The sequence below is a fragment of the Tolumonas auensis DSM 9187 genome, from assembly GCF_000023065.1.
Lineage (GTDB): Bacteria > Pseudomonadota > Gammaproteobacteria > Enterobacterales > Aeromonadaceae > Tolumonas > Tolumonas auensis.
The window spans coordinates 2,181,276-2,296,618 of sequence record NC_012691.1 but is presented as its reverse complement, the minus strand read 5'-3'; the positions used below and the strand labels follow the sequence as shown (position 1 = coordinate 2,296,618).

Annotated in this window: 105 protein-coding genes, 2 tRNA genes and 1 riboswitch (2 of these 108 cut by a window edge); of the genes, 75 read left to right on the top strand and 32 right to left on the bottom strand. The window is 48.0% G+C overall.

The window, feature by feature from the left end; genetic code table 11:
* The 5 genes in view from lpxA to accA are tightly spaced (at most 17 nt apart) and all read left to right on the top strand, a layout consistent with a single transcriptional unit that may run on beyond the window.
* A protein-coding gene (gene lpxA / locus TOLA_RS10675) for an acyl-ACP--UDP-N-acetylglucosamine O-acyltransferase (protein WP_015879166.1) crosses the window boundary here: on the top strand, window positions 1-592 show its 3' portion. Its footprint begins 200 nt before the window's first position; 592 of the gene's 792 nt are visible here — the last part of the coding sequence; its start codon lies off the left edge, out of view; the stop codon is at window positions 590-592.
* Window positions 567-1,748, top strand: a complete 1,182-nt coding sequence (gene lpxB / locus TOLA_RS10670; protein ID WP_015879165.1) for a lipid-A-disaccharide synthase — start codon at window positions 567-569, stop codon at window positions 1,746-1,748. Before lpxA ends, lpxB begins: the two co-directional genes overlap by 26 nt.
* The gene (rnhB, locus tag TOLA_RS10665; RefSeq protein WP_015879164.1) at window positions 1,745-2,338 is read left to right on the top strand and encodes a ribonuclease HII; all 594 of its coding nucleotides are present in this window, start codon (window positions 1,745-1,747) and stop codon (window positions 2,336-2,338) included. The genes lpxB and rnhB overlap by 4 nt, the downstream gene beginning before the upstream one ends.
* A 12-nt stretch (window positions 2,339-2,350) precedes the next feature.
* Window positions 2,351-5,833, top strand: a complete 3,483-nt coding sequence (gene dnaE / locus TOLA_RS10660; RefSeq protein WP_015879163.1) for a DNA polymerase III subunit alpha — start codon at window positions 2,351-2,353, stop codon at window positions 5,831-5,833.
* A 17-nt stretch (window positions 5,834-5,850) separates the two neighbouring features.
* Window positions 5,851-6,807: an acetyl-CoA carboxylase carboxyl transferase subunit alpha gene (gene accA / locus TOLA_RS10655; RefSeq protein ID WP_015879162.1), complete on the top strand. Its 957-nt coding sequence runs from the start codon at window positions 5,851-5,853 to the stop codon at window positions 6,805-6,807.
* A 47-nt stretch (window positions 6,808-6,854) separates the two neighbouring features.
* Here accA and amrA read toward each other — a convergent pair whose 3' ends face one another.
* Complete coding sequence (gene amrA, locus TOLA_RS10650; protein ID WP_015879161.1) at window positions 6,855-7,445, bottom strand: AmmeMemoRadiSam system protein A; 591 nt, start codon at window positions 7,443-7,445, stop codon at window positions 6,855-6,857.
* Complete coding sequence (amrB, locus tag TOLA_RS10645; protein WP_015879160.1) at window positions 7,423-8,199, bottom strand: AmmeMemoRadiSam system protein B; 777 nt, start codon at window positions 8,197-8,199, stop codon at window positions 7,423-7,425. The genes amrA and amrB overlap by 23 nt, the downstream gene beginning before the upstream one ends.
* A gap of 56 nt (window positions 8,200-8,255) precedes the next feature.
* Between amrB and amrS the strand changes: the two genes are divergently transcribed.
* Window positions 8,256-9,332: an AmmeMemoRadiSam system radical SAM enzyme gene (gene amrS, locus TOLA_RS10640; protein WP_015879159.1), complete on the top strand. Its 1,077-nt coding sequence runs from the start codon at window positions 8,256-8,258 to the stop codon at window positions 9,330-9,332.
* 71 nt (window positions 9,333-9,403) lie between these two features.
* Here amrS and TOLA_RS10635 read toward each other — a convergent pair whose 3' ends face one another.
* Window positions 9,404-11,305: a PTS fructose transporter subunit IIABC gene (locus TOLA_RS10635; RefSeq protein ID WP_015879158.1), complete on the bottom strand. Its 1,902-nt coding sequence runs from the start codon at window positions 11,303-11,305 to the stop codon at window positions 9,404-9,406.
* A 292-nt stretch (window positions 11,306-11,597) separates the two neighbouring features.
* Between TOLA_RS10635 and TOLA_RS10630 the strand changes: the two genes are divergently transcribed.
* Complete coding sequence (locus TOLA_RS10630) at window positions 11,598-12,419, top strand: CHAD domain-containing protein (RefSeq protein ID WP_015879157.1); 822 nt, start codon at window positions 11,598-11,600, stop codon at window positions 12,417-12,419.
* A 36-nt stretch (window positions 12,420-12,455) separates the two neighbouring features.
* Here TOLA_RS10630 and TOLA_RS10625 read toward each other — a convergent pair whose 3' ends face one another.
* The 3 genes from TOLA_RS10625 to TOLA_RS10615 form a co-directional block, all read right to left on the bottom strand.
* Window positions 12,456-13,049: a TMEM165/GDT1 family protein gene (locus tag TOLA_RS10625; RefSeq protein WP_015879156.1), complete on the bottom strand. Its 594-nt coding sequence runs from the start codon at window positions 13,047-13,049 to the stop codon at window positions 12,456-12,458.
* Window positions 13,050-13,229, bottom strand: a riboswitch (yybP-ykoY riboswitch). It lies immediately after the preceding gene.
* A gap of 98 nt (window positions 13,230-13,327) precedes the next feature.
* A tRNA-Phe gene (locus TOLA_RS10620) sits at window positions 13,328-13,403 on the bottom strand.
* Window positions 13,404-13,413: 10 nt separating this feature from the next.
* A tRNA-Thr gene (locus tag TOLA_RS10615) sits at window positions 13,414-13,489 on the bottom strand.
* A 193-nt stretch (window positions 13,490-13,682) separates the two neighbouring features.
* On the opposite strand from TOLA_RS10615, the gene TOLA_RS10610 reads away from it, so the two are divergent.
* A complete protein-coding gene (locus TOLA_RS10610; RefSeq protein ID WP_015879155.1) occupies window positions 13,683-14,999 on the top strand; it encodes a hemolysin family protein in 1,317 nt (438 codons plus the stop codon).
* A 13-nt stretch (window positions 15,000-15,012) separates the two neighbouring features.
* On the opposite strand, the gene TOLA_RS10605 is transcribed toward TOLA_RS10610, so the two are convergent.
* Window positions 15,013-16,131: an HD domain-containing phosphohydrolase gene (locus TOLA_RS10605; protein WP_015879154.1), complete on the bottom strand. Its 1,119-nt coding sequence runs from the start codon at window positions 16,129-16,131 to the stop codon at window positions 15,013-15,015.
* A gap of 330 nt (window positions 16,132-16,461) precedes the next feature.
* On the opposite strand from TOLA_RS10605, the gene cyoA reads away from it, so the two are divergent.
* The 7 genes from cyoA to TOLA_RS10570 all read left to right on the top strand — a co-directional run bounded on the left by cyoA (window position 16,462) and on the right by TOLA_RS10570 (window position 23,536).
* On the top strand, window positions 16,462-17,400 hold the full coding sequence (gene cyoA, locus TOLA_RS10600) for a ubiquinol oxidase subunit II (protein WP_015879153.1): 939 nt from the start codon (window positions 16,462-16,464) through the stop codon (window positions 17,398-17,400).
* A gap of 3 nt (window positions 17,401-17,403) precedes the next feature.
* Entirely contained in the window at window positions 17,404-19,395 is a 1,992-nt protein-coding gene (gene cyoB, locus TOLA_RS10595) for a cytochrome o ubiquinol oxidase subunit I (protein WP_015879152.1), read from the top strand.
* Entirely contained in the window at window positions 19,385-19,999 is a 615-nt protein-coding gene (locus TOLA_RS10590) for a cytochrome o ubiquinol oxidase subunit III (protein ID WP_015879151.1), read from the top strand. Before cyoB ends, TOLA_RS10590 begins: the two co-directional genes overlap by 11 nt.
* Window positions 19,999-20,328 carry a cytochrome o ubiquinol oxidase subunit IV gene (locus tag TOLA_RS10585; RefSeq protein ID WP_015879150.1) on the top strand — a complete coding sequence of 110 codons (330 nt, stop codon included), beginning with the start codon at window positions 19,999-20,001 and terminating at the stop codon, window positions 20,326-20,328. The genes TOLA_RS10590 and TOLA_RS10585 overlap by 1 nt, the downstream gene beginning before the upstream one ends.
* An 8-nt stretch (window positions 20,329-20,336) precedes the next feature.
* Window positions 20,337-21,230, top strand: coding sequence for a heme o synthase (gene cyoE, locus TOLA_RS10580; protein WP_218916151.1), 894 nt, complete (start codon window positions 20,337-20,339; stop codon window positions 21,228-21,230).
* 37 nt (window positions 21,231-21,267) lie between these two features.
* Window positions 21,268-22,638, top strand: coding sequence for an MFS transporter (locus TOLA_RS10575; RefSeq protein WP_015879148.1), 1,371 nt, complete (start codon window positions 21,268-21,270; stop codon window positions 22,636-22,638).
* A 79-nt stretch (window positions 22,639-22,717) separates the two neighbouring features.
* Window positions 22,718-23,536 carry a shikimate 5-dehydrogenase gene (locus TOLA_RS10570; RefSeq protein ID WP_015879147.1) on the top strand — a complete coding sequence of 273 codons (819 nt, stop codon included), beginning with the start codon at window positions 22,718-22,720 and terminating at the stop codon, window positions 23,534-23,536.
* On the opposite strand, the gene TOLA_RS10565 is transcribed toward TOLA_RS10570, so the two are convergent.
* Together TOLA_RS10565 and TOLA_RS10560 are read right to left on the bottom strand one after the other, a co-directional pair.
* Entirely contained in the window at window positions 23,537-25,513 is a 1,977-nt protein-coding gene (locus TOLA_RS10565; RefSeq protein ID WP_015879146.1) for a CHASE domain-containing protein, read from the bottom strand.
* Between the two features lie 115 nt (window positions 25,514-25,628).
* On the bottom strand, window positions 25,629-26,189 hold the full coding sequence (locus TOLA_RS10560) for a helix-turn-helix domain-containing protein (RefSeq protein ID WP_015879145.1): 561 nt from the start codon (window positions 26,187-26,189) through the stop codon (window positions 25,629-25,631).
* Window positions 26,190-26,349: 160 nt separating this feature from the next.
* Here TOLA_RS10560 and TOLA_RS10555 point away from each other — a divergent pair, with 160 nt between their 5' ends.
* Window positions 26,350-27,501, top strand: coding sequence for a benzoate/H(+) symporter BenE family transporter (locus tag TOLA_RS10555; RefSeq protein ID WP_015879144.1), 1,152 nt, complete (start codon window positions 26,350-26,352; stop codon window positions 27,499-27,501).
* 22 nt (window positions 27,502-27,523) lie between these two features.
* On the opposite strand, the gene suhB is transcribed toward TOLA_RS10555, so the two are convergent.
* The 5 genes from suhB to rdgC form a co-directional block, all read right to left on the bottom strand.
* Window positions 27,524-28,327: an inositol-1-monophosphatase gene (gene suhB / locus TOLA_RS10550; RefSeq protein ID WP_015879143.1), complete on the bottom strand. Its 804-nt coding sequence runs from the start codon at window positions 28,325-28,327 to the stop codon at window positions 27,524-27,526.
* Between the two features lie 153 nt (window positions 28,328-28,480).
* Window positions 28,481-28,723: a GrxA family glutaredoxin gene (locus tag TOLA_RS10545; protein WP_015879142.1), complete on the bottom strand. Its 243-nt coding sequence runs from the start codon at window positions 28,721-28,723 to the stop codon at window positions 28,481-28,483.
* Window positions 28,724-28,978, bottom strand: coding sequence for a YfhL family 4Fe-4S dicluster ferredoxin (locus TOLA_RS10540; RefSeq protein ID WP_015879141.1), 255 nt, complete (start codon window positions 28,976-28,978; stop codon window positions 28,724-28,726).
* The gene (gene trhP / locus TOLA_RS10535) at window positions 28,979-30,343 is read right to left on the bottom strand and encodes a prephenate-dependent tRNA uridine(34) hydroxylase TrhP (RefSeq protein WP_015879140.1); all 1,365 of its coding nucleotides are present in this window, start codon (window positions 30,341-30,343) and stop codon (window positions 28,979-28,981) included.
* A 176-nt stretch (window positions 30,344-30,519) separates the two neighbouring features.
* Window positions 30,520-31,428, bottom strand: a complete 909-nt coding sequence (rdgC, locus tag TOLA_RS10530; RefSeq protein ID WP_015879139.1) for a recombination-associated protein RdgC — start codon at window positions 31,426-31,428, stop codon at window positions 30,520-30,522.
* Window positions 31,429-31,591: 163 nt separating this feature from the next.
* Between rdgC and TOLA_RS16375 the strand changes: the two genes are divergently transcribed.
* The 7 genes from TOLA_RS16375 (at window position 31,592) to tadA (ending at window position 40,860) form a co-directional block, all read left to right on the top strand.
* Complete coding sequence (locus tag TOLA_RS16375) at window positions 31,592-32,023, top strand: GNAT family N-acetyltransferase (RefSeq protein WP_015879138.1); 432 nt, start codon at window positions 31,592-31,594, stop codon at window positions 32,021-32,023.
* A gap of 60 nt (window positions 32,024-32,083) precedes the next feature.
* On the top strand, window positions 32,084-33,319 hold the full coding sequence (locus TOLA_RS10520; RefSeq protein WP_015879137.1) for an exonuclease SbcCD subunit D: 1,236 nt from the start codon (window positions 32,084-32,086) through the stop codon (window positions 33,317-33,319).
* Window positions 33,316-37,077: an AAA family ATPase gene (locus TOLA_RS10515; RefSeq protein ID WP_015879136.1), complete on the top strand. Its 3,762-nt coding sequence runs from the start codon at window positions 33,316-33,318 to the stop codon at window positions 37,075-37,077. The genes TOLA_RS10520 and TOLA_RS10515 overlap by 4 nt, the downstream gene beginning before the upstream one ends.
* A gap of 83 nt (window positions 37,078-37,160) precedes the next feature.
* A complete protein-coding gene (gene phoB / locus TOLA_RS10510) occupies window positions 37,161-37,850 on the top strand; it encodes a phosphate regulon transcriptional regulator PhoB (protein WP_015879135.1) in 690 nt (229 codons plus the stop codon).
* An 8-nt stretch (window positions 37,851-37,858) separates the two neighbouring features.
* A complete protein-coding gene (gene phoR, locus TOLA_RS10505) occupies window positions 37,859-39,157 on the top strand; it encodes a phosphate regulon sensor histidine kinase PhoR (protein ID WP_015879134.1) in 1,299 nt (432 codons plus the stop codon).
* Between the two features lie 100 nt (window positions 39,158-39,257).
* The gene (locus TOLA_RS10500) at window positions 39,258-40,232 is read left to right on the top strand and encodes a PstS family phosphate ABC transporter substrate-binding protein (RefSeq protein WP_015879133.1); all 975 of its coding nucleotides are present in this window, start codon (window positions 39,258-39,260) and stop codon (window positions 40,230-40,232) included.
* A 133-nt stretch (window positions 40,233-40,365) separates the two neighbouring features.
* Window positions 40,366-40,860, top strand: a complete 495-nt coding sequence (tadA, locus tag TOLA_RS10495) for a tRNA adenosine(34) deaminase TadA (RefSeq protein WP_015879132.1) — start codon at window positions 40,366-40,368, stop codon at window positions 40,858-40,860.
* Between the two features lie 13 nt (window positions 40,861-40,873).
* Here the strand turns inward: tadA and ppx are convergent, their stop codons facing one another.
* Window positions 40,874-42,364 carry an exopolyphosphatase gene (gene ppx, locus TOLA_RS10490; RefSeq protein ID WP_015879131.1) on the bottom strand — a complete coding sequence of 497 codons (1,491 nt, stop codon included), beginning with the start codon at window positions 42,362-42,364 and terminating at the stop codon, window positions 40,874-40,876.
* Complete coding sequence (gene ppk1 / locus TOLA_RS10485) at window positions 42,354-44,426, bottom strand: polyphosphate kinase 1 (protein WP_015879130.1); 2,073 nt, start codon at window positions 44,424-44,426, stop codon at window positions 42,354-42,356. Before ppk1 ends, ppx begins: the two co-directional genes overlap by 11 nt.
* Window positions 44,427-44,659: 233 nt before the next feature.
* On the opposite strand from ppk1, the gene TOLA_RS10480 reads away from it, so the two are divergent.
* The 29 genes from TOLA_RS10480 (at window position 44,660) to TOLA_RS10340 (ending at window position 76,258) form a co-directional block, all read left to right on the top strand.
* A complete protein-coding gene (locus tag TOLA_RS10480) occupies window positions 44,660-46,897 on the top strand; it encodes an ABC transporter permease subunit (protein WP_015879129.1) in 2,238 nt (745 codons plus the stop codon).
* Window positions 46,898-46,920: 23 nt separating this feature from the next.
* The gene (gene pstA / locus TOLA_RS10475; protein ID WP_015879128.1) at window positions 46,921-48,567 is read left to right on the top strand and encodes a phosphate ABC transporter permease PstA; all 1,647 of its coding nucleotides are present in this window, start codon (window positions 46,921-46,923) and stop codon (window positions 48,565-48,567) included.
* Window positions 48,568-48,610: 43 nt separating this feature from the next.
* A complete protein-coding gene (gene pstB, locus TOLA_RS10470; protein ID WP_015879127.1) occupies window positions 48,611-49,429 on the top strand; it encodes a phosphate ABC transporter ATP-binding protein PstB in 819 nt (272 codons plus the stop codon).
* A gap of 18 nt (window positions 49,430-49,447) precedes the next feature.
* On the top strand, window positions 49,448-50,140 hold the full coding sequence (phoU, locus tag TOLA_RS10465) for a phosphate signaling complex protein PhoU (protein ID WP_015879126.1): 693 nt from the start codon (window positions 49,448-49,450) through the stop codon (window positions 50,138-50,140).
* 169 nt (window positions 50,141-50,309) lie between these two features.
* Entirely contained in the window at window positions 50,310-50,729 is a 420-nt protein-coding gene (locus TOLA_RS10460; protein WP_015879125.1) for a nucleotidyltransferase substrate binding protein, read from the top strand.
* The gene (locus TOLA_RS10455; RefSeq protein WP_015879124.1) at window positions 50,726-51,064 is read left to right on the top strand and encodes a nucleotidyltransferase family protein; all 339 of its coding nucleotides are present in this window, start codon (window positions 50,726-50,728) and stop codon (window positions 51,062-51,064) included. Before TOLA_RS10460 ends, TOLA_RS10455 begins: the two co-directional genes overlap by 4 nt.
* Before the next feature lie 200 nt (window positions 51,065-51,264).
* Complete coding sequence (gene galE, locus TOLA_RS10450) at window positions 51,265-52,278, top strand: UDP-glucose 4-epimerase GalE (protein WP_015879123.1); 1,014 nt, start codon at window positions 51,265-51,267, stop codon at window positions 52,276-52,278.
* A gap of 177 nt (window positions 52,279-52,455) precedes the next feature.
* On the top strand, window positions 52,456-53,574 hold the full coding sequence (locus TOLA_RS10445) for an LPS O-antigen chain length determinant protein WzzB (RefSeq protein ID WP_015879122.1): 1,119 nt from the start codon (window positions 52,456-52,458) through the stop codon (window positions 53,572-53,574).
* 49 nt (window positions 53,575-53,623) lie between these two features.
* Window positions 53,624-54,844: an oligosaccharide flippase family protein gene (locus TOLA_RS10440; protein ID WP_171804912.1), complete on the top strand. Its 1,221-nt coding sequence runs from the start codon at window positions 53,624-53,626 to the stop codon at window positions 54,842-54,844.
* Window position 54,845: 1 nt separating this feature from the next.
* Window positions 54,846-55,961 carry a GDP-mannose 4,6-dehydratase gene (gene gmd, locus TOLA_RS10435; protein WP_015879120.1) on the top strand — a complete coding sequence of 372 codons (1,116 nt, stop codon included), beginning with the start codon at window positions 54,846-54,848 and terminating at the stop codon, window positions 55,959-55,961.
* Between the two features lie 7 nt (window positions 55,962-55,968).
* Window positions 55,969-56,934, top strand: a complete 966-nt coding sequence (fcl, locus tag TOLA_RS10430; RefSeq protein ID WP_015879119.1) for a GDP-L-fucose synthase — start codon at window positions 55,969-55,971, stop codon at window positions 56,932-56,934.
* Window position 56,935: 1 nt separating this feature from the next.
* Window positions 56,936-57,403 carry a GDP-mannose mannosyl hydrolase gene (locus tag TOLA_RS10425; RefSeq protein WP_015879118.1) on the top strand — a complete coding sequence of 156 codons (468 nt, stop codon included), beginning with the start codon at window positions 56,936-56,938 and terminating at the stop codon, window positions 57,401-57,403.
* 7 nt (window positions 57,404-57,410) lie between these two features.
* The gene (locus TOLA_RS10420; RefSeq protein WP_015879117.1) at window positions 57,411-58,808 is read left to right on the top strand and encodes a mannose-1-phosphate guanylyltransferase/mannose-6-phosphate isomerase; all 1,398 of its coding nucleotides are present in this window, start codon (window positions 57,411-57,413) and stop codon (window positions 58,806-58,808) included.
* Window positions 58,809-58,832: 24 nt separating this feature from the next.
* Window positions 58,833-60,203, top strand: coding sequence for a phosphomannomutase CpsG (gene cpsG, locus TOLA_RS10415; RefSeq protein WP_015879116.1), 1,371 nt, complete (start codon window positions 58,833-58,835; stop codon window positions 60,201-60,203).
* A 133-nt stretch (window positions 60,204-60,336) separates the two neighbouring features.
* A complete protein-coding gene (locus TOLA_RS10410) occupies window positions 60,337-61,065 on the top strand; it encodes a glycosyltransferase family 2 protein (protein ID WP_015879115.1) in 729 nt (242 codons plus the stop codon).
* Window positions 61,058-62,359, top strand: a complete 1,302-nt coding sequence (locus tag TOLA_RS10405) for an oligosaccharide repeat unit polymerase (protein WP_015879114.1) — start codon at window positions 61,058-61,060, stop codon at window positions 62,357-62,359. Before TOLA_RS10410 ends, TOLA_RS10405 begins: the two co-directional genes overlap by 8 nt.
* Window positions 62,360-62,379: 20 nt before the next feature.
* Complete coding sequence (locus TOLA_RS10400; protein WP_015879113.1) at window positions 62,380-63,492, top strand: glycosyltransferase WbsX family protein; 1,113 nt, start codon at window positions 62,380-62,382, stop codon at window positions 63,490-63,492.
* A 283-nt stretch (window positions 63,493-63,775) separates the two neighbouring features.
* On the top strand, window positions 63,776-64,726 hold the full coding sequence (locus TOLA_RS10395; protein ID WP_015879112.1) for a glycosyltransferase family 2 protein: 951 nt from the start codon (window positions 63,776-63,778) through the stop codon (window positions 64,724-64,726).
* A gap of 79 nt (window positions 64,727-64,805) precedes the next feature.
* On the top strand, window positions 64,806-66,269 hold the full coding sequence (gene wbaP, locus TOLA_RS10390) for an undecaprenyl-phosphate galactose phosphotransferase WbaP (RefSeq protein ID WP_015879111.1): 1,464 nt from the start codon (window positions 64,806-64,808) through the stop codon (window positions 66,267-66,269).
* A 2-nt stretch (window positions 66,270-66,271) separates the two neighbouring features.
* Window positions 66,272-67,969 carry a PglL family O-oligosaccharyltransferase gene (locus TOLA_RS10385; protein ID WP_015879110.1) on the top strand — a complete coding sequence of 566 codons (1,698 nt, stop codon included), beginning with the start codon at window positions 66,272-66,274 and terminating at the stop codon, window positions 67,967-67,969.
* Between the two features lie 11 nt (window positions 67,970-67,980).
* Window positions 67,981-68,877 (top strand): dTDP-4-dehydrorhamnose reductase, encoded by an 897-nt coding sequence (rfbD, locus tag TOLA_RS10380; RefSeq protein ID WP_425358058.1) that lies wholly within the window; start codon window positions 67,981-67,983, stop codon window positions 68,875-68,877.
* 23 nt (window positions 68,878-68,900) lie between these two features.
* Window positions 68,901-69,782 (top strand): glucose-1-phosphate thymidylyltransferase RfbA, encoded by an 882-nt coding sequence (rfbA, locus tag TOLA_RS10375; RefSeq protein WP_015879108.1) that lies wholly within the window; start codon window positions 68,901-68,903, stop codon window positions 69,780-69,782.
* 9 nt (window positions 69,783-69,791) lie between these two features.
* Window positions 69,792-70,340 (top strand): dTDP-4-dehydrorhamnose 3,5-epimerase, encoded by a 549-nt coding sequence (gene rfbC, locus TOLA_RS10370; RefSeq protein WP_015879107.1) that lies wholly within the window; start codon window positions 69,792-69,794, stop codon window positions 70,338-70,340.
* 15 nt (window positions 70,341-70,355) lie between these two features.
* A complete protein-coding gene (rfbB, locus tag TOLA_RS10365) occupies window positions 70,356-71,420 on the top strand; it encodes a dTDP-glucose 4,6-dehydratase (RefSeq protein ID WP_015879106.1) in 1,065 nt (354 codons plus the stop codon).
* 600 nt (window positions 71,421-72,020) lie between these two features.
* On the top strand, window positions 72,021-73,280 hold the full coding sequence (locus TOLA_RS10360) for a DUF6056 family protein (protein ID WP_015879105.1): 1,260 nt from the start codon (window positions 72,021-72,023) through the stop codon (window positions 73,278-73,280).
* 262 nt (window positions 73,281-73,542) lie between these two features.
* Window positions 73,543-74,034 (top strand): hypothetical protein, encoded by a 492-nt coding sequence (locus TOLA_RS10355; RefSeq protein WP_015879104.1) that lies wholly within the window; start codon window positions 73,543-73,545, stop codon window positions 74,032-74,034.
* Window positions 74,034-74,333, top strand: coding sequence for a nucleotidyltransferase domain-containing protein (locus TOLA_RS16820; RefSeq protein ID WP_015879103.1), 300 nt, complete (start codon window positions 74,034-74,036; stop codon window positions 74,331-74,333). The genes TOLA_RS10355 and TOLA_RS16820 overlap by 1 nt, the downstream gene beginning before the upstream one ends.
* 70 nt (window positions 74,334-74,403) lie before the next feature.
* A complete protein-coding gene (locus TOLA_RS10345; RefSeq protein WP_015879102.1) occupies window positions 74,404-74,964 on the top strand; it encodes a hypothetical protein in 561 nt (186 codons plus the stop codon).
* Window positions 74,965-75,229: 265 nt separating this feature from the next.
* The gene (locus tag TOLA_RS10340) at window positions 75,230-76,258 is read left to right on the top strand and encodes a glycosyltransferase family 4 protein (RefSeq protein ID WP_015879101.1); all 1,029 of its coding nucleotides are present in this window, start codon (window positions 75,230-75,232) and stop codon (window positions 76,256-76,258) included.
* A 50-nt stretch (window positions 76,259-76,308) separates the two neighbouring features.
* Here the strand turns inward: TOLA_RS10340 and rpiA are convergent, their stop codons facing one another.
* Both rpiA and TOLA_RS10330 read right to left on the bottom strand, forming a co-directional pair.
* A complete protein-coding gene (gene rpiA / locus TOLA_RS10335; protein WP_015879100.1) occupies window positions 76,309-76,968 on the bottom strand; it encodes a ribose-5-phosphate isomerase RpiA in 660 nt (219 codons plus the stop codon).
* 36 nt (window positions 76,969-77,004) lie between these two features.
* Window positions 77,005-77,865, bottom strand: coding sequence for a S1 family peptidase (locus TOLA_RS10330; RefSeq protein WP_015879099.1), 861 nt, complete (start codon window positions 77,863-77,865; stop codon window positions 77,005-77,007).
* Between the two features lie 136 nt (window positions 77,866-78,001).
* Between TOLA_RS10330 and queA the strand changes: the two genes are divergently transcribed.
* The 7 genes from queA to nlpI all read left to right on the top strand — a co-directional run bounded on the left by queA (window position 78,002) and on the right by nlpI (window position 85,068).
* Window positions 78,002-79,048, top strand: a complete 1,047-nt coding sequence (gene queA / locus TOLA_RS10325) for a tRNA preQ1(34) S-adenosylmethionine ribosyltransferase-isomerase QueA (RefSeq protein ID WP_015879098.1) — start codon at window positions 78,002-78,004, stop codon at window positions 79,046-79,048.
* A gap of 238 nt (window positions 79,049-79,286) precedes the next feature.
* Window positions 79,287-80,408: a tRNA guanosine(34) transglycosylase Tgt gene (gene tgt / locus TOLA_RS10320; RefSeq protein ID WP_015879097.1), complete on the top strand. Its 1,122-nt coding sequence runs from the start codon at window positions 79,287-79,289 to the stop codon at window positions 80,406-80,408.
* A 32-nt stretch (window positions 80,409-80,440) separates the two neighbouring features.
* Window positions 80,441-80,779, top strand: coding sequence for a preprotein translocase subunit YajC (gene yajC, locus TOLA_RS10315; protein WP_015879096.1), 339 nt, complete (start codon window positions 80,441-80,443; stop codon window positions 80,777-80,779).
* A 29-nt stretch (window positions 80,780-80,808) separates the two neighbouring features.
* Complete coding sequence (gene secD / locus TOLA_RS10310) at window positions 80,809-82,662, top strand: protein translocase subunit SecD (protein WP_015879095.1); 1,854 nt, start codon at window positions 80,809-80,811, stop codon at window positions 82,660-82,662.
* A gap of 10 nt (window positions 82,663-82,672) precedes the next feature.
* On the top strand, window positions 82,673-83,617 hold the full coding sequence (gene secF / locus TOLA_RS10305; protein WP_015879094.1) for a protein translocase subunit SecF: 945 nt from the start codon (window positions 82,673-82,675) through the stop codon (window positions 83,615-83,617).
* 54 nt (window positions 83,618-83,671) lie between these two features.
* A complete protein-coding gene (locus TOLA_RS10300) occupies window positions 83,672-84,046 on the top strand; it encodes a rhodanese-like domain-containing protein (RefSeq protein WP_015879093.1) in 375 nt (124 codons plus the stop codon).
* A gap of 89 nt (window positions 84,047-84,135) precedes the next feature.
* Entirely contained in the window at window positions 84,136-85,068 is a 933-nt protein-coding gene (gene nlpI / locus TOLA_RS10295; protein WP_015879092.1) for a lipoprotein NlpI, read from the top strand.
* A gap of 81 nt (window positions 85,069-85,149) precedes the next feature.
* Here nlpI and TOLA_RS10290 read toward each other — a convergent pair whose 3' ends face one another.
* Both TOLA_RS10290 and ubiU read right to left on the bottom strand, forming a co-directional pair.
* A complete protein-coding gene (locus TOLA_RS10290; RefSeq protein WP_015879091.1) occupies window positions 85,150-86,019 on the bottom strand; it encodes a U32 family peptidase in 870 nt (289 codons plus the stop codon).
* Between the two features lie 9 nt (window positions 86,020-86,028).
* Window positions 86,029-87,024 carry a ubiquinone anaerobic biosynthesis protein UbiU gene (gene ubiU, locus TOLA_RS10285; protein WP_015879090.1) on the bottom strand — a complete coding sequence of 332 codons (996 nt, stop codon included), beginning with the start codon at window positions 87,022-87,024 and terminating at the stop codon, window positions 86,029-86,031.
* Between the two features lie 177 nt (window positions 87,025-87,201).
* Here ubiU and ubiT point away from each other — a divergent pair, with 177 nt between their 5' ends.
* The 12 genes from ubiT to TOLA_RS10225 all read left to right on the top strand — a co-directional run bounded on the left by ubiT (window position 87,202) and on the right by TOLA_RS10225 (window position 96,906).
* Complete coding sequence (gene ubiT / locus TOLA_RS10280) at window positions 87,202-87,726, top strand: ubiquinone anaerobic biosynthesis accessory factor UbiT (protein ID WP_015879089.1); 525 nt, start codon at window positions 87,202-87,204, stop codon at window positions 87,724-87,726.
* 43 nt (window positions 87,727-87,769) lie between these two features.
* Window positions 87,770-88,498: a tRNA (cytosine(32)/uridine(32)-2'-O)-methyltransferase TrmJ gene (gene trmJ / locus TOLA_RS10275; protein WP_041609519.1), complete on the top strand. Its 729-nt coding sequence runs from the start codon at window positions 87,770-87,772 to the stop codon at window positions 88,496-88,498.
* An 82-nt stretch (window positions 88,499-88,580) separates the two neighbouring features.
* Window positions 88,581-89,087 (top strand): Fe-S cluster assembly transcriptional regulator IscR, encoded by a 507-nt coding sequence (iscR, locus tag TOLA_RS10270; protein WP_049759182.1) that lies wholly within the window; start codon window positions 88,581-88,583, stop codon window positions 89,085-89,087.
* A 3-nt stretch (window positions 89,088-89,090) separates the two neighbouring features.
* Window positions 89,091-90,305, top strand: a complete 1,215-nt coding sequence (locus tag TOLA_RS10265; RefSeq protein ID WP_015879086.1) for an IscS subfamily cysteine desulfurase — start codon at window positions 89,091-89,093, stop codon at window positions 90,303-90,305.
* Window positions 90,306-90,323: 18 nt separating this feature from the next.
* Window positions 90,324-90,710: a Fe-S cluster assembly scaffold IscU gene (iscU, locus tag TOLA_RS10260; protein WP_015879085.1), complete on the top strand. Its 387-nt coding sequence runs from the start codon at window positions 90,324-90,326 to the stop codon at window positions 90,708-90,710.
* 25 nt (window positions 90,711-90,735) lie between these two features.
* Window positions 90,736-91,059, top strand: coding sequence for an iron-sulfur cluster assembly protein IscA (gene iscA, locus TOLA_RS10255; RefSeq protein WP_015879084.1), 324 nt, complete (start codon window positions 90,736-90,738; stop codon window positions 91,057-91,059).
* Between the two features lie 106 nt (window positions 91,060-91,165).
* On the top strand, window positions 91,166-91,681 hold the full coding sequence (gene hscB / locus TOLA_RS10250) for a co-chaperone HscB (protein ID WP_015879083.1): 516 nt from the start codon (window positions 91,166-91,168) through the stop codon (window positions 91,679-91,681).
* Between the two features lie 48 nt (window positions 91,682-91,729).
* A complete protein-coding gene (gene hscA, locus TOLA_RS10245; protein ID WP_015879082.1) occupies window positions 91,730-93,580 on the top strand; it encodes a Fe-S protein assembly chaperone HscA in 1,851 nt (616 codons plus the stop codon).
* Window positions 93,580-93,918, top strand: a complete 339-nt coding sequence (fdx, locus tag TOLA_RS10240) for an ISC system 2Fe-2S type ferredoxin (protein WP_015879081.1) — start codon at window positions 93,580-93,582, stop codon at window positions 93,916-93,918. The genes hscA and fdx overlap by 1 nt, the downstream gene beginning before the upstream one ends.
* A gap of 86 nt (window positions 93,919-94,004) precedes the next feature.
* Complete coding sequence (gene pepB / locus TOLA_RS10235; RefSeq protein WP_015879080.1) at window positions 94,005-95,300, top strand: aminopeptidase PepB; 1,296 nt, start codon at window positions 94,005-94,007, stop codon at window positions 95,298-95,300.
* A gap of 188 nt (window positions 95,301-95,488) precedes the next feature.
* Window positions 95,489-95,920, top strand: coding sequence for a nucleoside-diphosphate kinase (gene ndk, locus TOLA_RS10230; RefSeq protein WP_015879079.1), 432 nt, complete (start codon window positions 95,489-95,491; stop codon window positions 95,918-95,920).
* A 161-nt stretch (window positions 95,921-96,081) separates the two neighbouring features.
* Window positions 96,082-96,906, top strand: a complete 825-nt coding sequence (locus tag TOLA_RS10225) for an MlaA family lipoprotein (RefSeq protein ID WP_015879078.1) — start codon at window positions 96,082-96,084, stop codon at window positions 96,904-96,906.
* Window positions 96,907-96,969: 63 nt separating this feature from the next.
* On the opposite strand, the gene TOLA_RS10220 is transcribed toward TOLA_RS10225, so the two are convergent.
* Window positions 96,970-98,331, bottom strand: a complete 1,362-nt coding sequence (locus tag TOLA_RS10220) for a family 4 glycosyl hydrolase (protein WP_015879077.1) — start codon at window positions 98,329-98,331, stop codon at window positions 96,970-96,972.
* A gap of 138 nt (window positions 98,332-98,469) precedes the next feature.
* On the opposite strand from TOLA_RS10220, the gene TOLA_RS10215 reads away from it, so the two are divergent.
* On the top strand, window positions 98,470-99,393 hold the full coding sequence (locus tag TOLA_RS10215; protein ID WP_015879076.1) for a LysR family transcriptional regulator: 924 nt from the start codon (window positions 98,470-98,472) through the stop codon (window positions 99,391-99,393).
* A 38-nt stretch (window positions 99,394-99,431) separates the two neighbouring features.
* Here TOLA_RS10215 and TOLA_RS10210 read toward each other — a convergent pair whose 3' ends face one another.
* The 7 genes from TOLA_RS10210 to TOLA_RS10180 all read right to left on the bottom strand — a co-directional run bounded on the left by TOLA_RS10210 (window position 99,432) and on the right by TOLA_RS10180 (window position 105,685).
* A complete protein-coding gene (locus TOLA_RS10210) occupies window positions 99,432-100,076 on the bottom strand; it encodes an MBL fold metallo-hydrolase (RefSeq protein WP_015879075.1) in 645 nt (214 codons plus the stop codon).
* Between the two features lie 61 nt (window positions 100,077-100,137).
* Window positions 100,138-100,743 (bottom strand): cob(I)yrinic acid a,c-diamide adenosyltransferase, encoded by a 606-nt coding sequence (gene cobO / locus TOLA_RS10205; protein ID WP_015879074.1) that lies wholly within the window; start codon window positions 100,741-100,743, stop codon window positions 100,138-100,140.
* A gap of 13 nt (window positions 100,744-100,756) precedes the next feature.
* The gene (gene cobC, locus TOLA_RS10200; protein WP_015879073.1) at window positions 100,757-101,386 is read right to left on the bottom strand and encodes an alpha-ribazole phosphatase; all 630 of its coding nucleotides are present in this window, start codon (window positions 101,384-101,386) and stop codon (window positions 100,757-100,759) included.
* Between the two features lie 34 nt (window positions 101,387-101,420).
* On the bottom strand, window positions 101,421-102,452 hold the full coding sequence (cobT, locus tag TOLA_RS10195; RefSeq protein ID WP_015879072.1) for a nicotinate-nucleotide--dimethylbenzimidazole phosphoribosyltransferase: 1,032 nt from the start codon (window positions 102,450-102,452) through the stop codon (window positions 101,421-101,423).
* Between the two features lie 85 nt (window positions 102,453-102,537).
* Window positions 102,538-103,731: a class I SAM-dependent methyltransferase gene (locus tag TOLA_RS10190; protein ID WP_015879071.1), complete on the bottom strand. Its 1,194-nt coding sequence runs from the start codon at window positions 103,729-103,731 to the stop codon at window positions 102,538-102,540.
* A gap of 137 nt (window positions 103,732-103,868) precedes the next feature.
* Window positions 103,869-105,146 carry a beta-ketoacyl-ACP synthase II gene (gene fabF, locus TOLA_RS10185; protein WP_015879070.1) on the bottom strand — a complete coding sequence of 426 codons (1,278 nt, stop codon included), beginning with the start codon at window positions 105,144-105,146 and terminating at the stop codon, window positions 103,869-103,871.
* A 2-nt stretch (window positions 105,147-105,148) separates the two neighbouring features.
* Window positions 105,149-105,685: a winged helix-turn-helix transcriptional regulator gene (locus TOLA_RS10180; RefSeq protein WP_015879069.1), complete on the bottom strand. Its 537-nt coding sequence runs from the start codon at window positions 105,683-105,685 to the stop codon at window positions 105,149-105,151.
* A 310-nt stretch (window positions 105,686-105,995) separates the two neighbouring features.
* Here TOLA_RS10180 and mgrA point away from each other — a divergent pair, with 310 nt between their 5' ends.
* A complete protein-coding gene (gene mgrA, locus TOLA_RS10175) occupies window positions 105,996-107,039 on the top strand; it encodes an L-glyceraldehyde 3-phosphate reductase (protein ID WP_015879068.1) in 1,044 nt (347 codons plus the stop codon).
* A gap of 40 nt (window positions 107,040-107,079) precedes the next feature.
* On the opposite strand, the gene TOLA_RS10170 is transcribed toward mgrA, so the two are convergent.
* From TOLA_RS10170 to TOLA_RS16790, 3 genes are all read right to left on the bottom strand, one after another.
* Window positions 107,080-108,753 carry an ABC1 kinase family protein gene (locus TOLA_RS10170; RefSeq protein ID WP_015879067.1) on the bottom strand — a complete coding sequence of 558 codons (1,674 nt, stop codon included), beginning with the start codon at window positions 108,751-108,753 and terminating at the stop codon, window positions 107,080-107,082.
* Complete coding sequence (locus tag TOLA_RS10165; protein WP_015879066.1) at window positions 108,753-109,649, bottom strand: DUF2934 domain-containing protein; 897 nt, start codon at window positions 109,647-109,649, stop codon at window positions 108,753-108,755. Before TOLA_RS10165 ends, TOLA_RS10170 begins: the two co-directional genes overlap by 1 nt.
* A gap of 330 nt (window positions 109,650-109,979) precedes the next feature.
* Window positions 109,980-110,165, bottom strand: coding sequence for a hypothetical protein (locus tag TOLA_RS16790; RefSeq protein WP_171804911.1), 186 nt, complete (start codon window positions 110,163-110,165; stop codon window positions 109,980-109,982).
* On the opposite strand from TOLA_RS16790, the gene TOLA_RS16370 reads away from it, so the two are divergent.
* Complete coding sequence (locus TOLA_RS16370; protein WP_281054827.1) at window positions 110,094-112,271, top strand: bacteriohemerythrin; 2,178 nt, start codon at window positions 110,094-110,096, stop codon at window positions 112,269-112,271. The two genes, TOLA_RS16790 and TOLA_RS16370, sit on opposite strands and share 72 nt — an antisense overlap.
* A gap of 208 nt (window positions 112,272-112,479) precedes the next feature.
* On the top strand, window positions 112,480-112,896 hold the full coding sequence (locus TOLA_RS10155; RefSeq protein ID WP_015879064.1) for a DsrE family protein: 417 nt from the start codon (window positions 112,480-112,482) through the stop codon (window positions 112,894-112,896).
* Between the two features lie 91 nt (window positions 112,897-112,987).
* Here the strand turns inward: TOLA_RS10155 and nifJ are convergent, their stop codons facing one another.
* Window positions 112,988-115,343: the 3' portion of a pyruvate:ferredoxin (flavodoxin) oxidoreductase gene (nifJ, locus tag TOLA_RS10150; protein ID WP_015879063.1), read on the bottom strand. 1,235 nt of this gene lie beyond the right edge of the window; 2,356 of the gene's 3,591 nt are visible here — the last part of the coding sequence; the start codon falls outside the window, past its right edge; the stop codon is at window positions 112,988-112,990.

Genomic DNA, 115,343 nt, shown 5'->3' with positions numbered 1-115,343 from the left:
CATTGGTGAAGATTGTCAGGACAAGAAATACGCCGGTGAGCGGACTTTCCTGGAAATCGGTGATGCGAATGTGATCCGTGAACACTGCACGTTCCATCGTGGTACGGTTCAGGATCAGAGCCTGACCAAGGTTGGCAGCCGTAATTTGTTTATGGTGAATGTGCATGTTGCTCACGATTGTATGATTGGTGACGACTGTATTTTTGCCAATAATGCGACACTGGCTGGTCATGTGCATATTGGTGACTGGGTTATTTTCGGTGGTCTGGCTGCTATTCACCAGTTTGGCCGCGTTGGCTCCCATGCTTTCATTGCTGGTATGGCTGCGCTGAATAAAGATGTGCCGCCATATGTCATGGCCGCAGGTCATTATGCCACTCCGTTCGGTATTAACAGCGAAGGTTTGCGTCGCCGTGGTTTCTCTGCGGAAGCCATTTCTGCAGTGAAACGTGCTTATAAAGAACTTTATCGTAGTGGCAAGACTATCGATGAAGTGATGCCTGTGCTGGAAACCATGGCGCAGGACGAACCGGCTGTTGCACTGTTCGTTGAATTCCTGAAAAAGAATGAGCGTGGCATCATTCGTCCCTGATTTATCCGCTGCCAAGCGGCCGCTGCGTATTGGAATTGTTGCCGGAGAGGTCTCCGGTGACATTCTGGCTGCAGGTCTGATGCGTCATCTCAAGCAAATCCATCCTGATTGTGAATTTGTCGGTATTGCCGGTCCGCGTATGCAGGAACTGGGGATAGAGACACTATTTGAAATGGAAGAACTTTCGGTCATGGGACTGGTTGAAGTGCTTGGTCGCTTGCCCCGGCTGCTGCAGGTTCGCCGTCATATAATCCGTTATTTCAAAGAAAATCCGCCGGATATATTTATCGGGGTGGATGCGCCTGATTTTAATATCGGTGTTGAGCTGAAACTTAAACAGGCCGGTATTAAAACGATTCATTATGTCAGCCCGTCTGTATGGGCATGGCGGCAGAGCCGGATTCATAAAATCAAAGCAGCCACGGATATGGTGCTGGCTTTTTTGCCGTTCGAAAAAGCGTTCTACGATCAGCATAATGCGCCATGCCGGTTTGTTGGCCATACTATGGCCGATGCTATTCCGCTGCATTCTCCTGCTTTACCAGCTAAAAATCAGCTTGGATTGAAAGCTGATGCACCGGTACTGGCTGTGTTGCCCGGTAGTCGTGGTGCAGAGGTGGAAATGCTGACGCCGCCGTTTTTACAGACTTGCCAGTTACTGCACCAGCAATACCCTGATTTACAGTTTGTCGTTCCGCTGGTTAATCCGCGTCGGAGAGAACAATTTGAAGCGATCAAGCAGCAAATTGCGCCGGATTTGGCTATGACACTGGTTGATGGTCAGGCCCGGGCGGTGATGACATCTGCAGATGTTATTTTGCTGGCATCCGGTACTGCCACGCTTGAAGCGATGCTGGTAAAAAGACCGATGGTTGTTGCTTATAAAGTGAAACCATTTACATTCTGGCTAGGTCAGAAGTTAGTAAAAATCCGTACTTTTTCGCTGCCAAATCTACTGTCTGGCCGAACTTTGGTGCCGGAATTGATCCAATCTGATTGTATACCGGAGAAACTGACAGCCGCTGTCAGCAATTATCTGCAACAGGATAATCAGGCGCTGCTTGATGAATTTATCCGTCTGCATCAATTGATCCGGTGTGATGCGGATAAACAGGCTGCACAAGCCGTTATTGACGTATTACAAGGCAATATATGAACTCATTTATCTATCCTCCATACCAGTTAATCGCTGGTGTGGATGAAGTTGGTCGTGGTCCTCTGATCGGGGATGTGGTGACAGCTGCTGTTATTCTGGATCCTGCCCGGCCAATTACGGGTCTGAACGATTCCAAAAAACTCTCTGAAAAAAAGCGCGAAGCACTGTTTGATATTATCCGCGAGAATGTGCTGGCATTTGCTATCGGACGTTGTTCTGCTGCCGAAATTGATCAATTCAATATACTGCAGGCGACCATGAAAGCGATGCAACGCGCGGTTGCCGGTTTGTCTGTGCAGCCGGAATTTGTGTTGATTGACGGTAACCGTTGTCCGGCTCTTTCTATGCCTTCTCAGGCAGTAGTGAAAGGCGATAGTCTGGTTGCTGAAATCAGTGCGGCTTCTATTCTGGCGAAAGTGACACGTGACCGTGAAATGGCGGAGCTGGATCAGCTATATCCGCAATATGGTTTTGCTCAGCATAAAGGTTATCCGACCGCACAACATCTGGCTGCATTAGCAGAGCATGGCGCATTAGCGATACACCGCCGCAGTTTTAAACCGGTTAAACTGGCTCTGGGCCTAGACTGAACAGGAAACATCATGGCCGAACCTCGCTTTGTTCATCTTCATATCCATTCTGATTTTTCGATGCTGGATGGTCTGCAAAAGATCAAGCCACTGGTCGCGCGTGCGGCCGAAAATAATATGGTGGCAATGGCCATTACTGACCAGATGAATCAGAGCGGGTTAGTGCGTTTTTATGGTGATGCTCACAGCAAAGGCATTAAACCCATTATCGGCGTTGATTTCTGGGTACAGAGTGAAGAGCTTGGCGATGAACTGTTTCATCTGATTGGGTTGGCCATGAATAATGAGGGCCAGCAAAATCTTATTCAGCTGATATCAAAAGGGTTTCTTCGCGGACATATTCAGGGGCGGGCTGTTATTGATAAAGCCTGGCTGGCCGAACATGCGACTGGCGTAATTTTGTTATCCGGTGGCCGGGATGGTGATATCGGTAAATTCCTGCTGAAGGGTAATCAGGCGATGGTGGAACGTTGCACCGCGTTTTACCAGCAGCATTTTCCGGAGCGCTTTTATCTTGAGTTAATCCGTACCGGCCGGCTGGACGAAGAAACCTATCTGCATATGGCTGTTGAGTTGGCGATACAGCAGGATCTGCCGGTTGTTGCCACCAATGATGTCGTTTTCCTGAATAAAGATGATTTTGACGCGCATGAAATCCGCGTAGCTATCCATGATGGTTACACGCTGGATGATGCCCGTCGCCCTAAACGTTACAGTAATCAACAATATATGCGCACACAGGATGAAATGTGTGAGCTGTTTAAGGATATTCCTGAGGCGCTGGCTAACAGCGTGGAAATCGCCAAACGCTGTAATGTGACAGTTCGTCTGGGCGAGTATTTTCTGCCGCAATTCCCCACTGGCGACATGACCACGGAAGATTTTCTGGTTATGAAGTCGAAAGAGGGGCTGGAAGAGCGTCTGGCGTTTCTCTTTCCTGATCCGGCTGAACGGGCGGAAAAGCGGATAGCTTATGACGAACGTCTGGATATTGAGCTTAAAGTTATTAACCAGATGGGATTTCCCGGTTACTTCCTGATCGTGATGGAGTTTATCCAGTGGTCAAAGGATAACGATATCCCGGTAGGCCCCGGACGTGGTTCGGGTGCGGGGAGTCTGGTCGCTTATGCACTGAAAATCACCGATTTGGACCCATTGGCGCTGGATCTGCTGTTCGAACGTTTCCTGAATCCGGAACGTGTCTCTATGCCTGACTTTGACGTCGATTTCTGTATGGATCGCCGTGACGAAGTCATTGATCATGTTGCGCAGATGTATGGTCGTGAAGCGGTATCGCAGATCATTACTTTCGGTACGATGGCTGCGAAAGCGGTCGTTCGTGATGTGGGGCGTGTGCTGGGTCATCCGTATGGTTTCGTTGATCGGATATCCAAATTAATTCCGCCAGATCCGGGTATGACACTGGCTAAAGCATTCGATGTTGAACCGAAGCTGGTTGAGTTATACGAACAGGATGAAGAAGTCAAAGCGCTGATTGATATGGCGCGCAAACTGGAAGGGGTAACCCGTAACGCGGGTAAACATGCCGGTGGCGTGGTTATCGCTCCGACGAAAATCACGGATTTTGCACCGTTATATTGCGACGATCAGGGCTTACAGCCGGTTACTCAGTTTGATAAAAATGATGTGGAATATGCTGGCCTGGTGAAGTTTGACTTCCTCGGTTTGCGGACATTGACCATCATTAAATGGGCGCTGGATATGATCAATCCGCGTCTGAAAACAGAAGGTAAACCACCGGTCGATATCGCCGCGATTCCGCTGGATGATCCGACTTCGTTTAAGATCCTGAAAAATTCAGAAACCACCGCCGTATTCCAGCTGGAATCGCGGGGGATGAAAGACCTGATCAAGCGCCTGCAGCCGGACTGTTTTGAAGACATGATCGCTTTGGTGGCCCTGTTCCGCCCCGGCCCATTGCAATCCGGCATGGTAGACAACTTCATTGACCGTAAACACGGCCGTGAAGCGATTTCCTATCCGGATATTCAGTGGCAGCATGACTCACTGCAGCCTATTCTGGAGCCTACCTACGGCATCATCCTGTATCAGGAACAGGTTATGCAGATCGCCCAGACGCTGGCTGGCTATACGCTGGGTGGCGCGGACATGTTGCGTCGCGCGATGGGTAAGAAAAAACCGGAAGAGATGGCGAAACAGCGTTCCGGTTTTGAATCCGGAGCGGTCAGCAATGGTGTCGACGGCGAACTGGCGATGCATATCTTCGATCTGGTGGAAAAATTCGCCGGATACGGGTTTAACAAATCGCATTCCGCTGCCTATGCTTTGGTTTCATACCAGACGTTATGGCTGAAAACACACTTCCCGGCAGAATTCATGGCAGCAGTAATGACTGCTGATATGGATAACACCGACAAGATCGTAACACTGGTTGATGAATGCCAGCGGATGGGACTGAAGCTGATCCCGCCTGATGTGAATACCGGACAATATCGCTTCACGGTGAATGAACGCGGCGAAGTGGTTTATGGTATCGGCGCGGTAAAAGGGGTTGGTGAAGGTCCGGTTGAAGCAATTATTGCTGCACGGAACGAAGGTGGGCCTTTCCGCGATCTGTTTGATTTTTGTAACCGGGTCGATATTAAACGCCTGAACAAACGGGTCATGGAAAAGCTGATATATGCCGGTGCCCTGGACCGGTTAGGTCCGCATCGTGCTGCATTAATGGCATCGCTGGAAGAGGCGATGAAAGCGGCAGAACAAAAAGCGAAAGATGCCGCTCTCGGACAAAATGATCTGTTCGGTGATCTGTTTGCTGATGACGGCGTACTACCCACGCCGACCTTTGCCGATGTGCCTGAGTGGTCTGATCAGAAATGGCTTGATGGCGAACGTGAAACTCTCGGTTTATATTTAACGGGCCATCCGATAAATCAATACTTGGCGGAGCTAAAGCATTATACTTCCGGCCGTTTATGCGATTTACAGCCGACCGAACGGGATAAACCAGCGGTAGCGGCGGGTCTGGTTCTGAATGCCCGTATCATGGTAACCAAGCGTGGTACCAAGATGGGAATTCTGACATTAGATGACCGTTCCGGGCGTTTAGACATTACTTTGTTCAGTGAAGCACTGGAAAGATATGAGTCGTTGCTGCAAAAAGACCGTATTTTAGTGGTTACGGGTCAAATCAGCTTTGACGAGTATGCGGGTGGCATTAAAATGTCGGCCCGCGAAGTATTGGACATTGAAGATGCGCGTGGTCGTCACGCACGGGGATTGCGGGTAAAAGTGACGCAATCTGAAACGGCAGATCGTTTTATGCAAAATCTTGCCGGCATATTAACGCCTCATCGTGCAGGGATTTGTCCTGTGCATATCTGCTACCGCAGAACGGGTGTGCAGGGGCAGCTGACGTTGGGGACCGAATGGCGGGTAACGCCAACCGATCAACTACTGAACGAGCTGCGAACCCATTTGGGCAAGCAAGGCGTAGAACTGATATTTGAGTAGCGATTTCGGGTACAATTATGAATATGAATTTTCTGGAATTTGAACAACCTATTGCTGAACTGTTGGCGCAAATCGAAGAACTGAAACATGTTAGTGAGCATGTTGGCAGCAGTGTGGATCTGACAGATGAAATCAAACATCTGGAAAAGAAGAATGAAGAGCTGACCAGAAAGTTGTTTTCTGATCTGGGCGCATGGCAGATTTCTCAGCTGGCTCGTCATCCGCAACGTCCTTATACCGAGGACTATATTGCACGCATGTTTACTGATTTTGATGAGATGGCTGGTGATCGGGCTTTCGCTGATGATAAAGCGATTGTCGGCGGTACAGCTCGTCTGGATGGTCAGCCGGTAATGGTGATTGGTCACCAGAAAGGCCGCGACACACAGGAAAAAATCAGACGTAATTTTGGTATGCCAAGACCAGAAGGCTATCGTAAAGCATTGCGTCTGATGCAGATGGCTGAACGTTTTAAAATGCCAATCCTTACCTTCATTGATACGCCGGGTGCATATCCGGGGGTCGGCGCAGAAGAACGTGGTCAGTCAGAAGCGATTGCCCGTAATCTTAAGGTGATGTCGAGCCTGAAAGTACCGGTTATTTGTACTGTGATCGGTGAAGGTGGTTCAGGTGGTGCACTGGCAATCGGCGTCGGTGATCGCGTGAATATGCTGCAATATTCCACCTATTCGGTGATCTCACCGGAAGGTTGCGCCTCTATTCTTTGGAAGAGTGCGGATAAAGCCAACGTAGCTGCTGAAGCTATGGGGATTACAGCTGCTCGCCTGAAAGAACTGAAATTGATCGACAGCATTGTGCCGGAACCGCTGGGTGGTGCACACCGTAATGTGGATGAGATGGCCAATCTGCTGAAACAACGCATTCTGACCGATCTGAATGAATTAAATTCATTGCATACAGATGAATTGTTGAGAAAACGGTATCAGCAACTGATGTCACATGGTTATTGCTGATAGAGACGAATAGAAAACAGCGCCCTTCGGCGCTGTTTTTTTTATACTTATTCCAGTGCTAATTCACCATCTGGCTCAATAAATTCAATGCTGTGGTAACGCCATGCCTTCATCTGTGCCGGCCAGTTTTGGGGTGGCCAGCCACCTTTCAGTAACAAATGGTGCAGGAATTCTTTTTTATCCGGTAACTGACGCCAGACAGCAGGTAAAAAAGTAGCCCGGTGATAGCCATCGCTCAGCCATAACCCATCAGTAAATGGCACCAGTGCCGCCATTAACTCTTCCCGACTGGTGGCCGGCAAAGGTTCTCTTTCACTGAGTACTGAAATGCTGATGATGCAATCCGCGAGTTCAGCTGCTGTCAGTGGTGGGAAACGGGGATCCTGAAAGGCAGCGGCCCGGGCAAAATACGGGATAGATTGCTGCAGTGGCATATCCTGCTCCAGAGTGCCAATACAACCGCGGAGTTCGCCGTGTTTATGCAAGGTAACAAAACAGCCTGATTTCAACTCACCATGCGGCAGGATTGCTGCTGTTTCTGTGTCTGTGTCCGGCATCCAGTGTGCCTTAATGGCATTGCGCGCCAGCGTCAGCATTGCCCGGCGTTCATTTAACTCAATAGAGGGCAAAAGCTGCATATCCCACCACCCGTTCTTTGTCATGCGATGTATCGCCGGAGTTACATTTTGCCAGTAACTTAATATCCAGCTGTTGCTGATGAGCCCAGTGCAGTGCACCATTCAGGGCATAACAACCGCAGGCCTGATCGCCGGTTAAGGTTTCACTGAACTGCAGAATTTGCCGGATGGTATAGTCATCCTGTAGTTCGGCTATGTCCTTGCTGAGATAGTGACTGAGGTCGCTGCTGACAATGATCAGCGTATCATCGGTCATAATTTGTTCAATGGCGTGGCTCACTGTTTCTGCCGGACAATCGCCTACCACCAGCGGGATCAGACTAAAGTCGCCCAGTTGATACTGCAGAAATGGTAGCTGAACTTCTATGGCATGTTCCTGTCGGTGTGCTTCGGTAGCGGCAATCACGCCGGGTAATGACAGTAATGACGCTATCGCTGGTTTATCGAGCGGAATAGTACCAAAAGGTGTTGCCTCGCCATCCCAGTGCTCAGGAACAGCGATGCCCTGCAGATAGACCCGGTGCGCCGGGCAGAGCACAATCACCCGCTTGAAATCTCCTTTCTGCAGCAGACTGTATCCCTGTGCGGCAATAGCACCGGAAAAACGGTAACCGGCATGGGGAAGGATCAACATCCGTGGTTTCCGTCCGGTTTCGGGGGCTGCTTTAACATGATGCTGCATCCAGTCCCGAAGTCTGTCCGGATCTGCCGGATAGAACATATCCGCTACAGCGGGCTGATGGATAACCTGCATACAACCTCCTGATGGATAGATGTCATCTATAATTATAGTGTTGCTGCGGAGGTTGTATGGATAATTCAGACAATACGGTTTCGACCAAATACTGGCGTCATCTGGATAATGATCACACGCTATGTACGCTTTGTCCGCGATTTTGTGAACTGCGGGAGGGTAAGCGTGGCGTTTGCTACATCCGCATGGCGCAGGGCGGAGAGATTGTTCTGACCAGTTATGGCCGTTCCAGTGGTTTCTGTATTGATCCTATTGAGAAAAAACCGTTGCATCATTTTCTGCCCGGCACGCCGGTACTGTCGTTCGGTACTGCCGGATGTAATCTGACCTGTGCGTTCTGTCAGAACTGGGATATCAGTAAATCCCGCCATATGGAAACACTGAGCGCATCGGCAACACCGGAACAGCTGGCGAAAATGGCAGAACAGACGGGCTGTCGTTCAGTGGCATTTACCTACAACGATCCGGTTATCTTTATGGAATATGCGCTGGATGTGGCAGCTGCCTGTCATGCGCGTGATATCAAAACCATCGCGGTTACGGCGGGCTACATTAATCCCGAACCACGCCGTGATTTTTTTGCCGGAATGGATGCAGCCAATGTGGATCTCAAAGGGTTCACTGAGTCGTTTTATCACCGGATTTGTGGCGGGCATCTGGCACCGGTGCTGGATACGCTGCGTTATCTGAAACAGGAAACCAAAGTCTGGTTTGAACTGACGACCTTGTTGATCCCCGGTGAAAATGATTCGGCAGAAGAGTTAGAGGCCATGTGCCGCTGGATTGCTGATGAACTGGGGCCGGATGTGCCTTTGCATTTCACTGCATTCCACCCGGATTTTCATATGCTGGATAAACCGTCTACCTCAATGGCATCTCTGCTGCAGGCGCGTGATATCGCCAAGGCGCATGGTCTGCATTATGTCTATGTCGGGAATGTGCATGATGTGGCCGATGGCAGTACCTGGTGTCCGTCCTGCGGGAAATTAGTGATTGAACGGGATTATTATCGTCTGGGCAGTTGGGCGATACATGATGGTTGTTGCCAGCATTGCGGGGCAAAAATTGCCGGTGTATTTGAAAATCAGCCCGGAACGTGGGGGCCAAAGCGTTTACCGGTAGAAATCAGATAAAACCCTTATGAAAAAATTGGCCTGACAGGGGGGCTGTCAGACCAATTGCTTATCAGTTATATATTCAGCGATCAGGCTGCGTTAGCTACTGTAGCTTTCGCGGCTTTGATTTTTTTCAGCGTGATAGCAACGACTGCGGTGGTGATTGCGCCAGCTGCCATGGCAGCCAGTGCCAGCAGCGGTTTATTCATGGCACCCAGCAGCGCCACAATAGGACCACCGTGTGCGACAGAGTTGGTCACACCGAATACGAACGCCATCACTGCGGCAACGATGCTGCCCAGCATGTTGGCAGGAATAACAGCCAGCGGATCCTGTGCGGCAAACGGGATAGCGCCTTCAGAAATACCAACCAGACCCATGGCACCGGCCGCTTTACCGGCTTCGATTTCGTCTTTGTCAAACAGATCCATTTTACGACCCAGGAAGGTAGCCAGACCCATACCCAGCGGAGCAACCGGGATAGCACAGGCCATTGCCCCCATAAACTGTGTCTGACCAGATGCGATCATGCCGACAGAGAACAGGAAGGCGACTTTGTTGACCGGACCACCCATATCAAAGCCCGCCATACCGCCAATCACGATGCCCAGCAACACCAGGCTGCCACCACTCATGGAAACCAGCATGTTGGTCATTCCGGTCATCAGACCCGCAATGGGTGCACCGATGATGAAGATAAAAATCGCAGCGATAAACAAGGTGCCGGACAGTGGTGCAATCAGGATAGGTACCAGTGGACGCAACAATTTGTTGTAGTCCCGGGTTGCAATCCAACGGACGAAATAGCCTACCAACAGACCGGCCACAATCGCCCCGATAAAGCCGGTTCCGGCAGTGGCACCGTAGAACGAGCCGTCATTGGCAATCCAGCCACCGATAAAACCAGGGGCAAGGGCAGGGCGATCACCAATCGCGTAAGCAATATAACCGGCCAGAATCGGGATCATCAGCTTGAACGCAACGACGCCAACGTTCAGCACAGAATTCCACATACTGCCTTCAGGGATAGCCATGCCACCTGGTGTCGGATCACCGCCGATTGCCAGTGACAACGCAATCAACAGACCCCCGGTGACAACAAACGGGATCATATGTGACACACCGTTCATCAGGAAACGATAGAGATTGGAGCGGGCCTGGCTGGATTTGGAACCCTCGGCCGGTGTCGCATTTCCCTGCGGCTGATAAGGTGCTGCGGTCAATGCCTGTCTGATTAAGCCTTTGGCATCTTTAATCGGTGCTTTAACACCGGTTTTAATGACTTTCTTGCCGGCAAAGCGGTGCATATCGACCTGCTTGTCACTGCCGACGATAATCGCATCAGCCCGAGCGATTTCTTCTGCGGTAGGTGCGTTCTTCACACCGATGGAACCGTTGGTTTCAACTTTAATTTTGTACCCTAATTCTTTCGCGGCCTTTTCCAGAGCTTCCGCCGCCAGATAGGTATGCGCAATACCGGTCGGACAGCCGGTGACGCCAATCAGAAAGCCTTTGCTTTCACCCATTGGTTCGGCTACCGGTGCTGCTTTTGCTGTTAACAGTGCCAGCGCATCACGACTGGATTTTGCTGCCATGATGGCATCAAAAAAGCCCGGTTCAATCAGTTTGGAGGAGAGTTCAGCCAATACGGTGATGTGATGATCAGCACCACCAGCAGGTGAGGCAATCATGAAAAACAGTTTCGATGGTTTGCCATCTTCAGCACCGTATTCAATGCCTTTGCGGCTGATCCCGACTACAACTGCAGGTTCTGAAACGGCAGAACTCTTAGCATGAGGTAACGCGACACCGTCTTCGAAACCGGTATTGCCAATGGCTTCACGTGCCTGCACGTCTTGTAAAAACAGCAGTTTATCACTGACTTTCCCCTGAACCGCCAGCAGATCGATCATTTCACGAAATACGGCGTCCTTGGTGGTTGCCTGCAAATCGAGGCATATCAGTTTTTCATTGATGAGGTTAGTAATCATAGTGATTCCCAATAGTTCCCGGTGACGGTTTGTCCCCGATGTTCCTGAATGATGCGATTCAGTAACGTCCATGTACTGATATCGCGGTTCCCCATTAAGCAGCGCCATTATCGGGAGATCCGGAAAGGGAAAAAATCGGAAATAAAACACATAAACTGGATTTTTGTACCATCAAATTTGCAGTGTGATGCACCTCTCATTACGCAGGAACACGCATTTTCCATATAGAGTTCCGGATTTGAACGATACTTGAACAACAAGAAAGAACGCAGCATCCGGGAATTTTTCGGTGATGAAGAAAAGCAAGGATAGAAAAGTAGGCGGATCGTTCAGCCGGGCACTTTCATCTCATTTCTCAGAACTGTCTGACAATGCCGCGCAGGCGCTGGTACGTCTGGTTGATTCCGATGATCCTGAAGCATTGCATGATTTACGGATCAGCTTGCGTAGTCAGCGGGTATTGCTGGGGCTGTTTCCGCGTAGTCGTGTACTGAGGAAACAGCGGGAGCAATTGGGGGGAGCCGCAAAATTAACGGGGGCAGATCGTGATCTTGAAGTTGCGCTCGGACTGGCAGAGTCGTTGCGTACGGAAACGGAAACTGGTGAAACGCAGGTTTTGTTTTTAGCGAATAAATTGACGGCTTCACGGGCAAAATTACTCGTCGGGTTGCAGGAAATTTATTTGTCGGAAATCTTGTCACAGGTAGAGCGGGAGTGGAGTAAAAAGCTCAGCAATAAACGCAAAAACGTATTGCAGTCTGCGGCAAGGGCACAGATGCGCAAGCTGGAAAAGCGAGTACTGATTGCAACAGCAGATTTGCTGGTGACATCCCCGGTCACTGACTGGCATTCATTACGGCTACAGGTAAAACGACTCCGTTACTGGGGGGAAGGCTTTGCGCCGGTGCTGACAGAGAAGCAGTGTCGTCGTTTACCCGCGCTGATTCAGTTACAGCAACGACTGGGAGTGCTTCATGATTATTATCTGCTGGAAAGTCAGTTTCAGCAGGAATTAATGCTACCGGAACCGTGGCGGAAAAAGCTGGGAAAATGGCAGCAGCACGCACTGACAGATGCTGCAGGTCTGTTGCAGCATCTGAAAATGACATGGTGATTCGTCCGGAATAATTCCGGCTGGATCATTGGCTGGTTAATTGAAAGCAAGAAAGCTGAACAGTTCCGGCTTCATTGTTGCCAATAATGTGGCTACCCCAAGGACGGCAAAAATTGAGGCTGCGATACCATGCACTAATCTGACCGGAATTCTGTTGGCGATTTTTTTGCCGAGTAAGACGGCCGGTACATTGGCTAACATCATCCCGAACGTTGTTCCTGCAACCACAGGGAGCAATGCCTGATATTTTGCTGCCAGCGCAACAGTCGCTACCTGTGTCTTATCACCCATTTCAGCGATAAAAAATGCAACCAGGGTTGTGCAAAATATACCGAAATGAGCCAGTTTGGCATCTGCTTCGTCAAATTTATCGGGGATCAGTGTCCATATTGCCATAGCTATGAATGACACACCCAGAATCAGTCCCATTGTTTCAGAATCAGCCAGCGAGGTTAACCAGGCACCGATTGCACCGGCAAAACCATGATTGGCCAGGGTGGCAATCAGAATTCCCAGAATAATAGGAACAGGTTTTTTGAATTTGGCGGCAAGAATAAATGCTAACAACTGGGTTTTATCGCCAATCTCAGCCAGAGCCACGATACCGGTGGAAATGATAAAAGCAGACACTTGATACTCCATGGCCGGAAAACTTCCATTGACCACACACCTGTCCGGCCGCACAGGGTATGGTCAAAGGTCTTGCCAGGTGTATCCGTTTTAATGACGAATCACTGTTTGCACCATGACCGTGAGGGTCAAGTCTGTTGATGCAAACCCTAAAGGAGGCTACTCCCCAATGACCGGCGCAGTATAACGATTTTACTGCCGGAGTCAAAATCAAAACCATGAGATTTACGGGGGATAAAAACAACAAAGCCCCGCATTGCTGCGAGGCTTCAGAATGATGGTGCCCAGACGCGGAATCGAACCACGGACACGCGGATTTTCAATCCGCTGCTCTACCGACTGAGCTATCTGGGCTTGGGTTGAATGGTGCCGGCTATCGGAATCGAACTGATGACCTACTGATTACAAGTCAGTTGCTCTACCAACTGAGCTAAGCCGGCACACGTATTCAACGAGGCGGGATTATAATGAAATCCGGGGCCGCGTCTAGATGTGAAAGCCAAATTTTAGCATTTTGTGGTTTGTTTGCTGATATTTTCGACGAAATGCATTTTTTCACTGGTTAACTGGTGATAGCAGGTTGGAGGGAGATCGGCTAACATCATATTTACATATGTTATTGATTTGGCGGTTATGGAATTTTTTATACTGATTGGTCTGATTGTATTGAACGGTGTCTTTGCTATGTCAGAGATTGCCATTGTCACCGCCCGCAAGGCGCGTTTAGCCAAGCAGGCCGCTGAGGGTGATAAAGGTGCTAAAACAGCACTTAAACTGGCAGAAGACCCAACCAATTTCTTATCAACAGTGCAGATCGGTATCACGTCTATTGGTATTCTGAACGGGATTTTTGGGGAAGCTATTCTGGCTCAGCCATTATCTGTCTGGCTGCAACATTTCGGATTATCGGCTGCGACCAGCAGTGTGACGGCAACAGTCATTGTTGTTGTCGTGGTGACCTATACCTCTATTGTCATCGGGGAGTTGGTTCCCAAACGACTGGGTCAATTGAGCGCTGAAAATATCGCTTGTCTGGTTTCCCGCCCGATGCAACTACTGGCATTAATCACGCGGCCGTTTGTTTTACTCTTATCTGCATCTACGCACGGACTGATCCGTCTGATGGGCGTTAAGCAGAATAACGGTGCCAGTGTCACTGAAGAGGAAATTCATGCCATGCTGGCTGAAGGTTCTGAATCCGGTGCCATTGAGCGCAATGAACATGAAATGGTGCGTAATGTATTTCGTCTGGATGATCGCGCTGTTGCCTCACTGATGGTGCCGCGGGCAGATATTGTGTTTGTTGATTTGCAGGATTCGCTGGAAGTGAATTTACTGAGAATGTCAGGTTCTGAACACTCTACTTTTCCGGTTTGTCGCGGTGGTCTGAATGATCTGATCGGTGTGATCAGTGCCCGTCAGATCATGGCGCAGACAGTACAAGGTTTGGATCTGGATTTTGAAGCGCTATGTCAGCCATGCAGTTATGTACCCGAAACGTTGAGTGGGATGGAGCTGCTGGAGCATTTCCGCGCATCGGGTTCACATATGGCATTTGTGGTTGATGAATACAGTGAGTTACAGGGCATAGTCACCGTACAGGATGTGCTTGAATCTCTGACCGGCGAGTTTTATCAGGAAGATAATGACGATGCCTGGGCCGTACAGCGTGAGGATGGTTCCTGGCTGCTGGACGGTCTGATCCCGGTAATGGAGTTAAAAGATTGCCTGCAACTGGCGCGTTTACCGGAGGAAGAACGCAATCGTTACCATACGTTGAGCGGTCTGGTGATGTTATTGCTGGGACGTGTTCCGGCTACCGGCGATATTCTGGAAGTGGATGGCTGGAAACTGGAGGTTGTTGATATGGATGGTATGCGCATCGACAAGGTGCTGGCATCCCGGATTATTACCAATGACAACGATGAAAATCCAGATACCGGTGCTTAAAACCAACGTTATATCAGACCGGGTCTGCAAAGCGGGCCTGGATCGCCAGCCGTTCTTCGGTGGCATTCAGTAATGCGGCGACGCATGTTGCATCCAGTCGTCCGGCGGCGACTTCCTTTTGTAATTCGGCGATAACATCTTCCTCTGTCCAGGCTGTTTTATACGGCCGGGCAGTGGAAAGTGCATCATACACATCCGCTATAGCTACAATTCGCGCTTCAATAGGGATCTGTTCCAGTTTTAATCCTTGCGGGTAACCTGAACCATCGCCCCGTTCATGATGGCCTGCCACTATGTTACGCATAATGGCTGAAGCATTGTCGAGATTAAGTCCCAGATCATTGACCATCTGGTCAATCATCATGGTGCCGAGCTGGACATGCCGCTGCATGATTTCCCACTCGGCTGTCCCCAGTTTTCCGGCTTTGAGTAGCACTTTGTCAGGAATGCCGACTTTTCCTATATCGTGCAAAGGTGCAAAAAGGTGCAGGTATTCAATAAACTCATCACTAAGCTGATACTGCTCTGCAACGCCACGGGCGATCAAGCGTGAATATTTTGCCATCCGATCTAAATGATTGCCTGTCTCCAGATCTCTGATCCGGGCGAAATCAGTAGCCAGGTGTACCGTATTGATCAGTGATTTCACTGCCGCCAGCTCAATCAGGTAGAGATGTGCCGCCAGATCAGCGAACACATCCAGAAAATGAACGGTCTCCTGCTGAAATGCATCGGCTTTTTTTGAATCAAAAAACAGAAAAGCGACGAATAGATTGCCCTGAAAAATGGGGATGGTGTAGCTGCTGAGATAGTTCTGGCTGCGTAGCCAGCCGGTATGGTCACTGTGGCTATTAAATACGGCGTCCATATCCTGCACGATCCGGCTTTTCCGGGAATGGATCAGTGCCTGTAATGATGGCACGTCGGCAAGATGTGCTTCATAACCTTGCAGGGGGATGCCATCAGAAGTACTGCCGACAAATGTTTTCAGCAGGTCGTTTTTCGCGTCATAGATGGCGATCGATATCCGATCGATAAAATCATAACGTCCGCGGATGATTTCGTGCAAATTGGCAAGACGCTGCGACAAATCCTGCCTGGTCATCGGCAATTCATTCATCTGAGTCTGCATTTTGCTATTCCATTCTGAAATTACTCTCTGTTTACAGCGTAGTTGATGGTTTTTATTTTGCTTGTGAGCAAGCAGGTAAATCTAATCGGAACTGGCGACTGGTGAGAGAGCGTCTAAGATAAGTTTAGGATGACAGTGATTTATGAGTCCGGGTCTGAATTCGTTTACGAAAGTAAAGTTGGAATAAAATATTGCGTTAGATCATTTTTTCATACATGGATCATAAAAATATAAACAAAATACAACATTGTATTAACAACGCTTCAGGTAGCTTTCACAATAGGCGACGCACATTGGAAATGTGATATTCCCGTTCGACGGAGTTGTTAGATGATAAAAAACAGGTTCTGGTGGTTGTTACCATCGCTGATGCCATTATTGCTAAGTGGCTGTAATATGGCATTACTTGATCCGAAAGGTGAAGTCGGGATGCAGCAAAAATCGCTGATCCTTACTGCAACCTGGCTTATGCTGATTGTTGTTATCCCGGTCATTATCATGACCTTCGTTTTTGCCTGGAAATACCGGGCTTCCAATAAAAATGCGACCTACTCGCCAAACTGGTCACATTCCAACAAAATCGAATTTGTTGTCTGGACGATTCCTCTCATCATTATTTTGATTCTTGGCACGCTCACCTGGAAAACAACGCATTCACTTGATCCCCGTACACCGCTGGCTTCCAAAGAAAAACCGTTGGTGATTCAGGCGGTTTCGCTGGATTGGAAATGGCTGTTTATTTATCCGGAGCAGGGCATTGCGACGGTGAATGAAATCAGCTTCCCGGCAAATGTGCCGATTGAATTTAAAGTGACATCCGGTTCTGTGATGAACTCATTCTTTATTCCACAGTTGGGTAGTCAGATTTATGCAATGGCTGGGATGCAGAACAGAGTGCATCTGATCGCAAATGAAGAGGGCGCCTATAAGGGGATCTCCGCGAACTACAGTGGTGCTGGCTTCTCGGGTATGAAGTTTATGGCTTATGCCACGTCGACGGAGAAATTTGATGAGTGGGTATCGAAAGTCAAACAATCGCCGAAAGCACTGCAGCTGACCGATTACGATGAACTGACCAAGGCAACCCAGAATAACCCGGTTGAGTATTTTGGTGCAGTGAAACCGGCTTTGTATCAGGACATCATCAACCGCTTTATGGTTCCGGCTAATCAGCAGGCTGCACCAGAGGGTCATGGCATGCAACAGGAAATGCCTCACGACATGGAGCAGGGTATGCACATGCCATCACATTCAGGCTCCGGGGAATAAAACATGTTTGGAAAGTTAACGCTTGAAGCGATCCCGTATCACGAACCCATTATTATGGGGACGCTGAGTGTCGTCGGGTTGATTGGCATCATGATTGTTGCTGCCATGACCTATTACAAAAAATGGGGCTGGCTCTGGACGGAATGGCTGACGTCGGTTGACCACAAGAAGATCGGCATTATGTACATCATCGTGGCGATGGTGATGTTATTGCGTGGCTTTGCCGATGCGATCATGATGCGTCTGCAACTGATGCTGGCTTCCGGCGGTTCGGAAGGCTTCCTGAATGCACACCATTACGATCAGATTTTCACCGCGCACGGTGTGATCATGATTTTCTTCATGGCGATGCCATTTATGGTAGGGCTGATGAATATCGTGGTGCCATTGCAGATTGGTGCGCGTGATGTGGCATTCCCGTTCCTGAACTCGCTGAGCTTCTGGCTGTTTATTGTCGGCGTTGCGCTGATGAATATTTCGCTGGGGGTGGGTGAGTTTGCGCAGACTGGTTGGCTGGCCTATCCGCCATTATCCGGGCATCAGTATAGTCCGGGGGTTGGGGTCGATTACTGGATCTGGAGCTTGCAGATTTCGGGGATTGGTACCTTGCTGACCGGGGTGAACTTCTTTGTCACCATCCTGAAAATGCGTGCACCGGGTATGAGTATGATGAAGATGCCGGTGTTCACCTGGACGGCCCTTTGTTCTAACGTGCTGATTATTGCTGCATTTCCGATCCTGACCGTCACTATTGCGTTACTGACGCTGGATCGTTACCTCGGTACGCATTTCTTCACCAATGATTTAGGCGGCAACCAGATGATGTATGTCAATCTCATCTGGGCCTGGGGTCATCCTGAAGTTTATATTCTGATCCTGCCGGCATTCGGTATCTTCTCTGAAGTCGTGGCAACATTCTGCAAAAAACGGCTGTTCGGGTATACCTCGCTGGTGTGGGCTACGGTCGCGATTACTATCCTGTCGTTCATCGTCTGGCTGCACCATTTCTTTACTATGGGCGCGGGTGCCAACGTGAACGCGTTCTTTGGTATTGCCACTATGGTTATCTCGATCCCGACCGGGGTGAAGATATTCAACTGGCTGTTTACCATGTATCAGGGACGAGTGCAGTTCACGACACCGATCCTCTGGACGCTGGGTTTCCTGGTGACATTCACCGTGGGTGGTATGACCGGGGTGCTGCTGGCTGTTCCGGGTGCGAACTTCGTGCTGCATAACAGTCTGTTCCTGATTGCACATTTCCATAACGTGATCATCGGTGGGGTGGTGTTCGGTTATCTGGCCGGGTTCAACTACTGGTTCCCGAAAGCGATGGGCTTCACGCTGAATGAAAAACTGGGCAAAGCCGCGTTCTGGTTCTGGATCACCGGCTTCTTTGGTGCCTTCCTGCCGCTGTATGCGTTAGGTTTTATGGGCATGACCCGTCGTCTGAGTCAGGACATTAACCCTGAATATCATTCCATGCTGCTGATTGCCGTGGGTGGCGCGGTGCTGATCCTGATCGGCATTATGTGTCAGTTGCTGCAGCTGGTGGTCAGTATCAAAGACCGTAACAAAAACCGCGATCTGACTGGTGATCCATGGGGTGGGCGTACTCTGGAATGGGCAACCTCATCTCCGCCACCGTTCTATAACTTTGCTGAAATTCCGGTTGTCTCTGAACGTGATGCGTTCTGGGACATGAAGGAAAAAGGCACGGCATATAAACGTCCGGCAAAATACACCGAGATCCATATGCCGAAGAATACCGGTGCCGGTGTCATCATCAGTCTGTTTAGTCTGATTATGGGTTTCGCGCTGATTTGGTATATCTGGTGGCTGGCGATTGTTGGTTTTGTCGGTGTGATTGCGACCTGGATTACGTATTCGTTTAACAAGGATGTCGACTATTACGTTCCGGCCGATGTAGTGAAAAAAACAGAAGATGAACATTTTGCAAAAATGAATCAGGCAGAGGTGAAGCATGTCGGTTGAAACTTTACACCATCAGTCTGTGCACGCCGGTGAGCATGAGCATCATGACTCCGGTTCCAACTCAGTATTTGGTTTCTGGATTTACCTGATGAGTGACTGCATTCTGTTTGCGACGCTATTCGCAACGTATGCCGTACTTTCAGGCAGTTTTGCCGGAGGGCCGACAGGGAAAGATATTTTTGAACTGCCGTATGTACTGACGGAAACCTTCTGTCTGTTGATCAGTAGTTTCACCTATGGCATGGCGATGCTGGCGATGAACAGAGGTGAACAAAGCAGTGTCATGAAATGGCTGGCTGTTACCTTTTTCTTCGGTGCCGCCTTTATCGGCATGGAAATCAACGAATTCAGTCATTTGATTTCGGAAGGTTATGGCCCTGATCGCAGCGCCTTCCTGTCTGGTTTCTTTGCATTGATCGGTACTCACGGTTTACACGTATTTTCCGGTCTGGTGTGGATGATCGTTCTGATGATTCAGGTAGCACAAAATGGTCTGACAACCACCAATCAGACCCGCCTGATGTGCCTGAGTCTGTTCTGGCACTTCCTGGATATTGTCTGGATCTGTGTGTTCACTGTGGTCTATCTGATGGGGGTGCTGTAATGAGTCATAACACGAGTCATGGCGGTGCCAGCCACGGTAGCGTGAAGTCGTATATTACCGGCTTTATTCTGTCAGTCGTGCTCACTGTTATTCCATTCTGGATAGTGATGGAGTCTGCTTTACCGCCATCAACGGTTATTCTGGTGATTGCCGCATTCGCGGTCGCTCAGATCCTGGTGCAGCTGATTTACTTCCTGCATATGGATACTAAATCAGAGGGTGGCTGGAATATGATTGCCTTTGTCTTTACGGTACTGATCATTGCTATCATTGTCGTGGGGTCACTGTGGATCATGTTCCACCTTAACCATAATATGATGGGTCATTAAGAGCTGACATCATGATCAAGCAGTACCTGCTCGTCACAAAACCGGGGATCATTTTTGGTAATCTGATTTCCGTCATTGGTGGTTTTTTCCTGGCTTCCAAAGGAAGCCTGGATTTAGCGCTGTTTCTGGCTACGGTCACCGGGGTTTCGCTGGTGATCGCTTCCGGTTGCGCTTTTAATAATTACATCGATCGTGATATCGACTGCATTATGGAGCGCACCAAAAACCGGGTGCTGGTGAAGGGGTTGATTTCACCCCTTACCACGCTGGTGTATGCCACATTACTGGGTATCGCCGGTTTTGGCTTGTTGTGGTTGATGACAAATCCACTGGCGACAGCACTCGCACTGATGGGGTTTGTGGTTTACGTCGGTCTGTATAGCCTGTGGCTGAAGCGCACCTCGGTGTATGGCACGCTGGTGGGCAGCCTTTCCGGTGCAGCACCGCCAGTCATCGGTTATTGCGCGGTCAGCAATCAGTTCGATATTGCGGCCTTTCTGCTACTGCTGATTTTTAGTCTCTGGCAAATGCCGCATTCCTATGCGATTGCGATATTCCGCTTCAAAGATTATCAGTCTGCATCAATTCCTGTTTTACCGGTGAAACACGGCATCTCGGTGACTAAGAGTCATATCCTGCGTTATGTTCTGGCGTTTGCGGTGGCAACACTGATGTTAACGCTGAGCGGTTATGCAGGTTACAGCTATTTTGCTGTAGCGATGCTGATTGGTATCGCTTGGTCAGCGATGGCATTTGCCGGATTTAAAGCGGCAGATGATCGTGTCTGGGCGAAAAAGCTGTTTATCTTCTCCATCATTGCCATTACGTCACTGAGTGTCATGATGTCGGTCGATTTTGCCACGCCGGATCCGGCCCAGTTTCTGACGTCACTGGGTTTCTGACGTCACTGGGTTTCTGACTTAACGGGAATAACCTGATATGCACGATAACCAGATGACCGCAACGGAGCGTCGGGCTACTGTTGGCTTAGGCGCTGTATTCGCATTGCGTATGTTCGGCATGTTTATGGTGCTGCCGGTGCTGACGACCTATGGCATGGCCTTACAGGGAGCCAATGAGTCATTGATTGGTCTGGCGATCGGGATCTACGGATTAATGCAGGCGTTGTTTCAGATCCCGGTTGGCTTATTGTCGGATAAGTTCGGTCGTTTTCCGCTGATTATTGGTGGCTTGTTGCTCTTCCTGCTGGGAAGTGTGCTGGCTGCCTGTGCTGATTCTATCTGGGGGGTGATTATCGGTCGGGCTCTGCAGGGAGCGGGAGCTATCTCTGCTGCTGTAATGGCGCTGTTGTCGGATCTCACCCGCGAGCAGCATCGCACCAAAGCCATGGCATTTATCGGTGTCAGTATCGGCATTACCTTTGCTGTCGCGATGGTGTTAGGGCCGGTTATTACGCATGCATTCGGATTGTCAGCATTATTCTGGGGAACTGCAGGTCTGACCGGGCTGGCTATTATCACGACACTGTTTTTCATCCCCAAACCACAGCAGCATGTGCTGAATCGTGAGTCAGCCTTCGTCAGCGGTAATTTACGGGCCGTACTCATGGAACGGGAATTACTGAAGCTGAACTTCAGTATCTTCTCTCTGCATGCGTTGCTGATGGCTAGTTTTGTGGCGCTACCAGTGGCAATGGAACAGGCGGGTTTTCAGCGGCAGCTTCAGTGGCAGGTTTATCTGGTTACTATGCTGATTTCGTTTGTGGCGGTCGTTCCTTTCATCATCTATGCCGAAAAACGCCGCCGGATTAAGCAGGTATTTATCAGCTGTATTCTGATCTTTCTGCTGGCGGAAGCCGTCCTGTTTTCTGCCGGGCTGCAATTGTGGTTCGTGTTTGCCGGTATTCAGCTGTTCTTTATCGGCTTTAATGTGCTGGAAGGATTGCTGCCATCACTGGTCAGTAAAATCGCGCCTGCCGGGTATAAAGGCACGGCAATGGGGCTGTATTCCACCAGTCAGTTTCTGGGGGTCGCAGCAGGCGGTGCATCAGGTGGCTGGTTGCTGCAGCTTAATGGTACGCCGCTGGTCTTTCTGGCCGGAATCGTCATCGTCGGGCTCTGGTTGCTGGTCAGTCTGACCATGCGGGAACCGCCGTATGTCAGTAGTTTGCGGATCGTGTTACCTGATTCAGCGAAACAGCAATCTTCTTTACTCGCTGAGAATATTAAAGCCCAGCCGGGTGTTGCGGATGTGGTGCTCGTTCTGGAAGAGATGGCGGCTTACGTGAAGGTGGATACCAGACAAACATCACGACGTGATCTGGAACAGATTGTGGCTGCTGCCAGCTAGGTATTTGTATTCCTTACTGGTAATTTAATCCGCTGCATTCACTTATTCCGCCTTCATTTCCCATCAGGAGTCTTGCAGCATGACCCGACAATTAAACAAAGACACTACGGTTTGCATGTCACTGGCGGCGCGCCCCAGTAACTTCGGCACCCGTTTCCATAACTTCTTATATGATGCGTTAGATCTCGACTACCTCTATAAAGCTTTTACCACCACAGATCTGGCTGCTGCCATTGGCGGTGTGCGTGCCTTAGGCATCCGTGGCTGTGCGATTTCGATGCCTTTCAAGGAAGCCTGTATTCCAATGGTGGATGAGCTGGATCCGTCAGCCAAAGCCATTGACTCGGTGAATACCATTGTAAACACCAATGGTTACCTCAAAGCCTATAACACCGATTACATTGCGATTGCCAAATTACTGGCGGAGCATCAGGTTTCCAATCAGCTGACCTTCGTCTTACGCGGTAGCGGTGGCATGGCCAAAGCCGTGGCTTGTGCGCTGAAAGATGCCGGATTTAAAAAAGGCTGTATCGTGGCTCGTAATGAAGAAGCCGGAAAACATCTCGCTGGTTTGTATGGATTTGAATGGGCGGCAGAGATGGCTGGTATTCAGGCTGATTTGCTTATCAACGTCACCCCAATCGGCATGGCGGGTGGGGCAGAGGCTGAAACACTGTCTTTTACCGAAGAAACAATTAATGCTGCTCAGGTTGTTTTTGATGTGGTGGCATTACCGCCTGAAACGCCATTGATCCGTTATGCCAAAGCGCAGGGGAAAAAGGTCATCACCGGGGCGGACGTTTTTGCCATTCAGGCTGTTGAACAATTTGTGCTTTATACCGGAATTCGCCCCAGCGATGAACTGTTTCAGCAAGCGGCAAAATACGCGCGGGGATAATCAGTCTTCTTTGGCGGTTGGTATGGAAGGGGCAAAGCAGATATGTTTTTCTTTATCTGCTTTGGCGCTATACATGGCGGTATCGGCACTCTGGATAATGGCATCAACCGTATCGCCGTTATCCGGATAGGTGGCGATGCCAATACTGGCTGAAATCGTAAGCTGATAACCGTTAGCCATGCTGGGTTTCTGTATCTCATCCCGCAGTTTAATCGCCAGTATTTCGAGACTGTCGGTATCCATAAATTCAGGCAGCAGGATCACAAACTCATCACCACCCTGACGGCATACGGTATCAGATTCTCTTACGATGCTGAGCAGACGCTGTGCCACCGTTTTCAGTATCACATCGCCCACATTGTGCCCATATTGATCATTGATTGGTTTAAACCGGTCCAGATCAATATAGAAGATAGCCATGCGTCTTTTGTAACGACGGGCCAGAGTGAGTGCCTGCGTTGCGTGTTCAACTAATAACAAACGATTTGGCAAATTGGTCAGATAATCATGATGTGCGAGATATTGGATCCTGGCTTCCGCTTCCCGCCGTGCGGATATATCCAGAAACATCCCAACGTAATTCATCACATTGCCTTCTTTATCGAATACCTTGCTGATTGACAGAAGTTCAGGAAGCAGCTGACCATCTTTGCGCCGGTTGATCAATTCACCTTCCCAGTAACCATGTTGCTCTATTGATTGCCACATGGTTTGGTAAAACATTTCATCCTGCTGGCCGGAGGAGAGTATTCGGGGATTCTGATGCAGGATATCTTCCAAAGCATACCCGGTGATCCGGGTAAAAGCCGGATTGACGGCGATAATACGTTTGTCCGCATCGGTTACCATGATCCCGCCGGGGCTGGCATCCAGCACGGTACTCGCTAACTGCATCGCGGCTTCATTTTTTCTGCGTTCAGTTAAGGCTGTTCTAACCTGAAGATGTGAATTGGCTAAAACATAGCTGAGGAAGGCGGAAAGTAAGCTCAGAATAATGCCTGCCTGAATGGCTATGTTGCTGCTTTTCTCTGAACCTGCACTCGTCCAGTAGGCCGGTAGGGGTTTGATATGCAATGTCCAGTCAGAACCCAGGATCTCAGAGGACCTGATCATCTCGTCTTCGTCGGAATGCGATAAATCCGGCGGGTAGGTATCAATCATCAATTCCGGCGAACCGGGGTGTTTCCCTGAATAGAGCCGGAGAGCAATTTTGCGGGAAAAATCAGGATAGCCCTGCTGCAGATAATGGGTCAGAAGCTCCTGAAGCCGTATTTCCGCATAAACCCAACCGGTCAGCGCGTTCCTGCGTTGTTCGATGGTATAAACCGGCATATTGTTTTGATAAATCGGGCTGAATATGAAGATGCCGGATTGGGGCGGCTGTTCTGTTTCCTGCTGCAGAGTGATTTTACCGGTCATAACGGCCGCAGCCAGATCCCGGGCTTGCCCGGCTGCGTTCATTTTCACCGGTTCTGACAGCATGTCATAACCCATGATCTGCTGATTCCGCGAGTTCAGTGGCTCAACAAATATTACGGACGAGTAGAACTCCCGTTCTCCGGCTGGCCGGATGTCATAATCAGTAAAACCTTCCGCTCTGATTTTGGCGATATGCTGTTGTTTTTCTGTTTCAGGTATAAGCGTGCTGTAACCAATGGACTGAATTCCCGGATAATAAACGGATAGTTTCAATTGCCGGATATAACGTTGAAACTCATCTCGGGACACATGATCACTACTGGCTAATAATCCGGCTACACCTTGCAGAATTTCACCGTTATAGGTCAGTCGCCGTTCCAGGCCGGCTGCCAGTTCATTTGCCCTGATTCTGAATTCAGAAAGGATCTTGCTGGTCTCCTGCTGCCGGATATTGGAAACCGTAATCCAGGTCAGAAGTAATCCCAGGATAAATACCAAACCAGGAATGAGCGTATAAAGCCATCGTCTGGTGATAAAACCCAGTATTTTATTAGGCAATTAACGTCCCTTCCTTGTTTATTAACCGATTCGGATCATTCTCATTAAAAGTATAGCGTTGATAATGTCGGCCCCTCTGACGGAAACCGCATGTTTTTCTGCTGCATTCAGCTTTTTAATCCGCGGAGTAACAAATCAGATTGTGAAAACTGACCGGCTGATCCGACCGGTTGCGATAGCCATGGGGGCGGGAGGCATCAAAACGCATGGCATCACCAGCGTCCAGCGGATGCCATTGTCCGTCACTCATGATCTCTAAAGTACCATCCAGCGGGATCACATGTTCAGTCACACCATCAGCATGCGCCGCGGAAAGATGCTCAATGCCTGCCGGCAGTGTTACCAGAAGCAATTCAAATCCGAATTGCGGATCAAACGGAATAACGGCTTTTGCGGCTATGTCATGCTTATTTCTATGCTGTACCGCAGATGAATCGCTCGTCCGCCAGATATCCTGCAACTGAACCGATGGCTCAAGAAAGGTCGAGAAGGAGGTCTCAAACCCTGTGGCAATCTTCCATAAAGTGGCCACGGTCGGGCTTGATTCTCCACGCTCAATCTGCCCGAGCATGGCCTTACTGACACCGGTAGCGGCAGCGGTTTTATCCAGACTCCAGCCGCGTTGTTTACGTAACAGCTGAAGGGTAGCAGCAATATGCCGGATTAAGTCTTGCATTCCGTATCCCGTTTTTCTGTTTGTGCGCTATAGCGCACAGCGATGAGGCATGATAATTTGAGCGTTATAACGCACATGAATGAGCTAAGCCTAGCCTGACAGCAATACATTGTCATGCAGGATATCAGGTCATGCGGGATATCAGTAAAAAGGGAGTGCCATGCGTTTTGCATTAAGTTTACCAGTCGCCGGTGTGGTTGCTAATCTGGTCGCCTTCAGTAGCTCCGTGGCCCTGATTTTTCAGGCAGCCAACAGTATGAGTGGGGCGAATGCGCAGCTGACCAGTTCATGGCTGTTTGCACTCAGCATCGGCTCGGGATTAAGCACGCTGATCCTGTCGCTTTATTATCGTCAGCCGATCCTGACCGCCTGGTCCACACCGGGCGCGGCATTGCTGATCAGCAGCTTACAGGGCGTCTCGCCAGCGCTTGCCACAGGTGCGTTTTTGTTTTCCGCATTGCTGATCACGCTGTGTGGCGTCACCGGATTATTTGCGCGACTGATGCATAAGATCCCGACGGCATTGGCATCGGCAATGTTAGCCGGGGTGCTGGTGCGTTTTGGTATGAAAGTGTTTGAGCAAATGCCGCTACAGCCAGCGCTGATTATCAGTATGTTGCTGGTTTATCTGCTGGCGAAGCGGTTTTATCCGCGTTACGCGATCCTGTTTGTTCTGATTGCCGGAGGGATTGTGGCCTGGCAACAGGGATTACTGCAGAACAATAGTCAACCGCTTACGTTTGTTTCTCCGGTACTGACATGGCCAGCTTTTGATATAGCGACATTACTCGGGGTTGGTTTACCACTGTTTATCGTCACCATGGCATCGCAAAATCTGCCGGGCATTGCGGTAATGAGGGCTAACGGCTATCAGACGCCGGTGTCTGCTTCGCTGACAGTGACTGGTGTGATTAATGTTCTGCTGGCTCCACTGGGGTGTTTTGCCATTAATCTGGCAGCAATTACAGCTGCTATTTGTATGGGAACGGAAGCACATGAAGAGCCGAAGCAACGTTACAAAGCGGCGGTTTTTGCCGGAATCGGTTATCTGATTGCGGGAGTGTTTGGTGCCAGTATCGTGACTTTGTTTGCCATATTACCGGGCGCATTGATCATGGGGGTAGCAGGCATTGCACTGTTCGGCACGATAGGGGCGAGTTTGCATGCAGCATTGCATGATGAGCATCAGCGGGAAGCGGCATTACTGACGTTTCTGGTGACTGCCAGTGGGTTGAGCTTGTGGGGAATTGGTTCTGCGTTCTGGGGGCTGGTGGTAGGTGTTATCGTCATGATGTGCTACCGAAAACGGTAGCACATCCGAGTTTTTTGTTTACTTATTTAGCCAGTGATTCTGGTAATTCTTCGCGGATTTTCGCCAGCAGTGCTTTCACAATGCGTGGGTTGCCACAAACGATATTGCCGCTGTTGTCATAGTTATGACCACCGGCAAAATCGGTAGCGATAGCACCGGCTTCACGGGCAATCAGCTCACCAGCAGCCAGATCCCATGGTTTCAGCCCCAGTTCCCAGTAACCGTCCATGCGGCCAGCAGCCACATAAGCCAGATCCAGACTGGCAGCACCGGCACGGCGAATATCAGCACATTCCTGGAAAATGTTGTTAAACATAGTCAGGAAAGATTGGTAATGGTGACGGTGACGATGTGGGAACGCAGTGGCTAATACACAACCGTTCAGATCTTTGGCATTGCTGCAACGCAGACGGTAGCCGTTCAGCTGCGCGCCAGCACCACGGGAAGCGGTAAACAGTTCATCACGGATTGGGTCATAAACAACGCCCACTTCGGTACGGCCTTTAATGCGCAATGCAATAGAAACAGCGAAATGAGGAATGCCTTTAACGAAGTTGGTAGTGCCATCCAGTGGGTCGATAATCCATTGGTAGTCAGCGTCTTTGCCGCTGGTAAAGCCGCTCTCTTCTGCCACGATAGCGTGGTCAGGATAAGATTTTTTGATAGTCTGAATGATCACGTTTTCCGCTTCACGATCAACGTTTGTAACAAAATCGTTCATAGCCTTTTGCATGGTTTCAATTTTGCTTGGATCAGCAAAACTTTTCACAATAACCTGACCAGCACTACGGGCTGCGCGGATAGCAATATTCAGCATAGGATGCATAATGGATTCACCACTGGATGTTAAAGAACGGGGTTAGAAAACGGCGCGATTATAGGGCGAGGGGAGGAAACAGGCAATGTTCTTTTGGCGGGAAGATGAAATAGTCGCCAGCAGCATCCGTGCTGCTGAACTCCGGGCGGAGTTAATGCTTACTTACAGCAGGTTTTCAGTAACCGCTTTGTAAAAATCGGTATAACCACCTACGTGCTTTTTACCAACAAAGATTTGCGGTACGGTGCGAACTGGCTGACCTACTTTTTTCTGCAGATCAGCTACTGTCATGCCGGTAGCAAAAATATCAATGTAGGTGAAAGCAAAGTCGCGTTCTTCGCAAAACTTCACTGCCATTTCACAGTAAGGGCAATCTGGTTTGCCATAAATAATTACTGGTTCCATTTAGTCTCCTTTTTCGTATAGCGATATAAATTTATTGAGTAATTCAAGTTCTGATTCCGGATGTGCCGGATCACTGATAATGCAGTTGATCGGACACACCCGTACGCAGGTGGGCTCCTCATAGAAGCCCACACATTCGGTACAGCGATCAGGCATAATTTCATACACCTTATCGCCCATATAAATGGCCTGATTCGGACATTCCGGTTCGCACATATCGCAGTTAGTGCAAGCCTCAGTGATCAGTAGCGCCATTTAAGCCACCGCATGCGGTTGGCGGGTGCTTTCTTTGTCATCCAGATTACGCAGTAAAATACCGTAATTCAGATCGACATTTTCCGGCACCGGGATTTCGACAATATGACCATCACCCGGCGCGACTTCAATCTGCTCACCTTTCTTGTTTTCCATATGCGCAAGCTGGAAGCTTAAATTGCCCTGTGGTGTCATCAATTCCATGCTGTTACCGACAAGGAATTTATTTTTCACCGCAATTTTAGCCATGCCGTTAGCACTGCGTTCCAGCACTTCACCGACAAACTGCTGGCTGTCGGAAACCGAGTAACCGTAGTCGTAATTCTGATAGTCAGAATGCACATGACGACGCAGGAAACCTTCGGTGTATCCGCGGTGCGCCAGATTTTCCAGTGTACCCATCAGGTTGGCATTAAACGGTTTACCGGCTGCAGCGTCATCAATGGCCTGACGGTATACTTGTGCAGTACGTGCGCAGTAGTAAAAAGATTTAGTCCGGCCTTCAATTTTCAGCGAATGCACGCCCAGTTTACTCAGACGCTCAACATGCTGGATTGCACGCAGATCGCGGGAGTTCATGATATAAGTGCCGTGTTCATCTTCGAACGCGGTCATGAATTCACCCGGACGGTTTTTCTCTTCCAGTAACACTAATGCATCACTTGGCGCGCCAATACCCAGCGTTGGTTCAACCTTGACCGGGATCGGCTCTTGTTTGTGCACGATCTGGCCAACATCATCCTGTTTGCCTTCGTGTACGTTATATTCCCAGCGGCAGGAGTTGGTGCAGGTACCCTGATTCGGGTCGCGTTTGTTCAGATAACCGGACAGCAGGCAGCGGCCGGAGTAGGCCATGCACAGTGCGCCATGCACAAACACTTCCAGTTCGATATCCGGACATTGCTGGCGGATTTCTTCAATTTCTTCAATGGAAAGCTCACGCGACAGGATCACGCGCTCCAGCCCCATTTTTTCCCAGAATTTCACAGTCGCCCAGTTTACGGCGTTGGCTTGAACCGACAGATGCACCGGCATTTCCGGGAAGTGCTCACGCACCATCATGATCAGGCCCGGATCGGACATAATTAAGGCATCCGGTCCCATATCAATCACGGGTTTCATGTCGCGCACGAAGGTTTTTAGCTTGGAGTTATGCGGCTGAATATTGGCTACCACATACAACTTTTTCCCTAAGTCATGCGCTTCGTTGATCCCCAATTGCAGATTGGCATGATCAAATTCGTTATTGCGCACACGCAGGCTGTAACGGGGCTGGCCGGCATAAACAGCGTCTGCACCGTAAGCATAGGCATAACGCATATTCTTCAGCGTTCCCGCCGGAGACAGTAATTCTGGTTTAAACATGTTGTTCTCTCTTGGTCTGATCACAGGTCAGTAAGATGCCACCTGATGGCATCGGGCGCGGGATTGTACTCTGGAAAGGGGTATTAAGGATATATCTGTAAAAACAGCGGGATGAAATTCTCATTCCCGCTGTTTTTACCAGTGTTTTTATCTGGTTTGGATCTGAACGGATGCGGTTATTCCGCTTTTTCTCCGCCGAGCGCAGCAACCAGCTCAGGAACGAATTTTGCCAGTTCGCCGGTCATCAGCGCAAAGTCGGCATCCATGCGGGCAACATGGTCTTCAGAAATCACATCTTCATTCTGTTCGCGTAATTCTTCGCTGAATTTCAGGCGTTTGATCGATAAATCATCAGCTAAAACGAAACTAACGGTATCAGACCAGTTCAGAGCCAGTTTGGTGACCATTTTATCGGCCAGCAAATGCGCTTTGATCTCTTCAGTGACCAGATCCTGCTCTTTACAGCGGATGATGCCGCCATGCTCCAGCGCAGAACGCAGCTCGGCTTCATCTTCCAATACGAAACCACCCGGCGCAGCTCCCGCATTTAACCATTCAGTCATGGTAATTTCTGGTGGATTCTGCAGTGCAAACGGTACAACTGGCAGACTACCGGTACATTTACGCAACAAAGATAATACGTCGTCGGCTTTTTTCGCTGAACCTGCATCGACGACCAGATAGTTTTCTGCCGGATTGATCCATAAGAACGTCTGGCTGGAACGCGGGAAGGCACGAGGCAGCAGCGTGTGCAGGATCTCTTCTTTCAGCGATTCTTTCTCTTTCTTCTTCAGTGCACGGCCCTGAGCGGCTTCCATCTCATCGATTTTTTCCTGCAGCATGTCTTTGATGACGGCTGCCGGCAGCACTTTTTCTTCTTTTTTAGCACATAACAACATCTGTCCCTGTGCTTCATGCACCAATACTTCGGCATGTTTTCCCAGCGGGGAAATCCAACCGAATTTGCTCATCTCCTGACTGCCACAGGGCGAAAACAGATGGCTCTGCAGCATTTTTTCCAGGCTGTCAGCATCGTGTTCAAACGGACGAGTAAAGCGGTACAGTTGCAGGTTTTTAAACCACATGGCGACCTCAGTCATGTTTCAAAGAAAACGCATTCTAACAGCATTGTGATCGCTTCGGCATTCCCCGGAGAAAAAGCGGAGCTGTTTCACAACCTGATAACCACCGGACAACCTCTTCGCGCTGACTGAGTAAACTGAAATCAAGATTGAACCGGAGTGAATCATGGTGATTCGACGCAGTGAACCTCAAGATATGCCGCAACTGACAGCCATCTGGCTGCAGGCATCTCTGCATGCCGATGAATTTCTGCCTGCAGCTACCTGGTGGCACAGACAGGAGTCAATGCGTAAGCAACTGGAGTGCGGAACAGAAGTGTGGGTTGCCGATGATGAAGATCATCTGGTGGGTTTCGTCGCGTTAAATGCAGATGAACTACTGGAGCTCTACGTCGAGCCGACCTGCCAGCGCCAGCAGCTGGCCGAAGAGTTATTGTATCTGGCAAAGAAGCATCATCCGGTGCTTTATCATCGTGCGAGTGCCGAATGTCCCGATGAAGTCGATTTTTTTAAGAGCCAGGGCTTTGAGATCAAAGAAGCGCATAAGCATCCGGTATGGCAACTGGAAGAATACTGGATGGAGTGCCGCAACGCTTGAAAAAGAACGTCTCAGCCATCATGTTACGGGTAATCACTTCCTGATCTGTTGTTGAGCATCGTGAAATTACTGCATACCGCCGACTGGCATCTGGGTCATCGTCTGCACGGCCATGAGCGTTATTTTGAACACCGTTCATTTCTCGACTGGTTAATGAATGAGATATCGCAGCGGGATATCGATGGCCTGCTGGTGGCGGGGGATGTGTTTGATACCGCCAATCCTTCAGCAACCAGTTGGCAGCTGTTTTATCAGTTTCTGGCTACCTTGCGTCAGCAGCGACCACACCTGAATGTCATTATCATCGCCGGTAATCACGATTCTCCCTCTAAATTAGATGCTCCGCATGAATTGCTTAAATCGTTTGATCTGCATTTGATTGGTGCTGTTGAGCGAGACACCGATGGTCGGCTCAATTGTGACAAACTGGCGATTCCGCTGAAAGACAGAACTGGTTGTGTTCAGGCATGGTGTGCGGCCGTTCCTTTTTTACGCAGTGCCGATTTACGGATGGATGAAGAACAAAACGGTGAAGAAGACCGGCTGGTGGCGGGCGTACGCGAGGTATATCAGCAGGTGTTCGCTCATATCGATTCTCTGCGCACCGCTGAGCAACCGTTGTTAGCGATGGGACATGCTTATCTGCAAAGTGGCGAACTCTCTGAATTATCCGAACGGAAAGTACTGGGCGGTAATCAGCACGCACTGCCGCTGTCGGTGTTCAACGGGGCTGACTATGTTGCGCTGGGGCATCTGCATCTGGCGCAGTCACTCAGTGAGCAGGTGCATTACGCCGGTTCGCCGTTACCCTTATCACTGGCGGAACAAAATTATCCGCATCAGCTGATTGAGCTGACGGTTGCTGAACATCAGATTACGGTCACCGATAAAATCCGTATTCCGCGAACAGTGGATATTCTGCGCCTTCCTGCACAACCCGCACCGTTAGATGCGGTTCTGGCTGAGCTGGATAATTTATCGCTGACGGATTTACCACAGAACCAGCGCCCATTTCTGGAAGTGCGGGTCAGACTGGAAAAACCGGAAGCGCGGTTACGGGAACGGATACTGGCCGCGCTGGTAGATAAGCCGGTACGTCTGGCCAGGATCTATACCGAATACAGTGGTCATGGTCTGGGGATCGCGGATCAAATGACCAGTGTCCCGCTCGATTCGCTGTCTCCACGGGAAGTGTTTGAACTTTGTTATCAGCGGCAATATGCGTCATCACCGGATAGTGTTCTGCTCAATTGTTTTGAAGAATTAGAAACCGCGCTGGAGAACGAAGCATTATGAAAATATTAGCGGTTCGCGGTGAAAACCTTGCCAGTCTGAGTCATCCGTTCAATATCGATTTCATTCACGGACGTCTGGGTGACAGTGGTCTGTTTGCCATCACCGGCAATACCGGCGCAGGTAAAAGCACCATTCTGGATGCGATTTGTCTGGCGTTATATGACCAGATCGCCCGTTTTCCCTCCAATAAAAAGAATATGGCGGAAATAGGCCGGGCGGATGACAGTGAGCGTCTGAAAGCGAATGATGTCCGCCTGATTTTAAGTCGTGGCGCCGTTTCCGGTTATGCCGAAGTCGATTTTACTGCCCGCGATGGTCAGCATTATTGTGCCCGCTGGTCGGTGCGCCGGGCCCGTAACCGTCCGGATGGCAAATGCCAGAAGCAGGAACGCTCGCTGCGTCAGCTTTCTGAGGGGGGCATCACTTATGCCGGTGGCCAGCGTGACGTGCAGAGTCAGATCGATGAGAAAATAGGCCTGAACTGGGAACAGTTCCGACGGGCCGTCATTTTGCCACAGGGTGATTTTGCTGCGTTTCTGAAAGCCAGTACGGATGAACGATCCGCGCTGCTGGAACGGATGACCGGGACCGAACACTATTCCGCACTTTCGATGGCCGCCTATGAGCGGGCAAAAACGGAACGTCAGCAGTTAGCCGTGCTGGAAGAAAAACTCGGTGATCAGCCGCAATTCAGTCAGGAAGATCGCGACAATATCCAATCGCAGTTGCAGGCATTGTCGTTGCAGCAAAAGCAAAAAGCACAACAACTGACCCTGTTACAGGAATGGCAGGAGATGCAGCGGCGGTTACAGGAGCTGCAGAGTGCAACGGAAGAGTCCCGCCTGCAGTTACAGACGGCTACTGAAGAGTGGCATGCGCAGGAACAGTCCCGCCGGCGCCTGGCTGCGCTGGAAAAAGTGCAGGTCGCCCGTGCTGAGCATGAGCAGCTTGATCGTACCGTTTTAGAACTGCAACAGATCAGTGAAACACTGCAACAACGTCAGCTGCAGCTGACAAAACATCTGGAACTGGAACAACCCTTACAGCAACAGTATCAGCAGGCATTACAGCAACGGGATGAAGGCGATGCTGAATTTTCGGTGCTGCAACGAGAGATCCGTCAGGCCAGAGAACTGGATAACTCACTGAAAGAACGCCAGCAACAACTGCAACTGGCGGCACAGCAATTATTGGTTCTGCAGACCGAAACCACACAGCAGCATCACCTGCAGCAACAACAGCAGCACGCACTGCAACAACTGCAGCACCAGCGGTCTGAATTGAAAATATGGCTGGAAGAAAATCACCACTGGCAACGTCAGGCCCGGCAACAACAGCCATTATTAAAAGCGATGCAGGATTTTCTCGGTGAAAAACTGCGCTGGCAACAGCAGAACCAGCAGATTGCAATCTATCAGCAGCAACTGAAGGAGCTGGAGCGTGCGCAGGTGGCTGTTCAGCACCATTTCCAGCATCAGCAGGACGCGCTGCAAACTATAAAGCAACGCCTGCAGCAGGAAGGTGACGCGCAGGAATGGCAAACCTTGCAGCAGCTGTACAACCGCTGGCAGGAAGTGCAGGGGATTGCAGAACGTTGTGTGCATCTGAAAGGCGTTGCCGAGCAGGCGGTTCAGGGGAATCGGCAGCGTACCGAATTATTACAGCGTCAGCAGCAGTTCCGGCAAAGTCTGCAACAAATCGCTCATCGCCGGCAATCCCTGCTGCCGGAGCTGGAAACTTCACAAGCCCAGTGGCAGGAAGTGAATCAAACGCTGAAACAGGCACAACTGCACAGTCAGTTGCAGGATTACCGCGTCTATCTTTCAGAAGATGAGCCTTGTCCGTTATGCGGCTCGGTGCATCATCCTTACCGGCATGAAACTATTTCTGACAGCTTGTTGCTGCAACTGGAGCGTCAGCAGCTCTTTTTGCAACAACAACAGGAACGAGGTCAGGTAGAAAATGCTCAGTTACAGGAAGCCGAACAGCAAACGATACTGGCAGAAAAAGAGCTGGTACGGCAGCTAACGCATCTGGATAACGCGTTGCGCGCACTGGAACAGCAATGGCAGAGCATGCGACAGGACCATACGGTGCTGATCCCTGCCTGGCCGGGTGATGAATCGTTATGGTTACCGCTGTTAACGCAATTAGCGCAAGTGCAGCATCAGCAGACACTGCAGGCCGGTGAATTACATCAGCAATATGAACGCAACCGGGCACAATTTGAACGTCAGCAACAACTGTTGCTGCAGCAGGAGCAACTGACACAACAGGCCCAGAAGTATGAACGCGATCTGATGGCGTTACGCAGTCAGGTGGGTGAGCAACAGGGTGCGTTTGAACTGCTGCAACAGCAGCAATCCGCCTTGCTGCTGCGTTTACAGCAGAGTGAACAATCACTCGATGAACAATTAGCACCGCTGGAATGGCGTTCTGCTCTGACGTTGCAGCAGGGCGCGGTCTGGTTAGACGGCTGGCAGAAATGTTGTCAGGAATATCTGCAGACAGAACAGCACTGGATTTTGAGTGAGCAGCAATACCAGCAATTACAGGCTGAAATTTCAGCACAAAACAGCCGGCTGCTGACACTGCAGGAACAGCTGCAATTGCGGCAAAAAGAACAGGAACGGATCCAGTCTGATTTCCAGCAACTGTTACAGCAACGGCAATCCTGTCTGAATGGTCAGCCTGCAGAGCCACTGGAGCAGCAATGGATCCAGCGTGTACAACAAAACCGCGAGTTGGCGGAACAACAGCAACAACAGCTGCAGCTCTGGCAGGAACAGCGTATTGCCCTGCAGTCACAGGTGAGCAGCCAGCAACATCATCTGGAACAGCTGCAGGCGCAACACCGTGCCTTGTTACTCAGTACGATGCAGCAGCAGCAAAAATTGGGGATTAACGAATATGAAATCCGGCAACTGTTGCTGGTGCCGATAGAACAGGTTCGTCTGCAGCGGGAACAGCTGGCTCATCTGGATGAACAACTGACTCAAGTGAAAACCAGGCTGCAGGAACGGGAGCAACAGATGGCGTTACAGCAAAAACGCTGTGAAACGTTACAACATATTCAACCGCAATGGATTGGGCTGGATTTTAACCAGCTGACCGCGCTGCAGCAGGAGATGACACTAAATTTACAGGAACTGGATCAACAGCTGTTTAATATTAAACGTCTGCAAATGCAGGCCGAAGAAGCGGCAGTAACGCAGATCCAGTTGCAACAGGTTTATCAGGCTCAGCAGGAGATCAGCGATCGCTGGCAGCAACTCAGTGATCTGATCGGCTCAGCCAATGGCGCCAAATTCCGGACCTTTGCACAGAGTCTGACGCTGGAACAATTACTCGGGCTGGCGAATCACCATCTGGCTGAGCTGGCGCCGCGTTATCAGCTGCAACGTGTTCCGGGTACTGACCTGGCATTACAGGTGATCGACCGCGATATGGGCGATGACATCCGGGCCGTAGAATCCTTGTCCGGTGGCGAAAGTTTTCTGGTGTCACTGGCACTAGCGTTGGGATTATCGTCACTCTCATCACACGATACGCGGATTGAGTCACTTTTCATTGATGAAGGTTTCGGTACGCTGGATCCGGAAAGTCTGGATACGGCCATTGCCAGTCTGGACGCGCTGCAGGCAGCGGGGCGTCAGGTCGGTGTGATTTCACATGTACAAACGCTGGTAGAACGGATTGGTGTGCAAATTAAAGTACAAAGTCTGGGGGGCGGGGAAAGCAGGATTATATTGCCTTGATATGACAGTAATAATGCTTATCATAAAACTGTCACAAAACCTTCCGATAATGACGTCATATTTGTCATAAAAGGAATTGTATTATGTCAATGCGAGTGCTGGTCGTTGAAGATGAGGCGCCCATCCGCGAAATGCTGTGTTTCATGCTGGAACAGAAAGGATATGAACCAGTCGAGGCGGCGGATTTTACTGAGGCCGTAGCGCTGGTAAAAGAGCCTTATCCGGAACTGATTTTGCTGGACTGGATGATACCCGGCGGCAGCGGTATTCAGTTTATCAAGCTGATGAAGCAGGAAGAACTGACCCGGAATATTCCGATCGTCATGCTGACTGCCCGTGGGGAAGAAGAAGATAAGGTGCGTGGTCTGGAAGTCGGTGCCGATGACTACATCACGAAACCATTCTCCCCGAAAGAACTGACTGCCCGTATCAAAGCGGTTATGCGTCGTTCAGCGCCTACAGCAACCGAAGAAGTGATCGATGTACAGGGGCTGCGTCTTGATCCGGTTTCTCATCGTGTGACAGCCAATGATTTGCCGCTGGATATGGGGCCGACAGAGTTCCGTTTATTACATTTCTTTATGACACATCCCGAACGTGTGTACAGCCGTGAACAATTGCTGAACAACGTTTGGGGAACTAACGTTTATGTTGAAGACCGGACGGTCGATGTTCATATTCGTCGTTTACGTAAAGCTATGGCTGTTACCGGTCATGATGTGCTGATACAAACTGTACGTGGATCTGGTTATCGTTTCTCCTCCCGCATTTAAGGGATTTTATGCAACAACCTGATTACTGGGCGTCAATAATCAAAAAAATAGTCGTGTTGTACACACCTTTTTTGGTGGTTGGTGTATTACTGGGCTACTGGCAGCAAGCTCTGATAATTGCCTGTGCCTATCATATATTCTGGTTTTACCGCTATCAGAAACGACTGCAGGACTGGCTATGGAATGATCGCAGTCTGATCCCGCCTCAGGGGCCCGGCACCTGGGAACTGATCTTCAACGGCATCTACCGTTTACAGCAACGTCACCGCGCACGCCGCCGTGAACTGGCCAGTGTTATTCGTCGTTTTCGTGAAGGCGCTGAAGCGCTGCCTGATGCCGCTGTGGTGTGTCGTAATGATGGCTCGATCATCTGGTGTAACCGTCTGGCCTGGCAATGTCTGGGGTTCCGCTGGCCGGAAGATGCCGGACAGAACATCAGCAACCTGATCCGTAATCCGGCCTTTGTCAGTTTTTTGCAACTGCGTGATTTCAGTGAACCGTTAGTAATGCCATCGCCGGTGAATGATGACAAGATTCTGGAGGCCCGGGTGATGCCTTATGCCGAGGATCAATTCATGCTGGTCGTGCGTGATGTTACTCATATCAAAAGTATCGAAAACATGCGCAAAAACTTCGTGGCAAACGTTTCACATGAGTTGCGCACGCCACTGACTGTGCTGAAAGGCTATCTGGAAATGCTGGAGGATGAGTTACCGCCTCCGGCGCGCTGGAAAAAAATGCAGCAGGTGATGCTGGAACAGACCATGCGGATGGATAGTCTGGTGGACCAGCTACTCACCTTGTCCCGGATCGAGGTCGCAACTGATATTGATCGGAACCGGATTGTTGATGTCCCCAGAATGCTGCTCATGTTACAGCATGAGGCGAAAGCACTCAGCGGTTCATTACGGCATGAAATTGTGTTTCAGGTTGATCCGGAACTCAAAATATATGGCGATGAAGACCAGTTACGCAGTGCCATGACCAATCTGGTCAATAACGCGATTAAATACACGCCTGCCGGACGTAAAATTACGGTTGACTGGCGTCGTGACGGGTCACAAGCCCGTTTTGCTGTCACTGATGAAGGTGAGGGCATCGCGCTTGAGCATCTGGGGCGGCTGACAGACCGGTTTTACCGTGTTGACAAGGCGCGTTCCCGGCAGACGGGAGGCTCAGGCCTTGGCCTGGCAATAGTGAAACATGCGCTAAGCCATCATGACAGTATGCTGAATGTTGATAGCACCCCGGGAAAAGGAAGTACATTCAGCTTCCGGATCCCGGAAATACTGGTGGTAAAAAACTGATGCTGTCACATAACTGTCATCTATTCTTATTAAATTGATCACATTGATAGCCGATACTTATCTGCGTCAACTTAGAGAACATTCTCAACGGAGAAAGTGGATGAAACTGAACAAAGTAGTTAGTGTAGTTGGTTTTGCAGCAGCCACTCTTGTGGCGTCACAGAGCTGGGCTTCAGGTGTGGATCAGGCACTGCCTGAATATCAGAAAGTCAGCGGTATTTCTGGAAACCTGTCTTCCGTTGGTTCAGATACTCTGGCTAATATGATGACCCTGTGGGCTGAAGAATACAAACGTCTGTATCCTAACGTTAACATTCAGATCCAGGCTGCCGGTTCTTCTACTGCGCCACCAGCACTGACTGAAGGTACCTCTCAGTTTGGTCCGATGAGCCGTAAAATGAAAGAAGGCGAAATTGAAGCTTTCGAAAAACGTTACGGTTACAAACCAACTGCAGTACCTGTAGCGATCGATGCTCTGGCTGTATTTGCACATAAAGACAACCCAATTAAAGGGATGACTATGTTGCAGCTGGATGAAACCTTCTCTTCCACTATGAAATGTGGCGGTACTCAGACTACCACCAACTGGGGTGATCTGGGTCTGACCGGTGAGTGGGCGGGTAAAGATATCCAATTGTTTGGTCGTAACTCAGTATCCGGTACCTACGGTTACTTCAAAGAACACGCGCTGTGTAAAGGTGACTTCAAAAACACCGTTAACGAACAGCCGGGCTCTGCTTCTGTAGTCCAGTCAGTAGCTGCTTCTCTGAACGGTCTGGGTTACTCAGGTATTGGTTACAAAACTTCAGGCGTGAAAGCTGTTCCATTGTCTAAAGATGGTGGCAAGACTTTCGTTGAAGCGACTGAAGACAATGCGATCAACGGTACTTACCCATTGTCTCGTTACCTGTTTGTTTACGTGAACAAGGCTCCGAACAAGCCGCTGGATCCAATGCAGAAAGAGTTCCTGAAAATGATGCTGTCCAAAACTGGTCAGAACATCGTAGAGAAAGATGGCTATATCCCTCTTCCTGCTAAAGTTGTTGAAAAACAACTGGAAATCCTGAACAAATAATCATTTGATCAGAATATCAACGGAGCTCTCAGAGCTCCGTTTTGCTATTTGGGGGTCAGGCTAAATTTTTCTGCTTTCTTGATCTTTTCCCCTTCCTGCTCCGGCATAATAAGCACCTCACAGAGGATGCGTCATGCCACAATCAGAACAAGATATTCACTGGATGCAATATGCCATGCAGCTGGCCCGCCGCGCTGAAGAAGCCGGTGAAGTGCCTGTTGGCGCGGTATTAGTACTGAATAATGAAGTGATCGGTGAGGGATGGAATCTGTCTATTTGCCGGCATGATCCGTGTGCTCATGCAGAGATCATGGCTATTCGTCAGGCTGGTCAGAATATCGGTAATTACCGTCTGCTGGGAGCGACGCTTTATGTCACGCTGGAACCGTGCATCATGTGTGCCGGAGCCATGATCCACAGCCGGATTGAACGGCTGGTTTATGGTGCCAGTGATTTGAAAACCGGCGCTGCCGGTTCTGTTTTTGATGTTCTGACCGATCCCCGGCACAACCATATCGTTAGTGTGATCGGGGGAATTGAAGCAGAGGCCTGCAGTCAGCAATTGAGTAATTTTTTCCGCCGGCGTCGTGCAGAAAAGAAAGCGGCAAAACAGCAGTTAAAAGAGTAATCACAGCGCGTGATTACTCAACCAGTTCCAGCACCAGTTCCCACAGCATCGCCTTCATATACTTCTGCTCACGTTCAAGATTCTGCATCAGCAGTTTGTTGTTCTCTGCCCAGCGACGGGGCAGGATCAGCGTCATCGTCTCGTCAGACACCCGGATACCAATGTGTGGCAGGATATCATCCATACGGCGATGATGCAGCGCTACGGCAATACGTAACAAACGGATCGTGCGCCAGATAGCCTGATCGTCATAGTTAGGGATCGGGGTGAATTCATAGGCCTTAATGGCTTTACGGTGGAAACGAACCAGCGCTGCCAGCGCCTGTTGATCTTCCTGGTTAAATCCCGGCAGATCGGAGTTTTGCAAAATATAAGAAGAGTGACGCTGAATGGCTGAGAAATTAATAACCAGCCCGACTTCATGTAATGCGCCAGCCCAGCTTAACAGCGTGCGCATCTGATCGGGCGGTAACAGCCAATCGGTAGCAACCAAATCAAACAATGATAATGCGGTATTTTTAACCCGGTTTGCCTGCAATGTATCCAGATGATACATATCGGCTAATCCTTTCGCGGTCTGCTCGCGAATATCGTGTTGTTCCTGACGTGAGGCAAATTCATAAAGGATACCTTCACGTAACGCACCGTCAGAATACTCCATGTGTTCGATTCCAAGTCCCTGAAATAATGCGATCAGAATAGACACACCGGCCGCGATCACCGGACGCCGGTCGTCTGTCAGGCCAGGTAAGTCCAGTTCCGCAATATATTTCTGCTGGATCATCTGCTGTTTCAGATGTTCGAGTCCTGCCAGCGTGATCTGCCCGTCACCACCGGCAGCCAGTAGCAGCTCTTTCACGGTTTTAATAGTTCCGGAGCTGCCAAGACATTGATGCCAGTGCAGCGTGGTAAATTGCGTCAGAATAGGTTCAAGCTGATGTAGCGCTTCAAAAATGGCCGCATTGAAATTTTTCTCTGACGCTTTGCCATTGCTGAAGAATTGTTTGCTGAAGGTGACACAGCCCATTTTCCGGCTGGTGAGCGCCATCGGCAGGTATTTTTCGCCAATGATCAGTTCGGTACTGCCACCACCGATATCGATGACCAGCATCCGGCCCTGGGTATGCTGAGTATGAGAAACCCCCTGATAAATCAGGCGGGCCTCTTCCAGACCGGAAATGATCTCAATCGGATGACCGAGCAGTTGTTTCGCCCGTTCAATGAACTGTTGCGCGTTGTGGGCAACGCGCAGGGTATAGGTGCCGGTGATCCGGATATCATCCGGATGAATACTCTGCATTCGCTCAGAGAACAGCGCGAGACAGTCCAGCCCGCGCTTCATTGCCTCTTCCGACAGATTTTTGTAATCGTCCATCCCTTCGGCCAGACGAACCCGCTCTTTTATCCGATCTACTACCTGCAAACGACCATCAACCACCCGGGCTACCATCATATGAAAACTATTGGAACCCAGATCGATCGCAGCAAGCATGTTATTCGGCATAAGTCGGTAACTCCAATCGTTGCAGATATTCGTAAATAGATATTTGTGAACGGATTTTACGCCGATTTCCACGCGGAACATAGCCGTTCCGTTGATCCGCATCAATCACACGCGCTTTCGTGGTATCGCTGAACTGTATCTCCAGCATATCGATGATCTGCTGTTTCAGTCGTTCATCATAGATCGGTGTGCCAACTTCGACCCGGTGATCCAGATTACGGGTCATCCAGTCCGCCGATGAAATAAACACTTTCGGATTACCATTATTATGGAACATCATCACGCGAGGGTGTTCCAGGAACCGGTCAACAATACTAATAATCTGAATATTATCACTGACGCCGTGTATACCCGGAACCAGCGAGCACATACCCCGCACGATCATACGGATTTTAACGCCGGCCTGACTGGCGGCATACAGGCGTTGCACCAGTCCATCATCCACCAGGTTATTGATTTTTATTGTAATCTCAGCAGGTAATCCGGCACGGGCATTCGTCAGTTCATTATCGATAAGACGATAAATATATCGGCGGGAATTGATCGGTGATACCAGCAGATGATTAAATTTAATCCGGCGATAGGGGTGTTCGATAAATTCAAACACGTTATCCACTTCCGCTGCGATTTCCTGATTACGGGTAAACAGCGAGAAGTCAGTGTAAATCTTCGCCGTCTTCTCGTTAAAGTTACCCGTACCGATATGCGCATAGCGCACCTGCTCATTACCTTCCCGGCGGGTGATCAGGCAAAGTTTGGAGTGAACTTTCAGACTATCGAGGCCAAATAATACTTTAACCCCCGCATCTTTCAGACGGTTGGCCCATTTAATATTGGCCGCTTCATCAAAGCGGGCCTGCAGCTCGACAACCACCGTCACCCGTTTGCCATTGTTTGCCGCATCGATAAGTGAATCGATAACACGCGACTGACTGGCAACTCGGTAAATATTCATTTTGATGGAGCTGACGGCTGGGTCAAATGATGCCTGCCGCAGCATTTCCGTCATGTATTTGAATTTGTGATAAGGATAGTAAAGCAGTATGTCCTGTTTGGAGATGGCCTGGAACACGGTCTGATGCCGTTCAAAATCCTGGCAGTCCAGTGCCGGCAGTTTATAGTTTTCCAGATACGTACGGCCGACATTCGGAAAGCCAATAAAATCCTTAAAGTTGTGATAACGGCCACCGGGCATAATCGAGTCGTAGTGGCTCATTTCCAGTTTGCTGGTCAGAAACTGGACCATAGCCTGCGGCATTTCCCGATCATAGGTGAAACGTACCGGCAGGGCTTTCAGGCGCTGTTTCAGCCCTTCACTGGTTTTTTCCAGCAGGGTTAAATCCATCTGCGACGATACGTCGAATTCCGCATCACGTGTCATTTTTACTGAATAGGCCGCGATCGTATCGTATTCAAAGAAGCCACTAAAGATGTCATCCAGACACAAACGAATCACATTATCCAGGATGATTAATACTTTCTTCCCGCGGTTACCGTCGCTGGGTACAGGAACAAAGCGGGGGAGATGCTCTGTCGGCACTTCTATCAGTGCATATTGTCCGTGGTGACCCGTTTTTTTCATTTTTACCGCAAGATAGGTGTACTGATCTTTCAGAAAGCTGACGGGGTCACTGTCGCTGGTCAGCAAAATAGGGCTGATATGGCGCAATACCTTCTCTTTAAAATAAGTGCGCAACCATGTCTGTTGGTCCGGGCTGGTCTGTTCTTCGTTGATCAGAAAAATGTTATGCCGGGCTAACGCCATCATCAGTTCGTGATAGGTGTTATCAAAAATATTGCCAAGCTCCATGACGCGATCCTGAATGATATGTAACAGATCTTCAGCTTTGGGATCACCGCCATGTTCTTTATGAATCAGTACCCGTCGTTTCACATCGGCGACGCGTACTTTGAAAAATTCATCCTGATTATTGGAAAAAATGCCGAGAAAACGAACCCGTTCTATCAGGGGGACAGATTTATCCATTGCTTCTTGTAATACGCGGCTGTTGAAAGAAAGCCAGCTCAGTTCTTTTTCAAGCCATAATTTGTCATTACTCATGCCGATCCTCACTGCTCTTTATTACTGCTGCACCTGCTTAGATAACAAAGCATTGCAGTCATATTATATGTCAACTATATGACAAACTGGTGTCAATCCCCGTAATACAGCTCTCAAGAAACAGGATGCGACTACACTAAATGCTGAATAAACACGTAAATGGCAGCGTTGTAACAAAACTGTCATATGGAATCCTTAGAATAACCGTACTCTAAAATGGAGTTGAGGTCTTCATGTCAACAGAATCGATCAATCTGACGATGGCCGGCAGCCGAAAGCGGCGTGCCAAGGATCGTCTTGCCAGTGTCGGCGTAACCACCGGAGGTATTCTGGTGCTGGTTGCGTTGCTGCTGATTTTTTTCTATCTGCTTTATGTGGTTAAACCGATTTTTGCCGGTGCATCACTGGAATCCGCTGTTTCATTACAGGTTCCGGTAAAAGGCACAACCGCAATTTTGGGCACCGATGAGCAGAATCAGTTAGCTTATCGCTTCAGTCATCAGGGTGATGTCGATTTCTTTTCTCTGGATAAGGAATCCGGCCATCCGGTCGGTGGCGTATTACTGCACCAGACGGTGTCAGACAATGTGACTGCAGTGGCTAATACCGCAATGGGTAAGCCGCTGATTATCTATGGTCTGGCAAACGGTCAGGCAAAGGTGTTACAGCCTGAATTTACTTCTATTTATCCGGAAGGCAAAGCACGCATTACCCAGGCTGAAATTAAATATCCGCTGGGTGAAGCACCGGTAGTTCTGGATCAGGAAGGTCATGCCATCACTCATCTGGCATATGAAGCCAAATCAGACAAACGTGTATTTGCGTTTGCCACTGAAACAGGTGTTCAGCTGCTGGTACAGGCTGGTGAGGAGAACTTCCTTTCCGGTGAAGTGGAATGGCAGAGTCAGCATTACCGTTTACCGGAGATCACTGGCAAGATTGAGCAGTTGATCCTGACGCCTAATCTGGATGTGTTACTGGTCCGCGTTGGCAATCTGCTGTCTATCTACAACATCGTGACGCCGGATAACATCACCCTGCGAGCCTCTCTGCAGGTCAATGCCCAGCATGCCAATGTAACCAACATCTCTCTGCTGAGTGGTGCCTCATCTCTGCTGGTTGCTAATGATAACGGTACGATCTCTCAGTGGTTTGAAGTGCTGAAAGACGGTTCCCGCAGTTTTATGCAGATCCGTGATTTCCAGGCCGAGCAATCGATTCGTAAACTGGCTCCGGAGCACAGTCGTAAAGGCTTTGCTACCTTATCCGGTGACAATCATGTGGAACTGTTCTACACCACCAGTAACGCGCGTCTGTACGCTGAAAACTTAGGTGAAGGAAAGCTGGATGCCATTACGCTATCTCCGCGTAACTCGGCGCTGTTAGTACAACAGGCGGATAAATTCCAGCTGTTCCATGTACACAACGAGCATCCTGAAGTGGGTTGGAGCGCGTTGTGGAGTGAGGTTTGGTACGAAGGTTATCCGGAACCACAATATGTGTGGCAATCCACCTCTGCATCCGATGATTTTGAACCGAAGCTGAGTCTGGTGCCGCTGGCATTTGGTACCCTGAAAGCCGCGTTCTACGCCATGCTGTTTGCAGTACCGATTGCACTGGCTGGTGCAATCTATGCAGGCTATTTCATGTCTGCCGGTATGCGTACGTTTGTGAAGCCAACCGTTGAAATCATGGCGGCATTGCCGACAGTAATTCTTGGGTTCCTAGCGGGCCTGTGGCTGGCACCGGCAATTGAGGAAAATCTGCCGGGTATTGTACTGATGCTGGTCTCGTTACCGCTGGGTGTACTGCTGGCGGGTATGGGCTGGAATGCATTACCACGCAAAATCAGAGAGTCTCTGCCGGAAGGCTGGCACGCGCTGATTCTGGTGCCGGTGATTGTATTGATCGGCTGGGGTTGTATCGAGCTGAGTCCAATCCTCGAAACCCATTTCTTTGGTGGTAATGTGCGTGGTTTCATTACCAATGATATTGGTATCCGGTTTGACCAGCGTAACTCATTAGTCGTTGGCATCGCGATGGGCTTTGCGGTGATCCCGACTATCTTCTCTATCGCAGAAGATGCCGTGTTCTCTGTGCCAAAACATCTGACACAAGGTTCTCTGGCGCTGGGTGCAACCCCATGGCAGACCTTAAGCCGCGTGGTCATTTTGACTGCCAGCCCGGGTATTTTCTCCGCCGTGATGATGGGGCTGGGCCGTGCCGTGGGCGAAACCATGATTGTACTGATGGCAACAGGTAACACCCCGATCATGAACATGAGTATTTTCGAAGGGTTGCGTACGCTGGCGGCGAATATCGCGGTAGAAATGCCGGAATCGGAAGTCGGTAGTTCACACTATCGCGTACTGTTCCTTGCCGCATTTGTACTGTTTGTGTTCACCTTTATTTTCAACAGCATTGCCGAATACATCCGTCAACGTCTGCGTGATAAATACAGCTCCATGTAATCGGATCAAAGGACGAAAGCAGCATGAAAAAGTGGTTTAAATCAGGCTCTCCCTGGATCTGGATGACAGGCGGCGCGGTGAGTCTCAGTCTGGTAGCCGTTATTGGTCTGCTGATGCTGATTGGCTGGCGTGGTCTGGTTTATTTCTGGCCGCACACCATCTATGAATGGCAGATTTCAGAAAACGGTAAACAGGAAGTCATCATCGGTGAATTATATGATGAAGAACTGGTGCCGAGTGCCCGTATCCGCGCTACCGGTGTGACGTTGCCGGATAATGTTGATGAAGTACTGACCCGTTATCTGATAAAGACCGGTAACCGTGAATTCGTTCCGCTCGATTTCCGCTGGACACTGGAAACGGATATCAAGCAACGTTCAGAACCTGCAGAGCTGGCTATTCTGGAACGATCGACTAACGGTAACTTCTATGGCTACATTCAGCGCCTTGTCGTTGATGGTAAGCCACTGACTGAAGATGTTCACAAAGTATTACCTGAACATCTGAGCCGTGTTCGTGCGCTGAATGAAGATGCAGATGATCTGCAAAAAGGCGAGATCGGTGCCATCAACTATCAGCTGGAAAAATTGCGTATGAAAGAACGCAAGTTGCAGCTGAATAACGAATGGAATGATGCCACTCAGAAAGACTTTGCGGATCAGCGCGCCGAATTAGCTAAAGAATACCAGGTATTGGAAAAACGTCTGTTTGATCTGCGTGAACAGGCCAGCCATGACACTCTGGTTATCAAAGATATGCGTGGCATGGAAGTAAGTATTCCGCTGACACAAGTGATTGATGTGAACTGGCCGAATCAGATGAACCTGTTGCAAAAAATAGGACACTGGTTCCATCAGATTGGTAAGTTCGTCAGTGACGAACCCCGAGAAGCGAATACTGAAGGTGGGGTATTCCCGGCAATTTTCGGTACCGTCTTCATGGTGCTGCTGATGACAGTGATCGTGACACCACTGGGTGTTGTTGCTGCGGTTTACCTGCACGAATATGCCGGTAAAAATGCGATGACCAAACTGATCCGCATTGCCGTAATCAACCTGGCGGGTGTGCCATCCATTGTTTACGGGGTGTTTGGTTTAGGTTTCTTCGTATACATGCTCGGTGGCTCACTGGACCGTATCTTCTATCCGGAAGCGTCACCTAATCCGGTATTTGGTACTCCGGGTGTGATCTGGTCTGCGCTGACACTGGCGATCCTGACGCTGCCAGTCGTGATTGTATCGACTGAGGAAGGGTTATCCCGTATTCCGAGCGCAATCCGTCATGGCTCTCTGGCGCTGGGCGCAACCAAAGCTGAAACTTTGTGGCGCATCGTGTTGCCGATGGCAAGTCCGGCGATAATGACCGGTCTGATCCTGGCGATTGCCCGTGCAGCAGGTGAAGTAGCGCCTCTGATGCTGGTAGGGGCGGTCAAACTGGCGCCAACACTACCGCTCGATGGTAACTTCCCTTATGTGCACGTAGAACGCAAGTTCATGCACCTGGGTTTCCATATTTTTGACGTCGGTTTCCAGAGCCCGAACGTAGAAGCGGCGCGTCCGCTGGTGTATGCCACCTCGTTCCTGCTGGTCACCGTTATTGTCGGTCTGAACCTGACCGCAATCAGTATTCGTAACCATCTGCGTGAAAAATATCGCGCGCTGGATAACTAATTTACCGCCCTGGAACATAGGCTTTTCCGGAGTAGAGGAAAATATGATCAATGTAACCCCGACTATCAGTAACAGCGAAGCCCTTGACCTGGTCAACTTGGCGGAAGACAAAACAGCGCTGGAAGTTAAAGGACTGGATCTGTATTACGGCAATAAACAGGCTCTGTTTGATGTCAGCATGAAGATCCCGAAAGGGCAGGTCACGGCCTTCATCGGTCCGTCAGGTTGTGGTAAATCCACCCTGCTGCGCTGCATCAACCGCATGAACGATCTGGTCGAGATCTGCCGCATTGAAGGCGAGATCCTGCTGCACGGCAAAAACATTTACGACCGCAGTGTCGATGTTGCTGCCTTGCGTCGTCGTGTGGGTATGGTGTTCCAGCGTCCGAACCCGTTCCCGAAATCTATCTATGAAAACGTGGTTTATGGCCTGCGTCTGCAGGGTATCAACGACCGCCGTCAGTTAGATGAAGCCGTAGAACGCAGTCTGCGTGGTGCCGCTTTGTGGGAAGAAGTAAAAGATCGTCTGAATGAAAATGCATTCGGTCTGTCCGGTGGTCAGCAACAACGTCTGGTGATTGCCCGCGCTATCGCGATTGAACCGGAAGTTCTGCTGCTGGACGAACCAACCTCAGCACTGGATCCAATTTCAACGTTAACCATCGAAGAATTGATTAATGAGCTGAAAAGCAAATACACCGTTGTGATCGTAACGCATAATATGCAACAGGCAGCGCGTGTTTCTGATCAGACTGCCTTTATGTATATGGGCGAACTGATCGAATACTGTGACACCAACACTATCTTCACCAAGCCGAAGATGAAGAAAACCGAAGACTACATCACTGGTCGTTACGGTTAATAAGCCCGGGAGGTTAACGTGGAAGTCAACAAACATATTTCCGGTCAGTTTAATACCGAACTGGAAACCATCCGCAGCAGCGTGTTAGCCATGGGCGGCATGGTCGAACAGCAACTGAGTAATGCGCTGGAAGCAATCCATTCGCAGGATGTCGAGCTGGCTCGCAACATCGTTGAAACGGATCTCAAAGTCAATGCGATGGAGATCGCCATTGACGAAGAGTGCACCCGCATTATTGCCAAACGTCAGCCGGCCGCAAGCGACTTGCGTCTGATCCTGATGATCTCCAAAACCGTGACCGATCTGGAACGGATGGGCGATGTGGCCGATAAACTGGCCCGTATGGTGCTGAATAATGCCGGCCGTACCCAGCCACCGCTGGTATCACTCGACAGCATGGGCCGTCTGGCGATCAAAATGCTGCACGATGCACTGGATGCCTTCGCCCGCATGGACGTTGAAGCAGCAGTACGTCTGTACCATGAAGACGACAAGATCGACCGTCAGTATGAGTCTATCATTCGTGAACTGATGACCTATATGATGGAAGACCCGCGCACCATCCCGCAGGTACTGGACGTGCTCTGGGCCGCCCGTTCTATCGAACGTATCGGCGATCGCTGCCAGCACATCAGTGACTACATCATCTACTGCGTCAAAGGCAAAGATGTACGTCATACCAAAATCGAAGACGTCGACTCGCTGGGTTGATGGATATCACTTTAAGGGCGCTTATAAGCGCCCTTTGTTTTTGTGCTTAACCCCGTTTTTTTCATCATAAATACAACTTTGTAGATGTTGAGCCTGGTTCCCCCTCAGTGTTGGCTCAGTAGTCACAATCCATTACACTGATAGACACTACATTTGTGATGAGAGTGTTATGGATCCGGATATTCGTTGGCTGCAACGGCTCGAAAACTACAGTAGAGCATTATCTAATTTGACAGAAGCTGTTGAGCTGGCAGGACAGCGCCCGCTATCTAACCTTGAAAAACAGGGGCTGATTCAATCTTTTGAATTTACTCATGAATTGGCATGGAATGTCATGAAAGACTATTTTGCCTATCAAGGGAATCCAGCTATTACCGGATCACGTGATGCAGTTCGCGAAGCTTTCAGCAAAAATTTGGTAACAAACGGAGATGTTTGGATGTCGATGATAAAAAGTCGCAACCAGACTTCACATACCTACAATCAGGGAATAGCCGATGAGATAACAGATCTTATCCTTAATCGCTATCACGCAGAATTCATGTCATTTTTGCTATCGATGCAGCAGTTAAAAAGCGCCGCAATATGAAAACTGACGAAAAATACGGGCTACCGATACAGGTTGTCGAGCAACTAAAGCATATTTTTCGCTCAGAACCCCGGATCAGTAAAGTAATACTGTTTGGATCACGTGCAAAAGGGAACTACAGGAATGGCTCTGATATCGATCTTTGCATAGAAGCAAATGCGCTGACGTTGTTCGATTTGCTTAAATTAAGCGATGTGATTGAAGAACTTTATCTGCCGTGGAAAGTCGATCTTGTTCTGATGCATACAATAGACAATCCGGAATTACTTAAACATATTCAACGAGTTGGTCTTGAGTTTTTTTCTTCTGTTGATGAGATCGATGAAACTCTGTGAAGCGATACAGCAGCATATCTAGTCTATCCAGTCATTCACCATATTCAATCCGCATGCTGCCGTGTCTAAGCTTTAACCAGTGCAGCTGTTGCTGAAACAAAACTAATGGTTTATGTATAGTGACCTGTATACAATAACAGCCGCACGAAACCGACCATAAAAATCACAGCAGATCGGTAAACTGATTTACAGGGAAGAATATGAGCATTTTAGTCACCGGAGGTGCCGGTTACATCGGCAGCCATACTGCGGTTGAATTGCTGAATGCCGGCTATGACGTGATCATCGCCGATAATTTCTGCAATTCACATCCTGAAGTTCTGAACCGTATTGCGGCATTAACCGGTAAACAACCGGTGTTTTATGAAGCAGATGTCCGTGATGCTGAAGCACTGAACAACATCTTCAGCCAGCACCAAATAGAATCGGTCATTCACTTTGCCGGGTTAAAAGCCGTCGGGGAATCGACCCGCCTTCCTCTCAAGTACTATCAGAACAATATTGCAGCGACCTTAACGCTGTGTGAAGTGATGCAGCAGCATAACGTGTTCGATCTGGTATTCAGCTCATCTGCCACTGTGTATGGCGACCCGCATGCAGTGCCTATCAATGAAAGTTTTCCGCTGTCGGCAACTAATCCTTATGGCCGTTCCAAACTGATGGTAGAAGAAATTCTGCGTGATGTAGCAAAAGCCGAGCCTCGTTGGGGCATTGTCCTGCTGCGTTACTTCAACCCGGTCGGTGCCCATGCTTCAGGCTCGATGGGGGAAGATCCTAACGGTATTCCTAACAACCTGCTGCCATTTATCAGTCAGGTTGCGATTGGCCGCTTACCGCAGCTTTCCGTATTTGGTAACGACTACACAACACCGGACGGCACTGGTGTACGTGATTATATCCACGTAGTCGATCTGGCTATCGGCCATATCAAAGCGATTGAACGCATCAAACGTGAACGCGGCATACTGACCTATAATCTCGGCACCGGCCAGGGCTATTCCGTACTGGAAATGATCAACGCCTTTGAACTGGCCTCCGGCAAAAAGATCGCCTACCAGATCGTTGCGCGTCGGCCGGGTGATATCGCTGAATGTTGGGCTGACCCGGCGTATGCCGCTAATGATTTAGGCTGGAAAGCAGCGCGTACCCTGCAAGATATGATGCAGGATACCTGGCGCTGGCAATCCAATAACCCGAATGGCTATAAAGCATAACTATTGATGTTACAAACACAGGAAGGTTGCTCAGTTGCTGAGTAACCTTCTTCACAATCTAAGTCTCCATCCGCACTGTGGCAGTGGTAAGCCAGGGGCGGTAGCGTAGAAAAAATTCAGTAAAACCTTCTTTTATTTAATACGAATTATTATCACCCACAGTAATTTGAGTGAATTATGAATAACAAAGAGTTCCCGCAACAAGCAAACATGCCTTATCCATATCCAATGCCTTATCAGGACAATGACGAAATTGATCTGGTGGAGCTGTTCCGTACCCTGTGGAAGCAAAAGGCGAAAATTGCACTGGTGACAGCGGCAACTACCCTAGTTGCCGGAATTTATGCATTTACTGCAGAAGAAGTGTGGACGTCGAAAGCGGTGTTTGATGCGCCAAAGCTGGAAGAGATCGGTTCATACTATGAATTTACTCAGCAGCTGAGACGTACCTTACAAAAGCCAACTATTGGCGCTATAACGCTAATACCAGATCAAATAACGAAAGAAGTGTTTACTGAATTTCAGAAGCAGACCAACTCTATCGATTTACGCCGCGAATTCTGGTCACAAAGTGATTATTACCATAATTTGGTAATAAATATTAAATCAGAAAAAGATAAAGAAAAAAAATTAGATGATTTAATAGAAAAAAACATAACTGTTGTTCCAATCGATGAACAAAAAGTAAAATTCCCTTCTGTATCTTTGTCTGTTAATGATGCGACAACAGCAAAAGAATTATTAATTCAGTATGTTGATAAACTGAATGCAAAAGTGTGGAAGAGTAAAAGCACAGAATTAAAAACTATACTGAAAGAAGAAGTTGCTGAGTTAGAAAATGAAAAAAAACTTCTTGAGTTCAGAGCAGAGACTGATAGAAATAATTCAATAGACATTATTAGAAAAGCAAAAAGTGTAGCTGAAAAAGCGAATATCAAAGAGTTAAACCTCAGTGCAATGCAGGGTAATGCTAATGTTAGCTCTAGAGATATGCTGTTCTTCTTGGGAACAAAAGCACTTGATGCACAAATTGATAACCTGGTAAATAAACCTGTAACTATGCCGGTACGTTACTATGAAGTAGAACGTATGCTAACTGAGCTGAAAAAGTTACCGGAGTTTAAGGTTGATATAAAAAGTTACCGGTATTTACAGGCGCCGAGTGAGCCGTTGACTAGGGACGGACCGAAAAGAACTCTGATTATTGTTGTCAGCTTTTTGTTTGGAATGATATTAAGCTGTATTGCCATACTAATAAAAAAGGTCTTTTTGAATTTAGCTTGTTGTAATAAATAATGGCAAGAACAACTGAGCAGATTAAATATTTTTATATATGAAAATGAAAATGATTTTAAATAAAGAGTTAATAAATGTCTGCTCGGTTGCTTTATCTATGATTTTGCCTCCAGCACTAAATTTTCTATTTCTGATTTTTGTGGCTCACTTAACTGCAATTAATGTGTATGGGGAGCTCGCAATTTGTATTGCCCTAGTTTCGGTTTTAACTGGATTTTCTGATTTAGGTTTGAGGGACTTTTTATTAAGCAAAAAGGGGTTGTCTCAAAGTTATTCTAATGGGAATGGACTTTTTTACCCTACAAACTTGTTCTTTTTTGTATTGTTGTTTATTATCATCTCATATTTGTTATTAGGGGGACGCAATAATAATATTATTTTAATCTTTATTGTTTATATACCTGAGGCATATGCATACGGAGTGTTGCAAAAAAACATTTTCTTCTTTTATCAGAAAAAAAATGAATTGGTGTCTTTTTCAAAGAATGATTCTCTTTTTAAGAGTTTGCCATTCTTACTGAAATTAGCGGTATTGTACTTTTCAAATGATTTGATTTTAGCTATTGCTAGTGGCTCTCTTTTTTCGTTTTTTTCTTATTTATTTTGGTTTTATCTAAGATGTGTTCGATCTGAATGTTTTTTTGATAGAGCATACAAACCTAATGTAATTTTGTATATGGTATTGTCTGCTTGGCGTTTATGGTTACCTTTTACTATTTCATTTTTCTCCTTCTTTTTATATTTTGGTTTTGATAGGGTTTTAATTGAAGGGCTACTTGGATCATCTCAACTTGCTATTTATTCTGCGGCTGCTTCTTTTATATCTATTGGTCAGATTGTTGTAAATGCTTTATGGTCTTTGTATATGCCAAAGGTATCTAGGGGAGAAGATATCTTTGGGCAAAGAAAAGCTATTTTTCTTTCGATTATCTTGGGTTTTTCTATTTTTGTGTCTTATCAGTTTTTTTCTTTTTGGTTGTTTGGGTATTTTTATCCAGAAAAATATGAACCCTCAATTTTAATTCTGTCAATTATGTCTTTCTTTTTTTTATTTAGGTTTCCTAATGTTGTTTTGGAGATTTATTGGCTTGCTGCAAACAAATACAATACTTTTGTCAGATTTAGAGTGATTTGTGGATCTTTTAATGTTTTTTTAAGTTTTTTATTAACCCCCCTATGGGGGATATTGGTTCCGGCAATTTTATTAGTAGTGTCTGAAGCATTTTTATTGTTTCTTATTTTGATGTGTGAAATAAAATGGAAGGTTTAGCGTGAAAAAAGCACTTATCACTGGTATCACTGGTCAGGACGGCTCTTATCTGGCAGAGTTTCTTTTAGAAAAAGGCTATGAAGTACACGGTATTAAACGCCGTGCTTCGTCATTTAACACTAGTCGTATTGATCATATTTATCAGGATCCGCATGTTACAAATCCGAAACTGCATCTGCACTACGGTGATCTGACTGATACCTCCAACCTGACCCGTATTCTGGCCGAAGTTAAGCCGGATGAAGTATATAACCTGGGTGCGATGAGCCATGTGGCGGTTTCTTTCGAATCACCGGAATATACCGCTGATGTTGATGCGATTGGTACGCTGCGTTTGCTAGAAGCAATCCGTTTCTTGGGTCTGGAAAAGAAAACCCGTTTCTATCAGGCATCCACTTCCGAGCTGTATGGTCTGGTGCAGGAAACGCCACAGAAAGAAACCACGCCGTTTTATCCGCGTTCGCCTTATGCAGTCGCCAAGATGTACGCCTACTGGATCACGGTAAACTACCGTGAAGCGTATGGCATGTATGCCTGTAACGGCATTCTGTTCAACCATGAATCCCCGCGTCGTGGTGAAACCTTCGTAACCCGCAAAATTACCCGTGCCTTGGCTAACATTGCGCAGGGTTTAGAGCCTTGTCTCTATCTGGGTAATATGGATTCACTACGTGACTGGGGTCATGCCCGCGATTACGTTAAAATGCAGTGGCTGATGCTGCAGCAGGAACAGCCGGAAGATTTTGTTATTGCCACTGGTGTACAATATTCCGTACGTCAGTTCGTCGAGTTCGCAGCCAAAGAACTGGGTATCACCCTGCGTTTTGAAGGCTCAGGTGTCGATGAAAAAGGTTATGTCGCTGCGGTGTCTGGTGATAATGCACCGGGCGCGAAAGTTGGCGATTTGATAGTAGCCGTTGACCCGCGTTATTTCCGTCCTTCTGAAGTTGAAACCCTGCTGGGCGATCCGACCAAAGCCAAAGAGAAATTAGGCTGGGTGCCGGAAACCACACTGCAGACGATGGTCGAAGAGATGGTGCGGAGTGATTTGGCTGAGTCAAAAAAACATGTGCTGCTAAAATCACACGGCTTCGATGTCAGCCTGTCGCTGGAGTAAGGCTGCCATGAGTAAACAACGTGTCTTTGTTGCCGGCCATCGTGGCATGGTGGGTTCTGCCATTATTCGTCAGTTAGAACAACGGTCAGATATCGAATTAATCTTGCGTGATCGCACACAGTTGGATCTGCTGGATAGCCATGTGGTTCAGGCCTTTTTCCGCGATAACCAGATCGATCAGGTCTATCTGGCTGCCGCCAAGGTCGGCGGTATTGTGGCAAACAATACCTATCCGGCGGAGTTCATCTATCAGAACCTGATGATTGAAGCCAATATCATTCATGCTGCGCATCTGTCAGGGGTTCAGAAACTGCTGTTCCTGGGGTCATCCTGCATTTATCCGAAACTGGCGAAGCAGCCGATCACCGAAAGTGAGCTGCTGCAGGGCACACTGGAAGCGACCAACGAGCCGTATGCCATCGCCAAGATTGCCGGTATCAAGCTGTGCGAATCGTATAACCGTCAGTATGGCCGCGATTACCGCTCGGTGATGCCGACCAATCTGTATGGTGAGAATGATAATTTCCATCCGGAAAATTCTCATGTGATCCCGGCGCTGCTGCGTCGTTTCCATGAAGCGAAATTGCGCGGTGATGCTGAAGTTGTGGTATGGGGCAGCGGGAAGCCGATGCGCGAATTCCTGTATGTGGATGATATGGCCGCAGCCTCTGTTCATGTGATGGAGCTGGATAACGCGACTTATCAGGCCAACACCCAGCCGATGCTGTCTCATATTAATGTCGGCACTGGGGTGGACTGCTCCATTCGTGAACTGGCTGAAACCATGGCGAAAGTGGTGGGTTTCACTGGCCAAGTGGTGTTTGACAGCACGAAACCGGATGGCACGCCTCGTAAACTGCTGGATGTTTCCCGCTTGGCTGATCTGGGCTGGCGCTACGCCACCACTCTGGAACAGGGGCTGGCTAAAACCTATCAGTGGTTCCTGGCTAATCAGGACAACTTCCGTAAATAACATGACCCAACGATTAGACACTGAATTGTTTAAGTCGGTAGTTGCCAATACGCCGCTGATTTCTGTTGATCTGATTGTCCGTAACCCGCAAGGTCAGATACTGCTTGGCCAGCGGGTTAACCGGCCGGCGCAGGGATACTGGTTTGTTCCCGGCGGCCGGGTCAGAAAGGATGAACTGTTGGCAAATGCGTTTACCCGGCTGGTGAATGAAGAGCTCGGCCTGATCTCATGCAATATGCAGAATGCCTTGTTCCTCGGGCCATTTGAGCATTTCTATGCGGATAATTTTTCCGGCGATGATTTCTCTACACACTATGTTGTGCTGGGTTATCAGCTGGATATTGATGCGTTACCGGCACAGTTACCGCATGAACAGCACCACTCTTACCGCTGGTTTCCCGTCGATGAATTACTGAATTCATCGGACGTTCACTTTCATACTAAACAGTATTTTCAGAACAATAAATAGGGATTATATGCTGTTACCTGTCATTATGGCCGGTGGTTCCGGTACCCGGTTATGGCCACTGTCGCGCACTCTTTATCCGAAACAGTTTCTGACGCTGACCGGTGACAACAGCATGCTGCAGGATACGGTCGCACGTCTGCAGGGGCTGGAACATCAGGCCCCGGTTCTGATCTGTAACGAAGAACACCGTTTTATTGTGGCAGAGCAGTTACGCCAGCGTCATTTTGCGCATAGCGGCATTATCCTCGAACCGGCAGGGCGCAATACTGCGCCGGCCATTGCACTGGCGGCATTACATGCCACTGCACAGGGCGAAGACCCGTTACTGCTGGTGCTGGCGGCTGATCACGTCATCCAGAATCAGGTCCATTTTATTCAGGCGGTGCAGCAGGCATTACCGCAGGCTGCTGCCGGTAAACTGGTGACCTTCGGTATCGTGCCGCATGCGCCGGAAACAGGCTATGGCTATATTCGTCAGGGTAAGGCGGTATCGGCCGAGGCTTATCAGGTGGCGGCCTTTGTTGAAAAGCCGGATCTGGCTACCGCAGAAATCTATCTTGCCAGTAAGGAATATTACTGGAACAGCGGGATGTTTATGTTCCGGGCTTCCCGTTATCTGGAAGAACTGGCAACACACCGTCCGGACATTCTTGCCGCCTGCCAGCAGGCAATGCAAGGAGTGCATCACGATCTGGATTTCCTGCGCCTCAATGAAGCGGCATTTCTGGCTTGTCCGGATGATTCCATCGATTATGCGGTCATGGAAAAAACCCAGGACGCCGTGGTGGTGCCGATGGATGCTCAATGGAGCGATGTCGGCTCTTGGTCGGCATTGTGGGAAGTGAATAGCAAGGATGAAGATGGCAATGCCATCCGTGGCGATGTGCTGACTACGCAGACCCGCAACAGCTATATCTATGCGCAGCACAAGCTGGTCAGCACCGTCGGCGTGGATGATCTGATTATCGTTGAGACCAAAGATGCCGTGCTGGTTGCCAATAAAAACAACGTGCAGGATGTGAAAGCGATCGTGGCGCAGCTAAAAGCGGCGAACCGTAGCGAACATCTGCAGCACCGTGAGGCCTACCGACCGTGGGGCAGTCACGACGCTATTTCAGATGGCGAACGTTTCCATGTCAAAAAAGTGACGGTAAAACCCGGTCAGCGTACTACTACTCAGATCCATTATCACCGCGCAGAGCACTGGGTGGTGGTTTCTGGTACAGCAAAAGTGCAAATTGGGGATAAAATATTTCTGGTAACTGAAAATGAATCAACCTATATCCCGATCGGTGTGCCGCATTCATTGGAAAATCCCGGCAAAGTGCCTTTGGAACTGATTGAAGTCAGAACCGGGGCCTATCTGGAAGAAGACGATGTAATCCGTCTTGACTACACTGTTTAATTTTTATTTTTCTGAAGAGACACTATGAAAACATTAAATTGTTTCAAAGCCTATGACATCCGCGGCCGCCTCGGTGATGAGCTGAACGAAGATATTGCCTACCGCATTGGCCGTGCTTACGGTGAATTTGCCAAGCCGAAAATCGTGGTAGTTGGCGGTGATGTGCGCCTGACCAGTGAAAGCCTGAAACAGGCGCTGAGCAATGGCCTGCGCGATGCCGGCACAGATGTACTGGATATCGGCCTTTCCGGCACCGAAGAGATCTATTTTGCCACCTTCCATCTCGGAGTGGATGGCGGTATCGAAGTCACCGCCAGTCATAACCCAATGGATTACAACGGTATGAAGCTGGTGTGTGAAGGTGCGAAACCGATCAGTGGTGACACCGGTTTACGTGATATCCAGCGGCTGGCGGAAGAAAACAATTTTGCACCGGCCGACCCGGTCTGCCAGGGCAGTTATCAGCAGATCTCTATTATCGATGCCTATGTCGATCATCTGATGAGCTATATCAATCCGGCTAATTTCAAACCGCTGAAACTGGTGGTGAACAGCGGCAACGGCGCAGCAGGCCATGTCATTGATGAAATCGAGCGTCGTTTCAAGGTATTAGCCGTGCCGGTTGAATTTATCAAGGTGCATCATGAAGCCGATGGTAACTTCCCGAACGGTATTCCTAATCCATTGTTACCTGAATGCCGTCAGGATACCGCCGATGCGGTGAAAGCGCATGGTGCCGATATGGGCATAGCCTTTGACGGTGATTTCGACCGCTGCTTCCTGTTTGATGAACACGGTGGCTTTATTGAAGGTTATTACATCGTAGGTTTGTTGGCCGATGCTTTCCTGCAAAAACAGCCAGGTGCGAAAATCATTCATGATCCACGTTTATCCTGGAACACGATTGATGTAGTCAGCAGCGCAGGCGGGGTACCAGTGATGTCTAAAACCGGCCATGCCTTTATCAAGGAACGTATGCGGGCAGAAGACGCCATCTACGGCGGTGAAATGAGTGCACATCACTATTTTCGTGATTTTGCCTACTGCGATTCAGGTATGATCCCATGGTTATTGGTTGCCGAACTGCTGTGTGTCAAAGGTCAGACACTGCAGCAACTGGTGGGTGACCGTATGGCAGCCTATCCAGCATCAGGCGAGATCAACAGCAAACTGGCTGATCCAAAAATGGCCATTGCTCGTGTGCTGGCAACTTATCAGCAGGAAGCATTATTGCTGGATGAAACCGATGGTATCAGTCTGGAGTTCCCTGACTGGCGCTTTAACCTGCGTAGTTCCAATACTGAGCCGTTGGTAAGGCTTAATGTTGAGTCGCGAGGTAGAGCGGTATCCATATCTGAAAAAACAAAAGAAATTCTAAATATTCTCTGTGGCTAGATTTATTTAAAGAATATTTATAAATATTCTTCGCCGGTTTGATTAACGTGTAATTTTTACATATTATTTTGGATTAATCTTTACTTGTCTGAAATAGTTGAATTTTTAAATTAAATTTCGGTGGTTTTTTAGAATGAATCCAATTTTCTCTGTTATTATTGTTGTGTTTAATGCTGCAAACTATATTGAAGATGCGATATTAAGTGTTATATCTCAACACTATAAAAAAATTGAACTCATTATTATAGATGGAGGTTCAATTGATGGAACTGTAGATATTATAAAGAAATATGATGAGTACATAAGTTTTTGGAGGAGTGAACCGGATAATGGCATTTATGATGCAATGAATAAGGGCGTTCGTATAGCTAAAGGGGATTATTTGTATTTTTTGGGGGCTGATGATAGATTGCTAAACGTTCTTGATGAAGTTGCTCGGTTAATAGGAAAAATAGATGATAATAATAGTATTTTTTATGGCGATGTAATATTGGATGGAGATATATCTAAAAAGCTAGGAGGGCGATTTAATAAAGTTAAAATTCTTTTTAAAAACATACCGCATCAAGCCATTTTCTATCCTAGAGGGTTTTTTCTTGGAAGGGAATATAATTGCAAATATAAGTTGTTGGCTGATTATGCGCTGAATTTAGAAGCATTTTCATTAAATTCGAATATTTGGAAGTATATGAATTTGGTTGTGGCTGCTTATTCTACAAATGGCGCATCTTCTGTACTAAAAGATAACGATTTTTCCCGGGATAAAAACAATCTTGTTAAAGCTAATTTTGGATTTTTATATTTTATGGTTTATGCCTTTCTTAGAAAAATAAAGTTGTTCTGGAGGGCTTTTTGTGGATAATGCTGAGTATTTTAATGTTTTGCTAGATAATAAAACTTATTATTCGTTATCGCTAATAGCAACAATGCTCATTTATTATGTTTTTCTGCGTCGGTTTGTTTTTTCCATGCTGGATCCTCTTTTTTATAACTTCTTTTTTTCTGCGTTAGCATCAAGTACAGTGTTTTTTTTGTGGAGTGTAGATAAAATAGATGATTTGTTGCTTTTTCATTTTGTTTTCACTCAGAGTGTTTTTTTTGTTTTTTTTGTTTTTTTTGAAAAGATTTTTAGTGTTTATTTTTTTAGATTAAAAAGGAATAAAATCCATTTCTTTTCCCAGTGGGATAACTTTTTTTATTTTTGTTCTCTATCCTCGTTTGTCTTTTTGTTTTCTCTTAGTGTTTATTTTTTTGGTATTCCTGCTTTGAATGAGATGGATGGTGGTTCTCGGCTACAAAATTACAATGATTCACTTTTTTCAAACATAAAGCGGTTTTTGGATGTTTTTTATGTTGTGATTGTTTTTTTTGCATTAAAAATTATTTTTATTAGCAATAATGGATTGGTTGGTAGATTTTTGGCCTATTTCGGTTTGATGATTGTTATTTTTTATGGAGTAAGTCTCGGATCGAAATCTTTTTTTGTTGAGTTTCTGTCTGTTATTTTTCTGTTCTTCTTTTGGTTCTTTGGCTCGAGTTCTAACCCGCTTAATCGATATGTTAAGTTTTTGATTCCTATTGCTCTCTTTGGCTGTATTTTAATGATTTACTCAAAGAGTGCTAACGCATTTTATTATTTAGTTTACAGGCTAATTATTTCAGGGGATACTTTTTACATGTCGTACCCTGACAATGCATATCTTTTAATTGATTCTGCGAATTGGTTTATTGCTACATTTAATGGGATTCTTAAAAATTTACATGTAATAAGTCAAGATGAGGTTCTTACTCCATTAGGGTATAAATTGTACCGACTCTATTACCCAGTTGATTATATTGGACCAAATCCGAGACATAATGTTTTTGGATTAATATATTATGGTTTCTTTGGCGCATTTTTTTATTCAGCTATATTAGGCTCAGTTCTAGGCTTGTGCCGTGGGTTATGGTGCGCTAGACGAGGAGGAAGATGGTTTGAAAGTATTTTGTTTTCTCTTTTAATTGTTGCGGCAAGCAGACTTGAGTTAGATATTGCTTTGGCTATTACCGGATTCATTAATGCTTTAGTAATATATCCATTGATTTTTATTTTGTTTTATTTTTTATATAGATTTTTTTCTTTTTCCAGCTCAAGTTTTTTTGAAAAAAATAGTTGATTTACTATAAGGGCGATTATATGTCTAAAGTTCTGGCTTTCTATTTACCTCAATATCATCCTATAAAAGAAAATGATGAATGGTGGGGGGAGGGTTTTACTGAATGGACGAATGTTTCGGCTGCTAGACCTCGATTTAGTGGTCATCATCAACCACAAATTCCCGCGGATATGGGTTTTTATGATTTGCGGTTATCTGAAACAAGAGAAAAGCAAGCTCTACTAGCAAAAAACTACGGAATAGATGGTTTTTGTTATTACCATTACTGGTTCAATGGTAAACAGCTTTTAGATAGACCTTTAAAAGAAGTCTTATCAGCAAAAAAACCTGATTTCCCGTTCTGTATATGTTGGGCAAATGAAAACTGGACTAGGGCTTGGGATGGTATGGAGAGACAAGTCTTAATCAGTCAAGATTATACAGATCAAGACTCTGAACAGCATGTGGCAGCCTTACTTGATTACTTCAACGATGAACGATATATAAAAGTTAATGGCTTACCGATGTTTCTAGTTTATCGTCCTGATCGTATTCCTAATCCTGTACAATATTTTGCAAAATGGCGAGCGAAAGCTGTAGATTCTGGGCTACCAGGCTTATATATCTGTGCGGTAAAAAATGGCTTTGTTGATCTTTCAGATGAAGACATTTTGAAGCTTGGATATGATGCTATCGTTGATTTTCAACCAGATCGTCGCGATTTTCCAGTTGCTAGTTCTACTTCTCAGTTTTTAGTTGATGTTACAAGGAAAATTTTACCAAAATTTATTTACCAGCTTCTGAAAACGAAAGTATCTGCTGTGAATAAAGTGAATTATGCAGCACTGGTATCTAACATGGTTAAAAAGTCATGGCCAAAGACATATAGGAAATTTCCTTGTGTTTTCCCTAGTTGGGATAATACGGCGAGAAGAAAAACTCCAACTGTTATTCAAAATCTGGATTCTAATGTGTATGCTCGTTGGTTGGAGTATGCCGTAGATAGCGTATCTTCATATCCTGAAAATGAAAAAATAGTATTTATTAATGCATGGAATGAGTGGGCTGAGGGGTGTCATCTGGAGCCAGATAGAAAGGTTGGACGAGCATTTCTTGAGGCAACTAAGCAAGTTGTTGAAAGACCATCTAAATAGATAAGCTTAAGATTTTGGTGTTGATGGTGTGATTATATGGAATGATACGGGATGTATTTATACTTTTCGTTCTTTTCTGTAAGAAATGAGATTTTATAGATCGTAAGCTTAGTGTATTTAGCAAGCGACTGGTAAATTCAATAATATTTGCCAGTCTATTGTTTTAACACATGGCATGTTTGATTTTTTGGTTATCATATTGCCACTCAATAATGAATGGATAATAATGTTTTTTATATCAATGTAATTTGAGTTATATCTTATTTTAAATAAGAGATTAATAATGCCTAATAATAGAAAAGATGAAATAAAATGCCGTATAGCTTGTATTATTCCTACATTTAATGGTGGCTCTGTTTGGGCTAAATGCATAGATTCTATTTATAAACAATCTATTGAGGCTGATATTGTTTATATTGTCGATTCATCTTCATCCGACAATACAATAAAAATTGCGCAATCATATGGTTCTTATGTAACTAATATCATACCTACTGAGTTTAATCATGGTGGTACGCGGAACATGGCAGCCAAAAATTTGGCAGAATATGATATTCTGATTTTTTTAACTCAAGACGCCATTCTTGCAAGTCAAGATGCATTAATGCAACTGATTGCACCGTTTGTTGATCCTGCTGTTGCAGCTGTTTGCGGTCGTCAGTTGCCTCATGATAATGCGAATCCCCTAGCTATTCATGCTCGCCTGTTTAATTATCCCGTGGCCTCTTGTGTTAAATCAGCTGCAGATATCCCTCGTTTGGGTATCAAAACAGCATTCATGTCAAATTCATTTGCTGCCTATCGCAGTAAGGTGTTTTTTGAATTAGGTGGCTTCCCTGACAACACGATTCTTGCTGAGGACATGTATCTCACAGCGAAGATGATTAAAGCTGGTTATAAAGTAGCTTATTGTGCAGAGGCAGCAGTAAAGCATTCTCATAATTACACACCATGGGAAGAGTTTCGTCGTTATTTCGATACTGGTGTATTTCATGCTAGTGAACCGTGGATCAGGGAGCAATTCGGTGGTGCTGAAGGAGAGGGAATGCGTTTTATTCGCTCAGAGTTATTTTATTTATGGCAAAATGCCCCCTACTGGATACCTCGAGCATTATTAACTATTGGGTGTAAGGCGTTAGGCTACAAATTGGGGCTGCATTTCCGGAAATTACCTTGGAATTTGAGACATAAATTAGGTATGTATAAAGCATATTGGCTACAAAATAGAAATTAAAGTAAATCAACCAAAATTTTTAGTATATGGCTACATTTCTTATTTTACTTATATATTAACAAATAGTAGGGTGTTTAAGATGATGCCTGGTAAACAAAATATGACACAGTTTGATTTTAAATTTTCGCCATGGGTAAATCGATTCAATTTGATTTTCGCTGATCTTATTGCCTTTTCTATAGCTTTTATAGTTAGCAGAAATCTGATTGAGATATTGGGCGAGAAAAATCCAGGCTTTCTACAATGGATGAATACAACACCCGGTCAGGCCAGAATTTGGGTTTTTTTGTTGCTTGTAACATTAAGTATTACCTGGTTCTGGGTTCATCTCCGTCACTACACTTATCGTAAGCCCTTTTGGAATGAGCTTCGTGAAGTTTCCATTACTATTCTGGCGCTGGCCGTTGCGGATCTGGCGTTGGCTGCACTGGCAAAATGGCAACTTTCGCGTACCTATTGGGTAATTCTCTGGTCACTTTCTTTGGTGCTGGTGCCACTGTGCCGTTATGGTATGAAAAAGCTACTGTACCGCTTGGGTTACTGGCAATGGCCTAGTGTGATTATCGGTTGCGGCGAAAATGCTAAAGATGCCTATCTGGCATTACAAAGTGAAAAAATGATGGGATTTGATGTTATTGGTTTTATTGCACCTGATGGTCAGTGTGCTGTCAGCCCTGTGCAGGATAAACCGGTTCTCAATGAAGATATTGGTTCATTAGTAAAACGCATTCCTGATATCAAATTTTTTGTTGCTGTTGAATATGAACAGCGGGATCAGCTGGATGAATGTTTGCGCAATTTAACGCAACGCAAAATCCGTAATATCTCTGTCATTCCGACAATTCGTGGTGTGCCACTATATGGCACTGATGTATCTCATTTCTTTAGCCATGAAGTATTAATGCTTCGTATCCGCAATAATTTGGCACGTTTTTCTGCCCGCTTCCTGAAGCGTGGTTTTGATGTCCTGGTTTCTTCATTGCTTATTTTTTTGTTGTCTCCTGTACTGGTTTATATCGGCTGGAAAGTCTCCCGTGATGGCGGTTCCCCGATTTATGGTCATGAGCGCGTAGGTCTGAAAGGCCGCAAGTTCAAATGCCTGAAATTCCGTTCCATGATTATCAATTCACAGGAAGTGTTGCAGAATTTATTGGCAACCGATCCGGAAGCAAAAGCGGAATGGGACAAGGATTTTAAATTAAAAAATGACCCCCGTATTACACAGATCGGCCATTTCATTCGTAAAACCAGTCTGGATGAATTGCCTCAGCTATGGAATGTGTTGAAAGGGGAAATGAGTCTGGTGGGGCCACGTCCTGTCGTTGAGGCCGAACTGGAACGATATGGCGATGATGTTGACTATTATTTCATGACGAAACCCGGCATGACCGGTCTGTGGCAGGTGAGTGGCCGCAACGATACCGATTATGCAACCCGGGTTTATCTTGATGCCTGGTATGTTAAAAACTGGTCCCTTTGGTATGACATTGCCATTATGTTCAAAACAATCAACGTTGTTTTAAAGCGCGACGGAGCCTATTAATAATGCCGCAGTCCATGTCTGCCCGTGTTTTCCTGATATTCCTTGCCCTGTATGCTCTGCTTGGTATGCATTTTTTTATGCACAATCAGGGTGGTTCAGGGTTATATCTGCCATTTAATATGGTGGGGTGGGCGTTTGTCTCGGTGCTGATTAGTATTGGTATCTGGCATCTGACAGTAGTTAAACAGCTGACATTTTCCCGCACTCAACTCTGGTTTCTGGCCGGATTCGCGATTTTGCTGCTGCCGTTTCTGAATCCGCAGGCAGAATGGAATGCGCAGGCAGAACCGCGTTTTCTGGCCATAGCAGCTGGTTTGCTATTGTTTTTTGCTTTGTCGCAGTTTCAGTTTACTGAAAACCAACGCCATAGCCTGCTGTATCTGTTGTTAGCTGCGGTGGTCATAGAAGCTGTATACGGACTGGTTCAGTTCTTCATTCTGAAAGACGGTAATTGGTTGGGTTATAACGTAAAAATCAACCGCCCATATGGTATTTTCCAGAAAGACAGTGTGTTCTCCAGCTTTCTGGCGGTAGGTTTGGGAATCACATTCTATCTGCAGCGCTGGGATAGCAAGGTGCTGACTTCCCGCTGGCGGCAGGGCTTGCTTAGTCTGATTCTGGTGGCTACGCCTTTGCTGCTGATTCAGATCCAGTCCCGGGCTGGAATTTACGGTGCCATACTAGTTGCATTATGTATGCTACCGGTTTTATGGAACTATAACCGGCTTATCTTCTGGTGGTCTGTTGCGCTGATAGGTATCAGTCTTTCTGTTGGGTTATGGGGGCACACATCAGCCCGTGCGCCAGACAGTTATGCATTGACTTCAGGTTTCCGTAAACTTTACTGGTCACACTTGCTGTCTATGCTGCCACAGTCGCCTTGGCTGGGTCATGGTTATGGCAGTTTCGAATATACTTTCCTGCATGATTTTTATGCCCCGGAACATATAACACCAAATATGCGCCTGATGGAGGAAAACCTCGATCATCCGCATAACGAGGTGTTGTTCTGGTTACACGAAGGCGGCATCGTTGCTGTTATCGGGCTGCTGGTTTTCACAACCGGCTATATCCGCTCGTTATTAAAATGTGCGGGTTGGGCAAAACGTATTTCGTTGTTGGCGCTGGTGCTGCCACTACTTTTCCATTCCATGGTGGAATATCCTTTCTATCATTCAGTTGCCCATTTCTTCCTGTTTATCATGTTCCTCTGGCTGACGGATGCTGAAAGTGGTCAACAGAAGGTTTACTCCTGTCAGTATTGGTTTCTGGCCCGTGTTGTGGCGATTATCATTCCACTGATTGTGGTGCCTTTTATGCTGACAGGTTTGCAGGCGGCCTATGTGCTGACCAAATATGACCGCGCGAAAGATAAAAATCCACAGGTACTGGAGCAGATCATTAACCCGTTACCCTGGATGATGATGTATGAGTTCCAGATGCGCAGTGTACAACTGACTTTTTCTGCGGCAATGCACGATAAAGCCGGATTGGAAAGCTATGTTGACTGGGCAAAAGAGTTCCTGCATAACACCCCACGGGCCGTGGTCTATGGCCGATTAGTATATGCACTGCAACAGTTAAATGATAAAGAACAGGCACAGTTCTGGCTTGATGAAGGTAAACGGGTTTTCCCCCGTGCTGATTTTCTGCAGAAGATTTCACTGTCATCCAAGCCTGCCGTTTCCGGTGCTCAATAAAACAAGTAATGGTGATTAAATTGAAAAAAATAATGATAACCGGTGCTTATGGCCAGGTTGGTTTTTGTCTGACGCAGCAGGCACAGGCGAATGGCTGGGATGTTCTGGCGATTGACAGAGATAAGCTGGATATTACTGATCCACAAGCTGTTAACTCATTAGTCAAAGAGTATCAGCCGGATGTCGTCATCAATGCGGCTGCACATACTGCGGTGGATAAAGCCGAAACAGAAATTGATGCTTCTTTTGCGATTAATCGCGATGGTCCAAAATATCTGGCGGAAGCAGCAACTTCAGTAGACGCGGCGATGCTGCATATTTCTACGGATTATGTTTTTTCCGGCGATAAAGACGGCACCTACAGCGAAGCTGATCCGGTAGCACCACAAGGTGTTTACGGTGCCAGCAAATTAGCCGGGGAAGAAGCGGTTATCACTGCTAATTCTAAACATATTATTTTACGCACCGCCTGGGTGTTTGGTGAGCATGGCAATAATTTTGTCAAAACTATGCTGCGTCTGGGCTCACAACGTGATCAGTTGGGTATTGTGGCCGATCAGTTTGGTGGTCCGACCTATGCCGGTGATATTGCCGCTGCGCTGTTAGTGATGGCTGAAAAAGCGGTTGCTGCGCCTGCAACCGTCAGCTGGGGCATTTATCATTTTGCCGGTGAGCCGCATGTGAACTGGCATCAGTTTGCGCAGGCTATTTTTGATAAAGCGGTTGAGCATAAGTTGTTGGCCAAAGCGCCGCAACTGAATGCATTAACCACAGCCGACTATCCGACACCAGCGAAACGCCCTGCGAATTCACGTCTGGATTGTCGTAAAATTTTCAATGAATTTGGTATTCAACCGAGTGACTGGCACAAAGCACTGGAAAATATCGTTGCTTACGCGCCGCAATAAATAGCAAAAGGATAGAGTAAATAATGAAAGGTATTATTCTTGCGGGTGGTAGTGGCACTCGTCTGCATCCGGCTACGGTGGCAATTAATAAACAACTGCTGCCTGTTTATGATAAGCCGATGATCTATTATCCGCTGAGTACCCTGATGCTGGCCGGGATTAAAGAAATCCTGCTGATCAGCACGCCGCGTGATCAGGAAAGCTATCAGCGCCTGCTGGGTGATGGCCATCAGTGGGGTATTCATATTGAGTATGCTATTCAGCCAAGTCCGGATGGTTTGGCGCAGGCGTTTATCATCGGTGAAAAATTCATCGGTGATGATACCGTCTGTTTAGTGCTGGGTGATAACATTTTCCATGGTCATGGTCTGGCGGAAACACTGCAGGAAGCCGCTGCCCGTACGGAAGGCGCGACCGTTTTCGGTTACTACGTGCAGGATCCGGAACGTTACGGTGTGGTTGAATTTAATTCGGCGGGGCAGGCCATTTCCATTGAAGAAAAACCACTTAAGCCGCGTTCTAACTATGCGGTGACTGGCCTGTATTTTTACGATAATCAGGTTATTGAAATCGCCAAAAATGTGAAGCCATCAGCCCGTGGCGAGCTGGAAATCACCGATGTGAACAACGTTTACCTGCAGCGTCAGCAGCTTCGCGTAGAACGTATGGGCCGTGGTTGTGCCTGGCTGGATACTGGCACGCATGACTCACTGCTCGATGCCTCTATCTTTATGCGTGTTCTGGAAAAACGTCAGGGCCAGAAAGTTGCCTGTCCGGAAGAAACCGCTTATCGCATGGGGTTCATTACTGCTGAACAATTGCGCGAATTAGCGAAACCGTTGGTAAAAAGCGGTTACGGTGCTTATCTGCAACGCATTGCTGATGAAGAGAACTGGGTGAAATAAGGTTTTTCCATGAAAATTATCGATACTTCTATCCCTGACGTAAAAATTATTGAGCCGGCTGTATTTGGTGATGAGCGCGGTTTCTTTATGGAAACCTGGCAGGAACAGAAATTTAATGAACTGGTGTGTGAACGCCGGTTTGTACAGGATAACCACTCCAAGTCCCGTCAGGGTATTCTGCGTGGTTTGCATTACCAGACAGAACAGGCCCAAGGCAAACTGGTGCGTGTCATCGCCGGTGAAGTATTTGATGTTGCTGTCGATATTCGCCGTTCATCGCCAACATTTGGCCAGTCGGTGGGTGTGCTGTTGTCTGCAGAAAACAAACGTCAGTTATGGGTGCCGGAAGGTTTCGCACATGGTTTCTATGTAACAACAGAAACCGCTGAATTTGTGTATAAATGCACAAATTATTACAACCCGTCTGCTGAACATTCTATTCGCTGGAATGACCCGGAGCTGAATATCCAGTGGCCACTGGTTGATGGCCAGCAACCATCACTTTCTGCCAAAGATGCCGAAGGCAAATTATTCAAAGATGCGGTTTATTTCGACTAATTGAGACACTTTTTCATGAAAAAATTACTCGTTACCGGCGGTGCCGGCTTTATCGGTGCTAACTTTGTACATTACTGGCTGAAAACCCATCCGGCTGATCGCGTAGTGGTGCTGGATGCGCTGACTTACGCAGGCAATATCGAAACGCTGCGTCCGCTGATGGATAACCCGAATTTCCGTTTTGTAAAAGGCAATATCTGCAATTCTGAACTGGTTGAAATGCTGCTGCGTGATGAGCAGATCGATACGCTGGTGCATTTTGCGGCAGAGTCACATGTCGATCGCTCTATCACTGGTCCGGATGCCTTTATTGAAACCAACATCATCGGCACCCACAGTCTGCTGAAAGCTGCACGCGCAGTGTGGCTGGCTGATCCGGCAAACCCGTTGCCGCATCGTTTCCACCATGTCTCTACCGATGAAGTGTACGGCACACTGGAACTGACTGATCCGGCTTTCACCGAGTCAACCGCCTATGCGCCGAATTCACCATATTCCGCGTCCAAAGCAGCTTCCGATCATCTGGTGCGTGCTTATCACCATACCTATGGTCTGCAGGTGACTACCAGCAACTGTTCCAATAACTACGGCTATTTCCACTTCCCGGAAAAACTGATTCCGCTGTGCCTGACCAACATTCTGGATAACAAAGCATTGCCGATTTACGGTGATGGCAAGCAGATCCGCGACTGGTTATTCGTGGAAGATCACTGCAGTGGTATCGAGCTAGTACTGAATAAAGGCGTGATCGGCGAAACCTACAATATCGGTGGTGTTAACGAATGGCAGAACATTGATATTGTGCATCTGATCTGTGAACTGGTGGACGGTGAATTCGCTGCTGATAACTCGCTGGCGTCGCGTTACCCATTATCGCCTTGTGCGAAAGGTGAATCAGCAAAATCATTGATCACTTATGTGACTGATCGCGCTGGCCACGATCGCCGTTACGCGGTAGGTACTGAGAAAATCCAGAGTGAGCTGGGCTATCAGCCACAGGAAACCTTCCAGACTGGTATTGCCAAAACCATCAAATGGTATCTGGCGAATGAAAGCTGGTGGCGTCCGTTGAAGAAATAATACTGCACCTTTCCCATTATCTAATGAAAAGAAAGCCCTGAGATTTGTTATTTTATCAGGGCTTTTCTTGCAGTAGGATAAATATATAGGTCTCTTCTGTATTGCAAGTGGCTCAAAAAATAATTGATTGCAAAAGTATATTCGACTTTCTGTTTTCTCTTTTGTAATACAAGGCGAAAGTATGAAAATCCTTGCTGCGAAAAAATTTTCAGGTGAAGCATTTTTTGATGTTTACCTTATTCTTAGCTGAATTTATTCTTTATTTAAACTATTTTTATAATTGATAATCCTATTTACCTGTGATCTTGCATTTTCTTTTGAAAGACAATTCATCATAGATTGATGTGGTTCTTTTTACAATATTTTAATTCTTCATTATTGTTTCTAATTTTGCAACACCAACCATGATTTGACGGGCATTTCTCTCTTGCTGTGGTCTAGTGGTGATATTGTTTGGGAAAATAAAATGCAGATGAATTTCGTATAGCTAAGTTAGGTAAAAAAAGAGTACAGTCAATTTCAATCGAATTTTTTTGTGAATTCCTATGGACATTCGTGCATGGAAAAATAATGGCAAAAATATGTATTCAGGAATAAGAAATGATAAATAGAGTTTTTAATTTTTTCTTTTTTTCATCAATAATGTTATACGTTATCATACTCTCAATAGCTCCTATGGCTGGAGAGGATTATGGATTAACAAAAATTTTTAAAAATGAAAGCATTATAGATAGGTTGATATATTCAGCAAACAGATCACAAATGCAGATTAATGGATGGAATGCAAGGCTTGGGGAGCAGTTTTCTATATTTTTTCTTAGCATGCCCCATTATTTTTATATTGCGGCAAATTTCCTTTCATTGATGTCAATTTTTTATCTATCTTCATTTTTTTTTGCGCAGAAAAATGATAGATTTTTATATATATTAATATCATTTGCTTGCATATTTGCATTCTGGCCTGGAATGGAAGTGTTCTTTTGGACAACTGCCAGTGCAGGATATCTGATGCCAATAAACATTTGTATTGCAGTTTTAATTCCATTTTGCAATCAGATTGCTTGCAATTTTGTTTTCAAAAATAAGTGTACAAAAGTCGCGTATTTTGTTCTATGTCTTATGGCAGGTGTTTCTTTTGAAAACGTTCCTGTGGCATTGGTGGTATCAATGCTAGTAGCAATAAGCGTGGATAAAGTTAGTTTAAAAAATGGACTCCCTGCAATATTATTAACATCTCTAGGTTGGCTTGTATTGGTAACAGCCAAATCAACATCAGTGCGTAGAATGTATTATGGATCCAATTCAAATTATAGCGATATTCATTATATTTTTGGGCGTATTTCCGATGTCGCCATGGTATTTATAAACACGTCATCAACGCTCTTAGTTTGCGCCATAATTGGTCTTACCTATTTGTATAAAAGAAAAACATTAAATTATTCAATCTGTATTCCTATTTTATGTTCCTTCCTCACTGTTGGATCAATGATTGCATCACCGTACACTGAGCCAAGATCTTTTATAATAGCTTGGGTTGTTATGTTTTCAGTTGTCTGTCATGCCGTTTATTTTTCGATGAGAAACAAAAATTATGCAATTCCATTAATTGTTTTCTTTTCTTCGTTTCTCTTTTCGTTGTATACGTTTAATGTTTACTATAAATATTCGTTGTTCATGATTCAAAGAGAGAGTTTTATACTTAATGAATCACGCGGTGATCTTTGCAAAAAAGGTATATATGTGCATAAAATAACACCAGATGCGCCGTATAGATATATTAATGATAGAGATATGTGGTACGTTAATAACGCCAAAACAATATCAGATTATTACGGTTGTAAAATATTACCTAATGGTTAATTTAAGAACCTCTATCAAATGGGGTGATGCAGATGAGAACTTTGTGTTATGTCGCTATGAACTTACTGATAGTGGATAAGCGCTTTAAAGCAAGTATCAAGCGGAAATAAAAACTGGCAGAAAGGAATAGAGAATACAGCACGTAAATTCTTAGAGACCATACTGTTTCATGATCTAGCCCTGAGATTCATCGGTATCTCAGGGCTTTTTTGTTTTCCGGCCTGTTGCTATGCTGTCAAAAATATTCTGGAATGAGAATACCATGCTGCTTAATCCCCGCTACGTTCCGCTGCTTCTGCAAAACTGGTCAGAAGTGAACCGCTGTGCGCATCGTCTGAATAGTTCATTAGCACGCTTACAGGCTGATTTTCCGCTTACCGGTGAACGATTAACTACAGAAGATGAAAGCCTGTTTGAGCGGCTGGATGCATTTCGTGTGCGTTATGCTGATCTGCAGGATGCTATCGGCAATAAATTGTTCCGTAGTATTTTGCTGGTATTGGATGAAAAAAGCATCAATATGGCTGATACGCTCTCCAAAATGGAAAAATACGCTGTTTTGTCGTCGGTGGATGAATGGCGTTTGATGCGGGAAATCCGGAATAGTTTTTCGCATGATTATCCTGATGCAGAGCAGGAGAGGGCGCTGACGCTCAATCGTGCCTGGGAGACGGCTCCGGCTTTGCTGGGAGTGGTTCTGGCTGCTGAGAAATATCTGCAGCAGCTTGGGGTCTTTACAGGAGACCCGCAATAATGCGTCTGACACCACAACAAGTCAGCGATATTGTTCGGTTAACACATGAACATATTCATCCGCAGGCGAAAATCTGGTTATTCGGTTCCCGCGTGGATGATAACGCCCGTGGCGGCGATATCGATCTCTACATTGAAACACCGGCAATAGACGATCCCGGTATGGCAAAAATCCGCTTGCGTCTCGCCTTTGAAGACACATGGGGTGAGTGCAAGGTGGATCTTGTACTGCATCAGCAGACTAACCCTGAACAACCCATTCATGTTCTGGCCCGCACCGAAGGCATCCGCCTGGTTTAACAACCATTGGCACACTTTTTGATAAATAACCTCCGGGAAGTTTTATTAATCGACTTGGAGGTTGGTGCTTATGCTGTTAAATACTTACGAGCAAAATGGACGGTTGTTTAACATGAATTTCATCGAAAAAGCCGGTGCAGAGTTATCCGGTTATCGCGGTGAGTTGGTGTTAGTGGAAGGGGATGTGGCTGATTCAGCTGGCCGTCGTAAACCGCCGGTTTCTGTGATTGAACAGGCGGTTGTGCTCGCAGGTACTGACAAAATCCAAATGTTAAGTGGTCTGGTGCATGAGCTGGCTGAACTGGAGCATTTCTTCTCAGCTTATGCGGCTGATTTGGCGAATGGTGTAACGCCTTTATTCTTTGTTGTAAATGCAGCAAAAGAGATGAAAGTGACGTTGAATGGCGTGACTGCAGACATCATTCCGCTTCCGGAAGGGCTGGTGTGGGCTGAACTGAGCGATTTACTGGGTCTGGAAAAAAGTGATTTCAAAGGCCAGTCATCCGGTGAAAAAATTGCCACCGTTTATGATTCACTGAAAAGTTACCGTTCCGGTTTTAATGAAGTGGTCTGGGCTGATGCCCTGAGCTGTATCACTGCAGCGAAACGGGAAACCCGCGGCGCGCTTTGATCTGATTTTTCTGTCTGATCCACAGAACCCCGTCATGCCTGCATGCCGGGGTTTTTCATTGGCAAAACGTCGTAAATTTGACTGGCGATATGACAAAAATGTCTGTTTTGTCGGCTTTGTCGCTGGAACTAAAAAATCTTAATAATGAAAGTGAGTTAAAGCAGCTGTTTTCAGGGAAATGTATATAATAACCAGACAACAATAGAGTTGGTTTCCGTCTAACTCTCATAAAACAATAGTAGTGTGCAGTAGTGGTCACCCAATTATGATGACACATTTTCTTTCCATCTTCGTCGGTAGCTTCCTGCTTACCGCGATAGTTCGTCGTATTGCATTGTGGCGTCATGCGCTGGCGATGCCTCATTTCAAACATGGTCCGTTATTACCCGTACCGCGGGGCGGTGGATATGCGCTTTTTCTGGCGATGCTGGCAGTATTTCTGATGCTTTATCATTATCGCCTGATCGATCTTGCCGCTACCCGTGCGCTCTGTTTTTCAGGGCTGGTACTGGTGATTGGTAACCTGGTCCATGATCTGTTTCCTTTATCAGTCAAAGTCAGACTGGGTATTCAGGTTTTATCGGCCATTGCCGTGCTGACCTGGTATAGCCGTGATCTGGTGGTGCTGTTCTGGGAAGACTATCTCTATTTTTCCGGATTCTGGTTGCCGCTGATTGTGTTCGGTATCATGGCTTTCGTGAACATATTCAACTTCATGGATGGTGTTGACGGATTTGCCGGTAGTCAGGCATTCATTATGATGTTTGTCTCATCCGTATTGCTGGCATTCACTGATGAATCACAGTGGAGTTTGCCGCTGATCCTGATGTGTGCGCCTGTTTTAGGCTTTCTGGCCTGGAACTGGCCGCCGGCAAAAATCTTTATGGGCGATGCCGGGAGCAGTTTTCTGGGCGTATTTATCGCGACCTTAGGTTTGCTGCTGGCGACTGATACACCGATTAACCTCTGGTGCTGGCTGATCATGATGGGGTGGTTTATTGTCGACAGCGGCTGGTCGCTGGCTGTGCGTATCATGCATGGTAATGACTGGCACCGTAGTCACAGGATGCACGCCTATCAGATCCTGGCGCGTCGCTGGGAAAACCACTTTTATGTCACGCTGACCTTATGGCTGGTCAACTGGCTGTGGCTGTTCCCGCTGGCTTATATCGTCATGAATAATGAGCGATGGGGGATCCCATTGATTGTTGTTGCGTATACACCTTTGTGTATTGCTTGCTGGCTGCTGAAGGCAGGTGAATCGGTAAATAACGATCCGGGCGAACCAATTTAAGAAATATAAGAAAGGCGCTTTTTTAAAAGCGCCTTTTTTGTGGCTGATAATTACTTGGTGATCGTGGTAACACCATCTGGTGAACCGATCAGGGCAACATCAGCACCGCGCTGAGCAAATAAACCTACAGTCACAACGCCAGGGATCTGGTTTATAACCAGCTCCAATGCTTTCGCATTCGTGATCTGCAGACCATGTACATCCAGGATCTGGCACTGGTTATCGGTGATCACACCTTCACGGTATACCGGATTACCACCCAGTTTCCGCAGTTCACGTGCGACATATTCGCGGGCCAGCGGGATCACTTCTACCGGCAATGGAAATTTACCCATTACCTCAACCTGCTTGGTGGCATCAGCGATACAGATAAAACGTTTTGCAACCGCCGCGACGATTTTCTCACGGGTCAGTGCGGCACCACCGCCTTTGATCATTTCCATATGCGGATTGATCTCGTCGGCACCGTCGACATAAATATCAAATTCAGTCACATCATTCAGATCAACAACCGTAATTCCCAGCGCCTGCAGACGGGCTGTAGAGGCTTCGGAGCTGGATACTGCGGCTTTGATCTGATCTTTGATGCTGGCCAGTGCATCAATAAAGCAATTAACGGTTGAACCGGTACCTACACCAATAATGGTGTTGGGTTGTACATAAGCTAAAGCAGCCTGTCCTACCGCTTTCTTCATTTCGTCCTGGGTCATTCTGATTATTCTCTCTCGTCGTTCAAGGCCGGATAATTATAGCCGAAAACGAAAGCCGAGCCGAAGCAGTAATAATGCGAACCCCATCAACGCCAGCTCTGTCCCGCTGCCACCGCCACTGGAATGGTGGTGATCATCGGTACCGTCAATCCATGCGATCGTATCGCTGATCCAGTTGCTGTAATGGCTGACATCGGTGTAACCACCAGGAATCCCGGTTCCGCAAGTATAGGTAAAACCAAAACTGGTAATACCGTATTGAATACCCTCGAAGAGCAGAGGACTGCCGCTGTCGCCGAAGCAGGTATCTTTACCGTAATCACCGGCAAAAATATGATCTGGGAAATCGTAATCAAATCCCTGGAATGTTAGTGTTGCCGTCTGCAGATAAGGGGTGGCAGATGCATAGTCTTCTGTTACGCCGGCCTCGGTTTCGCCCCAGCCGTATACACGCATTTGGATGCCTTCATAAAGTTCAGACGATGAGGCATTGCGGTAGGGTAAAGTCACGGTAGGAACATATTGCGGCGTAGTAATATGCAACAGGGCAATATCACCATACATCGTCGAACTATTATAATTCGGCGAAATCACGATTTTATCGACGACCGCCAGATTTGCCGGCTCTGTGATGTCTGCCTGACCTATTTGTGCTGTGATAACAGGGGCATTTCCCATCTCGACACAATGTGCGGCAGTCATTATCCATTGAGTATCAATAAGCGTACCACTACAGAAATCGATACCTGATCCTGTATCAATCCATAGTGCAGCCATCCAGGAAGGCGCAACCGGTACCGTTGTACCGCCGACTACTTTGGGTGAAATAGTCTCTGCATAACTTGAAGAGACAATATTTAGCCAGAGCAGAGCAAAAATAAGTAAAGATCGCAGCATAATTGTATTTATTCGTAATAAAAGGGCGTTATTAATTAAACTAGCGTGAAAATGGGTTTTCTGCCACAGCCGGAAGCGCTTGATTCACCTTTTTCTAACCAATAGACTAGCGGCGTTTTTTCTAGAGAATTCTTCCATGCTTGTATCCGATTTTCAGTTTGACCTGCCTGATGAGTTAATCGCCCGTTATCCAATGCCGGAACGTAGTGCCAGTCGTCTGCTGATGCTTGATGGCAACAGCGGTGAAACCCGCCATGGGCAGTTCCGCGATGTGCTGGATTTACTGCAACCCGGCGATCTGCTGGTGTTCAATAATACGCGCGTTATTCCGGCCCGAATGTTCGGCCAGAAGGCCAGTGGTGGTAAACTGGAAATTCTGGTGGAGCGTATTCTGGACGACCACTCCGTGCTGGCGCATGTGCGCGCCTCAAAGGCACCGAAACCCGGCACTCAGATCCTGCTGGATAATGGCTTTTCCGCAAAGATGGTGGCTCGCCACGATACCCTGTTCGAACTGCATTTTGCCGGTGATTTGCCGGTGCTGGATATCCTGAATCAGATCGGACACATGCCGCTGCCGCCGTATATTGACCGGCCTGATGAAAACTCAGATAAAGAGCGTTACCAGACCGTTTATAACCAACGTCCGGGCGCCGTTGCCGCACCTACGGCCGGTTTGCATTTTGATGAACCGTTACTTGCTGCATTACGTGAAAAAGGGGTCGATTTTGCGTATGTCACACTGCATGTTGGCGCAGGGACCTTCCAACCGGTGCGGGTAGAGCGTCTGGAAGATCATCAGATGCACAGTGAATATGCCGAAGTACCGGCCGAAGTTATCGCCAAAATTAATGCGACCCGTGAACGGGGCGGGCGGGTAGTCGCGGTAGGTACAACCTCAGTCCGTTCTCTGGAAACCGCGGCACAAGCTTCACTGAAAGCGGGTAAACCGCTGTCACCGTTCTTTGGTGATACCAGTATCTTTATTTTTCCTGGCTACCAGTATCAGCTGGTGGATGTGCTGATCACCAATTTCCATTTACCCGGCTCTACACTGATCATGCTGGTATCCGCATTCGCCGGTTATGAGCATGTGATGAATGCCTATCAGGAAGCGATAACATCCGGTTATCGCTTCTTCAGCTACGGCGATGCCATGTTTATAACGCGGCAGAGCCTTTAGCTCCGCTTTTGTCTGCGGAAATCAGACAGGTTCACAGGGTCTCCTCGGATGACCCTCCGCGCCAGGGATGGCGCGGCGGAGTCTCCATGGACGGATTCACGACGTGTCAGTAGAGGAGATTCTGTGAGCCTGTACTTTGTCTGCGGATATCAGAAAGGTTCACGAGGTCTCCCCGGATGACCCTCCGCGCCTGTGTTTTGAAAAGAGTCAGACTGTTTCTCTGACATTAAGGAAAAAAATGAAATTTGAACTGAAAAAAACAGAAGGCCGCGCCCGCCGCGGTCGTTTAGTCTTTGATCGTGGTGTGGTAGAAACCCCGGCGTTTATGCCGGTTGGTACCTACGGCACAGTAAAAGGCATGACACCGGAAGAAGTGAAAGATACCGGCGCACAGATCCTACTGGGTAACACCTTCCACCTGTGGCTGCGCCCTGGGCAGGACATCATGCGCAAACATGGCGATCTGCATGATTTCATGAACTGGCATGGCCCGATCCTGACGGATTCCGGTGGATTCCAGGTATTCAGCCTGGGCCATATCCGCAAGATCAAAGAAGAAGGTGTTCATTTCCGCAACCCGATCAATGGCGAGAAGATCTTCCTGTCTCCGGAAAAATCGATGGAAATCCAGAATGATCTGGGTTCCGACGTCGTCATGATTTTTGATGAATGTACACCATATCCGGCGACGCATGATGTGGCGAAGAAATCCATGGAGATGTCGCTGCGCTGGGCAACCCGTTCCCGCCAGCGCTTTGATGAGCTGGAAAACAAGAATGCGTTGTTCGGTATCATTCAGGGCGGTGTTTACGAAGATCTGCGTGATGTGTCGCTGAAAGGTCTGCTGGACATCGGTTTTGATGGCTATGCCGTTGGTGGTCTGGCTGTTGGCGAACCTAAAGAAGATATGCACCGCATTCTGAAGCATGTCTGCCCGCAAATTCCGGAAGATAAACCACGCTACCTGATGGGGGTGGGTAAACCGGAAGATCTGGTAGAAGGCGTTCGTCGCGGCATTGATATGTTCGATTGTGTGATGCCAACCCGCAATGCACGCAATGGTCACTTGTTTACTACAGATGGTGTCGTCAAAATCCGCAACGCAAAGTATAAGGATGACGTGACATCGTTAGATGCTGAATGTGATTGTTATACCTGCAAAAATTACACGAAGTCCTATTTGCATCATCTGGATCGTTGTAATGAGATGTTGGGCGCCCGTCTGAATACCATTCATAACTTGCGTTACTATCAACGCCTTATGCAGGGTTTGCGGGATGCCATCGATGCAGGTACATTAGATGACTTTGTAGCGGACTTTTATCAGCGACAAGATAAACCTGTTCCATCGCTTGATTAATGTACGATTTAAATTAATAACGAGGAAGTAATATGAGTCTTTTGGCTAAAGCCTATGCAGCTGACGGCGGTGCAGCATCTTCTGTGACCGGCGGTATTGAGCAGATCGCGATTGTTGGTATTTTTCTGCTGTTTTTCTATTTCTTTATTTTCCGTCCTCAGTCCAAACGTGCGAAAGAACAGAAAAACCTGATGAGCTCGCTGGGTAAAGGTGATGAAGTTCTGACCTCTGGTGGTCTGGTTGGCAAGATCGCCAAAATCAGTGCTGATAGTGATTATATCGTGCTGGCGCTGAACGATCAGACCAGCATCACTATTAAGAAAGATTACATCACCGCTGTTCTGCCAAAAGGCACGATTCAGTCTCTGTAATCTCAATCCACTTTCCTGGGAGTTAAACCGTGTTAAACCGGTATCCTCTGTGGAAGTATCTGATGGTGGCCTTCGTGGTCATCATCGGTACACTTTATTCCGCACCTAATTTATATGGCGAAGATCCAGCATTACAGGTTTCAGCTATTCGTGGTCATGACGTAAAAGTCGACACTCTGGATACTGTAAAAAAATCGCTGGATACTGCCAAAATCTCCATCAAAAGCGCAGTATTAGAAAACAATCAGATACTGGTCCGCTTCAATAATACCGATGATCAGCTGCAAGCCAGAGAGCTGGTTACACAAGCACTGGGCGACAAATTTATTACCGCGCTGAACCTGGCTCCCGCAACGCCGGAATGGCTGACTTCAATTGGCGCAAGCCCGCTGAAGCTGGGTCTTGATTTGCGTGGTGGTGTGCACTTCCTGATGGAAGTGGACATGGACGAGGCCATCAATAAAGCACAGGAACAGCTAGTGCAGGATTTCCGCACTTCACTGCGTGAAGACGGTATTCGCTATGCTGGCGTGCGTCGTGCTGCTGGCGATGTGGTTGTTGCTTTCCGTGACAGCGATACCCAGCAGAAAGGTCTGGCACATCTGCGTAAACGTCATATTGATTTAACGCTCACTGACTATGAAGATAAAGGCCAGTTCTGGGTTAAAGCTTCTATGTCCGAAGCAAAACAGAAATCAGTGACGGAAGATGCGCTGGAACAGAACATCACCATTATCCGTAATCGTGTAAATGAACTGGGTGTGGCCGAACCACTGGTTCAGCGTCAGGGTACAGCCCGTATTGTCGTTGAACTGCCAGGTATTCAGGATACAGCGCGCGCGAAAGAAATTCTGGGCGCGACTGCAACACTGGAATTCCGTCTGGTTGATGAAAATGCGGATGCTGCTGCAGCGATGAACGGTCAGGTTCCTCCTAACTCTGAACTGTTTTATGACCGTAACGGCCGTCCGGTAGTATTACAGAAACGTATTATCCTGACCGGTGATCACATTACGGGTTCTTCATCCAGTGCGGATGAGTATGGTCGTCCTCAGGTTAGTATCAAGCTGGATGGCGTTGGCGGTAACCGTATGTCTACCGCAACCAAAGACAGTATCGGTAAAGCGATGGCTTCTGTGTTTATCGAATACAAACCGGTTGGTGAACCGGGCGCTGATGGTAAGCGTCGTATCGAAAAACATGAGGAAGTAATTAACGTTGCGACTATCCAGTCCCGTCTGGGCAGTGATTTCCGTATCACCGGTATTGATACCACACAGGAAGCGCATAACCTGTCACTGTTACTGCGTTCCGGTGCATTGACCGCGCCGATTCAGATCGTGGAAGAACGGACGATTGGTCCGAGCATGGGTCAGGCAAATATCGATAGCGGTCTGTCTGCTCTGGGTATGGGTACGCTGATCCTGGTTATCTTCATGGCCATTTATTACAAGCTGTTCGGTGTGGTGGCTAACATCGCGTTGATGTTTAACGTGGTGCTCATGATCGGGGTGATGTCGATGATCCCGGGCGCGACGATGACCCTCCCTGGTATTGCGGGTATCGTATTGACACTGGGTATGGCTGTTGATGCTAACGTATTGATATATGAACGTATCCGTGAAGAACTCAGAGCGGGGCGTGGTGTGCAGCAAGCTATACACCTTGGCTATGAGCGTGCGTTTGCCACTATCGCTGACTCAAACATCACTACCTTTATCACCGCATTGATTCTGTTCGCTGTGGGTACAGGTCCGGTTCGTGGTTTTGCGCTGGTACTGATGATTGGTATTTTATGCTCAATGTTCACCGCCATTACCGGCAGTCGTGCGATCGTTAACCTCATCTGGGGCGGTCGGAAAGTCAAAGACCTGTCGATCTAAGGGGATAGTCATGTTTCAGCTGTTAAAACCGGGACACACCATTCCTTTTATGCGATTGGCGTTACCGTCTACTATTTTCTCCTGCATCCTGATTTTGTTGTCGATTTTTACGATTGCAACCAAAGGATTTAACTGGGGACTGGACTTTACCGGCGGCACCATTGCTGAACTTAAATTCAGTAAACCGGCAGATTTGGATGTGGTTCGTTCTGCGCTGAATAAGCAGGGGCTTGAAGGTGCAGTGGTACAGTATTACGGTTCTACCAAAGATGTCGTGATCCGTATTGCGCCTAAAGGTGAACTGACGCAGCAGAAAATTACTGATGGAGTTCAGAAAGGTGCCTCTGAGATCGACAGTAGTGTGAATTTGAGCCGTATCGAATATGTCGGTCCGTCTGTGGGTGAAGAACTGGCAAATCAGGGCTTCCTGGCCATTCTGGCCGCTCTGGGCTGTATTCTGGTCTATGTGGCATTGCGATTTGAATGGCGTATGGCTACTGGTGCGGTACTGTCGCTGGCGCATGACATTTTGATCACACTGGCGGTGTTCTCATGGACACAAATGGAGTTTGATCTGAACGTACTGGCTGCGGTGCTGACCGTGGTAGGTTACTCACTGAACGATACCATCGTGGTCTTTGACCGTGTTCGTGAAAATGCCCGCCGTATCCGTAATGAAACTATGCGTAACATCATTGATATCTCAATGACTGAAACGCTGAGCCGTACGTTGATCACTTCGGGTACAACTCTGATCACTGTTATCGCCCTGTTCTGGAAGGGCGGTCCGATGATCCACGGTTTCTCTACAGCCCTGCTGATTGGTATCGGATTCGGGACTTACTCTTCTATCTATGTTGCCAGTGCCTGGGCAATGTATCTGAAGATGAGCCGTGAAGATCTGATGCCGAAAACAGTTGAGAAAGAAGGCGAAGAAGAGCGTTACGAACCCTAATTTGTTATTTTTGAAGAGCGCCCAGAGCGCTCTTTTTTCTTGGCAGGAATGACTATGCAACACAATCCGCGTTTTTTGGCGCTGGTTAATGAAGTTCGCCAGCGGGTGGATGAGGTCGATGTTCATCAGGTTAAACGCTGGATGGAACAAAGCCGTCCTTTTGTATTACTGGATGTACGGGAAGAGAGTGAATGGAATAAGGGCCATTTACCTTCGGCGCAATATATGGGCCGGGGAATTCTGGAACGGGATATTGAAACCAGCTTTCCTGAACTGGATACACCGTTAGTTCTGTATTGCGGAGGGGGTTTTCGTTCTGTCTTGGCGGCGGATAATTTACAGCAAATGGGCTACCGCGATGTCATCAGTATGGATGGCGGTTACCGTGGCTGGAAGGATGCCGGATATCCTGTTGAGGAAGACTTCTGAAACTCTGGATTTATCAATAAGATCGCATGACAAAGTAGCTATACAGGCATAACATTAAAATATCAAGCCGAGCAGGTCTGGAGTTGTCGTTGGAATTATGGAATCAGTTAGGACGCCTGAGTTGCGTCTTCATTGTATGTGCTCTGGCAGGATGTAGCAGTCACAGCGATGTGTTATCCGCAAATGCAAAAAATATGCAGCCCCCCTCAGTTGTTCTGGCAACACCTTTACAGGTGACCTATCAGAATGAACTGGCATTGGCGCGTTTAGGTCAGTTACTGGCGACCAATGATCTGAACAGTGACCAGCGTGCTGCACTTTTTTATGAGCGCGGGATGATGTTTGATAAAGTTGGTTTGCGCACCATGGCGCGGATTGATTTTTCCCGGGCATTACGGGAAAAGCCTGATTTTGCCGAAGCGTATAATTTTATCGGGGTATATCTGACACAGCAGCAGGATTTTGATAATGCATACGATGCATTTGATTCTGCACTGGAGCTGGCTCCTGGGTATGATTACGCCTATCTGAACCGTGGTATCGCGCTGTATTATGCGCATCGTCCCGAACTTGCTATTAAAGATATGGAAGTGTTCCAGCAGCGTAAACCAGACGATCCTTATCGCGCGCTATGGTTGTTCCTGACTGAAGCACAGCTGGATCGTAATAAGGCGATGCAGTCGCTGGTCAAACGATATGATGAGCATCGTAGTGACGAATGGGGCTGGAATATCGTTAAGGTCTATACCGGTAAGCAGGATCCTGCCGAATTCATCCGTCGTATTGCCGACAGTACGGACAGTAACCGCCAGTTAGCTGAACATCTGTGTGAAGCTTATTTCTATCTGGCAAAATTATCGCAGTTACAGGGTAATACCGATGCAGCGGATGCGTACTTCAAGTTATCGTTGGCAAACAATGTGTTTGATTTTATAGAACATCGCTATGCATTGCTTGAGTTACAACTGGCTAATCAGGCACCAAACAGTTATCCGGAAGAACTCGATTTTGAAGCCGAATAACAGATGTGAACTGGTTTAAAAGAAAGGCATCCGATGGATGCCTTTCTTATTGGTGCACTCAGAATTAACAATCAGTCACCATTAGCAAAGCTGCATGCCAGCCACTTGTTGCCAGTACCCGTTACATTCTCTGGCTGGTAGCGGATGATGGATTGGATTCTGTAGCTGAGTCTGGAATTTATCGAGCCAGGACAGTGTCTCTTTTTCCGGACTGAGCCGGACAATATCAACCAGACCTTCCATCTCGGGTAACTGGTTGATCAGGTTGTAGCAATGACCGGATTGGGTTTGAATGCCATTCAGGACAAAAACCTGTTCGCCTTCCTGACTGTCAGCGGTGAGCCCCTGCGGGTATTGCAGACAGGCCAGCTGGCAATCATCTTTAGCCCGGTCCAGTGCCCGTGCGGTAAAACAACGGGCGGAATAAGCCAGTGGCATATGACCATAGGCAAACACTTCGACCTCAAACTGATCGCGTAAACCGCGCTCAGTGCATTCCTGCAGTAATTCAGTCAGCCAGTCACGGGAAAGTTCTACCGGCATGGTCCAGCGTTGCATGCCTTTTTTCAGCAGCAGCGCGATCACGTCAGCGTTGTAACAATTGATAGCCGGGCCGCATACAAACGGAACTTTCTGCTCATAAGCCAGTTGTACCGCGCCGAGATCATTGGCCTCGACCATACAACTGCCGTTCTCGATCCAGCGTTGCATCTCTTTAAGCTCTGACGGGCTTTGAATTAACGCTAATGTCGAAAGAATCACGCGCTTTCCGGTGTTCTGCAGCTCACGAGCCAGATCCATCCAGTCGGTTAATTTCATTTCACGGCGTTTGCTGCAGACGGTTTCACCTAAATAAATATCAGTCGCCACACTTTGGCTGGCTTGCTGATAGAAGGCTTCAACATCTGTTTTTGGCCAGTAATAAAGCAGAGGGCCAAGAGAAAAATGCATGTTAACTCCTTATTGCCACTTCCGGTGATAAGCACCCAGGGTGGTCTGACTACCTTCGGAAACAGCCGCTAACTGTTTATCCCACTCTGTGCTGACCTGATATTGCGCCGGATTTTTCTTGTAGGCATCAATCGCGGCTCGCCAGACTTTGGTGACTTGTTCAACATAGGCCGGGCTGCGCTGACGTCCCTCAATTTTTACAGAGGTAACGCCGGTTTCAAATAATTCAGGCAGTAATGACAAGGTATTGAGGCTGGTTGGCTCTTCCAGTGTGTGGTAGGTGTTACCCTCGACGGCATAACGTCCTTTGCACAAAGTCGGGTAGCCGGCATTTTCACCTTGTTTATAGCGATCAATCAGTACGCCATTCAGACGTGATTCCAGCCCGTTCGCTGTTTCTTCCCAGCGTACATATTTAGCCGGCGAACAGGCGCCAACGGTATTCGGGCTTTCACCGGTCAGATAAGATGAAAGGTAGCAGCGGCCTTCAGCCATAATGCATAAGCTGCCAAATGCGAAAACCTCCAGCGGCACATCCGTTTCACGTGACAGTTGTCTGACCTGATGCATGGATAGGACTCGGGGCAGAACGACACGCTGGATATTGAAGTTTTCTTTATAAAAGCGGACGGCGGCACCGTTAGTTGCAGAAGCCTGCACGGAGAGGTGGATCTCCTGCTCCGGATAATGCTGGTGGGTATAATCGAGCACTGCAATATCAGCAATGATCAGCGCATCAGCACCAAGATCAACCGCCCGATCAACGGCGGCTTGCCAGCGCTGAGAGCTACCCGGATGGGCAAAGGTATTGATGGCGACATGTAATTTCCGCTGATGCTGGTGGACATATTCCACCGCACGTTGCAGTTTTTTGTCATCAAAATTCAGCCCGGCAAAGTGGCGGGCGTTAGTATCATCTTTAAAGCCGATATAAACCGCATCAGCGCCATTATCAATGGCTGTCTTGAGAGCAGGTAAATTTCCTGCCGGACACAATAGCTCCATGGTTTCACTCTTATGATGAGAATCCCGCCATTGTAAACATTCAGACGATATGACTTTTTGACCTGACCCCATATTCACTCTGTCTCAATTCTGACAATTTCGCTTAAGTTTGATATGGGGCAGGATGTTGGCATGTTTGCTGTGATTAGATGCCCCGCATTGGTTAAAGGAGCCTTTATGTTGCTGAAAAATTTACATCACAAACTGGTAATGCAGATGCCGCAGTTATTGCGTCTGCCGGTTTCGCTGATCCCGTTCTCTGCTAAAAAATCTGTCATGGTTTTTATCCTGCAACGCATTTTTAAAGAAGCGCTGACCGACGGTGATTTTGATTTTCTGGAAGAACGCTTTCTGAAAGTGTCTGTGGATGATCTGCAACTGAGTTGTTTTATTACGTTACAACAAGGGCAGCTCCGTGTATTGGAGCAAAATGACACCTGCGATGTAAGTTTTGCTGCCGGGCTGAATGATTTGATCCTGATTGCCGGACGTAAAGAAGATCCGGACAGTCTCTTTTTTCAGCGCCGTCTGCGTATTGAAGGCGACACAGAACTGGGGCTGGAAGTTAAGAACCTGATCGACAGCCTGGATCTGGATGAATTGCCAAAAATTATCCGATTGGCACTGAATGATCTGGCTCTGTTTGTTCAGAGGGGTATTCAGATACCTGAGATAGCCGGAGAGCGCGCTGCCACCATCTGATTATGTTAGCATGCGGACAGACAAGGCATAACAGGTAGTCATGATGCTGGAAAATATACGAATTATCCTGGTTAACACCTCTCACACCGGTAACATCGGTTCTGCTGCCCGGGCGATGAAAACCATGGGGTTATCACAGCTGGTACTGGTTGATCCGGTTCAGCCGCCCGATGAGAAATCGACCGCACTGGCAGCGGGTGCCAACGATATTCTGGCTAATCTGCGCATTGTACCGACGCTGGCTGAGGCGATATCTGATTGTTCACTGGTGATTGGTGCCAGTGCCCGTTCCAGAACATTGGCCTGGCCTATGCTTGATCCGCGTCAGGCAGGTCAGCAACTGGCGGATGGTGCATTGAATAAAACGGTCGCTCTGGTATTTGGCCGTGAGCGTACCGGGCTAACGAATGAAGAGCTGCAGCAATGTCACTATCACGTCAATATTCCGGCTAATCCGGAATACAGTTCGTTAAATGTGGCGATGGCAGTGCAGACGCTTTGTTACGAGATCAGAATGTCCTGGCTGGCACAACAGGAAACCGTTGTATCCCCGGCAGATGAAAATGAGTATCCGCCACAGGCATCTATGGAACTGTTTTATACCCATCTGGAAGAGACATTACGCCAGACTCAGTTTCTGCACTCCGATCATCCGGGACATGTGATGATGCGGCTACGCCGGATGTTCACCCGTTTACGACCGGATAATAACGAGCTGAATATTTTGCGGGGTATTCTTACTTCGGTACAGAAATCATCGCGTAATAGTTGAGCGTTTTAGTAGGAATAATACTTGACTGAAAAAGTAGGACATGACAGCATGAGCCTATCATAAACGGACAGGTATGCAAGCCATGAGACTGACTTCTAAAGGACGCTATGCGGTAACAGCTATGCTGGATGTTGCCTTACATGCTGAGCTGGGGCCGGTACCTTTGGCGGATATTTCTGAAAGACAGGGAATTTCTCTTTCCTATCTTGAACAGCTTTTTGCGCGTTTGCGCAAGAATGGACTGGTATCCAGTGTGCGTGGTCCCGGTGGTGGTTATCGCCTTGGTGCAGATGCTGATCAAATTGCTGTCGGTAAAATTATTGCGGCAGTGAACGAATCGGTAGATGCTACCCGCTGTCACGGCGAAAGCGGCTGTCAGGGTGGAGTGCAATGTCTGACCCATTCTTTATGGCGTGATTTGAGTGCCCGGATCAGTGATTTCCTGAATGAAATTACGCTCGGTGAACTCGTACGTCAGGCAGAAGTGAAACGCATCGCCGAACAACAGAACAAACATCAGAACGCTGCTCAGTCACAACGTAAACCAATGATGACTGCAGACTCAATTATCGAAAGTTTAATGGAGTAAATGATGAAACTCCCGATTTATCTTGATTATTCAGCAACTTGCCCAGTCGATCCTCGTGCTGCTGAAAAGATGATGCAATGTTTAACACTCGACGGCAATTTCGGTAACCCGGCATCCCGTTCACACCGTTTCGGCTGGCAGGCCGAAGAGGCGGTTGATGAAGCGCGTAACCATGTTGCTGATTTGATTGGCGCTGATCCCCGCGAAATCGTTTTTACTTCCGGCGCTACCGAATCAAATAACCTGGCAATCAAAGGTGCTGCGCATTTCTATGTGAAGCAGGGTAAGCACATTATTACCTGCAAAACCGAACACAAAGCGGTACTGGATACCTGCCGTCATCTGGAATCTGAAGGTTACGAGGTAACTTACCTTGACCCGCAATCAGACGGTTTGCTGACTTTACCGCAGATCGAAGCGGCAATGCGTCCGGATACTATTCTGGTTAGCATCATGCACGTGAATAACGAAATCGGTGTGATCCAGGATCTGGCGGCTATTGGTGAGTTATGCCGTGCCCGTAAAATTCTGTTCCACGTCGATGCTGCTCAGAGCGCTGGCAAAGTTGAAATCGACGTTGATGCGATGAAAATTGACCTGCTGTCTCTGTCTGCACACAAAGTGTATGGCCCGAAAGGGATCGGTGCTCTGTATGTACGTCGTAAACCACGTGTGCGTCTGGAAGCGCAGATGCACGGTGGCGGTCACGAACGTGGTATGCGTTCCGGTACACTGCCGACGCATCAGATTGTGGGTATGGGTGAAGCATTCCGTATCGCAAAAGCTGAAATGGCGGAAGAAAATGTTCGCATCAAAGCCCTGCGTGACCGTCTGTACGATGGCCTGAAAGATATTGAACAAGTGTTTGTTAACGGCTCAACAGAACACCGTGTCGCCGGCAACCTGAATATCAGCTTCGCATATGTGGAAGGTGAGTCACTGATGATGGCGCTGAAAGATCTGGCGGTTTCATCCGGTTCAGCTTGTACCTCTGCCAGTCTGGAGCCTTCCTATGTACTGCGTGCATTAGGCCTGAACGATGAACTGGCGCACAGCTCGATTCGTTTCAGTATCGGTCGTTTCACGACAGCAGAAGAAATTGATTACGCAATTGGTCTGATCCGTGATTCCATCGGTAAATTACGTGATCTGTCACCGTTGTGGGACATGTATAAAGAAGGGATTGACCTCAGCAAGGTCGAGTGGGTTAGTCACTGATAGTTAGGGGAATATATTATGGCTTACAGTGAAAAAGTTATTGATCACTACGAACACCCGCGCAATGTTGGTTCCTTCGATAAGGATGACCCAAGCGTTGCAACTGGCATGGTCGGTGCTCCGGCCTGTGGTGACGTTATGAAGTTACAGTTAAAAGTGAATGAAGATGGCGTGATTGAAGATGCCAAATTTAAAACGTATGGTTGTGGTTCTGCGATTGCTTCCAGCTCACTGGTTACCGAATGGGTAAAAGGTAAGACGCTGGAAGAAGCTGCGGCCATCAAGAACACTGATATTGCTGAAGAGCTGGCTTTGCCGCCGGTGAAAATTCACTGTTCTATTCTGGCTGAAGATGCTATCAAAGCAGCGATTGCTGATTACAAGCATAAAAAAGGTTTGAATTAAGTTTAGTTTAGTAAGGTAGGGACATATGGCTATTACATTATCGGACTCAGCTGCAGAACGCGTAAAACGCTTTCTCACTAATCGTGGTAAAGGTGTGGGATTACGGCTTGGCGTTAAAACATCTGGCTGTTCCGGTATGGCCTATGTCCTCGAATTCGTAGATGAGGTGCATGAAGAAGATCAGGTATTTGACGATAAAGGCGTTAAAGTGATTATTGACGCTAAAAGTCTGTCCTATCTTGATGGCACTGAGCTGGACTTTGTTAAAGAAGGCCTGAATGAAGGCTTCAAGTTCAACAACCCGAATGTAAAAGACGCCTGTGGGTGTGGTGAAAGTTTCACCGTTTAATCATCCGTCAGAAGCGTAATGCGAATTCGACTCGCTTACTGCACTGTTACATGATAAAAGGCGCATTCAGGCGCCTTTTTATTTATGTCCCCAGAGAGAATAGCTTGTGAATTATTTTGAGTTATTTCAGATCCCGGTATCGCTGTCAGTGGATACAACCGAACTGGCAGCACGATATCGTGAACTGCAAAAACAATTTCATCCGGATAATGTCGCGACACAATCCGATGCGATCAAGCTTGAATCCATGCAGAAAACGGTGGAGATCAACAGCGCCTATAATACGCTGAAGCAACCACTGGCCTGTGCGGAATATCTTCTGGTGTTGCAGGGTATTGATCTGCGCAATGAGCAACATACAGTAAAAGATACTGCTTTTCTGATGGAACAGCTGGAGTGGCGCGAAGAGCTGGATGATCTGCAGAAAAAGCCGGACGAGGCTGTAATCAGCCGGTTCCAGAGCAGAGTGAAACAGCATTATCAGCGTTATTTTCAGTCACTGGAACAACAGCTTGCTGACGCGCAATACCACGAAGCGGCAGATACGTTACGCAAGTTAAAGTTTGTCCGGAAGATGAAAGATGAACTGGATAAGCTGGAAGAGTCGCTCTTTGATTTATAATGGATAAGGTATGTTTCTGTGCATACCGATGAGGTCTAGAGATACGTTATGGCATTATTGCATATCGCGGAACCCGGACTGAGTGCCGCTCCGCATCAGCAAAAGTGGGCGGTCGGCATTGATCTGGGAACAACGAACTCACTGGTTGCCGTTGTTCGTAGTGGTGTCGCTGAAACACTGAAAGATGAACAGGGAAGGGACATTCTGCCTTCAGTCGTCCGTTATCTTCCCGATGGTCTGCAAATCGGTGCAGAAGCCAAGCATGCTGCAGCGGAAGATCCGCTCAATACGATTCAATCGGTTAAGCGCTTTATGGGTAAGGCACTGTCTGACATTACCCAGACTAATCTGCCATATCAGTTCACTGGTGCCGATAAAGGGCTGGTGCATATCAATACCTGTCAGGGTGAAGTGAACCCGGTTCAGGTTTCCGCCGAGATCTTAAAAGCACTGCAACTGCGGGCCACCGAAGCATTAGGTGCCGAGCTTGATGGCGTGGTGATCACCGTTCCTGCCTATTTTAATGATGCTCAGCGTCAGGCGACCAAAGATGCTGCCCGTCTGGCCGGTATGCATGTGTTACGTCTGCTGAATGAGCCGACGGCTGCGGCGGTTGCTTATGGTCTGGATTCCGGTCAGGAAGGTGTGATCGCAGTTTATGATCTGGGTGGTGGTACTTTCGATATCTCTATCCTGCGTTTGCATCAGGGTGTATTTGAAGTGATGGCCACTGGTGGTGATTCCGCGCTGGGCGGCGATGATTTTGATCATCTGCTGGCTGACTGGATCGCAGAACAGGCTGATCTGATTGCGCCGTTTACACCGCGGGTTCAACGTCAGCTGCTTGATCTAGCTTGTGATGTGAAACAGCAACTGAGCTCTCAGGACACCGTTGCTGTCTCGTTTGCCCAATGGTCCGGCAGTATTGATCGGACTCAGTTTGAAGATCTGATCACACCTCTGGTGAAGAAGACTCTGATGTCATGCCGCCGGGCAATCAAAGATGCCGGTGTTGAAGCGGATGAAGTTCTGGAAGTTGTGATGGTCGGTGGCTCTACCCGAGTTCCGTTGGTACGTCAGCTGGTGGGTGACTTTTTCGGCAGAACGCCATTAACCAGTATCGATCCGGATAAAGTTGTGGCGGTTGGTGCGGCGATTCAGGCCGATATTCTGGTGGGTAACAAACCTGAATCTGAAATGCTGCTGCTGGATGTCATTCCGCTTTCTTTGGGTCTGGAAACCATGGGCGGACTGGTTGAGAAGATCATCCCGCGGAATACCACGATACCGGCTGCCCGTGCTCAGGATTTTACGACCTTTAAAGATGGTCAGACGGCCATGATGATCCATGTTTTACAGGGCGAACGTGAGCTGGTCAGTGATTGCCGGTCTCTGGCGCGTTTTGTTCTGAAAGGTATTCCGCCATTGGCGGCAGGTGCTGCGCATATCCGGGTGACTTTCCAGGTGGATGCTGATGGTCTGTTATCGGTCAGTGCCATGGAAAAAAGTACCGGTGTACAGGCTGCGATTGAGGTGAAACCTTCCTACGGATTGCAGGAAGAAGACATGCTCAGAATGCTGCGTGAGTCTGTTGAATTTGCCGAAAAAGACATCAAAGCCCGTATGCTGGTGGAACAGAAAGTAGAAGCTGATCGTGTGCTGGAAAGTCTGCGTCAGGCGCTGAGTAAAGATGGTGATGCATTGTTGTCACCGGAAGAGCGCAGCGTGATTAATGATGCTATACAGAATTTAGTGAATATCCAGCAAGGCGATGATACCGACGCTATCAAAGCGGCAATTACAGCGCTGGATGAAGCAACCAGTGAGTTTGCAGCCCGACGAATGGATTCTTCTATCCGTCAGGCATTGCAGGGACATAAGATTGACGAGGTGAACTGATGCCGAAAATCGTATTTTTACCCCATGAAAAACTGTGTCCGGATGGCATGGTTGTTGAGGCCAAAGAAGGGGAAACCATTCTGGATGTGGCGCTGGCGAACGGTATTAATATCGAACATGCCTGTGAAAAATCCTGTGCCTGTACAACCTGTCATTGCATCATCCGGGAAGGTTTTGATTCGCTTGAGCCGAGTGATGAACTGGAAGATGACATGCTGGACAAGGCATGGGGTCTGGAGCCGGAATCACGTCTCGGCTGTCAGGCGCATGTGGCAGATGAAGATTTGACGGTGGAAATTCCGAAGTACACGATCAATCTGGCTTCTGAACAACACTAATTTGTTACATGAAAATGGAGCAACAGCGTGACCTGAAGTGGTAACCTGTTGCTCCATTTGTATTTTCAGGATATCGGAAAAAAATCATGACAACATCCATGGCTGTTATTCTGGTAGAAGCACCTGCTGATGCCTGCTGGGGTGAGAACGCCTTAATCAGTTTTAATCAGGGTTCTGCATTCATTCACCTCACCGGCTCATCATCTGATTGGTTACGTCTGATCCAGCGCGCAGGTCGCCGTCTGGATGCTCAGGGCATTAAACAACTGTCTCTGGTTGGTGAAGAATGGGATCCGGAACGTCGTTATGCGTTTTGTCAGGGTTTCTATAATCCGCGTGGCGGACAACAGCTTGACCTTGGTGACATGAGTGCGGAAGAACAACAGCAGCTGGATGCCTTACTGGAAACGACCCGCTGGATCCGCGAGATCACCAACGCAACGCCTGAAAATTTATATCCCACTGCATTAGCGACTGAAGCAGCGAAGTTTGTGGCTAAGCAGGCACCGGAACGCGTGAATTACCATATTCTGTCCGGCGAGGCGCTGAAGGAACTGGGTTATACCGGTATTTACAATGTGGGCCGCGGCAGTGCGCATGAACCGGCATTCCTGAAGCTTGATTACAACCCGACCGGCGATCTGGATGCTCCGATCACCGCCTGTCTGGTCGGTAAGGGCATTACCTTTGATTCCGGCGGTTACAGCCTGAAAGAGTCGGACATGATGCTGCCGATGAAGTCTGACATGGGCGGTGCCGCTATGCTGGCGGGTGCGCTGGCACTTGCGATTCGTCAGGGCTTGAATCACCGTGTACAACTTATGCTTTGCTGTGCGGAGAATCTGGTCAGCGGTAATGCGTTTAAACTGGGCGATATTCTGACTTATCGTAATGGCGTCAGCGTCGAAGTGTTGAATACCGATGCGGAAGGTCGTCTCGTTCTGGCTGATGGCTTACTGGATGCCAGTGCGACTGGTGCGCCGTATATTCTTGATGCAGCGACCCTGACCGGGGCGGCGAAAGTGGCATTGGGGCGTGATTATCATGCCGTATTCAGTTTACAGGATGAACAGGCACAGGCTATTGTGACGTGCGCGAAAGCGGAAAATGAAAAGGCATGGCCATTACCGCTGGAACCATGGCATACCACGCAATTAACTTCTTCTTATGCGGATATCGGTAACGTATCTTCCGCTGAAGGCACGGCTGGCGCGACGACTGCAGCGGCGTTCCTGTCAAAATTCGTGCGTGAAGAAGTGAAGGGCTGGGTGCATATGGACCTGTCTGCTTCATTCCAGAAAAATGCCAATGAGTTGTGGGCTCCGGGTGGGAAAGGTCATGGTGTAAGAACCATTGCCCGCTGGCTGCGGTCATTAAAATAGTCTCTCATTCAGCGCCGTGGCCCCGGTGGTCGCGGCGTTATCCTCCGGCGCATTTCTCTCTCCCTGCTACAAATGTTCTAAAATCAGATCAACTTATCATTAACACAATTTTTTCAATTGCAGCACAACCTGTTTCGTCATAACTTAGTAAACAAATAGAAATATCGATGATGATACAAGGACATAGCATGACTATTGAACGCACTTTCTCAATCATCAAGCCTGATGCAGTGGCAAAAAATATTATTGGTGAGATTTATCACCGTTTTGAGTGCGCAGGCCTGCATATCATCGCAGCGAAAATGCTGCATTTGTCCCAGGAACAGGCAGCCGGTTTCTATGCTGAGCATAAGGGCAAACCGTTCTACGATAACCTGCTGAAATTTATGACATCTGGCCCGATAGTGGTTCAGGTGCTGGAAGGTCAGGATGCGATCCGCCGTCATCGTGAATTACTGGGTAGCACCGATCCGGAAAAAGCACAGGCCGGAACTATACGCGCTGATCATGCGATCTCGGTTACCCAGAATGCGGTACATGGTTCTGATTCATCAGAGTCTGCAGCTCGTGAAATTGAGTTTTTCTTTACGGAAGATGAAATCTGTCCGCGTACACGCTGAGCGTTGGCCGGTACGGATGGTTGATATTGACATCTGAAATCAGATAATGGATCGTATTCTTCCGCATCCCATGCGATCGCCTGATATAATGTTATTTCGTCAGGCGATTGAACCGTGCAGCCGTATTACGTCTGCCTCAACGACATTACTGAAACGCTATCATGATACCAATCCGAAAACTGCTATCAGTTCTATTGTGTGGATTTTTCTCTTCTGCGGCATATGCCGCGACCACGGCAGAAAGCGCGCCTGCACAGACTGATATTCTGGCAACGCATATTTCAGCTGATTACCCTTCCGGTCCGGGTGGTTCTACGGATTCATTCCCGACATTCAACCGTGCTATGTGGTGGTTTAACTATGACATTCTGGATAAGAATGTTCTGAGACCGGTAGTACACAGCTATGTGGAATGGGTTCCTGCACCGTTTCGTACCGGTGTCAGCAATTTTGTCGCTAACCTGGATGAGCCTAACAATACGGTCAATAACCTGCTGCTCGGTGAGTTTAAGCATTCCGGTGCCAGTCTGGCCCGCTTCTCCCTGAATTCGACAGTCGGTATGCTTGGGCTGTTTGATATTGCCACGGATATGGGCATTGAGCGGCGTGAAATGAGTATGTCGACAGTCTTGGGTCGGGCGAAAATGACACAGGGGCCGTACTTTATGATCCCGGTGGCCGGTCCGATGACAGTTCGTAGCGGTATTGGTCAGCTGGTTGATAATCTGTATTGGCCATACAGTTATATGACGACACCAGTAACCCTTGCGAAATTTGCGATTTCCGGTCTGGATGCGCGCTCTAAAGTGATCGATCAGGAATCAATTATTGATAATGCCTTTGATCCATATATCACGACCCGCGATTTTTATCTGCAGTATCAGGAAGCAAAGGTACAGGGTAAGAAAGCGGCTGCAATGGGCAGTAAGAGCGATGCTGAAACAGATGCTGAAGTTGAAAAATATCTGGATGAAATAGATAACTAACAGATAACTAAATGGGAAAGGCGTAACCTGACGTTACGCCTTTTTTGTATCCGTGCTGACTGATTATTTCAGGTAGTCGAGATAAGGGGACTGCCGGGAGATCATCAGATCAACCAGTTCCGGGATGCAGCGGCATTTATCGTTTACAGAATCAACCAGCAATGCCTGTATTACCAGCTCACGTGACTGATTCAGAACCGCTTCTGCGGTCAGATCATGGACTGCCACCTGATTCGCTAACAACCCACCGATACCTGCCGGCATTTCCAGCTGGATGCCATGTACGCCTTTGCTGTCGATAATTGCCGGTACTTCAACAGAGATGAATCCCGGCAGTTGTCTGATATAACCTTTGTTCGGAATATTCACTGCGGCCTCTTCATAACCGGCATTGGTGAGTATGCCTTCAATGATCGGGACGACGCGTTCTTTGAGTTTCAGTTCGATTTTCGGCTCAACATGACCCAGGTAGTTACGGTAGAAGGCGTAGAAATCGAGGATACCGCGATGATCGCTGACGTCATACGCCCAGCGGATGTACTCACCAAAGTGGCTGTCACCGGTAATCGGCAGATAGTTAAATTTCTCCAGTATTTCTTTAAACAGTGTTCTGTCTGCCCAAGGATACGCACTGTCGATACCGCCCATGGCATCCCGCTCGGTAGCACCTTCGGTCTCAATCAGTTTTCCGTGCTTGCGGGTATAGCTCAGAATATCGGCAAAACCCGGTAATTTTTCAAAATAAGCTGGCGCTTTGGCGCGGATATCGGCGTAAGCGTCTTTGCCTGAGTCACGGTAATTGGCATTCAGCAGCACACTGAAATGGTTCAGACCACCGGCGCGTACGGCCAGATTGCTGAACGGTGTATTCAGAATTTCAGGCAGATAACGTTCCAGCGAGGCGATTTCGTGGCACATGCCGACAAAGTTCAGTTCAGGGAACTTACGGTGTACGGTGGTGCAGATGCGGCTCATCGGGTTGGAGTAATTGAAGATCCAGGCATCCGGGCAGATAGCTGCGATATCTTCACAGATCGCCAGAATCGGCGGAATAATGCGCAGGGAATGGAACAGACCGCCCGGACCGCCATTCTCGCCGTAAACCTGTTTAATGCCGTATTGCTGTGGTATTTGCCAGTCCATATCCCACAGCGCAAAGCGATCGCCGACTTCAATGGAGATCATGATGAAATTTGCGCCTTTCAGGGCATCTTTTCTGTTGGTGGTAGCGCGGATGGTGAATGGCAGATCTTGCTCCGCAACAAATTTACGGGCAGTTTCTTCGGTTAATGCCAATGCTTTCGGGTTGATGTCGTGTAATACGATTTCACTGCCTGCCAGTGTTTTGCTCTGGAAAATATCACCCAGTGTGCCATAACCAAACTGAGCACTGCCTGCACCGATAAGGACGATCTTGGTTGTCATGAAATTCTCTCCTGAAAAAACAGTTTTGGTGAAAAACCCTGGTTGCAAACGATATTAGAGAGTGCGCAGGCATAGCGGAAATGGTAGTTTTTGGCTTAGGCATTGATTAAATCAATTTCATAACCAAGAGCTGTGATCATGGACAAGGTTTTACGGCAATTCCTCGAAGTAGCTACTCTCAAAAATGTGACACATGCGGCAAATAAACTTTGCATGAATCAATCCACCCTGAGTATCAATATTAAACGGCTGGAAGAATCGCTCGGCGTGCCGTTGCTCATCCGTTCTTCCAGCGGGGTGGAGCTGACTGAATTCGGGCATGTTGTCCTGGAAGAGGCGCGCATCATGCAGCGTCTGCATGACAATACACTCACCAAAATTGAGTTTTTGAAAGAGCGTCTGGAGCGTGAACTGAAAGTAGGATCAGGCCATGCAGAGTGGCATCTGTTTGTGCGTGACAGTGTCAGAACGTACCGGCAGCGACATCCTTCGGCAAATATCCATACTGAGGTCGGGAATAATCTGCGGCTGATGGATCAGCTGCTGAGCGGTGATCTGGATCTTTCCGTCGGGAATGAGATTTACGGTCTCAACCGCAATGCGGGCGTACTTTTTATTCCGCTGTATCAGGTCACTAATAAAGCGTTTGTCCGAGCGGCGCATCCGCTGGCATTACGGTCATGTACCGCAGATGATTTGAAGGATTATCCGGCAATACATCTGACGCCGAATGAAAGCCGTTATTACCACGTAATGGATGAGTTATATCTGAAAGAATATGGCAGCTCGGTGCATATGGCGGAAAAAATCGTTTATTCCAGTAATACGATGGAGGCATGCATTGAAACGCTGGAAGGAACCAATGCGATCTTGTTTTTTCCGGGCAGCATGGAGAGTTATTTCAGCCAGTTTAACATTGTCAGTCTGCAGCTTACGGAAAATCAGAAAACCAATTCAATAGGGATCTATATGCTGCGTGAGCGACATGAAGATCCGCAACTCAGCGATATGTTGCAACTGATGCAGCACAATCTGAAGGAAAGGCTGCATCTGCTGGTATAAGCCTCAATACCTGCCCCCCGGCATTGAGGACGCACCAATTACCAGACAGGCTGACAAAGATACGGGTTGCTGACGCGCTCATGACCCAGTGTCGACATAGGGCCATGACCGGGGATGAATTTGACATCATCACCCAGCGGCAGAAGTTTTTGGGTGATGGCGTTGATCAGATCGGTGTGGTTGCCCTGCGGGAAATCCGTCCGGCCGATGGAGCCGTTAAACAGGACATCACCGACGATCGCCAGCTGGCTGTCTGCATGATAAAAAACCACATGCCCCGGTGTATGCCCCGGACAATGCAGCACCTGTAACTCCAGATTGCCGACGGTGACGGTATCTGTTTCCGTCAGCCAGTTATCCGGAGTGAACACATCGGTGTGTGCAAAACCAAACATTTCCGACTGCGCGGGCAGGGCATTTAACCAGAACGCATCGGCCTGATGCGGTCCGATGATCGGGCAGCCGGTACGTTTACGCAGTTTGTCTGCGCCGCCAACATGATCAAGATGACCGTGGGTGAGTAACAGCTTGGTCAGCGTGAGATTATTTTTCTCTACTGCCTGCAGCAGTTTTTCGATATCACCACCCGGATCAATAAGCGCTGCCTGATGGGTTTCATCGCACCAGAGCAGAGTACAGTTTTGCTGGAAGGCGGTTACGGGAATGATCTGATACTGCAGCATGAAGAAGTCCTGTAATTCAGTTTTCTAAAATGGTAACCATGAGCACGATGGAATGCGACGATTACCAGTCGATACCTTTTTGTGCTTTGATTCCGCTGTCGAAGGCATGTTTGACGTTTTTGATTTCACTGACGGTGTCAGCTATCTCCAGCAGAGCCCGATGGCAGCCGCGACCCGTGATGATCACATGCTGGTGCAGTGGCCGGTTAGTTAATGCCGTGACAACATCATCCACGTCAAGATAGTGATAGGCGACCATATAGGTCAGTTCATCTAATAACACGACATCGTAGCTATCAGATGCCAGCATCCGCTTTGCTTCCTGCCACACCAGCTGCGCAGCTTGCTGATCTTTTTCCTTGTTTTGTGTTTCCCAGGTAAAGCCGGTCGCCATGATATGAAATTCAACGCCGGCTTTTTGTAATAATACCCGTTCACCACATTCCCAGGTGCCTTTAATAAATTGCACCACACCGGCATTCATACCATGACCGACAGCACGTGTTACGGTGCCAAAACCGGAGGTGCTTTTGCCTTTGCCATCACCGGTGATCACAATCATGAGCCCGCGCTCATCCTGTGCGGCAGCAATACGGGCATCCACTTTTTCTTTCAGTCGTTGCTGGCGGGCCTGATACCGTTGCTGGCGTTCGCTGTTATCTTCCATTTAATTACTCCGGTCAGATGGCGGGGGATGGCCGCCCAATAAAGCGGATTTGCGGATAAATGCCATCCTCTGTGTAGAGGATCTGTATCCGTGTTATTGAGCCGTAATCAATCCGCAGGCGCTGATAATAGTCAGCTGATTGCCAATCTACGGATAAAAGCTGTGCGAGGATCATTCGTATCACGCCAGCATGTGTAACGACCAGCGTCTGAGTCCCCCGGCATTGTTGTAACAGCGTTTGCCATGCCTGTTCAACCCGGTTTTTAAAGCCAAGTAACGATTCACCTTCCGGAGGTGTTACTTCTGCGGGTGTTTGCCAGAATTTTTCCAGTTCCGGCCAGCGGGGTTGTAACTGATCGAATGTGTGTCCGTCCCAGGTACCGAAATTCATTTCCTGTAACAGCGGATCAGTGGTCAGCTGCAGAGCGTGACGCCGGCTGTAATCTTTGGCAAACCGGTGACACCGCTGCAGGGGAGAACTGAGCACCTGCTGGTACTGCAGATCAATGCTTACTGATTGCTGCATCTGCCGCCATCCGGATTCACTCAGTGCGATATCTGTGCGGCCATATAATCCGGGGTCACCGGCAATCGTTCCATGACGCAGTAAATCAATAATTGCGCTCTGATAAGACGAGTTCATTGTTTTACCTTCAGAGGCAATGGGTGGCTCTCCATTACAGCGTTACCCCGGCACTTTCAAAGCTGGCCATATTGTTATAGAACTCAGCTGCAGAGCGCAGCAGAGGTAAAGCCACAGCGGCACCTGTACCTTCGCCCAGACGTAATCCCAGTTGCAGCAATGGTGTTGCACCAAGTGCTTCCAGCATGGCCTGGTGGCCTTGTTCGCCGGAGCAGTGTGCAAACAGCATGTAATCGCGACAGGCAGGCGCGAATTTTGCCGCCAGTAATGCAGATGCCGTGGTGATGAAGCCATCGACCAGGATGCTGATCCCGGCTTCTGCGGCACCTAACATGGCCCCGGTGATTTGCGCAATCTCAAAACCACCGACTTCCTGCAATACATTGTGCGGATCATTTTTGCTGCCGATGCGTGCCAGGGCGGTTTCTGTAATCGCGATTTTGTGTTTAAGCTGAGAATCACTGATCCCGGTGCCACGACCCACGCATTCTGCCGCAGGTTTATTCATCAGCGCGGCCATAATGCAGGAGGCGGGGGTGGTGTTGCCAATGCCCATCTCACCAAAAGCCAGCAGATTACAGCCTTCTGCGGCGAGCTGTTTTGCCAGTCGACGGCCATATTCCAGTGCCAGCAGAACCTCTTCTTCGGCCATGGCCGCTTCTTTGGCCAGATTACGGGTTCCGGTACCGATACGCTGGATAATCAGGCGATCATCGTTGATCGGCGTTTTAATACCGGCATCAATGACTTTTAATGCCATGTTATTGGCGCGGCATAAACAGTTAATGGCGGCACCGCCTGCCAGGAAGTTCAGTACCATCTGACGCGTGACATCACTGCTGGTCAGGCTGACTTTTTCTTCTGAAACGCCATGATCACCGGCAAAAACCAGCATGGTAGGCTGATTGATCGTGATTTCCGGGGTGCCTTGTACCATGGCTAACTGATGAGCAGTATCTTCCAGAAGTCCTAAGGCGCCCAGCGGTTTGGTTTTCATATTGATTTTGTGCAGGATGGCATCACTGTTTTCTCGTGAGACCGGTTTGATATTCCATGAAGTGCTCATTTTTTCCCTTTTATTTATATTTTTTGTAAACCAGTAAAAAATAAAACCAATGCAGATGAATACCTGCACTGGCTTCTGATAGTTATTATATGGCGCGGACAACAAGCCCTTTCAGGTAGTAACCTTCCGGATAAGGGGTGGCAATAGGGTGGTCGGCAGCCTGAGTCATTCGTTCGAGGATCTGCGCTTCCCGGCCTGCATCCAGCGCGGCGTCTGCGACAATTTTCTGGAACAGTTCAGACGTCATCAGGCCGGAGCAGGAGAATGTCAGCAGGATACCTTCCGGATTCAGCAGCTGGAAGGCGAGCAGGTTGATATCTTTATAACCGCGGCATGCGCCAATCAACTGTGCTTTGTTCTCCGCGAATTTAGGCGGATCAAGCACGATCATGTCAAACTTTTCCCCGCGCTCACGATATTCACGCAGTAGTTTGAACACATCCTGTTTTTCAAAACGGGCTTTCGTCAGATCAAGTTTGTTCAGCGTTGCATTGTGTTTAGCCAGTTCCAGCGCTGATTCAGAAACGTCAACGTTAATGACTTCTTTGGCACCACCTTGCAGAGCGTAAACACCAAAACCACCGGTATAGCAGAAACAGTTCAGTACGCGGCGATCTTTGGCATAACGGCCGGCAATGGCCCGGTTATCACGTTGATCCAGATAAAAACCGGTTTTATGACCGCCTTTGATATCAACGCTGATCTTGATGCCATTGTTTTCTTCAATGATCACTTCATCAGGAGGCACTTCGCCATAGATCAAACCGGTGCGTTCAGCCAGGCCTTCTTTTTTACGTACCGCGACATCTGAACGTTCGTAAATAGAGCAGGTTGGATAGAGTTGTTGCAGCGCGCTGATCAATTCATGGCGATGATATTCAGCACCACTGGAAAGTAGCTGGCAGACCAGATGATCGTTATAACGATCGATGGTGATCCCCGGCAGCAGATCTGATTCTGCGGCGACCAGACGATAGGCTGAAAGCTGTAAACGGGAGATCAGTAATTCACGACCCGCTTGGGCTTGTTGCAGGCGGCGAACGAAGAATTCAGTATCAATCTGTTCGTCTTGTTTGAATGTCCAGACACGCAACCGGATCTGAGAATCAGGTGACCAGGCTCCGCGCGCTAACCATTTGCCGCGCTGATCGACGATATCTACCGGCTCACCTGCTTCTGGTTTGCCTTTTACTTTGTCGATAGCTTTGGAAAAAATCCAGGGATGACGGCGCAGCAGGGATTTTTCCCGATCTTTTTGCAGATAAACGGTAGTGCTCATTAGGAGGCTCTGGTAAAAAAAACAGGGTAACTATTGTAGCTGTCCCGGTTTTGAAACTCCAATGATCACCGCTGGATTACGTTTTAAAGAGTAGCTGCTGCGCTCACGAAAAGCACAGCAGCCGGGTTACGAGGAAATTAAGCGCCATTCCAGCGTTTGAATAACACGCTGGCGTTGACCCCGCCAAAACCAAAGCCATTGGAAATGGCATATTCAATCGGCATTTTACGGGCGGCACCGTGCACAATATCGACACCTTCGGCAAACGGATCGGCTTGCTCAAGATTGCGGGTGGCCGGGGCGATCTGATCGCGGATCGCCAGTATTGTGAAGATGGCTTCAATGCCACCGGCAGCGCCTAACAGGTGTCCGGTTGCTGATTTGGTCGAGGTTACGGCAATCTTATTCTCTGTGCCGAAAATGGTTTTGATGGCGGCCAGTTCACCTTTATCACCGACAGGGGTGGAGGTGGCATGCGCATTCAGATGCTGGATTTGAGAAGGTTCAATACCCGCCTGACGAATAGCGGTGGCCATGGCGCGACGCGCGCCGTCACCGTTTTCCGGACCGGCAGTCAGGTGGTAGGCATCCGCGCTGGTGCCATAACCGACTAATTCCGCAATCGGTGTTGCACCACGTGCCAGTGCATGCTCCAGCGATTCAATCACCAGCAGTCCGGCACCTTCACCCATGACAAAACCATCGCGATTCAGATCAAAAGGGCGCGATGCCTGATCCGGCGTATCATTAAATGAGGTGGATAATGCCCGGGCGGCAGCAAAGCCAGCGAGGCTGACCCGATCTATGCATGCTTCAGCTCCGCCGCAAACAGCAATATCGGCTTCACCAGTGCGGATCATTCTGGCCGCATCACCAATCGCCTGAACACCGGCGGCACAGGCCGTTACCGGTGCGCCCAGCGGGCCTTTAAAACCGAAATTAATGGAGACATGACCCGCTGCCATATTCACCAGAAAAGAGGGGATGGTGAACGGTGATAACCGGCGGGGGCCTTTATTATCCGTAGTTCTTACTGCATCCGCGATGGCAGGAAAGCCGCCAACCCCGGAAGCGATGATGGTCGCAGTGCGTTCCTGTTCTTCGGGGGTGTTCGCGACCCAGCCAGCTTGCGCTAATGCTTCTTTCGCGGCAGCAACAGCAAACATGATGAAGCGATCCATCTTTTTCTGCTCTTTCACCGGGATCACGTCATCAGGATTAAAGCCGGCTTCCGCATCTTCTTCCTGAGACGGAACGACGCCGCCCACTTTGGCCGGCAGGTCGGCAGTAACTGATTCCGCCAGACGACGCAATCCGGATTGTCCGGCCAGCAAGCGCTGCCAGACTGTTTCAATGCCGCAACCTAACGGAGTTACAGCGCCCATGCCAGTGACGACAATGCGACGTGATGTCATGATTATGATTCCTCGTGGTAATGAGCGTCAGTGGTAGTCGCATGACTATCCCACTGGCGCTGATAATGCTGAAGGCGCTGGATCATGCCTTCTGATGCAGCAGGGCCGGGAACAAGCCGGTGTGCCTGTGCTGAAATTTCGCGGCCGGTTACTTTATCGACTAACACGGGTTCCGCGATTTCACCGGTTTGTGAATCGGCGAGCAGAATACTCGGCCCTTCCGGTGCGAAATGCTTGTTTCCCCAGGCCAATAAAGTGGTCAGCACAGGGCTTAAATCCCGGCCACGTTGCGTTAGTACATACTCATAACGGGGAGGACGCACAGAGTATTGACGTTTCTCCAGTAGGCCACTTTCCATTAAAGCGGTTAAACGACGTGTCAGCATATTGGGCGCGATATCGAGGCTTTTCTGAAATTCATCAAATCGCGTCAAACCATGTAACGCGTCACGAATGATCAACAGACTCCACCATTCACCAACACATTCCAGGCTGCGGGCGATAGGACATTGTGTTTCATTGAGACTTTTCCGTCGCATACGATTCCAATATGTTACTTGCATAATGATAGTGACATTACATTGGTTACTTTCATTATGCAAGTTAGTGTGAAACATGTTTAATTTGCGCACCTTGTTACGTTTTTGTTATCGCGATAACCGGTTACCAAAATTATTGTGGTATCTCTTTATGACACCAGATGCATTTGCTGTCGCGGATGACCATTAATTTTCAGTATTACGCCGGGTAGCATCAAGAGCACAGCCATCTGGAATATTCAGTAGATAAGTATGGACTATTTTTTGTTCAGTGATGTTTCGTTCGCTGTATTAAGGAGTCAGGGATTTTATGTGGCAAGCTTCAGAAAAAAGATATGACTCAATGACATATCAACGTTGTGGCCGTTCAGGGTTATTATTGCCGGCTATTTCACTCGGGTTATGGCATAACTTTGGTGAAGACACGGCAGACAGCACTAAACGGGCAATTTGCCGTAAAGCTTTTGATCTGGGGATTACCCATTTTGACCTGGCCAATAACTATGGCCCGCCACCAGGTTCTGCAGAGATTGCCTTCGGTAAAATCCTGAAAACGGACTTTGCCGGTTACCGGGATGAGTTAATCATTTCTTCAAAAGCGGGCTACGATATGTGGCCGGGTCCGTATGGACAATGGGGAAGCCGTAAATATCTGATCGCCAGTTGCGATCAAAGCCTGAAACGACTGGGGCTGGATTATGTCGATATTTTCTATTCGCATCGCTTTGATCCGCTGACACCGTTAGAAGAAACCATGATGGCGCTGGATCATATTGTCCGCTCAGGCCGGGCGCAGTATGTCGGGATTTCTTCTTATAACTCGCAACGTACCCGTGAAGCGGTCGCTATTCTGAAAGAGCTGGGCACACCTTGTCTGATCCATCAGCCAAGCTATTCCATGCTGAACCGTTGGGTGGAAGAAGACGGGTTGCTGGATACTCTGGATGAGTCAGGTGTGGGTTCGATCGTGTTCTCGCCATTGGCGCAGGGCATGCTGACCGGAAAATACCTGAATGGGATCCCGGAAGGCAGTCGTGTTACCCAGCATAAGTCGTTGCGCGAAAGTTTTCTGAGTGAGGAAACGCTGAACCATATCCGTAAACTTAATGAGATTGCGCAACGCCGCGGTCAGACATTGGCGCAGATGGCGCTGGCGTGGGTGCTGCGCGGTGGTCGGGTTACCTCTGCGCTGATTGGTGCCAGTCGGCCGGAACAGGTAGAAGATTGTGTCGGCGCGCTCGCTAACCGTGATTTTACCGAAGCTGAACTGGCGGAAATTGATGTATATGCGCAGGATGCCAACATCAATATCTGGGCCGCTTCGGCGGAACGTCAGGGACCGGCCCGTAAATAGTTAACGATGAGATTAGGTGCCAGATTAATGTTTCTGGCACCTAATCTTTACCACTGCGCCAGATTGAAATTAGTACCCAGATACCGCCGCTGGCTGCTGCGATAAAACCAAACAACCCCAGAGTGGATAGTCCGCCATCCGGGCCATTGATATTTGAAACAATGGCCGTGCCGATAATCAGTGCAGCAGTAATGATGCTAAGCGCCAGGCGACTGACCGCACGGTCAATTTTCTCGCCAAAATGTTTGAGCGGAATGACTTCGACCTGGATCTGTAACTTGCCCCGCCGGGCTGAACGCAGAAGCCGGCTCAGATCTTTCGGAAGACTGGCAATGAGACCCAGTGCGTCGATTAATGTACGCCAGCCGCGTTTAGCTATGGCTTCGGGGGCTGAGTAAGCAAGAAGTACTTTTTCAAGAAATGGCGCGATAGCGCTGGTCATATCGAAACCGGGATTCAGCTGCCGTCCCAGTCCTTCCAGAGTAATGAACGCTTTGAACAGGAGCGCCAGATCCGGCGGCAGTGTGAGTCCGTGATCACGCAGTATGGTGAGCAGCTCAGACAGCAGGCGGGCTATATCTAACTTTCGCAGCTCGACACCATGATACTGATCGACGAAAGCGTCGATTTCGACCTGTAGCGTGTCACTGACTGTCTCTGTATTTTCACTCCAGTCGAGCAGCACATCGGAAACGGTTGCCGAATCGTGACTGACAAGGCCGTGCAGCAATACCGCCAGCTGATAACGACGCTCTCCGGAAATGCGTCCCACCATACCGAAATCAATGAAGGCAATACGGTTATCCGGCAGATAGTAGATGTTGCCGGGGTGCAGATCCGCGTGGAAGAAACCATCCTCCAGAATCATCTTAAGAACAGCATCAGTGCCACGTTGTGCCAGCAGTGCACGATCTAAACCTGTGGCATCCAGCGCGGCCAGATTGCGGCCCGGTATCCCCTCAATATAGTCCTGCACATTGAGGCGCTCACATGTCCAGGTCCAGTAGATACGGGGGATAACAATTTCGGGGTGTGCTTCAAAGCTGGTGGCGATACGTTCAGCACTGCGTCCTTCAGTGGAGAAATCCAGTTCCCGGCGCAGTGACAACGTGAACTGACGGACGACTTCACGAGGGTGATATCGTCGTAGATCAGGGGCTTCTGATTCAAGAATTTCAGCCAGCCGTTTAATCAGACGCAAATCGGCTTCGACCAGTGGACGAATTCCCGGACGGCGTATTTTGAGAATGACCGGTGTGCCGTCGGCCAACCAGGCGCGATGAACCTGCGCCAGCGAGGCGGCGGCTAATGCTTCTGATTCCAGACGGGGGAAGATGTCTTCCGGTGGCTCGCCAAGATCCTCTGTTAACTGTGCTCTGAGATCAGCGAAAGGAACCGCGACCGCAGCATCCTGCAGTTTGCTGAATTCAGCAATCCAGTCGGGCGGGAACAAGTCGACACGCGTGGCCAGGATCTGTCCCAGCTTAACGAAGGTTGGCCCCAGTTCTTCCAGTGCCCGTCGCACACGCGCAGGCGATTCGAGCCGGGCCAGATCCTCTGACACATGCCAGTGCAGGGCCCGGCCTGTGCGCTCAAGTACACCCGCCAGACCGATTCGGCGCACCAGATCACCGAAGCCATAGCGGATCAGGACGGCAGCGATATCATGCAGACGTCCCAGATCGCGGACTGCGCTGATCGCCTGCCAAAGCATTATTTATCCCTGCCTGGTGATTTTGGCTCGTTTTTATCTTCAGTCTTCGGCTGCAGTTTTTGAACCAGACCGTTCAGTACCCCGGCAGCCAGACTGGCAAACAATGCGCCTTCTTTACGCAGGGTCTGCGTTCCGGCTGCGACTTGTTCGCGAGTTGTATCAGCGATGATATGGGCCAGCTGGGAAACTGCGGATGCGACTTTCTCTCCTACAACCGTGCCACTGACCCGGGCATGATGCGCTAAATCATGCAGGGTAGTCCGTGCCGTTCCCGTTGCGCTCTGTGCTGCATTACTGATTGTTTCAATAAACAGCGACTCAAGTGCCGCGAGGTCAGTCATCGTGCTTTTCAGTTCCTGCTGAGAAAACTCACTGGTGCGGCCTGCCGCTTCCTTGAGTGCTAACTGAGTGGCTTCTGCGGCGGCAGCCAGAGCATCATCCAGACCCTGCATGGCTTCTTTCAGCAGTTTGGCTTCATGACCGGTATGGCTGGCAGCACCCTGTTGTGCCCCCTTTATTACAGCGCCCATCACCTGTCTGATTGATTCAGTATTCAGTACGCCACCTGAGAGCGCGTTCAGCGTAATTGTCCGTACACGTCCGGAAACTGCTGCTGTATCATTTTCCAGAACAGATTGAACCAGCAGCTCAACTTCTTTCGCTGTAGCGGCAATCTTTTGTGTTTTTTCCTGTTCCTGCAAAAGGTGGTCTATTTCTGCTTCAGCCTGAATCCAGTCTTCTTCTATGCTGCCACCGGTAAAACCGCGTTTTTCAGCACGAAAATAGGCGGCTTCAGCAATCATTTGATAGCGTTCTTTGGCAGAAACAGGCTGGACAGGTTCAGTGACGGGTTCCGGTTTTACGCTCTTTGCCGCGCTGGATTTGGGTTTGCGCATGATCATTGCTCCTGATTTAAAGACGGGCTGAAAAATCCGGCATGTGCAACATCATCCCATCCCCGGAATTTCTGTCGCAACTAAATGAATCTCTAATAAAAATTTTAGATGCAACCATCCGGTACATCAAATTTTCAGATGAAGATAAGGCGAGAGTTTGTGTTTTAAATCAATTCAGGGGAAAATTTCCGTAATAGATGTGTTTTTCAATATTGCTTTGATATTTATAAATAAAAAGTTATAAATATTATTCTCTTACCTTTCGTGCAATTTTACCGATATTGCTATTCTTCAGCGGTGTAGTGAGTCAGAACCTCCTGCTAGAGGCTATTAATGAATAATAATTCGCTCAGAACGAGCCGCTTTACCAGAGAATGGGTTATCTTTTTTTTCTGTTTTGCCGTTATGGGCAGCTGGCTCGGGTACGTAAGCTATGATGAATATCTGCGTGTCGATACTCTGGAAAGAGAGCGCCTGACTGATAATGCCGCGGTTATCCATGATCATATTTCTCATCAGTTAATTTCCATCGGAACTACGCTTTCCAGTGTCAGACGTAATTTAGACGTATGGTCGCAGCAGCAAGATGGCATGTCTGTTGCCCATGAGCACCTCAAGTCATTGTCAGATGCGATGCCAAATGTGCATTCGATAGGCATTCTTGATGCCGACGGCAATGTTTTGACATCAGCTAAAAAGGAAGTTATCGGGAAAAACTTTGCGTATCGCGAATATTTTCAGGCCCCGCAGAAAAATCCGGATCCGGATATGCTGTATATCAGTTCACCCTTTCAATCTGTTTTAGGTCGCTGGACTTTAACTCTGTCGCGTGCGGTTATCGGCCCCGATGGGAAGTTTGCCGGCGTTGTCACTGCATCCCTCGCAGCGCAGGAGTTCAACGTTCTCATGCAGGCCATTCGCTATTCCCCCGATTTATGGTCAGCAGTTATTCATGGCGATGGCACATTGTTTCTATCATCTCCGGACCATAAAGAACCTATCGGGATGAATATGGCAACACCCGGTTCGTTCTTTTCCCGGCATATAAAAAGCAACCGTGAGGTGTCAATTTTTACTGGCTATGCCGCTGGTGAAGAACAAATGGTTGTGCTGCGCACTATTCAGCCTGCGAAGTTCCATATGGATAAGCCAATCATCTTCAAAGTGGCTCGTGAGATTGATGCTATTTATGCTGAATGGAAAAAAAATACTCTCCGGTACAGTAGTTTGTATATTTTGCTTGTTTTAGTTGGTGCCGGTGGTCTTTTCTTTTCGCAGAAAAAACGTCGTTTTGTAGAGCGGGAGACTAGTAAAGCGGAAGCGCTGGTTCGTGCAGCACGCCGGGAACTGGAAACCTTTTTCGATGTATCACCAGATTTACTCTGTATGGTCGATCTGGACGGACATTTCAGAAAGATAAGTCCGTCCTGGACAAAATTACTGGGCTATTCACTGAAGGAACTCGAAGGTTCTGCCTTTATGGACTATGTACATCCCACGGATGTTGCAGCGACAAAGGCTATATGGTTAAAGCAGTTAAATGGCGAAGCGGTGGCTGGCTTTACCAATCGTTACAGACGACAGGATGGTGCCTATTGTTTCATCGAGTGGTGTTCAGTTTGTCGTGAAAATACGATCTATGCAGTGGCGCGTGATGTGGGTGAGCGTAAAGAGACCGAGCTTAAACTTCGGTTTATGGCTTATCATGACGGGTTAACCGGCCTTCCTAACAGACAGCTGTTTTTTGATCGTCTTGCCCGGAGCATTTCAAATGCCAAACGGAACAAGAAACAATTCGGCTTACTATTTATTGATCTGGATGGCTTCAAGCAAGTTAATGATCGCTACGGTCATGAGGCCGGAGATATAACCTTGCAGACCGTTGCGGATCGTTTTGTATCTTCATTGCGTGAAAACGATACGGTTGCACGGATGGCGGGCGATGAATTTGTTGTCATTCTTAATGATCTGGGAAATGCCCATGAAGCCGGATATGTAGCCCGTAAATTACTGGACGCTATTGCTCCGGCAATCGTGATTGCTGATGGCATGGAATGTCATGTTGGTGCCAGTATCGGGATCGCTATTTTCCCGGATAATGGCACTGAAATGGATACGCTTCTTGTTGCTGCTGATGCAGCGATGTATCAGTGTAAAAAGAACGGCAAGAACAACTACATGTTTTCTGGTGATATCAGTTCAGCTGAAACAAATGAGGCGGATCTGATTTTTTCTGATGAACTGCACAAAGTCGGCGTACGAGAGATCGATGAACAACATCAGGTAATAGTCAATGCGCTGAGTAATTTGTCTGCAGCAATAAAAAATAATATTGATGAAAAAGAGATTACCTTATTGTTTGATGAACTGGGCCGTTTAATAAGTTCCCATTTCCTGAGTGAAGAAAACCTGATGAAACGATACGCTTATCCGGGGCTTGAATCGCATAAGGCTGAACATGAGTATTTCCTCGCTGAAATTCCCAATGTAAAGATGAAAGTATCCAAGGGATTTGGTGAGTTATTCATGGTCAGATTGATCAGACATTACCTTATGCACCACATATTAAAAGAAGATAAGCAGCTTGGAGAATTTATCCGGCAGAATGATATTAAGGGGTAGCGGGGTAACGGATCCCGTTAGGTTTTCTGTAATTGTTCATATTCGCTGAAAGAGAAACGTCGTTAATATCTAGTATATAAAGCACACCGAAATATATTACACAATCCGGAAATATTAAAAGGATCCTGCCAGACAACTAATTTGCTAAATGCCTGTTTTCTGCTTAGCTTAAAATTGATTATTCGTTGATTTTAAAAGGAAGATATTTATGCGTTATCTCGTCAGAATTTTATTATCCGCAACACTTTTTCTGGGTGTTGCTGGTCCGGGATTGGCTGCTGCTACCGATCCATTATTCATTAATATGACGACCAATGAAGAACATCGTTCAGCTATGGCGATTGGTTTTGGTAAAAGCCAGTTAGATCGGGGGCATCCGCTGACTCTCTTTTTAAATGATAAAGGGGTGCTGCTTGCATCCAAAGTCAACGCAGCGAAATATGCTAATCAGCAGAAGATATTGAGTGAGCTGGTCGCCAAAGGTGCTGTGGTTCTGGTCTGTCCGACCTGTATCAAACACTATAACGTTCAGGAATCAGATCTATTACCGGGGCTGAAAGTCAGTAATCCGGACCTGACCGGTGGCGCATTATTCCAGGATAATACCAAAGCATTATCCTGGTAACGAATCAGTTACCCGGTAAGTAACGGGCAATACGGCGGGCAATCACCGGTTTTCTGCTTCATTCAGGCCGGTGATTCGCTTCTTCCGCAGGCTATCGCCTCGCATCAGGATGAAATGCTTCTGCGGAATAGAGCGCCATGCCTTCATAAGTCGTCCATTTTTGATCAACCACTTTTTGTGCGATCTCCATGAGTCGTTGTGCTTCTTCCGGATGAAGTTGCATCAGCGTCTGATAGCGGCTTTCATATTTACGATATTCATAAAGCGGTATGGTTGGCCGCAGGCTATCCAGCGTGAAGGGGTTCCGGCCCTGTTCACGTAGAATAGGGTTATAGCGGATCAATGGCCAATGACCGGAAGTGACCGCCCGTTTTTGCTGAATCAACCCGGTTCGCATATCGATACCATGCGCAATGCAGTGGCTGTATGCAATGATGAGCGATGGCCCCGGATAGGCTTCCGCTTCCCGCATGGCCTGAAGTGCCTGTTGCGGGTTCGCACCAAAGGCTATCCGGGCAACATATACATTCCCGTAGGCGATCGCCTGTAATGCCATATCCTTTTTCGCCATAGTTTTTCCGCCCGCTGCAAATTTGGCGACAGCACCCAGCGGCGTCGATTTCGACATCTGGCCGCCGGTATTGGAATAAACCTCGGTATCCATAACCAGGATATTGACGTCTTTGCCGGAAGCGATCACATGGTCTAATCCTGAAGAGCCAATATCATAGGCCCAGCCATCGCCGCCAATGATCCAGACTGAACGTCTGATCAGATGATCCAGCAGACTCTGCAGATTAAGTACCGCTTCCGAATTATCATTGGCTAAGAGTTCACGGACCCGCAGTAAACGTTCGCGCTGCTGCTGGATCTGCGATTCGACCTGTTGCGGGGCGTTGATGATCTGTTCTATCAGTTCAGTACCAAGTTGCGGCGTCATGGTTCGCAGCGCGGTTGATGCCTGTGTACGGTGATGATCCGCTGTCAGGCGAAAACCCAGACCAAACTCAGCGTTATCTTCGAACAGTGAATTTGACCAGGCCGGACCTTTACCTTCGCTGTTTTTTGCCCACGGCGTAGTGGGTAAATTTCCGCCATAGATAGATGAGCATCCTGTGGCGTTGGCCACCATCATCCGGTCACCAAATAACTGGGTGAGCGCTTTCAGATAAGGCGTTTCGCCGCAACCGGCGCAGGCACCGGAAAACTCAAAGAGCGGTTCTAAAAACTGCACACCGCGTATGGTCGAGAAATCAATGGCCGCGCGTTTTGGCCAGGGCAACGAATTGAACCAGCCAAGAGCGCGTTTTTCCCGCGCCAGAATGGGTAATTTATCGGCCATATTAATGGCTCGGTGTTGTGCATCGTCCGCCCGGACCGGGCAGGCTTCAACACAGAGACCACAACCGGTGCAATCTTCCGGATAAACCTGCAGGGTATAAAGCGTATCTGGAAATCCCCGGGCGCTGATGGGTGCCCATTTAGCACCTGCCGGGGCATTTTCTGCCAAATCCTTATGATAAAACTTGGCTCTGATGGCAGCGTGAGGGCAGACGAAAGAACAGTTACCGCATTGGATGCACAGATCTTCCCGCCATTCCGGAATTTCCAGCGCGATATTGCGCTTTTCCCACTGACTGGTCGCTGTCGGATAAGTGCCGTCTGCCGGTAATAGTGAAACAGGTATCCTGTCTCCGCGTTCCTGCAGCATTTCGGCAGTGACTTCGCGAACAAAAGAGGACGTGTTCCCGGGCATTTTCCATTCCGCGTCAGCAATACCAGTGAGCTTTTCAGAAATGGGTACCTGATACAGATGCGCTAAGGTGACATCGACCGCCTCAAAATTTTTCTCAATGACGGTTCGTCCTTTTTTGTGGTAAGTCTTCTCGATACTTTTCTTAATCAGCTTTATGGCCTGTTCTTTTGGCATCACATTAGACAGCGCAAAAAAACAGGTCTGCATGATGGTATTAATGCGCGTACCCATACCGGTGTCGCGTGCAACCTCTGTGGCATTAATCACATAGAACATCAACTGCTTATGCCAGATCTGTTTTTGCACATGCTTTGGCAGATGCGCCCAGGTATCATCCGCAGGGTAGGGACTGTTAAGAAGAAATGTGGCGCCGGGTTCGGCATAACGTAATAAATCCAGTGACTCGATGAAATTGAACTGATGGCAGCCGATGAAATTTGCTGATGTGATGAGATAGGGGGCGTCTATTGGTTCAGGGCCAAAGCGCAAATGAGAAACGGTTCTTGAGCCTGATTTTTTCGAGTCATAGACAAAGTAACCCTGGGCAAAATAGTCGGGCAATTCACCGATAATCTTGATGCTGTTTTTGTTGGCGCCGACCGTACCATCGGCTCCCAGCCCAAAGAACAAGGCGCGGACCTGATTTTGCGGTTCGATTTGCCATGATTCATTCCACGGTAAACTCAGATGC

Coding starts and splice junctions, on each gene's coding strand:
- lpxB (WP_015879165.1), top strand. CDS start 567: ATGAGCGTGGCATCATTCGTCCCTGATTTATCCGCTGCCAAGCGGCCG.
- rnhB (WP_015879164.1), top strand. CDS start 1,745: ATGAACTCATTTATCTATCCTCCATACCAGTTAATCGCTGGTGTGGAT.
- dnaE (WP_015879163.1), top strand. CDS start 2,351: ATGGCCGAACCTCGCTTTGTTCATCTTCATATCCATTCTGATTTTTCG.
- accA (WP_015879162.1), top strand. CDS start 5,851: ATGAATATGAATTTTCTGGAATTTGAACAACCTATTGCTGAACTGTTG.
- amrA (WP_015879161.1), bottom strand. CDS start 7,445: ATGCAGCTTTTGCCCTCTATTGAGTTAAATGAACGCCGGGCAATGCTG.
- amrB (WP_015879160.1), bottom strand. CDS start 8,199: ATGCAGGTTATCCATCAGCCCGCTGTAGCGGATATGTTCTATCCGGCA.
- amrS (WP_015879159.1), top strand. CDS start 8,256: ATGGATAATTCAGACAATACGGTTTCGACCAAATACTGGCGTCATCTG.
- TOLA_RS10635 (WP_015879158.1), bottom strand. CDS start 11,305: ATGATTACTAACCTCATCAATGAAAAACTGATATGCCTCGATTTGCAG.
- TOLA_RS10630 (WP_015879157.1), top strand. CDS start 11,598: ATGAAGAAAAGCAAGGATAGAAAAGTAGGCGGATCGTTCAGCCGGGCA.
- TOLA_RS10610 (WP_015879155.1), top strand. CDS start 13,683: ATGGAATTTTTTATACTGATTGGTCTGATTGTATTGAACGGTGTCTTT.
- TOLA_RS10605 (WP_015879154.1), bottom strand. CDS start 16,131: ATGCAGACTCAGATGAATGAATTGCCGATGACCAGGCAGGATTTGTCG.
- cyoA (WP_015879153.1), top strand. CDS start 16,462: ATGATAAAAAACAGGTTCTGGTGGTTGTTACCATCGCTGATGCCATTA.
- cyoB (WP_015879152.1), top strand. CDS start 17,404: ATGTTTGGAAAGTTAACGCTTGAAGCGATCCCGTATCACGAACCCATT.
- TOLA_RS10590 (WP_015879151.1), top strand. CDS start 19,385: ATGTCGGTTGAAACTTTACACCATCAGTCTGTGCACGCCGGTGAGCAT.
- TOLA_RS10585 (WP_015879150.1), top strand. CDS start 19,999: ATGAGTCATAACACGAGTCATGGCGGTGCCAGCCACGGTAGCGTGAAG.
- TOLA_RS10575 (WP_015879148.1), top strand. CDS start 21,268: ATGCACGATAACCAGATGACCGCAACGGAGCGTCGGGCTACTGTTGGC.
- TOLA_RS10570 (WP_015879147.1), top strand. CDS start 22,718: ATGACCCGACAATTAAACAAAGACACTACGGTTTGCATGTCACTGGCG.
- TOLA_RS10560 (WP_015879145.1), bottom strand. CDS start 26,189: ATGCAAGACTTAATCCGGCATATTGCTGCTACCCTTCAGCTGTTACGT.
- TOLA_RS10555 (WP_015879144.1), top strand. CDS start 26,350: ATGCGTTTTGCATTAAGTTTACCAGTCGCCGGTGTGGTTGCTAATCTG.
- suhB (WP_015879143.1), bottom strand. CDS start 28,327: ATGCATCCTATGCTGAATATTGCTATCCGCGCAGCCCGTAGTGCTGGT.
- TOLA_RS10545 (WP_015879142.1), bottom strand. CDS start 28,723: ATGGAACCAGTAATTATTTATGGCAAACCAGATTGCCCTTACTGTGAA.
- TOLA_RS10540 (WP_015879141.1), bottom strand. CDS start 28,978: ATGGCGCTACTGATCACTGAGGCTTGCACTAACTGCGATATGTGCGAA.
- trhP (WP_015879140.1), bottom strand. CDS start 30,343: ATGTTTAAACCAGAATTACTGTCTCCGGCGGGAACGCTGAAGAATATG.
- rdgC (WP_015879139.1), bottom strand. CDS start 31,428: ATGTGGTTTAAAAACCTGCAACTGTACCGCTTTACTCGTCCGTTTGAA.
- TOLA_RS16375 (WP_015879138.1), top strand. CDS start 31,592: ATGGTGATTCGACGCAGTGAACCTCAAGATATGCCGCAACTGACAGCC.
- TOLA_RS10515 (WP_015879136.1), top strand. CDS start 33,316: ATGAAAATATTAGCGGTTCGCGGTGAAAACCTTGCCAGTCTGAGTCAT.
- phoB (WP_015879135.1), top strand. CDS start 37,161: ATGTCAATGCGAGTGCTGGTCGTTGAAGATGAGGCGCCCATCCGCGAA.
- phoR (WP_015879134.1), top strand. CDS start 37,859: ATGCAACAACCTGATTACTGGGCGTCAATAATCAAAAAAATAGTCGTG.
- TOLA_RS10500 (WP_015879133.1), top strand. CDS start 39,258: ATGAAACTGAACAAAGTAGTTAGTGTAGTTGGTTTTGCAGCAGCCACT.
- tadA (WP_015879132.1), top strand. CDS start 40,366: ATGCCACAATCAGAACAAGATATTCACTGGATGCAATATGCCATGCAG.
- ppx (WP_015879131.1), bottom strand. CDS start 42,364: ATGCCGAATAACATGCTTGCTGCGATCGATCTGGGTTCCAATAGTTTT.
- ppk1 (WP_015879130.1), bottom strand. CDS start 44,426: ATGAGTAATGACAAATTATGGCTTGAAAAAGAACTGAGCTGGCTTTCT.
- TOLA_RS10480 (WP_015879129.1), top strand. CDS start 44,660: ATGTCAACAGAATCGATCAATCTGACGATGGCCGGCAGCCGAAAGCGG.
- pstA (WP_015879128.1), top strand. CDS start 46,921: ATGAAAAAGTGGTTTAAATCAGGCTCTCCCTGGATCTGGATGACAGGC.
- pstB (WP_015879127.1), top strand. CDS start 48,611: ATGATCAATGTAACCCCGACTATCAGTAACAGCGAAGCCCTTGACCTG.
- TOLA_RS10460 (WP_015879125.1), top strand. CDS start 50,310: ATGGATCCGGATATTCGTTGGCTGCAACGGCTCGAAAACTACAGTAGA.
- TOLA_RS10455 (WP_015879124.1), top strand. CDS start 50,726: ATGAAAACTGACGAAAAATACGGGCTACCGATACAGGTTGTCGAGCAA.
- galE (WP_015879123.1), top strand. CDS start 51,265: ATGAGCATTTTAGTCACCGGAGGTGCCGGTTACATCGGCAGCCATACT.
- TOLA_RS10445 (WP_015879122.1), top strand. CDS start 52,456: ATGAATAACAAAGAGTTCCCGCAACAAGCAAACATGCCTTATCCATAT.
- TOLA_RS10440 (WP_171804912.1), top strand. CDS start 53,624: ATGATTTTAAATAAAGAGTTAATAAATGTCTGCTCGGTTGCTTTATCT.
- fcl (WP_015879119.1), top strand. CDS start 55,969: ATGAGTAAACAACGTGTCTTTGTTGCCGGCCATCGTGGCATGGTGGGT.
- TOLA_RS10425 (WP_015879118.1), top strand. CDS start 56,936: ATGACCCAACGATTAGACACTGAATTGTTTAAGTCGGTAGTTGCCAAT.
- TOLA_RS10420 (WP_015879117.1), top strand. CDS start 57,411: ATGCTGTTACCTGTCATTATGGCCGGTGGTTCCGGTACCCGGTTATGG.
- cpsG (WP_015879116.1), top strand. CDS start 58,833: ATGAAAACATTAAATTGTTTCAAAGCCTATGACATCCGCGGCCGCCTC.
- TOLA_RS10410 (WP_015879115.1), top strand. CDS start 60,337: ATGAATCCAATTTTCTCTGTTATTATTGTTGTGTTTAATGCTGCAAAC.
- TOLA_RS10400 (WP_015879113.1), top strand. CDS start 62,380: ATGTCTAAAGTTCTGGCTTTCTATTTACCTCAATATCATCCTATAAAA.
- TOLA_RS10395 (WP_015879112.1), top strand. CDS start 63,776: ATGCCTAATAATAGAAAAGATGAAATAAAATGCCGTATAGCTTGTATT.
- wbaP (WP_015879111.1), top strand. CDS start 64,806: ATGATGCCTGGTAAACAAAATATGACACAGTTTGATTTTAAATTTTCG.
- TOLA_RS10385 (WP_015879110.1), top strand. CDS start 66,272: ATGCCGCAGTCCATGTCTGCCCGTGTTTTCCTGATATTCCTTGCCCTG.
- rfbA (WP_015879108.1), top strand. CDS start 68,901: ATGAAAGGTATTATTCTTGCGGGTGGTAGTGGCACTCGTCTGCATCCG.
- rfbC (WP_015879107.1), top strand. CDS start 69,792: ATGAAAATTATCGATACTTCTATCCCTGACGTAAAAATTATTGAGCCG.
- rfbB (WP_015879106.1), top strand. CDS start 70,356: ATGAAAAAATTACTCGTTACCGGCGGTGCCGGCTTTATCGGTGCTAAC.
- TOLA_RS10360 (WP_015879105.1), top strand. CDS start 72,021: ATGATAAATAGAGTTTTTAATTTTTTCTTTTTTTCATCAATAATGTTA.
- TOLA_RS10355 (WP_015879104.1), top strand. CDS start 73,543: ATGCTGCTTAATCCCCGCTACGTTCCGCTGCTTCTGCAAAACTGGTCA.
- TOLA_RS16820 (WP_015879103.1), top strand. CDS start 74,034: ATGCGTCTGACACCACAACAAGTCAGCGATATTGTTCGGTTAACACAT.
- TOLA_RS10345 (WP_015879102.1), top strand. CDS start 74,404: ATGCTGTTAAATACTTACGAGCAAAATGGACGGTTGTTTAACATGAAT.
- TOLA_RS10340 (WP_015879101.1), top strand. CDS start 75,230: ATGATGACACATTTTCTTTCCATCTTCGTCGGTAGCTTCCTGCTTACC.
- rpiA (WP_015879100.1), bottom strand. CDS start 76,968: ATGACCCAGGACGAAATGAAGAAAGCGGTAGGACAGGCTGCTTTAGCT.
- TOLA_RS10330 (WP_015879099.1), bottom strand. CDS start 77,865: ATGCTGCGATCTTTACTTATTTTTGCTCTGCTCTGGCTAAATATTGTC.
- queA (WP_015879098.1), top strand. CDS start 78,002: ATGCTTGTATCCGATTTTCAGTTTGACCTGCCTGATGAGTTAATCGCC.
- tgt (WP_015879097.1), top strand. CDS start 79,287: ATGAAATTTGAACTGAAAAAAACAGAAGGCCGCGCCCGCCGCGGTCGT.
- yajC (WP_015879096.1), top strand. CDS start 80,441: ATGAGTCTTTTGGCTAAAGCCTATGCAGCTGACGGCGGTGCAGCATCT.
- secF (WP_015879094.1), top strand. CDS start 82,673: ATGTTTCAGCTGTTAAAACCGGGACACACCATTCCTTTTATGCGATTG.
- TOLA_RS10300 (WP_015879093.1), top strand. CDS start 83,672: ATGCAACACAATCCGCGTTTTTTGGCGCTGGTTAATGAAGTTCGCCAG.
- TOLA_RS10290 (WP_015879091.1), bottom strand. CDS start 86,019: ATGCATTTTTCTCTTGGCCCTCTGCTTTATTACTGGCCAAAAACAGAT.
- ubiU (WP_015879090.1), bottom strand. CDS start 87,024: ATGGAGCTATTGTGTCCGGCAGGAAATTTACCTGCTCTCAAGACAGCC.
- ubiT (WP_015879089.1), top strand. CDS start 87,202: ATGTTGCTGAAAAATTTACATCACAAACTGGTAATGCAGATGCCGCAG.
- trmJ (WP_041609519.1), top strand. CDS start 87,770: ATGCTGGAAAATATACGAATTATCCTGGTTAACACCTCTCACACCGGT.
- iscR (WP_049759182.1), top strand. CDS start 88,581: ATGAGACTGACTTCTAAAGGACGCTATGCGGTAACAGCTATGCTGGAT.
- TOLA_RS10265 (WP_015879086.1), top strand. CDS start 89,091: ATGAAACTCCCGATTTATCTTGATTATTCAGCAACTTGCCCAGTCGAT.
- iscU (WP_015879085.1), top strand. CDS start 90,324: ATGGCTTACAGTGAAAAAGTTATTGATCACTACGAACACCCGCGCAAT.
- iscA (WP_015879084.1), top strand. CDS start 90,736: ATGGCTATTACATTATCGGACTCAGCTGCAGAACGCGTAAAACGCTTT.
- hscA (WP_015879082.1), top strand. CDS start 91,730: ATGGCATTATTGCATATCGCGGAACCCGGACTGAGTGCCGCTCCGCAT.
- fdx (WP_015879081.1), top strand. CDS start 93,580: ATGCCGAAAATCGTATTTTTACCCCATGAAAAACTGTGTCCGGATGGC.
- pepB (WP_015879080.1), top strand. CDS start 94,005: ATGACAACATCCATGGCTGTTATTCTGGTAGAAGCACCTGCTGATGCC.
- ndk (WP_015879079.1), top strand. CDS start 95,489: ATGACTATTGAACGCACTTTCTCAATCATCAAGCCTGATGCAGTGGCA.
- TOLA_RS10225 (WP_015879078.1), top strand. CDS start 96,082: ATGATACCAATCCGAAAACTGCTATCAGTTCTATTGTGTGGATTTTTC.
- TOLA_RS10220 (WP_015879077.1), bottom strand. CDS start 98,331: ATGACAACCAAGATCGTCCTTATCGGTGCAGGCAGTGCTCAGTTTGGT.
- TOLA_RS10215 (WP_015879076.1), top strand. CDS start 98,470: ATGGACAAGGTTTTACGGCAATTCCTCGAAGTAGCTACTCTCAAAAAT.
- TOLA_RS10210 (WP_015879075.1), bottom strand. CDS start 100,076: ATGCTGCAGTATCAGATCATTCCCGTAACCGCCTTCCAGCAAAACTGT.
- cobO (WP_015879074.1), bottom strand. CDS start 100,743: ATGGAAGATAACAGCGAACGCCAGCAACGGTATCAGGCCCGCCAGCAA.
- cobC (WP_015879073.1), bottom strand. CDS start 101,386: ATGAACTCGTCTTATCAGAGCGCAATTATTGATTTACTGCGTCATGGA.
- cobT (WP_015879072.1), bottom strand. CDS start 102,452: ATGAGCACTTCATGGAATATCAAACCGGTCTCACGAGAAAACAGTGAT.
- TOLA_RS10190 (WP_015879071.1), bottom strand. CDS start 103,731: ATGAGCACTACCGTTTATCTGCAAAAAGATCGGGAAAAATCCCTGCTG.
- fabF (WP_015879070.1), bottom strand. CDS start 105,146: ATGACATCACGTCGCATTGTCGTCACTGGCATGGGCGCTGTAACTCCG.
- TOLA_RS10180 (WP_015879069.1), bottom strand. CDS start 105,685: ATGCGACGGAAAAGTCTCAATGAAACACAATGTCCTATCGCCCGCAGC.
- mgrA (WP_015879068.1), top strand. CDS start 105,996: ATGTGGCAAGCTTCAGAAAAAAGATATGACTCAATGACATATCAACGT.
- TOLA_RS10170 (WP_015879067.1), bottom strand. CDS start 108,753: ATGCTTTGGCAGGCGATCAGCGCAGTCCGCGATCTGGGACGTCTGCAT.
- TOLA_RS10165 (WP_015879066.1), bottom strand. CDS start 109,649: ATGCGCAAACCCAAATCCAGCGCGGCAAAGAGCGTAAAACCGGAACCC.
- TOLA_RS16790 (WP_171804911.1), bottom strand. CDS start 110,165: ATGAGAAATATGATCATGGATAACCGCGGCATTATCAGTCAGGCGCTC.
- TOLA_RS10155 (WP_015879064.1), top strand. CDS start 112,480: ATGCGTTATCTCGTCAGAATTTTATTATCCGCAACACTTTTTCTGGGT.